This is a genomic window from Amedibacillus dolichus DSM 3991, from assembly GCF_000154285.1.
In the GTDB taxonomy this organism is placed as follows: Bacteria; Bacillota_I; Bacilli_A; order Erysipelotrichales; family Erysipelotrichaceae; genus Amedibacillus; species Amedibacillus dolichus.
Map to the genome: position 1 here is coordinate 173,015 of NZ_DS483477.1, position 115,343 is coordinate 288,357.

Genomic DNA, 115,343 nt, shown 5'->3' on the forward strand with positions numbered 1-115,343 from the left:
AGTGAATTGACCTATCAGCTTCGTCATCTTGATACATGGGCAAAGCCAAAGCAGGTACGCACACCGCTGGCACAGTTTCCTTCGAAAAGCTTTCAGCTTGCCGAGCCTTATGGTGTAGTATTGGTCATGTCGCCTTGGAACTATCCTTTTCAACTTGCTATGGAGCCATTGATTGGAGCTTTGGCAGCCGGAAATACCGTTATTGTGAAGCCCAGTGCGTATGCTCCGCATACCTCGGCAGTTATTGCTAAGCTGCTTGCTTCTTGTTTTGAAGAAAGCTATGTGGCGGTAGTAGAAGGTGGTCGTACAGAAAATAAAGAGCTTTTGGAACAGCGCTTTGATTATATCTTTTTCACCGGAGGAGTTGAGGTTGGTCGCTTGGTGATGGAGAAAGCAAGTCGCTATTTAACTCCGGTTACATTGGAATTGGGTGGAAAGAGTCCATGCATCGTTGAAAAATCAGCCGATTTGCGTTTGGCAGCAAAGCGCATTGTATTCGGTAAGTTTCTTAATGCCGGACAAACCTGCGTAGCACCGGATTATGTATGGATTGATGAAACGGTACGCAAGCCTTTTTTAGCTTATGTGCAGTATTATATTACGAAGTTTTTCGGCACAGATCCAATGCATTGTGAAACGTATCCCCACATTGTGAACGAAAAGCATTTTCAGCGTTTGAAAGGATTGATGCAATCGGGAAATATTTGCATTGGCGGAAAGATGGAGGAAGCAAATCTGTGTATTGAGCCAACTGTTTTTGAAAATGTCAGCTTTGATGATGCCATCATGCAGGAGGAAATCTTCGGACCGCTTTTGCCGGTAATAGGTTATGAAACGCTAGAAGAAGCATTGTCTTATATTCAGCAACAGGAAAAGCCGCTTGCCTTATATATATTTACAAGAAGAAAAGCGATTGCACGGCAGGTTATAAACAGTTGCAGCTTTGGCGGTGGTTGTATCAATGATACGATCATTCATCTTGCGACCAGTCAAATGGGATTTGGTGGAGTCGGACAAAGTGGAATGGGCAGCTATCATGGCTACGATAGTTTTCGTACTTTTTCTCATTTTCGCAGTATCGTGCAAAAAAGTAATCGAATGGACTTACCGATTCGTTATCAGCCTTATACGAAAGGAAAGCAGCGCTTTGTTCGTTGGTTTATGAAATAAAGACAGAATCCTATCTTTTTCATCTTACCCTTGAAATATGCCTATGAGCAAAAGATGTATGTTGCATATAGTAGAGTGAGATCGATAATCTCAGCTATTAAAGGAGGAAGAAGATGAATACAGGAAAATGTAACTGCAACAAATGCAATGGAGAGCGAATTGTGGTAAATCAGAATCGAGGGTGTGGTTGTCCACGTTGTAATTCCGCTTATCAAAACACGTATCGCCCGGGCGCAGCTTGCTGCTGTCATCGTCCGAAACCATGTCGTCCACGTCCATGTCCTACAATGAGTTGTGAGGATCGCTGTCGTGCCCAATATCGCAGCTGTATGAACAACTGCCGTCAAAATGAGGATTGCAGCTGCAGCTGTCATGGAAGAGAACAGTGGAATGATTTTGATGAATGTGATAACGAACGTGAATAAACAGAAAACCATGCGCATGCATGGTTTTCTTTTGTAAAAATAGCTGTGTAAGGGGTTACTGTATGTTTTTTTACAACCCTATCTTGACATATAGGGAAGAAGTGATAAAATGTAGCTAGAATTAAATTAGCTTAGGCTAACATTGAGGAGGGATCGTATGACACTGGATCAGCTAACACCTGGTGAAGGTGGTATTATTTTAAAGGTTCATGGCGAGGGTGCTTTGCGTCGCCGTTTATTAGATATGGGGCTTACGCCGAAAACACATGTACATGTGCATAAGATTGCGCCGATGGGAGATCCGATGGAGCTTCAGCTGCGTGGTTATACTTTGACATTACGTTTGGAAGATGCGGCTAAGATTGATATACAAAAGGAAGAGGAGCTACATCATGCGTGAGGTATTGATTGCATTAGCGGGAAATCAAAACAGTGGAAAAACGACACTGTTTAATCGTTTGACGGGTAGTAATCAGCATGTTGGAAACTTTCCCGGCGTTACGGTAGAACGTAAAGAAGGAACGATTAAAAGCTACAAGGAAGCAACACTTGTAGATTTACCGGGTATTTATTCCCTTTCTCCTTATACAAGTGAGGAGGTAGTTACACGTGATTTTATTTTGGAAGGACACCCAGATGTATTGATCAATATTGTCGATGCGACCAATATTGAAAGAAATCTTTATCTTTCCTTACAACTGTTAGAATTAGAAATTCCGATGGTCATAGCTCTAAATATGATGGACGAGGTGAATGCCAGCGGGAACAGTATTGATGTGAAGAAACTTTCCGATAAATTAGGTGTTCCGGTGGTTCCGATTTCGGCCGGAAAAAACGAAGGGATCTTTGATTTGATCGATACCTTGAAAAAAACGGTTAAGGAAATAAAGCCTAAGCAAAGTGATGATGAGATTTTAAAAATGCCGCAGTTTGATTTTTGCAGTGGGGAGGTGCATCGAGCCATTCATGCGATCGCGCATATTGTTGAGGATCATGCTCGACGACTGCAATATCCGCTTCGTTTCACTGCAACGAAATTGGTAGAAGGCGATGAACTGATTGAACAAGCGTTAGCTTTGCATCAAGATGATCGAGATATTATTGATAAAATAGTACAAAGTATGGAGCAGGCATTGGGACTTGATCGTGAAGCAGCACTTGCGGATATGCGTTATACGTATATCGAACAATTGGTAAAGGAATGTGTTGTTAAACGCAATGAAACCTTAGCACATGTTCGTAGTGAAAAGCTAGATCGTCTCTTCACTCATAAGTATTTGGGGATACCGGTATTTATCATGATCATGCTTGCTGTTTTCTATTTGACCTTCGGTCCGATCGGCGGTACGCTGCAAGCGCTTATGGAAGAGGGCGTTGGGTATGGAATTGATGCATTATCCGCCTTTCTTGTAAATGTGGGAGTAAGCGATTGGCTGCATGCGCTGATCATTGATGGTATTTGTAACGGGGTAGGAAGTGTAGTGTCCTTTTTACCGCTTATCGTTGTATTGTTTTTCTTTCTGTCTTTATTGGAGGACAGTGGCTATATGGCACGTGTTGCCTTTGTTATGGATAAGGCACTTCGAAAAATCGGCTTATCCGGTAAAAGCTTTGTGCCCATGCTGATTGGCTTTGGGTGCAGTGTTCCGGCAATCATGTCTGCACGTACCTTGAGCAGTGAGCGAGATCGTAAAATGACCATCATCGTTACTCCGTTTATGTCATGCTCTGCCAAGCTTCCGATTTACGGCATGATTACCGCTGCCTTTTTCCCTGAACATACAGCTCTTGTATTGATAGCGGTGTATGGATTAGGGATTTTGGTTGCTATCGTATCGGCTTTATTGTTGAAACGTACGGTTTTTCAGGGGGAACCGATTCCCTTTGTATTAGAACTTCCAAACTATCGCATACCAGATGCCAGAAGTGTTGTATTGCACATGTGGGAAAAAGCAAAGGATTTCTTAGTACGTGCTTTTACGATTATTTTTGTGGCGTCCATTCTGATTTGGTTTTTACAAAGCTTCGATTTTACATTGCACATGGTTGCGGATTCCGGAGAATCTATGTTAGCGCAGCTGGGAACATGGTTATCTCATATTTTTGCACCACTTGGCTTTGAGGATTGGCGAGCATCAACTGCTTTGGTAACGGGCATTACCGCAAAGGAAAGCGTGGTTTCTACCTTAAGTGTTTTAACGAATGCTACAAGCGATGCCGGTTTAAGTGCCGCCTTGATGAATATCTTTACACCGGTATCCGCATTTGCTTATTTATGCTTTACGGTTTTGTATATGCCATGTGTAGCCGCCTTTGCGGCAACCAAACGAGAGCTTGGCTCTATGAAGGAAGCAATGTTTACCGCATTGTTTCAAACCGGAGTAGCTTATATCGTAGCATTGATCGTTTATCAGCTAGGAACACTATTGTTCATGTAACCAAAGGATTGAGAGTACATAAACTGTTATATAAGGAGTGAGATTATGAATATTGCGGATCTTATCGTTGTCATTGTTTTGTTTGCTATTCTTGCACTTATTTTCTATGCGACAAGAAATTCCGATAAAAACGGGTGTTCGGGCTGTCATAGCGACTGTTCATCATGCTCTTCCTTTTCCAATCTTTATGAAGAATACAAAAAAGATCATCATGAGTAAACATTCATGATGATTTTTAATGTTTTAATGATACTATAATGAGGTAGTACCTTATGAATGGCATATTGCTATTTTGCTTGCTGATGTAAGGTAAGGCTGTTTTCACAATACAAGGAGATGATATGTATGATTATGAAGTTTGAAAATAATGCACCGCAAATTGATGCTTCTTGCTTTATCGCAAAGGACGCTGATGTGATTGGTAGAGTGGATCTAAAAAAGAATGTTTCGGTTTGGTTTCATAGTGTGATTCGCGGAGATAAGGAGGAAATTGTGATTGATGAAAACTCCAATGTTCAAGATGGTTGTATCTTACATACCGATCCCAATCATAAGCTCTATATCGGAAAGAATGTAACGATTGGGCATCGGGCAATCGTTCATGGAGCACGAATCGAGGACAATTGTTTGATTGGTATGGGAGCAATTATTTTAAACGGAGCGCATATTGGAGAAAACTGCATGATCGCTGCCGGTGCATTGGTGAAGGAAAATCAATGTATTCCACCGAATAGTCTTGTGGTTGGTGTTCCGGGAAAGGTAATACGAAAGATAGATGAGGAACAGGTAAAGGATATTTATGACAATGCTTTGCATTATATTGCGTTGGCAAAGACCTACAAAGAACAAGTGTAAATAAGAAAGAAGAATGCATCTTGTTGTATGCGTAAGGTTTTTGTTTGACAATATTTATCATAAGATTGATAAGAAGGATATCGTATGGTTAGCAGCAATGCCGACAGCTGCTTAAAAACAAAGATAGAAATTTGCAATTTTCTTTCTCTATGGAAATTTAAGCATTTGCATTTCTTTTTTTGGGAAACTGTGGCATAATGAAACAACAAAGGGGCAAGCATTCTTCCCTTTGCATATACTGTAGGAGGCGAAGGAGGAGCTTATGAAAAAGAATGGTTTTATTTGTCAATATGTACTGCTTCGCGGACGATGTTGTAGCATATCATAAAAAAGAACAACATACAGGAGGAAAAAACTATGAGAGAAAGTACAAAGCTGATTGGGAATACACCAATGCTTCGTTTAGAAAATACAAATATTTATATCAAACTTGAAAAATTTAATGCCGGTGGCAGTGTTAAGGATCGTGCGGTATTGGGAATGCTTAGTAAAGCAATGGAAAAAGGGAAGCTGGTACCGGGTGATGTACTAGTAGAAGCAACTAGCGGTAATACGGGAATCGCATTGGCTATGCTTGGTGCGATGTATAACATTGAGGTTATTATCTTTATGCCGGAATCCATGAGCTTAGAGCGTCGTCAGTTGGTTAAAGCGTATGGGGCACAACTGGTATTAACTCCTGCCTCTCAAGGAATGAAGGGAGCAATGGAGGCGATGAATGCCTATAAGCAGGAGCATGTCAATGCGAAAAGCTTGGATCAATTTGATAATGAAGATAATGTATTGGCACATTATGAAACAACGGGAAAAGAAATGTTAAAGCAGGTAGAGCATATTGATATGTTTGTTGCCTGCGTAGGAACAGGTGGAACCTTTAGTGGAGTAGCCAAACGTTTAAAAGAGCATGATCCTTCCATTATGTGCATTGCCGGTGAACCGGAAAAAAGCGCTTTGTTAAGTGGTCAAGAGGCAGGTCCACATAAGATTCAGGGAATCGGAGCCAATTTTGTGCCGGGCAATTTTCATCGTGAGCTGTGCGATGATATCATGTTGGTAAGCGATGAAGAGGCACTGCGTGAAACGAAGGCATTTGTGAAGGAAACCGGTATTTTAGTAGGAATCAGTTCCGGTGCCAATATTGCGCTTGCGAAACGCTTGGCATGGCGAAATCCGGATAAAACGATTGTTACGATTGCACCAGATGGGGGAGAGAAATATCTTTCCGTTTTGGATTTTTAACAAATGCTGCAACGTTTAAAGGATTTGCATTATAACGTAACACGTACCTTGAATAACGATCCGGCAGCCCATTCAAAGCTGGAGGTGCTTTTGTTATATCCGCACATCAAGGCATTGATCATTCATCGTATTTCTCATGTGTTGTATCGACATCATTTGTATTTCTTAGCACGTCTCAATTCCAATTTGGCAAGAAATTGGACAGGAATCGAAATTCACCCGGGAGCTACGATCGGGCGAGGCTTGATTATTGATCATGGTATCGGTGTTGTTATTGGAGAAACGGCTCAAATCGGTGATGACTGTCATATTTATCATGGAGTTACCTTGGGTGGTACGGGAAAGCAGCATGCGAAACGCCACCCTACAATCGGCAATCGTGTTATGATTGGTGCAGGAGCAAAGTGTCTTGGGAATATCGTAATTGGTGATGACGCAAAAATCGGTGCAAATGCAGTTGTTATCACAGATGTTCCCCAAGGAGCAACCTATATCGGCTTAGCTGCTAAGGATAAACGTGAAAAACATCGGTAAATTGAAATTTGCAACCCATCGGGTAAGTTCTAGGTTATCGGATTAAAAATAAACAACGGAGATTTCCAATGTGGTTGAATGAAGTAACCATATAAGAAATCTCTTTTTTATACCTAACATTAAGAAGGAAGCATTATGGTGCAAGAAATATTGTTGAGATTATGATGGGGCATGCTATTCTTTTAATGAAAATAGAAGCAGCAAGTATAAGTGAATAAGGAAATGAAGGAAGCTTTTTCATAATGGATAAAGGAGAGGGTTTTGATGAATGTTGAGAACATCGGACAAAAGGACGGTTATAGCATACGTTTGGCAAGAGCCGATGATGCGACAGCTTATTATGAACAAAATTATTGTCCCTTGGATAAGGAGGTTGCACGCCTTACCGGTTGTAAGGAAGCTTTTACTAAGGAAGAGGTCATGACGTTTTTTCTACACTCGCTTGAGGATAAGAATCGTCGTTTCTTTTTGGTCATTGCGCCTGATGGAAAAATTATTGGAGAAAGCGTAATCAATGAAATTGATTGGGATTTACGCAGTGCTAATTTTCGTATCGGACTTTATCATGCGGATAAGCGAGGCAAAGGACTTGGTACTTGGATTTGTGAAGCAACGCGTGATTTTGCGTTTGAGGTATTAAAGCTGCATCGCTTAGAGCTAGATGTCTATTCCTTTAATCTGGCAGCTGAAAGAGTATATGAAAAAGCAGGCTTTAAGCGAGAAGGAGTTTTACGTGATGCGCTGAAAGATCAGGGAAGATATGCTGATATTATTTTAATGGCAATCCTTGAGGACGAGTGGAGAAGCATCAAGCACAGCTAAAATAAGAAAAAAGACGGAGTAAATAAAGCTTAACGCTTTTTGAATCCTAGCTTATCTCGGCAGACTTCTGCCGTTTTTTTATACAAATTTATCTTTCATATTGTATCTATAATGGATATATGCTAAACTATATCTATAAACGATATATCTATCATTGATATAGGAGGTGATGGTGTGTCTAAAAATAATACTGCGGAAAGTGAAGAATTAACCGATGCGATGTATTATATTTTATTGGCACTTATGAAAGAACGTCATGGGTATGCAATTATGAAATATGTAGAAGAACTGACGCAAGGACGAGTAGTGATTGGACCGGGAACACTTTATACCTTGTTAAAGAAGCTGGTGAAAATCGAGTGGATCAAACAATTGGAAGGAAGTGAACGTCAAAAACTCTATGTGATAACAGCGAAGGGAAAGCATGTTTTGGTACATGATTGGCAACGCAGAAGTGCCATGGTTGAAGATGGACGTTTATTGATAGGGGAGAGTTTTGATGGGAAATAAAAAATATATTATGTGCAGTGGCTTGGCATTTGCCGATGAAGAGGATATGGAAATGCTCCATGAATATGCCAAAGAGGGTTGGATCTTTGAGCGTTTACGCTTTGGTGTGTTGTATGAGCTGCATCGAAAACAGCCGCAAAACCGAATATACAGCTATGATTCCAATGCTGTTAAAAAGAAAGATAAAGATGATTATTTGGCAATGTTCGAAGAAAGCGGTTGGCATTTGGTTGGGCAATGGTCAAGGGATATTCGCTTCTTTTGGGCAGAAGCGGGAACGCCAGCTTTGCATAGTGATGCAAAGGTATTGGGAAATCAATATCGTGGTCTTTTTTGGGGAAGCGTTGCTTGTGTGGTAGTGGCAGTTATCTGCTTTCTGTTTGGTGGCTCAAAGGTGTGGCTTTATGCACTGGGTGGTGCTCTTTTAGGGGGCGGTGGCTTGTTAATGATTGCCTGCTATCTGCGTATGAAAGGTAAGCGGCTTGCCATCAATCCCAAAACTTATGGCTATCAACTTTGGCGTATTGCAACCGGTATTATTTTGCTGGTGTTTATGATTCGTACAAAAAGTGCATGGAATTTTTGGAAATTACTTGCGGCAGGAATTGCCGGGTATTTCTTACTTATGGGCTGTATAGATATATTGCGTATTTATTTGCGTAAGAAACAAAAAAGATAAGGAGAAGCGTATGATTGAAGTAAAACATGTAACAAAGTGCTATGGGAAATTTAAGGCAGTGGACGATGTAAGTTTAACGGCATTAGGAGGTAAGATCACTGTTTTGTTAGGACCAAATGGAGCGGGAAAATCAACAACCATTAAGAGTATTACCAATCTTTTGAAATTTGAGGGTGAAATTCAAATTTGCGGATATGACAATAAGACCTTAGAAGCGAAAAAAAGCTTTGCATACATTCCGGAAACACCGGTTTTATATGATTCTTTGACAATTGAGGAACATGTTGAATTTATCGCTAAAGCGTATCGTTTGAAAGAATATAAAGAAATCGTTGAGCGCTTATTGATATTGTTTCATTTGGAAGAAAAACGTAAAAAGATCGTTAAGGAGCTATCCAAAGGTATGCGTCAAAAGGTTAGCATGCTGCTGGCGCTTATGATTTCACCTAAGGCCTTGCTTGTCGATGAGCCGATGATGGGGCTTGATCCGCAAAGTATTGAAGATACCCTACGTTTATTGGTGGACTTAAAGAATGCGGGAGTTGCTGTTTTGGTATCTACGCATATTATTGATGTATTTGCTGATGTGTGGGACGAAGCCTATATATTGAATAAAGGAAAAATCGTTTATCATGCCACACGAGAAAATATCGGCGAGGAAAGCTTGAAGGATATTTTCTTTACCTATACGGATAGGGAAGTCGGTGATGAGGCATGAAGGCGTTAGTCTATTTATATTATTTACGCATCAAGGGCATCGTGCGTAGTATGTTTTCTAAGGTTAGTACCGCTATTTTCACCTGTGTGATGCTTTTGATTTACGGTGGCTTGTTTATTATCATGCTGAACAACGGAGCGCAGAGCATCTATGCTGCCGATGCCATCACGATGTCAATGGCAGTGTTAATTGGGATTGGGTGTACGGCTTTTATGGTCATAACGATGCTGTTACAGAAGCGCAAAGCTTTATTTATGGAGCCGGACGCTTTCTACTTGTTTACCGGACCTTTTCCACGTACTTCTATTATGCGCTTTATCATGCTGCAATCTTTAGTTAGTTCCTTGCTTTGCGGGGCTTTATCCATTTTTATGTTAGTTATATTGATGAGTGGGGTTGCCTTTGACTTTTGGTTTTTAGGAATGTGTTTTATCGGACACACTCTTGTTTATATGTTTTTTCTGGTACTTTACTATTATTTGTATTTGTTAAGCATCAAAGAAAAGAAATATCAGCATTTATCTTGGTATATCTTAGCGATCTTTCTCTTATTTGTGGCAGTAGCTGTTATTGGTATTTTTATTCAAAATGGTTGTACACTGCATCAGCTTTGGACGCAGCTTTTCACTAGCAAGCTTTTGTATGCAGTACCGCTTTTTGGTTGGTTGAAGCTAATGCTGGAGGGATATGTGCAGGCCAATATGTCGATGATGCTATCAGGTGCGCTCTTGATTATAATAGCGTGCTTCATCATGTATCGCTTGATGCTTCGCTATGATTTTGACTTTATCGAACGGGCTATGCAAGATGCCGGTGAATTTTCAAGAATGTATGAGGAAATGCGTGCAGGTAAGCGTATGGCTATGAGTGATAAGAAGGTACGAAATGTGTGCATGAAGGGATTTCGTGAAGGTGCAGCAGCAATCATGTCCAAAAGCTTTTTAGAAATGCGTAAGGGAAACAGCTTTATCAGCACACAAGATATTATCTTGTTGGTTATCTATTTTGCTATATCCTTCTTCTTGGATATGGGACTGTGGTTCTTTGTTTATATGATGATGTTTTGGCTCTTTAGCAGCATTCAGGCAGCGGAGTTTATGCGTGAATTAGACTATTACCATATTTATTTGATTCCCGAGCGACCGGGGAAAAAACTGTTTTATTTGTTGGCTCCATATCTTTTAAAATATGTTGTATTGGTTGCTTTTCCATTGGCTATCGCAGCAATCATTACACATGCTACGCTATTGGAGTTTATCCAGTATTACTGTATGCTTGCCGGCTATGCTTGTTTGTTTATTACCGCTTCCGTTTTAGCAACTCGTTTATTGAAAAGCCGTAAAAATGCTTTTATGGAAAATATGCTTCGTATGCTGATGCTTGTATCAGCTGCAATTCCAAGTATTGTTATTATTTTTGTATTATTTTCTAGTGGATTGGCAAATACGACGATGATGAATTATATGAGTGTTTTGACCTTAGTTGTAAATGTCGTGCTTTCTATTGTGATTTTATATGGTTGTAAGAATATGCTCAATGGGCGTGAAATCAAGAGTGAATAGGAAAGAAGCAGGTAGATTTGCCTGTTTCTTTTGTGATAATATGTGAGAATAAGAGAAACGATTGCGCTTAGAAAGGTATTTGTGGTATAGTATGTTACACGGTAAAAAGAGGTAAGAGATATGTGGAAATATCAATGTAAACGACATTTATTATTTTTATTTGGTGCAGCAATCTTCGGAGCTGTTATTTTCGGTCTATTAGGTTATAGTGAAGATGCTTTGCAGCAGGCTGCGGAAATGGCTAATTTTGAAGAAATTTTAGAAATTCCTTATTTGGAATATATCGTAGGGGCAATCTTCGGTGCGGGGGCAGCGAATGGAATGCTGCTATTAACCTATATTGTGCAGCGTTATCACATGTCCTTTTGGTTTGTTTATTTGATTGTATTCTTTTTATTTTCACCGATGGCTGCTATCGGTACGCTTGTATTGATTCCGACTATTTTTGTTTGTATTTACGGTTGGCTTACGATTCCTAATCGCAGTGAGCATAAGAATTTGAAGAAGAATAAGGTAAACAGTGTTGCCGAGGTAGAGAGGGTTTATCGCTTGCACCACAAGTATTTAAGTGAGTATGAGGATTTAGCCAAAAAGGTATGGGATTATACGATGCGTATTACGCTTTCCTATATCATAGGTTTGTTAGTTGTCTTTTTGTTGATTTTATGGATTGATAATATGTTGGTATTGATGCTATCCGTTTTTGCATACGGTATGCTGTATTTGATTATGGCACGTAAAAAAGCGATGGCTATGCAGCCGATTATTTCGTTATTGTATGATGAGTGCAATCCGGAGGCTTGTGCATCTGTTATCTTTGCGCTTGCGAAAAAAGCCAGAAAGCGTAAAAGCTTCCCACTTCCGCAATATTTAGCACAATGTATGATTTTTTTGAATGATCCGCATCTTGCGGCAGATATTATGGTTACTTGTGAACGCAATCGAGGAGCCATTCAATTTCCGTATTATACGGTAATGGGCTATGCGTATTACCAACTAGGAGATCGCGGCATGGTTAAATTCCAACTTGATGAATGTGAGAAAGCAGGTGCCGGTACGAATAATCAGGCGGTTGCTTTGTTAAGGGAGCAGTGCTTGACGGGAATTAAAAATAAGCTTGACTTAATGGATAAGAAATTTGATTCCTGTAAACAATATTTCCGTGCAATCCTAGAGGCTACTCCTTTTGAATGTCAGCGAGTAGATGCACATTATTATTTAGGCTTGATTGCCTTTGTTGATCGCGATTTAGATGATGCTAAATATCATTTTAATTATGTAGAAGGACATGGTAATACTATGTATTTCAAAGAAAAAGCAAAAAGCTTTCTTGCGACGATTGCAAAGCATGAGGAGACAGTTGAGGGAGCTTAAAAGTAAAGCTAATATTAGCTATTGCTTGGGCGCTCGATGATAGTATTTATCGCTCTTGTGTAAAATAAGTTTGATTGGAAAAGTTTGAGTGAAAATAGAACCTTAATTTTTAGCGGTATTGACTAAAAATTGAGGTTTTTTATTTAAATTGAAATGATTTTGTATCCTTACCAACGGGATTAAGTTGGTTCAAACATTACAATCTGCTTAGTAAGTTTTTTTTGAAATAGCTTTTATGATTAGTTATTTTTTATGTACTAAAGATGTATGAGTAAAATTACGGACAGTGTAAATGGTATAGTTAATAATAAGGGAGAGGTGATGATTTTGCGCAAGGTTAGAAATATGATGCGAAATTATCTTCAAAAGATGTGCGTTTACATTCTGTCTAAATTAAATGAAACTGTTGTATATGACAATAAAAATGTTTTTATAGGTGAAGTATATTGGTGTATTATGCCGTTACCGAAGGAAAGCTTATTGAAAATTGACATCGGTCATCGCATTCGTCCGTATGTAGTAATCGATCTTCAGGAAAATCGCTTTATAGGATACGCTTGTTCTTCGAAAGGAAGTAAAAAAGGAAATTATAATAGACAATATTTCATTGATAACAAATCCTATGGAATATATAAGTCATCTTATGTAGATACCTCAAAGGAAATAAAAGTTCCTTACGAAAATATTCAAGCCTATTTTTATGAATTGTCAGATAAAGATTATGAAAATATGTTAAAGACGAGCATGCAAAGTGCAAAAGCGATAAAAAACGATTTTAGCTTGGGTTCTGTTTTATCGAAGAATAATAATTTATATTTTGTGTTTGATATTAAAAGTGAGTTTATTTGTGTCCACCCATTAAGAAAAAATCTGAATGGTATAAGTGATCATAAAACCGCACTTTTCAGTTTTCAAAATAAACAGTATTTTATTGATTTTACTTCTGTTATGCAAATCAAAAACAGCGATGATCTAAATGTGATTTCAATGCTTTCCAGAGTTCAGCGGACAGAGGTTATGAAAACAAAGGAAAAGATGATGAAAAAACCACAGAAAACAGGGAATAGCGTTCGCAAAGATTTGTATTTTAAATATCCAATCGGTTCGCAACTTTATTTGGGATATCAAGATAGTTATTTTATATATTTTTTCCATCAGCATCAAAAAGCTTATGGCTTATTTTATGATGAAGAGGGAAATGAAAAATATACATATTACACAACGGATTTTAATTATATGCAGCTATTGGACGAACGATGTGATGCTGATGAATTAGTGGATTTGATTTCGCATAGTCCTTATGATAAAAAAACACAGGAATATTTATTAATGAAGATTGATTCGCAACGATCATAAAAAATATAAATGCTTAAGAGTTGTAATTTAATACGGCAGTTTTTAAAATATTAAGAATTTCGTTTTTGAGTTCAATTGGTGCCGTAATTTCACAGTATTGCAGGTATTGTAAACAAAAATAAATGATACCTTGTCGAGAAGAAGTAATAATAGCAAGAAAATGATTTTGATCAAAGGGTTGTAAAGACATACCAGTACCAAAACGATCGATAATATCATCTAATATGCGATATTTACATTTTAAAATGATTCTTTCCTCTTTACCTCCATACATATAAAATTTAGATTTGGCATAATCATATGGATCAAAGGAGTTTTGAAGAGGCTTTCTGACAGCATCTTCATCAATTGCTATATTTTGCATTTTATCAATGCGATAATGACTTAAATTATCATAGTTATCGTTTTTACAAATCAAATAATAGTTTTCATTTGCATAGACCATATAGTAAGGGTGTACGCGATATTTATGTTCTTTACGTTTAACCAATGCTTTGTTAATATCGTATTTCATATAGTCAAATATGACAGGGTGATTATGCTGTATAGCCTCTGTTAATAATTCGATATTTAAGAAAAACTCTTTGTTTTGAGTTTTACGCATATTTCGCATATATACCGTTTTATTGAAATCTTTTTTCATATATTGGCTTTGCGTTGAAAAAAGCTTTTGTATCAAATCATTTGAAGCTTTTTCCGGTATGAAGTGCGAAGCGTAAATTGCATTGCATAATAAGTGAATTTCATAAGGCTCGAAAAGACGTTGGGCAATGAAATATCCATCTTTTGCAGAAGTAGCAAAATGAATATCACAACCGCAATCATTTAATGTTTGAATATGATCGTGCAGTGTTTTTCGATTTAGCTCACAATCATATTCTAATAATAAATATTGTTCGATTTGTTTGCGAGTAAGGCGATGCGTTTCATCGGAATATTTATTAAGTATATTATATACATGAATCAAGGAAGCTTTTTTGCTCATATTCATACCTCCGAATTTATTTATCAATTATATAGTATCACAAATATTTATGAAAAAAATGACTCGTATATTTAATGCGTAAAAAAAGTATCACATTATTATATATAATGGTAATGTGAAAGAGAGGTTTTGTATATGTATATAACGATTTCAGGAATGGGACACTATTTAGGAATGGACGTTTTTCGATTAGGACAAATATTATTTTTAGAGAAGGAAGAAAGCAATCAACATGACATGGAAGCAATTAAAGTGTGTATGGAGGGTGGAGCACAGATCGGTTATGTTGCGAATAGCACCTATACAAGAGCTATTGGAACATATTCAGCAGGATATATTTACAGAGATTTTGAGAGGACAGCAAAAGCTAAAGTAGCCTTTATTACACATGATATGGTCATTGCGGAATTATTGGTTGAAACTAAGGCACAGTGAAATAAAAAAAGAGAAGAGTATATAAAGGCGTTTTTGTATTAGAATGGGGAGTAAAAGATATGATGTTTATAATAAGAATGATAGCTTCGATAATCGGTGCAATAGTAGGATTGTTAGGAGCTTTATTGGGACGTAAATAAATAGTTAATTGAGCGTAAGGTTGTAATTGATAAAGTGTATGATTCTCAAAAGTTGAGGAAAACAATAGATAAAAGACTTAATAAAATAGTTTCAAGCAAATCATTGAATTTTATAACGGTTGATAATTGAATATGGAAAGATAAGAGCAAAAAGAAGGAATGGGAAGTTTAAACAGTTGAAATCGAAGCTGAAAGGAGGAATATAGGTATCATGATGCTTATTATACTGTTTTGTAAAATTTGTGAGTAATTTATATTATGAATGTATTTCTGCAATATAATGGTTGGGAATAGGATTCGGTATTATCGCAAAATACGTTATCTAGGGAAATCAAATGTGATATACTTTTTATAAGAGAAGAATGATGGAGGTTTTTATGGGCAGATTAGTATTGGGATTAGATATTGGTATTACTTCGGTTGGATTTGGAATTATTGATTTAGATGAAAGTGAAATTGTAGATTATGGTGTTCGTTTATTTAAAGAAGGGACAGCTGCTGAAAATGAAACAAGACGTACTAAGCGTGGCGGCAGAAGATTAAAACGAAGAAGGGTTACTAGGCGAGAGGATATGTTGCATTTGTTGAAACAAGCTGGTATTATTTCAACTTCTTTTCACCCTTTAAATAATCCTTATGATGTACGTGTCAAAGGACTGAATGAAAGGTTAAACGGAGAAGAATTAGCCACAGCTTTATTGCATCTTTGTAAACATAGAGGAAGTAGTGTTGAAACGATTGAAGATGATGAAGCAAAAGCTAAGGAAGCAGGAGAAACGAAAAAAGTTTTGTCTATGAATGATCAACTTCTGAAATCCGGCAAGTATGTTTGCGAGATTCAAAAAGAGCGATTGCGTACAAATGGTCATATTAGAGGGCATGAAAACAACTTTAAGACAAGGGCGTATGTTGATGAAGCTTTTCAAATACTTAGTCATCAGGATTTATCTAATGAACTGAAGTCAGCGATTATAACTATCATATCACGGAAAAGAATGTATTATGATGGGCCGGGAGGTCCACTATCTCCAACACCTTATGGACGCTATACATATTTTGGACAAAAAGAACCGATTGATTTAATTGAAAAAATGCGTGGTAAATGTAGTTTATTTCCTAATGAGCCACGTGCACCTAAGCTTGCATATAGTGCTGAGTTATTTAATTTGTTGAACGATTTAAATAATTTATCTATTGAGGGAGAAAAGCTAACATCAGAACAAAAAGCCATGATTTTGAAAATTGTTCATGAAAAAGGAAAAATTACTCCGAAACAATTGGCGAAAGAGGTTGGCGTATCGTTGGAGCAAATTCGTGGGTTTAGAATTGATACGAAGGGAAGTCCATTATTATCTGAATTGACCGGTTATAAAATGATACGTGAAGTCTTGGAAAAAAGTAATGATGAACATTTGGAGGATCATGTATTTTATGATGAGATTGCTGAGATTTTGACAAAGACGAAAGATATAGAAGGAAGAAAAAAGCAAATAAGCGAATTATCTTCTGATTTGAATGAAGAGAGTGTTCATCAACTAGCAGGCTTAACTAAATTTACTGCGTATCATTCACTATCTTTTAAAGCATTGCGATTGATTAATGAAGAAATGCTAAAAACAGAATTGAATCAAATGCAGAGCATCACATTATTCGGTTTAAAACAAAATAATGAACTATCTGTAAAGGGAATGAAAAATATCCAAGCAGATGATACTGCTATTTTAAGTCCGGTTGCGAAACGGGCACAACGTGAAACCTTTAAGGTAGTTAATCGCTTGCGTGAAATTTATGGTGAATTTGATAGTATCGTTGTAGAAATGGCACGTGAAAAAAACAGTGAAGAACAAAGAAAAGCAATTCGTGAAAGACAAAAATTCTTTGAAATGCGTAACAAACAAGTAGCAGATATTATCGGAGATGATCGTAAGATCAATGCTAAACTTAGAGAAAAATTGGTTCTATATCAAGAACAAGATGGTAAAACAGCGTATTCGTTAGAGCCTATTGATTTAAAACTATTGATTGATGATCCAAATGCTTATGAAGTGGATCATATCATTCCGATTTCTATTTCTTTAGATGATTCTATAACAAATAAAGTTTTAGTTACACATCGTGAAAATCAAGAAAAGGGTAATTTGACACCAATTTCAGCTTTCGTAAAGGGAAGATTCACAAAAGGATCCTTGGCGCAATACAAAGCATATTGTTTAAAGCTGAAAGAAAAGAATATAAAAACAAACAAGGGATATCGAAAGAAAGTTGAACAATACTTGTTGAATGAGAATGATATTTACAAGTATGATATTCAAAAAGAATTTATCAATCGTAATCTTGTAGATACAAGTTATGCAAGCAGAGTGGTTTTGAATACATTGACTACTTACTTTAAACAAAATGAAATTCCTACTAAAGTATTTACAGTCAAAGGTTCTTTAACAAATGCATTTAGACGAAAGATCAATTTGAAAAAGGATCGTGATGAGGATTACGGACATCATGCGATTGATGCATTGATTATTGCATCAATGCCAAAGATGCGCTTGTTAAGTACGATTTTCTCACGTTATAAAATTGAAGATATTTATGACGAAAGCACCGGAGAAGTATTTTCATCAGGTGATGACAGCATGTATTATGATGATCGGTATTTTGCCTTTATCGCAAGCTTAAAAGCTATTAAAGTAAGGAAGTTCTCACATAAAATTGATACAAAACCTAATCGCAGCGTCGCAGATGAAACAATTTACAGTACACGTGTGATAGATGGTAAAGAAAAAGTTGTGAAGAAATATAAAGATATCTATGATCCTAAATTCACAGCGTTAGCTGAGGATATTTTGAATAATGCCTATCAAGAAAAGTATTTGATGGCGTTACACGATCCACAAACATTTGATCAAATCGTTAAAGTGGTCAATTATTATTTTGAAGAAATGTCAAAGTCAGAGAAATACTTTACTAAGGATAAAAAGGGGCGCATTAAAATTTCTGGAATGAATCCTTTGTCTTTGTATCGTGATGAGCATGGTATGCTGAAAAAGTATTCTAAGAAAGGAGATGGGCCTGCAATTACACAAATGAAATATTTTGATGGTGTATTAGGAAATCATATTGATATTTCGGCTCATTATCAAGTAAGAGATAAAAAAGTTGTTTTGCAACAAATTTCCCCATATCGAACAGACTTTTATTATTCTAAGGAAAATGGATATAAATTTGTTACTATCCGTTATAAAGATGTAAGATGGAGCGAGAAAAAGAAAAAGTATGTTATTGACCAACAAGACTATGCGATGAAAAAAGCAGAGAAGAAAATTGATGATACATACGAATTCCAATTTTCCATGCATCGTGATGAACTTATCGGAATTACCAAAGCAGAAGGAGAAGCGCTTATTTATCCAGATGAAACTTGGCATAACTTTAACTTCTTTTTTCACGCTGGAGAGACTCCGGAAATTTTGAAGTTTACGGCAACGAATAATGATAAAAGTAATAAAATTGAAGTAAAACCGATACATTGTTATTGTAAAATGCGGTTAATGCCAACTATTAGTAAGAAGATTGTACGCATAGATAAATACGCTACTGATGTAGTAGGAAATTTATATAAAGTAAAGAAAAATACCTTGAAATTTGAATTTGACTAGATTATAATATAGATGATCATAATCTAGCAAAAGTTTATATGATCTAACAAAACAAGGGTTTATCCCGGAATCAAGTTCCAAGTATATGCTTGGAGCTTTTTCTTTAAGAGGATAATATGGGATTTCGAGTATTATACATCGAGAATCAGTATCATCTCCAATTATATTTAGATAATTTAAAGGTGGAAACGTCTCAGGGAGATATACAGTTTCCGATTAGTGATATTCAAATTCTAGTAATTGATCATTATCGATCTACATTAACAGTTCCATTAGTAAACAAATTAACTGAAAATAATGTTTGTGTAATTATTTGTGGAATCGATCATTTACCAAAGAGCTATATATTACCCATGAATGGACATTTTGCACAAAGTGGAAATATTATGAAGCAAATCACTTGGTCTAATGAAATAAAACAAATATTACACCAACAAATTGTAAAAGCTAAGATTTTTAATCAAATTGAGATTCTGAAAACAAATCAATGTAAATATGAGGTAATAAAAAAACTGTATGAATTTTATGATACAGTAGATTTAGGCGATGCAACAAATCGAGAAGGATTAGCGGCGAAAATGTATTTTAGAGAAATGTTTGGCAATGATTTTATTCGATTCGAAGATGATGTGATCAATGCAGGACTGAATTATGGTTATAGTATTTTCCGTTCTTTGATTTCATCTATTATTGTGGGAAAAGGTTATTTGCCTAATTTAGGAATTTTTCATAAAGGTAAGACAAACATGTTTAATCTAAGTGATGATATAATTGAGGTGTTTCGTCCGATTGTCGATAAATACGTGTATGATAATTTAAAAGAGGAATTATTATTTAAATCAAAACATCGCGAAGAATTGATACAGTTAACAGTTAAAAAAATAGAGATAGATGGGAAACTACAAACAGTACCCAACGCAGTCAACGAATATGTTGAATCAATTTTAAAAGTGATTGAAACAGGTAAAATAACGGATTTTAAATTTCCATCTCCGCATGTTGTTGATTATGATTTATGAATTTATGAGACTCATTTTGTTTTTTGATTTACCAATGCATACAAAAAATGAAATCCGAATTTATAATAAGTTTCGCAAGTATTTAATACAAAATGGATATTTAATGATGCAGTTTTCTGTATATTGTAAGTTATTTCCGAATCGAGAAGCAGCGGTAAAGCATATTCAAATTCTTAAACGAAATATTCCAACGAGGGGTTTGGTTCATATCATGATGATAACTGAAAAGCAATATGAACGTATTGAAATTCTTGTTGGTAATCAATCAAGACAGGAAAAATTAGCCGGAAGTAAGGCTTATGTAAAACTATGATTGGTATTCGTATAATTAAAGGCAGTAGTTTTTTCGAGTTTGGAATGAATCAATGCAAATTGATTTTGGGGGATCACCTTGAAAAGCTATTTGCAATTCAGCAGTGCTTATATCAGTTTGCTTCTTCAAGTAGTATAACAGAATTTGAAACTGAAAATAATATTAGCTTGTCTGTACAAATGAATGAAAGTGAAGTTAATAAAAAGAAAATGCAGATATTTAAAATAGGAGATTCATTTGAACTTCAAGACGAATTGAAAATGAATACTAAATCCTATCTTCAAGCTTATTGCGAAACCTTATTAAATGATGAAACCTATTATAATTCAATCAATACTATTTCTATTTTATTTCAAAGCCTCAGCCAAGAACTAAACCTTAATTCTGATCAATTTAGTATTGAATTTGCGGATATGAATGTTAAGCAACTTATCAAATTGATAAATGTGAAATTATTACAAGATGATTTGTATAGTAGTGCTTATAATTTATCTTATGAAGATTATTATTTGTATCAATTAAATGTACTTTTAGCTATTGATGCTTCATTATATGAAAATCAAGTGTTTTGCATTCTTAAATTACATACATTGACAGAAAAATTATATACTAAAATAAGAAAATTCAAGAATATTCGTTTTTTAATATTTTCTGTAAAATGTATTTGTAAAATCAATATTGAGGATATTTATTATATTGGATTGAGAAATGTGGTTGATTTTGGCAATGAGGATCAAATATATGATTTGTTTTCAACAAAAAAGCAAACAATGGAGGAAATAAAAAATATGATAAAAGACTATTTTATAAAACTGAGTAATGGAACAAAAAATGATATTGTAGATTTGATAATGAAATAAATATACCCAAATTCAAATACATATGTTAAAATATGTTTGAGGTTTTGTTACCATATGGATTTTTGCTAGATTAAGACAAGCTTGTAGATGTTCTACGATTGGTTTTCGTTTTGTTACCATATGGATTTTTGCTAGATTAAGACAGCGGAGCGAAAACCTAAAGAAACCCAAGTGTTTTGTTACCATATGGATTTTTGCTAGATTAAGACAATGAATTGTTAATAGGTTCGTCGATGATAGTTTTGTTACCATATGGATTTTTGCTAGATTAAGACTTTTAGACATCGAAAACAAACGATTGTATGTGTTTTGTTACCATATGGATTTTTGCTAGATTAAGACTGCTTGCCATCGAAAGCAGTGGGGGAGTATGTTTTGTTACCATATGGATTTTTGCTAGATTAAGACCTCATAATGTGTATGTCATTAATCCTATATGTTTTGTTACCATATGGATTTTTGCTAGATTAAGACAATCTTGTAATGGCTGGATTGTTAATTTGCGTTTTGTTACCATATGGATTTTTGCTAGATTAAGACTCTGCTTTATTTTTGCGCTTACTCCATCTAGTTTTGTTACCATATGGATTTTTGCTAGATTAAGACATGAAGATAAGAATGGTTTCTTATATGGGTGTTTTGTTACCATATGGATTTTTGCTAGATTAAGACAAATATTATAGCCAAAACCATCTGGCATAAGTTTTGTTACCATATGGATTTTTGCTAGATTAAGACATACATTCCTTCATGGTGTTCGTCAACAAGGTTTTGTTACCATATGGATTTTTGCTAGATTAAGACTAATACTTTCAGAGCCTCTTTAGGTATTGAGTTTTGTTACCATATGGATTTTTGCTAGATTAAGACTTAATAAAGCATCAGCTCCCATAACACCGTGTTTTGTTACCATATGGATTTTTGCTAGATTAAGACAAAAGTTGGAAGGAAGAAATATGTTATCCTGTTTTGTTACCATATGGATTTTTGCTAGATTAAGACTGTATGGCTTGAGAGAAGCAAGTGATCGAAGTTTTGTTACTATATAGATTTTGCTAGATTAAAAATGGATATCCAATCATATGAGACACTATGATGGATATTTTTTTATGCTTTTACAATAATACAGTGTATTTATTACAACATCTTAAGAATGTAAGACATTGTTAGAGGTTTTTGTTATAATTACGTAGGAGTGAAGTCGATGAAACAAAAGAGAAAGCTTAAGACATCGAAGGCTTTATCTAGTATTGCGATTTTAGAAGGAATTGTGATTGTTAGCATGGTTATTCTTTGTCTTGTCAAAACAGATCTTCCTATTGTAGAAAGTATCTTGCCGGAACAGCTACACGGATCAAAGGAGTATGATGTGGTTTTAGATGCCGGGCATGGAGGTTTCGATAGCGGAGCGATGGATCAAAATTTGATTGAAAAGGATATTACTTTGCAAATGAGTAAGCAAATAGGTAAAATACTTGAACGGCATGGCTATAATGTTGCCTATATACGCGAGGGTAATGCGATCGATTGGGCAACTGATGAACTTTCTGATTTAGCTTATCGTGTAGAATACGCGAATCAAACCAAAGCAAAACTGTTGTTATCCATTCATGTTAATTCTGAAGAAGTCAATTCGGGGACCTGTGGCTTTGAAATTTGGGGAAAAGGGAGCGATGCAATAGCTATGCGCTTTGCAGAACGCATATTATCAAATATCGACACTTTAGGTTATACACAAAATCGCGGCTTTAAGAATCAAGATGATGCCCCTTTATATCTGCTTGAAAATACGCAGTTTCCCTCTCTTTTGTTAGAGGCAGGCTTTATCGGTAGTGAAACCGATGCATACTATTTGCGCTCAGGAACAGCTCAAAAAAAGTTCTGTGAACAAGTAGCAATGGGAATAATGGAAATCTTGCAGGAATTAGAGGAAGAATAAAAGATTGCTAAATCATACATATACGATAGGAGGAAGATATATGCCAAAAATCGGATTACGCATGATAAAAACATCAATAGCTGTTTTTCTTTGTTTTCTTATTTATGTATTGAGGAATGAACAAGGTATTGTTTTTTATTCCTGTATTGCCGCTGTTCTTTGTGTTCAACAAGATAGTAGAGATACTTTACGAGTCGGAAAAAATCGTATGGAAGGGACGATAATTGGTGGAGTAATTGGAATGTTGACACTCGTCTTTATGAAATACGTTTTTGTTAATGACAATAAGCTCTTTTGTTATTTGTTTATTTCTCTCATGATTATTCCTACTATTTATACAACCATCTGGTTGAAAAAGCCAAGTGCATCTTATATATCCTGTGTGGTTTTTCTCAGTATTACGGTCAGTCATGGTGCTGATGGAAACCCTTATATGTTTGCTTTGATGCGTATGTTGGATACTTTTATTGGGATTCTTGTTGCGTATGCAGTAAATCTAATACATCTTCCTTCTACGAAAGAGTCGGATAACTAGAGATAATAGTTTTTCGACATTTTTTTAATTTTCCTTTTGAAATAATATAAAAACCTTTATAATGATATAGATTGAGGAGGAAAATAGATTTGAGGACGTTTTTATTCGATTTGAAAAAAGAATTTGAGGGGTATAGTTTTCATAAGCTGACAAAGGATTTGTTGGCGGGATTAACGGTTGCGGCAGTTGCTTTGCCCTTAGCATTAGCTTTTGGAGTCAGCAGTGGTGCCGATGCAGCAGCCGGTATGATTACGGCAATTATTGCCGGACTTGTGATTGGTGGTTTCTCCGGAGCCAGTTATCAGATTAGCGGACCAACTGGGGCGATGAGTGCGATTTTAATAGGCTTAAGTGCGCAATATGGTCTGCAAGGCGTTTTTGCGGCTTCCTTACTATCCGGTCTTTTATTGTTAATTGCTTCTTTTTTAAAAATAGGTAAAATTGTATCATTTATTCCCGGTAGTGTAATAAGTGGGTTTACAAGCGGAATTGCTGTTATTATTGCTGCCGGACAGATTGATAACTTTTTCGGAACGGTATCAAAAGGCTCTACCATGTTGGAAAAGCTGGCATCGTATGGAGAACTTGGCTTTGCGATTGATCCAATGACGGTCTTTTTTGGTGTCTTAGTAGTGCTTGTGATGCTGCTATGGCCGAAAAAGTGGCAGCATACGTTTCCATCTTCTTTAGCGGGATTGATCATAGCACTTGTTATACAATTGATTATACAAGCTGATGTAGCGATGGTTGGAGAACTGCCATCTACTTTGCTACCCGAGGTTCGCTTACTTCCAAGTGAAATTCCATGGCAGGATATGCAGCAATTGCTTGTTCCTGCTATTAGTATTGCAGCACTTGGAATGATTGAGTCTTTGTTATGCGGAGCTAGTGCGGGAAAAATGAAAAATGAGGCATTGAATGCGGATCGTGAGTTATTTGCACAGGGAATCGGAAATACATTATTGCCTTTTTTCGGAGGGGTACCGGCAACTGCGGCAATTGCTCGTACAAGTGTAGCAATCAAAGCGGGTGGACAGACACGATTAGTTTCTATTTTTCATTCCTTGGTGCTTTTAGCGTCTATGTTTTTATTAGGACCATTGATGTCAAAAATTCCTTTATCCGCCTTAGCCGGAGTTTTGATGGTTACGGCGTGGCGCATGAATGAATGGAAAGAAATTCACTACATGTTTCATAAGCATTTAAAAACAAGCATGATTCAGTTTTCGGTAACCATGCTAGCAACAATTGTATTTGATCTTACAATTGCGATTGTGATTGGCTTATTGGTAAGCTGTCTGTTATTTATTGTGAATAATGCAGACTTAGAAGTTGTTATTGAGGCAGTGGATTTCAAACGCTTAGATCGCAGTCTAAAACACTCACATGAAAAAACGGTACTTGCTTATGTATCCGGACCAATGTTTTTTGTTAATCAAGGGAAATGTAAGAAAAAGCTTATAGAGGAGTGTGCAGATGCGCAGGCAGTTATTTTATCCATGCGTGGAGTTCCGACGATTGATGAAAGTGGTTTAACGGAATTGGTGGAAATTGCGCGGTATTACCACTCTCAAAATGCCTATGTTATTTTATGTGGGGTAAGTCGAGCGGTGCTTGAACGTATGGAACGCTATGAGCTGTTTGATGCATTTGATAATGTGGTTTGGGACGCATTGAAGGCGATTGAATTTTTAGATACAATATATCAGAAAACGGAATAGTTAAGTATAAGAGGTGGTATGAAAATACCGCTTCTTGCGCTTTTTACTGTAAAAGCGAAACAGAATATATTATAATAAACTAATAAAAAGGTTGTGAAAATATGGAATTTATCGTTACTCCCTTTCATGTGGAGGATATTACAAGATTACATGAGGCGAACGCCGATGGTGTGGTAGTGGCAATGCCGTTTTTTTCGGCTAGGGGCGCTGCTGTTTTTACTTTGGAAGAACTTGTGCAATTACGTAGTCTTACAACTGCAATGAATATGAAATTGTATGTGTTGGTCAATCGCTTTTTTATGGAAAATGAATTAGAAAAACTACGGGAGCATTTGCGATACTTAAAAAAATTAGCTGTTGACGGTATTTACTATGGCGATGAAAGTGTGTTATATGAAGCAAAGAAGCTGGAAATGGAACATCTTTTGATTTATTCTCCGGATACTCTTACAACATCTTCACAAGATGTTCAGTATTATTTAGATGAAGGAATCTCTATGGTAACGATATCTAAGGATATTACATTAGAGGAAATCTGTCATATTGCGAAGCAGGTAAAAGGGGAATGTGAGGTTATCCTTCATGGTCGATTGAATATTATGCATTCTAAGCGTCGTCTTTTGTCGAATTATTTTGATTTCCTTGGAAAAAAAGTAGATGTTTTTAATAAAAAAGATATTTATTTAATGGAAGAAACAAGAGATGAGCACATGCCGATTGTGGAAGATGATTTAGGAACACATGTATTCAGCGGTTATACGCTTGTTTCCTTTGAAGAAATCAAACAATTAGCGCAAAGCGGTATTCGGCATGTACGCATTGATGGTATTTTTCATGATTTGGATTATGTATGTAAAGCACTTTCTTTGTATCAAGCCGTTTTATCAAATGAAATGAGCGGAGCACAGGCAAAGGAAGAATTTGATAAGTGCTATCCTGACGATCATGCAACATCTGGTTTTTATTATGTTAAAACCAGTAAGGTAAAATAGGAGTTGAGGTTATGCAAAAAATAGAATTATTAGCACCGGCAGGCGATTTAGAACGTTTAAAGATTGCGGTTTTATATGGTGCCGATGCAGTTTATTTAGGTGGAAAACAGTTTTCTTTACGCTCACGCGCCAGTAATTTTACATTAGAAGATATTGCGGAAGGAGTAAAATTTGCGAATGCGCATGGGGCACACGTTCATGTTACGGTAAATATGTTGCCGCATGAAGATGATTTAGAAGGCTTAAAGGAATATTTGATTGCATTGGAGCGTATCGGTGTTACGGCAATCATTGCCGCTTCTCCTTATATTATGATGACTGCGAAAAGATATGCACCTAAACTGGAAGTTCATGTCAGTACCCAACATTCCTCTACAAACTCCAGCTGTGCTAATTATTGGAAGGATAAAGGAATGGATCGTGTGGTTTTGGCACGTGAATGTAGCTTAAAGGATATTTTACAGACATCAGAAAATACGGATATTCCTTTGGAGGTTTTTGTGCATGGAGGAATGTGCATTTCGTATTCCGGAAGATGTGTACTTTCCAATCAAATGACATCAAGAGATGCGAATCGAGGAGGCTGTGCACAGAGCTGTCGTTGGAAGTATCGGTTATTTGAAGGAGATACGCAGCTGCATGATGAAAGGGATATGTTTTCCATGTCCAGCAAGGATCTGATGGCTGCTCGCTATATTCCCGCTTTGATTCAGGCAGGCATTGCTTCTTTAAAGATTGAAGGACGTATGAAAAGCGCGTATTATATCGCTACTTTAATACATACCTATCGTCATTTAATTGATGAAATTTATGAGCAAGGAAGTATTAGCGAGGAGCGAATGGAATATTATGTGAAGGAACTTTCTAAAGCGGAAAATCGTCCGACTGCTTCAGGATTCTATAATGGGTTACCGAAAGCTATGGATCATTTATATGGTATAAATGGTGCAGGTGTTACTCAGGAGTATATCGCTTATGTTTTGGATTATGATGAAGAACAGCATTTAGCAACCTTGGAGGTACGTAACAATTTTCAGCCATTTATCGAAGCGGAAGTGTTTGGTCCGCATATTCCTATGACACGTTTTCATTTTCAAGAGCTGTATGATTTAGATGGAAATACTTTAGAGGTTGCGAAAACACCAATGCAGATTATTAAGACAAGGGTTGATGTGCCTATGGAAAAGGACGCTATGATTCGTAAGGTCATGGTCAAAGATCGCAGTGATATTTATTAAGTGAGGAATGTTCGATGAAGAAAAAGAAAAGCAGAAAGCTGATTTATAATGTTTTATTGTTGATTGTTGGTGCGGTATTTGTTTTTTCCGCCTATCAGGTAGGAAAAACATTATATCAATACTATTTGCAGGATAAGGAAGCGGAACAAATGCAAAAAATTGCAAAGGTTCCAAAGGATCCGGAGGAAAAAGAATTTAAGATTGATTGGAACGAATTAAAGAAAACCAATGAGGATATCATCGGGTGGATTTTAATTCCGGATACCAATATCAGTCATGCCATTGTGCAGGGAACAGATAATTCATATTATTTGAATCACACAGTAGAAAAAAGAATATTGTATTCTGGTGCTATTTTTATGGATTATGCAGCTAATCCTGATTTTCAAGATCGCCATACGATCATTTACGGACATAATGTTAAATACGGCACTATGTTTGCACAGTTAGATCGTTATCGCGAGAAGGATTTTTATGAAACACATCCGTATGTCTATATCTTTACACCGGAAAAAAGCTATCGCTGTCCATTGGTCAGCTTTGAACATACGAATGATACATCACCTTCCTATCAAACACAATTTGCAAGTGATGAAGAATATGCACAATATTTAGATAAGGTAAAAGCCGCAAGCATTTATGATACAGGTGTGGAAATCGGGGTTGAGGATCAATTGATTACACTAAGCACCTGTTCCTATGAACGAGGAGGGCAGCCAAGTGAGCTGCGTTATCTTGTGCATTTAAAATTAGAAGAATATGATGGAAAATATATCATTGAAGAATAAGAAGGCTATTGCTTCATAAAGACGAAGCAATAGTTTTTTTATAAGACTTTCCTAAGTGTTTGTTTTGTTAGATGCAGCAGATACATTTTTTTGCTTACAACTTTTATGCAGATGAAATCTCTATATTCTGATTGTTGAAATGAATACTTTACCTTTTGCGAATATGTTTATTGATAGATGTTTACAGCAAAGAAAAATATCAATTAGGAATTTCGTTTAAGATATGATAAGGTTTGTTGTACAAATGCACACAGGGATTGATGGCTTTAGTGAAAATGGTGAAAGCGTAATAGGATAGTTTTCCTACTCATAAGCTATTGGTGGGGTGATGGCTTGTTTACCAAAAAAACAAGATTACTAACAATGTTGATTTTATTGTTGGTTATCATAGGGATTGTTATGGTTGGCAGCAGCTCACGTGTTTGGGCAGAAGCAAAATTTGATAATGCACATTATTTCATGGAAAAGCAGGCAATGTTTGCGCTTGTCGGCTTATTTGTAATGTATGCAGCAAGCCGAATTTCTTTATTGAAGTTGCGTAAGCAGGCAAAGCTATTGTATTGGGTTTGTATAGGAACACTTGTCTTGGTGCTCATTCCCGGGTTAGGAGTTGCGCGTAATGGGAGCCGTTCGTGGTTTGGAGTAGGAAGCCTACTAGTTCAGCCATCGGAGTTTTTTAAGATTGCCGTAATTATGTATGTTTCGGATTTTTTAGCGAAGCGCTATCGTATTAAAACCTTTAAACGCGATTTATTATTTCCGGGATTTTTGGTTGCTTTCGGATTTGGATTGATTTTGTTGCAGCCGGATTTTGGCAGTGGACTTGTAATGGTATGCTCGATTGTTGTTATTGTATTAGCTGCCGATGCTCCGATTTCATATTTTGTTCGAGTGGGAATGCTTGGCTTGATAGGACTTGGTGGCTTGATTATTTCAGCACCCTATCGCTTGGCACGTATTACATCGTTTATCAATCCATGGAAGGATCCTTTAGGTGCTGGATTTCAGATCATACAGTCCTTGTTCGCAATTGCACCAGGTGGTATCTTGGGTGTTGGCTTTGATCAAAGCATGCAGAAGCATTTTTATTTGCCGGAACCACAGACAGATTTTATATTTGCCATCTTCGCAGAAGAATTTGGGTTTTTAGGCAGTGTGCTTTTAATCGGGTTGTTTGTAGCGGTTATTTATCAAGGTGTGAAGATTGCAAAAGGGTGTCATGATCCGTATTTATGCTACGTAGCGGTTGGATTAACCTCATTGTTTGCAATTCAAGTCATGATCAATTTAGGTGTTGTCGTGGGATTGTTTCCGGTAACAGGGATTACCTTGCCTTTTATTTCCTATGGTGGGAGCTCCTTAGTTGTAATGATGGGATCGTTTGGCTTATTGGAGAGTATTGCAAATGAGGAGTAATTCATAAAATATATTTTCTTAGGTTCGCTTACATGCTATAATAAAATATAAGGAGTGATTTGATGAGAATGCTGATCGTTACCGGAGGAACCGGAGGGCATATCTATCCGGCAATCGCACTTGCTGATGCCGCAAAGAAACGTTATCAGAATATTGAAATTTTATTTGTAGGAAATGATGATCGTATGGAAGCTACGGAAATTCCTGCCCATGGTTATGCATTCAAGGGATTACATGCCAGTGGATTGACCGGAAATGTTTTTCGAAAGCTGAAGGCTCTTGCACTGATGGCAAACTGCTATCGTAAAACCTTTTCTATTTTGAAAGAATTTCAACCGGACATCGTGATTGGCTTTGGTGGTTATGTCAGTGCTCCTGTGATGCTTGCAGCACATGCAAAGCATATCCCGACGATGATTCATGAACAAAATTCGATTGTCGGTGTTGCAAATAAGGCAGTTGCGGATAAAATGGATGCCATCGTTATTTGCTATGAAAAATGCTTTGAGGAATTCGAACGAAAGAAAACACGCTTATTAGGAAATCCAAGGGCAACAAACGCGGAACAGGCAAGCTTTGATAAGGAGTATTTTTGTTCCTTAGGGCTTTCTCTTGAAAAGCCGTTGATTTTAGTTGTTATGGGTTCTTTAGGATCGACTTCCATCAATGCGATTATGAAAGATGCTCTTCCTTCTCTTGATGAGAGCTATCAGATTTTATTTGTAACCGGTAAAAATAATGATAAGGAAATCAAGAAGGAATTGCGAAAGGATAATATTTTTGTTGTTGATTATGTAAAACAGCTTGCGATCATGGAGCATGTGGATTTGATTGTATGTCGTGCTGGTGCGACAACAGCGGCAGAGATTACCGCACTTGGAACACCGAGCATTTTGATACCGAGTCCTTATGTTGCGCATAATCATCAATTCTATAATGCAAACGTATTGGTTGAGCATAAAGCTGCATTTATGATTGAAGAAAAAGATTTGAATGCAGATATATTGAAACAAAAAATTGATTTGGTAATGACAAATGCACAGCTACGTGAAGAAATGAAGAAAAATGCATTAGCGTTGGGGAAACCGAATGCCAGTGAGGATATTTTAGACTGGTGCGATGAAATGAAAAAGGTGAAATAAATTGGAGAAGCTTATAGAACGATTACGGCCTTATGCAGATGTAGAGTGCGATGTAAAGCTGTCTACACGTACTACATTTCGCATAGGCGGACCATGTAAATATTTTATTTATCCAAAAAATATGCTAGGTTTGTTGCGTATTTTGGATATTTTAGAGGAAGCACAGATACCGCGTAAGGTATTTGGAAAGGGCAGCAATATTTTATGCAGCGATGATGCCTATGAGGGTGCTGTTATCAGCTTGGATCGATATTTTACGGATTTTGTATTTGAAGCTGATGGAACATGTGTTGCGGCAGCTGGTACAAGTATCATACTTTTGGCATACGAAGCAATGAAGAACTCCCTAAGTGGTTTGGAATTTGCTAGTGGAATACCGGGAACCGTTGGCGGTGCTGTATTTATGAATGCGGGTGCTTATAAGAGCGATATGTCGAAAATCTTAAAAGAAGTTTATGTTTTAAAGGATAAAAGCGTTGTCAGCATGTCGGTAGAGGAATTGGATTATCGCTATCGGCACTCTTTGTTTCAATCGCATTTCGATTGGATTATCCTTGGCTGTCGTTTGCAATTAACCAAGGGAGATCAAAAGGCCATTCGCGATTTAATGGATTCCAGAAGAAAGCGTCGTATGGACTCGCAGCCTCTTGACAAGCCATGCGCCGGCAGCATGTTTCGCAATCCGCAAGGGTATCAGGCTTGGGAATTGATTGAGCGTATCGGTTATCGCGGGAAACGTATAGGCGGTGCGATGGTATCCGATAAGCATGCAAATTTTATTGTGAATGAGGATCATGCAAAAGCAACGGAAATCCTTGCACTTGTTAAAGAAATACAGCAGGAAGTAAGAAAGCAATTCGGCGTAGAATTGATTACGGAAGTGGAGAAATTTAATTGGAAGAGCTAAACGATCTGCTATACGATGACGTCGAAGCGAAATACCTTGCCCTGCAGAAAAAAAAGAAGAATCGAAAAAAAAAGAAGCGTCAAAGGCGATTGCTTATTTTAGTAATACTGATTGCTGTAATTGCCGTTTATTTTTACAGTGATATTTCCAAGGTCAATGCCCTAAAGGTTTCCGGTAATGTTTTTTACAATGAGGAAGAAATATTAAAAAAGGCAAATCTATCTTATGATACTCGTTATATGGTGATGCCGAAATGGTATATAGAATGGAAGCTTTTGAAGGATCCTCTCATTGATGAGGTTCATGTAGAAAAAAAGCTGAATGGTTCTATTTCCATTAAGGTCAGTGAGAAAGGAATGCTTGGATATCTGGTGGAAAATGAAGAAAACTATATGCTGATGGAAGATGGAAGCAAAACCGAGATCGACGAGGATAGGCTTTCTACGATTGTCGATTTCCCGCTTATTAACGGATTTGAGGAGAAAGAGCTAAAGCAGCTTTCTAAAGCTTTTTTCAGTAAAAAGGACCCGGTAGAGCCAGAGGTTATTTCCATGATTTCGGAAATTGTTCCGTATGCGACCAGCTATGATGAGCACATGGTAAAAATTATTATGTCAGATGGAAATACGATCTTTACGTCATACGAGTCGATACCTTTGTTGAACAGCTATTTAGATACACTTATGGAATTGAAAAAAGATAAGGCGTGTCTGTGGCCGGATATCAATACCGGCAGCATTCAATCCTTGGATTGTTCTACGAAAGAGTAAAAATTGAAAGTTTTAAGGCTTTTTGATATAATGATACAGATATAAGGAGGAGTATTATGTCAATTACAAAGAGTACGCAGTATGGAAATATCAATATTTCTATGGACGCTGTTGCAGCATTAGCCGGTGGCGTTGTTACAGAATGCTATGGTGTTGTGGGAATGGCATCACAGAAAATCCTTAAGGACGGCATTGCCGAACTTTTGAAAAAAGAGAATTATACAAAAGGTATTGTTGTGCGTAATACAGATGAAGGATTAGAACTTGATATGTATATTATTGTTTCTCATGGTGTAAAAATCAGTGAAGTTGTCCGTGAGGTACAGCAGCGTGTAAAATATATGTTAGAAAAAACACTTGAATTGGATTTCCGACAGGTAAATGTATATGTTCAAGATGTTAAGGTAATGAAGTAGGTGGTTGTATGACAACAATAAATGGAAAGTTATTTAAGGAGATGTTGGCTAGTGGTGCCAATCATTTAGCAAATAAATTTCGCGAAATTGACGCACTGAACGTTTTTCCTGTTCCCGATGGAGATACCGGTACGAATATGTCGCTCACTTTCAGTGCCGGAGTGAAAGACGCACTTGCATGTAGCAGTGATGATGTTTGTGATATTGCCAAGGCATTATCTAAAGGACTGTTGATGGGTGCCCGTGGAAATTCAGGTGTTATTACATCACAAATTTTCAGAGGTTTATACCAAGGGGTAGATGGCATGAAAGAAGTCAATGGTTTTCAGCTTGCCAATGCCTTAGTAAGTGGTTCTCGTGTTGCTTATAAAGCCGTTATGCGTCCGGTGGAAGGGACGATCCTTACGGTTATTCGTGAGGCAGCGGATTATACATACGCTTATGCGAGTGGAAAAGAAGATGTTAGCTGTTTAGAGGTCATGGAAAAATTGGTAGAAGAAGCTAAGGCTTCCTTAGCACGCACACCGGAGCTATTGCCTGTTTTACAGGAGGTCGGTGTTGTAGACAGCGGCGGAGCAGGGCTATTAACAATTTTTGAAGGGTTCCTGTCTGCAATGCAGGGAAACATGATTGAAAAAACAGAAAGTGATGAAACAAGTGAAGGAGTACAAGCTGCTGTTGAAAGTGATGAATTCGGCTATTGCACAGAATTTATCATTCGTTTATCAGAGCAGGGCTTAACCATCTTTAAAGAAGAAGCTTTAAAGGACGCGTTGGCACGTATCGGAAATTCGATTGTTTGTGTTCAAGATGATGATATTGTTAAGGTTCACGTACATACATTAACACCGGGAGAAGCTTTAAATCTCGGGCAGCGTTATGGAGAATTTGTTAAGCTGAAAATCGAAAACATGCAGGAACAGCATGAAAATATTTTAACGAATGCTCCTGTTGAGAAAAAAGAAGAACAAGCGCCAAAGCAGAAATATGCGATTATTACGGTTGCTGCCGGTGATGGCTTACGTGATATGTTCAAAGAGCTGCGTGCAGATATCGTAATCAGCGGTGGACAAACGATGAATCCGTCTACGGAAGATTTTGTAGAGGCTATTAAGAAAGTGAACGCTGAAAATATCTTCCTATTGCCAAACAATTCCAATATTGTTATGGCAGCACAGCAAGCGGCAATCGTTTGTGAAGATGAAAATGTTCATGTGATTCCAAGTAAGACAATTCCACAAGGCTTATGCGCATGTATCAATTTCAATCCGGATATTGATTTTGATATGAATGTAACCGAAATGAGTGATGCCTTATCACTTGTAAAAACCGGTCAGATTACTTATGCCATTAAGGATACAACATTTGAAGGTATGGAAATCAAAGCGGGAGATTACATGGGAATTAAAGAAAAGGATATTGTTCTTTCTATTCAGGATAAAATGGAAGCTACCCGTCAGCTGTTGGCTCAAATGATTGATGATGATAGCGAAATCGTAACACTTATCTATGGTGAAGATGTTTGTGAAGAAGAAGCAAATCAAATTGTTGAATATATAGAAAATAACTTTGATGTGGAAGTGGAATTAACGAACGGATCTCAGCCGGTATATTCGTTTATTATCGGTGTAGAATAAGATGCTCAAAAATACAACAAAATATTTAAAAATAGTAAAAGCCTGAAAAGTTCGGGCTTTTTTTGCATTGTATAGTATCATGAAGTATCTTAAATCGATCGTGTTTAAGTTTTTGGGTGCTTATTTGGTGTTTATCTATCCAATTCATTAAAGATACTTTCAATAGTTAATGATAATTTAGTATTTGCTTCCTATGCTGTATGTGAATAAATCTTAGATGTAACTCTTATACTGCTATGTCCTAGATGAGAAGAAATACTTTTTAAATTTACATTCTTGTAAAGTAGACATAATCTTCAGTTTCTGTTCAAAAGAGTACGGTTATTTTACACTATCTTATAAACAATATTAAAATATAAGTGAAAGAAATATACAAAATAAGAAATGTATTACAAATGTATATATTTTGAACTCTTTGTCCTATAAAACAAATTTATCAGTTGTATGAAACGAACACTAAGATATTTAAAACAAGATGATGTTTTAGAGGATATTCGTAATGCTTAAAGAGGATATAGCAAACAAGAAATACTATACAAATTACCAATAGGATTATAAATAAGAGTATTGGTTTTGCATCTACTAAGTTTCGGTTTTCAGCTATATTTTATTTTAACAACTGTTAGTAAGTTGGTACTGTTTATGTAAAAATATCGTTAAATATGCAGTTTTTCATGTTCATTCTATTTGATTCATATTATAATAAAAACAAAAAAGGGAATATTTTATGAATTAGAAATATGACAGAGAGGGCATAGTATGTTTACGAAAATATTGCGAAAGCTGCATTTTACGAAGGAAGAGATTAGTTGGATTTTGTATGATATTGGAAATAGTGCGCAGGTATTAACAACCTGTACGGTTATTTTCCCATTGCTTATTGCTAAAATTACACCGGAGAACAGCAGTGTGTATGTTGGGTGGGCAAACACCATATATGCGATTGTTTTAGCTGTTTTATCGCCGGTCTTAGGAACAGTTGCAGATTACAAAGGTAAAAAAATGCAAATGTTTAAATTTTTCTTATTTTTAGGAATTGCCGGAGGCTTTGGATTAGCACTACCTTTTATTGACTATAAGGCAGCACTCATTTTGTTTGTGATTGCTATGCTGGGGTATAATGGCTCCATTATTTTCTATGATGCCTTTATCGTTGATGTATGCGATGATGAGCGTGTGGATAAGGTATCGGCAGCGGGCTATGCTTGGGGATATATTGGCAGCGTACTTCCTTTTTTGATCTTTATCATTCCATTTGCTATTGTTACCTTGTTTGGAAATGAGCAGGGCAGTGTTATGATTGGAAACTTTGAGTTAAGCTATCGGTTAGCTTGTAGTATGACGATGGGAATGGCGGTTTTATGGTGGCTTTTTTATTCACGTCCGATGTTAAAAAATGTCAAGCAAAAGCATTATTATGAGCCGGAATCACATTATGTGAAAAAATCATTTGTAAAGCTGTGGAATACTTTTCGCAATGTGAAGAAAAATAAGAATATCTTTATGTTTTGTTTATCTTACTTTTTTTATATTGACTGTGTAAATACGGTTATTAAAATGGCAGTAAGTCTAGCTACCGAGATGGGGATCAGTGATGTAATGAGCTTGGTTGTTGTAATTTTCATCAATATCATTGCCTGTCCGGCATCAATTATCTTCGGTAAGCTTGTCGGTCGCTTTGGTTCTAAAAAAATGATTTATGCCGGAATTATCGGTTATATCGGAGTTATTGCTAGTGGTGTGCTTATTCAAAGCAATGCTAATTTCATTTGGGTCGTGGCAATTTTAGTAGGATTGTTTCAAGGAGGTATTCAATCCGTATCAAGAAGCTATTTTGCAAAGCTGATACCGGATAAGGCAGATAGTAATGAATTTTTTGGTTTCTTCTCAGTGTTTTCTAAATTTTCGGCTATTCTTGGACCGATGTGTGTGTCCGTATTGATTATGCTTACCGGAAAAACACAGTATGGGATATTAGGCTTGATACCCTTGATGATATTGGGAGCAATCTTTTTAGCCTTTGTAAAGGATCCGGATAGTGAAAAAGAAATGCTTGCGAAAAATAAAAAGTAGTAATAAAAAGCTCTGCCGATTTGACAGAGTTTTTTTATGCTAGGTAGTGCTTTGTTGTAGACGAATAAGATTTAAAGTACCACCAGCCTTTATCGTTTCGATTTCTAAATACGTAAGGTTGTGATTCACAAGGAAATGCGTGTTCTTGGTAGTATTGGATACGGTTAAAGGTGTATCCGGGTGTAGATTGTGTAAATTATCAATCATTAGCTCATCGAATTCATCAATAGCATCATAATCGCTTTCTTCTTGAAAGGTTAGAGGAAGAATGCCGAAATTGATAAGATTCGCACGATGAATGCGGGCAAAACTTTTGGCAAACACGGCTTTGATTCCTAAATACATCGGAGCAAGTGCCGCATGTTCACGAGAGCTTCCCTGGCCATAATTACTACCGGCAACAATAAATCCTCCATTGTTCGCAAGGCAGTCATCATGGAAATCGGCTTTTACATTCATAAAAATAAATTCACTGATTTTCTCGATATTGCTGCGATAAGGCAAAACTTTTGCACCGGCAGGAGCAATATGATCAGTAGTAATGTTATCACCAACCTTAATTATTACTTTTTTATGGATTTCATGATCTAATGGGGTATTGATTGGAAGTGGTTTGATATTTGGCCCACGAACTACCTTTGTTGTCTTAGCTGTTTCCTCACTTGGAATAAGAATCATGCGATCATCAATGTTCAATGTATTTGGTTCTTCGGGCAATTCGTAATCTATCGTACGTGGGTCCACAAGATAGCCGGCAAGTGCACTTGCTGCAGCTGTTTCGGGAGAAACCAAGCAGACCTTAGCACTTAAGGTTCCACTGCGTCCATAGAAATTGCGATTGAAAGTACGAAGTGATAAAGCGTTAGAAATAGGAGATTGCCCCATGCCAATACAAGGTCCGCAGGTGCTTTCTAAAATGCGTGCACCGGAAGCAATCATAGTTGCTAAACCGCCATTGCTTGAAAGGGTATGCAATACCTGTCTGGAACCACAAGAAATAACAAGGGAAACATTCGGGTCGATCATTTTTCCCTTTAAGATATTGGCAACACTCATCATATCTAGGTAGCTGGAGTTGGTACAGCTACCGATAGCAACCTGATCTACCTTAAGACCGGCAACCTCACTTACCGTTAAAACATTATCCGGAGAGTGTGGCATGGCAATCATCGGTTCAAGCTTTTCCAAATCCAATTCGATGATTTGATCATAGCAGGCATCATCATCGGCAAACAGTTCTTTATAATCTTCTTCACGTTGCTGTTTGCGTAAAAATTCTTTTGTTACCTCATCGCTTGGAAAAATGGAGGTCGTAGCACCTAACTCGGCTCCCATATTCGTAATGGTTGCACGTTGTGGAATACTGAGGTTTTTTACTCCATCGCCGCTATATTCAATAACTTTACCCACGCCACCTTTTACTGACAAAATTTGCAGGATCTTTAAGATAATATCCTTAGAGCTGACACCTTTTGATAAGCGGCCATGCAATCTTACATTGATGATTTCCGGCATTGCCAAATGGAAGGGTCTTCCGGCCATTGCACAAGCAACATCTAAGCCGCCGGCTCCGATTGCAAGTGCTCCTATGCCTCCTGCTGTTGGTGTGTGTGAATCACTGCCTAATAAGGTTGTTCCCGGTTTCGCAAAGCGCTCTAAATGTACTTGATGGCATATTCCGTTTCCAGGTCTTGAAAAAAGCACTCCATGCTTCATTGCTACCGTTTGCAAATATTTGTGATCATCAGCATTCTCAAATCCGTTTTGTAGCGTATTATGGTCTACATAGCTGATAGATAAATCGGTTTTTACTTGATCTACTCCCATTGCTTCGAGCTGAAGATAGGTCATCGTACCTGTTGCATCTTGTGTTAGGGTTTGGTCGATGTGAATAGCAATCGGCTTTGTTCGCTGTAAAGCTCCTTCACTTAAATGTGCTTGTATAATTTTTTCTGTAATTGTTGGCATGCATCTACCTCCTTTATCAATGATTCTATTATACACGAAACAGAAAATATTTTCATTTGATTTTATGAAAATTATGTTATAATTATGAAATAAGTTACAAAAAGGAGGGGATAGTATGGAGGATAAACTTTATGCCTTTTATCTAGCCGGTAAAAAGGAAAATGAAATTCCTAATGCGCTGTATCGTAAATATAATGTGAAAAAGGGCTTGCGTAATGAAGATGGGACCGGTGTACGTGTCGGTTTAACACGAATTGCAGATGTGGTTGGCTATGAAATTAGGAATGAAGAAAAATGTGATGTAGCGGGGAAATTGTATTACCGTGGTATAGAATTACGAGAATTGATTAACGGGTATTCAAAAGCACAAACTTACGGATATGAAGAAATCTGTTTTTTATTACTGTTTGGATATTTACCCAATAAAGCACAGATGAAAGAATTTTGCGAACTGTTGCGCTCTCACTATGAGTTGCCTAAGGATTTTTTAGAAACCAAGTTTTTGCAAATGCCCGGTAAAAATATCATGAATCGTATTCAACAGGCAGTGCTTAGTTTGTATGACTATGATGATAAAGCAGATGCTACCGATATTTCCAATACGCTTTTGCAAGGAATTGATATTCTGGCAAAGCTTCCTAGTATTTTGGTGTATGCCTATCAATCCAAGTTGCATCGTTATCATCAAGAATCCCTTGTTATTCATTTGGTACAGCATAATTTATCCATAGCAGAAAATCTTTTGTATATGCTAAGAAAAGATAATCGCTATACAAAGCTAGAGGCACAGCTTTTGGATATGTTGTTGATTGTTCATGCCGATCATGGGGGAGGGAATAATTCCACTTTTACAAATGTTGTGATTGCTTCCACCGGAACGGATATATATGCGGCTATGGTAGGGGCGATTGGTGCTATGAAGGGACCAAGGCATGGAGGCGCAAATATGAAGGTAAGAGCCATGTTAGAGGCGGTGGTTGAAAAAATCGGATATTGTGAGGAAGAAGAAGTGATTTGCAATCTGATCAATCAAATTTTGGACAAACGTTTTTTTGATGGCTCAGGTTTGGTATATGGTATGGGGCATGCAATTTATACATTGAGCGATCCAAGAAGCGAAGTGCTGCAAAGCTATATCGAGATTTTGGCTAAGGAAAAGCAAAGAATGAGCGAATATGCTTTTTATAAACGCTTTGAGGCTTGTGCTAAAAAAGTGATGTGGGAGAGAAAGCATATTCGTATTTCCAGTAATGTCGATTTTTATTCCGGCTTTGTTTATGATATGCTAGGGATTCCGCAAGAATTATTTACTCCGCTGTTTGTGCTTGCCAGAACGGTTGGGTGGTTGGCGCACAATATTGAAAATAAGCTGTATGATGGGCGCATCGTACGTCCGGCAACCAAATATGTCGGAGAGCTACAAGACTATGTGAAGATGGAGGATCGTTTATGAAAACTGTAACTGTGTTTCGAGGAGATGGTATCGGACCGGAAATCTGCGATGCCGTATTAGAGATTTTAAAGTCCGCAAAGGCAAAAGTAACATTTGAATGTTTTGAGGTAGGCGCAATGGAATATGAGCGAAATGGAAAGCTGATACCAGATGAAGCGTATGCCTCTTTTGAAAGAAATAAGGTACTTTTGAAAGCTCCGATCACTACTCCGATCGGTAAGGGATTTCGTTCGTTAAATGTAACCTTGCGCAATAAGTATGATTTATATGCGAATATTCGCCCGGCAAAATCGAATCCGGCAATTGTAACACCATTTCCTAATGTTGATCTTGTAACTTTTCGAGAGAATACTGAAGATTTGTATGTCGGTGTGGAAAAAGTGATTGATGAAGATACGGTGCATGCGACAAAAATCATTACCCGTAAGGCGAGTGAGCGAATCATTCGTGATGCGTTTGCATATGCGTTAAGCAATCATCGTCATAAGGTAACGTGTGTGCACAAAGCAAATATTTTAAAACAAAGTGATGGTATGTTCTTAGCTATTTTTTATGATATTGCCAAGGAATATCCGAGTATTATGGCAGATGATAAAATTGTTGATAACGTATGTATGCAGTTGGTTATGCACCCACAAGCCTTTGACGTATTGGTAATGCCAAATCTTTACGGTGATATTGTTTCGGATCTAACCAGTGGCTTGATTGGTGGATTGGGGCTGTTGCCAAGCTGTAATATCGGAAAAACGTATGCTATGTTTGAGGCAGTGCATGGCTCTGCACCGGATATTGTCGGTAAACATATAGCAAATCCAACAGCTTTATTGTTATCGGCATGTATGATGCTTGATTATTTAAAGGAGGAAGAAACAGCAAGCAGAATACGTACGGCGGTTGATGAGGTGTTGAAGGAAGCAGTTTCCTTAACACCGGATTTACATGGAACAGCAACGACGCAGCAGTTTCGCGATGCCATAATCGAACATTTGTTATAAGAAAAAATGAAGGCTAGTTGGAAGAACAAAAATCTTCAAACTCCTTCATTTTATTATGCAGCATTAACAAGTCATAAGCTTCGTTATCGTTAAGCTCTTTTTCATATTCATCAATAACATTGCAGACGGTTTCACTTAATGGATAAGGCTCTCCGCTTTGGGTGCGGATAAAATGTAAGTGCCAAGCTTCCCGATTGGCAGAAAGATAAATAGAAGCACAATCCTCACCCATATCTCCCCAAATGGCTTTGGTATATAAATCGGTAAAGAATTGTAGCTTTGTTTCTGCAAAATACTTTCGCAGCTCGCTTAGTTTTTGTGGTTGCATAGCTTCTCCTCATTTCTTATAAGATAAGGGTATCTCAGTCATCGAAAGAAGTCAATGGAATAGGTAGCGAAATTTTAAATGTAAGAGAAAAATAGGAAAGTATGAATTAAATCTTTGTGAAATAAGCATGTTGATATGGAGGTATTTAAGCTGTATGCAAACATCACCCTCTTTGTATTGACAGCGCTTACAAGCAATGATACTATTGACATATAAGTGATGATTGGTTGTTTGTTTCATAGCAACCATCATTTGTGTATATGCAAAAAGGTATATACGGAAAGGACTATACTATGACGTGGACAAAGGGAAAATGTAGTAAGGCTATGTTGGCATTGTTGCTTGCCTCTTATATGGTATCAAACTGTGCAACGCCGATTATAGCAAATACGAATACTCGTAATGCCGTTGTAAAAGAACGTGTTACGTATTCAGAAGATGCTTTAAGAAGAATGACGAATCCGGTGCCGCAGCACTATACTGTTCAAAAACAGGAGCTATGGCAAATGTCGTCAAATACAAGACTTGTCATTTTAGCAAATGAAGAAAATATGAAGAATAATCGTTTAAAAGAAGTTGTACAATTGGTAAACAGCGAATTTATGGATAAAGAAATCGGTGCGAATAAGTCAACACCATTAGCGATGATCTATGCTCCAAGAGATGCAATAAGCACAAGTGATATTCTTGTTACTGTTGATCGTAAGAATCCGATAAGCGAAGAGACAGTAAGCGAAGAAGCTTATAAAATCGAAATTGATGAAAACGGGGTTCGTTTAACGGGTGCATCGGAGACAGCGGTTCTATATGGATTAAGAACTATCCAACAGCTTATGATTGCCAATGACGGATTGGTTTATGGAACGATCGTTGATTATCCCGATATGAAGGAACGTCGTATTCATGTTGATTGTGCACGTAAGTATATTTCGAAGAATTGGTTCATTCGTTTAATTCGTGAAATGTCTTATATGAAAATGAATGCTTTACAAATGCATTTTTCTGAGAATCTCGGTTTTAGAATAGAATGTGAAACAGATCCTGCAATTGTATCGAAAGACGGATATTTAACTAAGCAAGAGGTAAGAGAAATTATTGCGGAAGCTAATAAATATGGTGTGAAGATCATTCCGTCTTTTGATAGTCCGGGACACGTTGATCAGATTCTAAAGGCCCACCCGGAATTTGGACAAGTGAGCAATACAGGAGAGCATTATAAATCCGGTCTAGATATTACAAATCCAAAGGCTGTTGAGTATATTCGAAGCTTATATTCCGAATATATGGATTTGTTTGAAGGGTGTACTGACTTCCATATCGGCGGTGATGAGTACATGGAATTTGACCGCCCACCATTTACTACACAATATCAAAGTGTTTTAAATGAATATGCCAAAAAGACTTATGGAGAAGGCTATACTTGGAAAGACGCAGTAGCCGGATATATCAATGATTTAGCTGAGTTTGTGCATGAGCGTGGTTTTACTCCGCGAATTTGGAATGATGGTATTTATTATGGTGAAAGCTATGCTCCTCAAAAAATTAAAATGCATGATTATATAGGAATTGATTTTTGGTCTCAGATGTCATGGAATCCAAGCATCGCTAAATTACAGACGTTTGTAGATAAGGGGCATGATACAATTTATAATATAAATGCAAGCTTCTTTTACTATGTTTTACGAAATGATAAACCCACTGATGGAAGAGAACAACATTCTTTTGATAATTTGAATGCAGATAAGAAAATTTTTGAAGAATTTACACCGGGTAAATTTCAATCAAATACGGTAGATGACAACTCTGCATTTATTAAAGGTGCTTCTTTGGGTATTTGGTGTGATAATCCAAATCTTGTAGATGAAGAAGTGATCATGGACGATATTCATGATGAAATGCGTGCATTGGCAAGTAAATCTTGGAATACGCAAAGCAATGCGAATTATACTTTTGAACAGTTCAAAGAAAGCTATACAAAACTTGGAAATGTAGCCGGATATGAAAAAGGAACAAAGTTACCATATTCAGGAGAGGTTATTTTGGCAGATGATTTAGGAAAAGTAACCTTGAGATATGTAACAGAAGATGGAAAAAGTATTAAGAATGATGCTGTGAAATATGGCAAAATCGGAGAAAATTTTGAATTTAATGCAGATGCTATTTATGGATACCGATTACTTTCTGAACAATCAGTACAAGGTATTTATCAAAAAGAGGAGGCTGTTTATACTTTTGTATATGAATTGTACTGTGATAAAACGCAATTGCGTAAGGAAATCGAACAACCATTGTTGACAGAGCATTATATTCGCGAAACGATAAGCGACTATACAAATGCTTATACACAGGCAAAAATAGTTTATGAAAAAGAAAATAGCACACAATTAGAAGTCGATCAAGCTTTACAGACGCTTTTAAAGGCAAAAGAAAAAGCAATACATTTGGATTTTTACCCTCTATATGTTGAGGCAATGTATCCGTTGACCAATGAAGGCTATATATCTGGGTATGAGGAATATTTAAACGCAGTCGAAAAAGGGCGTGCAGCATTAAAGGATCAAGCATTAACAGTAGATGATATGCGAGCTTGTTTTGATGAAATCGTTGCTGCTAAAGGTAAGCTTATGAAGCCTGATGGCAACATACCGACTGTAAAAGCGACAGATGCGTATTATTCCTCAGGTGTTTATCCGGCAGATAAATACAGCTATGAAAAAATGCTAGATCATGATCCGTCTACAAAAACTTGGTTTAATGCAGATCAAACGAAAGATAAAACAATTCAATTTGTTTTCCCTAACGTAGTGAAAATGAGTCAGATCAAAATTGAACAGCCAAAAGATTGTGGTGAGGACATCATCGAAGGTGCTGATGTTGAAGTTTCATTAGATGGACAGCAATGGACTAAGGTAGGAGATCTTAATAATGTATTAGACAAAACGATAACCTTTGAAGGTACGAACGTAAAATATGTGCAGATTCGTTTGACGAAAGATAAAAAGAAATGGTACCAAATTCAAGATATCTACTTTACGTTTGAACAGATCCAAGAGGATAATACATTAAGAGATTTGATCCAAGAGGCAGAGAACTTAGATTACTTAACGAAAGACATCGATTATGTTTCTGAGTTGGTTGATAAGCTAATCGCGGCACAAAAAGCGTATATTCATAAAGAAGAGGATACACAAAAGGTTGAAGATGATTTGCGCAAGGCGATGCAAGCCCTTCAAACGTCCGGGGTATTGGATTTTACCGAGTTGAATGAATTGATTGCTTATGCGGAAAAGATTGATTTGTCGAATTATACAAATACAGAGGAATTTGCAGAGGCTTTAAAAGCGGCTAAGGAATGTGCGATAAATGCAAGAAGTCAGCGTGAAATCACAGCAGCTAAAAATCAGTTGAAGAATGCTATTGATACATTAGAAGAAAAGGAGGAAACACCTGTCGATAAGAAGGTATTAGAAGAAAAGCTTTGTGAAGCCAAAGCCTTAGATGCTACAAAATATACCAAGGAGAGCTATCAGGTTTTAGAAAAGGCTATCAAAGAAGCGGAAGGTGTTTTGCACGATCAAGATGCGACACAAGAAGATGTAAATAGACAAGTGCTGAATTTGAAGGCGGCAATTGATGCGTTAGAAGTAATAGATGTGAAGCCGATCGATCCAATCAAACCGTCTGAACCAACTGATCCAATGGACAATGAAACGACCGAAATACCGAATACCGCAGACAGATCAAATTTAGGAATATGGATTGATTTGTTAGGAGTATCCACAATTGTATTGCGTTGTGAATATGCAAAAAGAAAGTATAAAAGATAATAAAAGAGATAGGCAATAGGAAGCTTTTATTATGTGAATGAGGAAGTAAGAGGGATAATAAAGAATTTAGAATAATAAGGAAAAATAGTAAGTGCGATTCTCTAAGCCAAAGAATACAATAAGGAATTGTATGAAAGGACAGAGAATCGCATTTATAAAATTATCTGATTTTTGATTATCTGCATAAATACGATGCTTTTCAAGCATTTTGAAATATATTGAAATATTCATTTTATCATGCATTTATCACGATTGAATGCGCCTTGATATGATAGTAAAACCGCACTAAAAAGACACCATAAACTTACGTGGTGTCTGATGCTAGAATAAAAACCGTATCAGTTAAATGTGAGAGTTAAAGCATCTTATGGTATACTGTCATAAATTATTAACACAGAAAGAAGAGGAATTTAATTATGGCTAAACCTACATTTACAGATGAATTTAAACAAGGAGTTGTTCAGTATGTACTTGATCATCCTGATGAATCTAAACTTTCTATTGCTAAACGTTTTGACATTGCTGACAGTACTGTTCATAAATGGGTGAAAGATGCTGATAAAAATAATGGTACTATTGTTTCCAGAGGTTCTGGTAATTTCTCTAGTGATGAAGCTAAAGAAATTGCTCGTTTGCGTAAGGAGCTTAAAGATACACAGGATGCGCTTGATGTCTTAAAAAAGGCTATTGGCATACTGGGAAAATAACGAAACAGGAACTTTATTATCAAATCAAAATAAAAAAGCAGAATGATAATAATGCTTCGATTTCCGGTATGCTCGATAAACTTAATGTCAGTAAATCAGGATATTATGATTATGTTAACAGAAAACCTTCTAAACAAAAAGTTAGAAAACAAGAACTCAGTAAAAAAATAAAAGCAATTCATGAAGAATCACATGAAATTTATGGAGCACCGAAAATAACTGTAAAACTGAATCAGTCAGGAATAAAAGTCAGCGAAAAATATGTGGGCAATATTATGCGTGAGATGGGTATTAAAGCCCATTATATCAGACCATGCACAATAACCACTAAGGACAGTGATTTTTCATCAAAACTGAAGAATATTCTAAAACGTAATTTCAATCCTGAAAAGCCGAATTCAGCCTGGTGTACAGATATAACCTATATTTGGACACAGGAAGAAGGATTTGTGTATCTGACAAGTATAATGGATTTATACTCAAGAAAAATAATAGCCTGGAAACTAACAAAAACAATGGAAGTAGAGGAAGTATTAAAATGTCTGGAAGAAGCAAAAAGGAGGAGAAAAACAGATAATCCGGTAGTAATACACAGTGACAGAGGTGTTCAATTCACATCAAAAAAATACTATAATCTAACGGTAGGAATGATCGGCAGTTACTCTAAAAAAGGGAATCCATGGGATAATGCATGCATAGAATCATTTCATGCATTGATAAAAAGAGAATGGCTAAACAGAAAAAAGATAAATGACTATTCAGAAGCCTATCAGATGGTATTTGAATACATAGAAGGATTTTACAATACAGTAAGAATACATTCTCATTGTGATTACCAATCTCCAAACAAATATGAAAAAACTACTACCAGAATAATTTAAACTAAAAATTGAAAATTCTTATATTTTAGTTGTCCGAAATCTTGACATAGTACCAGTCTTTGTTAAAGGACGGTCAATTCGAAGATTAACTGCTTTGTGTGAATGGGTATGAATCATTGTTTTCTATATGTGAGTACAATACCGATTACAGAAACGATAAAAACGAATGGTGCAAATCTCACAAATAAAAATTCGAAACCATGAAGTAAAGTGCCTGCAATCGCTGATTCTGAATTGTTAAAATCCCAAGACAAATATTCACTATTCATAGCTATGAGGGCAATAAATACTGCTACGATAATTATGCATAAGAAAATAAGTAAATAACGAATAGTTTTAATTTTCCTTTTGTTTCTTTTAGCGAATTGAAGATTAATAACCTCAAGTTTTTTAGAAATATTTTTTAAATCTTTCTCGTTTAAACCTTCTTCTTGTATGGTTTCTCCTAGCAAGGTACTTACAGATGTATCTAGTTCTTCTGCCAACGAAACAAGCATACTAGAATCGGGGACAGATAAACTTTTTTCCCATTTAGATACTGTTTGCCTTACTACATTTAGCTTTATAGCTAATTCTTCTTGTGAAAGTCCTTTTGCCTTTCGTAGATTTCTAATATTTTCATTCAACATATACTATGCCTCCTTTGTTTTGATACAATTATTAAATATTAAAACAGCCGTTGCTACAAGTAACGCAAATTAACAAATGTATTATTGTACCAAATTCATTTCTAATACTTACTCCATACCCGCATTATATTAATTCAGTATAATTGCTACAATGAGGGTTGAGTCAGCAACACTATTTTTTTGATCGTCCTTGTGCTGTAAGATTCTGTGGATTGCCTGCGTTTTGGTAACTTTCTGCCTTTACATATCAATTTATGTATTATATTTCCTATAATTAAGGCAGAAAAGCGACTTTATAATTATATAAGTAGAAGCTTCTGAAAAAATTAACAAGTTTTATGATTGTTGAGAAAATAAGTTTAAAAAAATGAAAAAAGTGATTGCTTTTATGAATGATGTATGCTAAAATAACAGAGCAATTAAGGAATGCGGGTGTGGCGAAATTGGCAGACGCACCAGACTTAGGATCTGGCGGGCAACCGTGGGGGTTCGAGTCCCTTCACCCGCACCATATATTGTAAATGAGCCTTGAAAAAGGCTTTTTTTGTGCTTTATGGAAACTATGTAGTGATTGAACTAGGATTAGAACCGTGAGAATTACTTTTAGGTAAAACAATAAAATAAAAAACAAAAAGTTTAGCACTAAAGTGTTGACAGTGCTAAAGAAATGGCATATACTATTAGCAGACATAGAGGTTGAGTGCTAGAAAGGAGTGCTGAAGATGCTGACAGAACGGCAAATCAAGATATTTAAAGCTATCGTAGATGTTTTTACTAAAACAGCAGAGCCGGTCGGTTCCAAGGCATTGATGGACGTGTTAGACTTCAGCTGTTCCAGTGCAACCATTCGTAATGAGATGGCGGCTCTTGAAGAAATCGGTTTATTGGAAAAAACACACACCTCTAGTGGACGTATCCCTAGCAGTAAAGGGTATCGCTTCTATGTAGAGCACCTCATGGAAAAACAATTAGATGATTCGGTGAAAAATTCTTTACAAAAAGTTTTCAGCGAACGTCATTATTCGATTGAGGAAATTGTTAAAAAGAGCTGTGATATTTTATCACAGATGACTTCACTTACTTCTGTTGTTCTTGGACCGGAAAGCCGCTCGCAGCTATTGCAGCATATACAGCTGATTCCATTGACTCAGCGCAGTGCGGTTGCAATATTCGTAACGGATCATGGACATACCGAAAATAAAACCTTTCATTTCAATACGGACGTTAGTATTGAAGATATTAAGACTTGTACGGATTTGTTAAATGATAAGCTAAGTGGTACACCGATTTGTGATGTTGTTGATCGAATGCGGGAAATCGAACCGTTGTTAGCTAGTCATGTTGCTCGTCATGAGGTTTTATTTGAGGCGTTTGTCAACGCATTTATGCGTTTCGCAACGGAAAATGTTTATTGCAGCGGGCAATCGAATATGCTGTATCAACCGGAGTTTGCCGATATTGAAAAGCTGAAGGAGCTTATGAAAATGTTGGAGGATAGCTCTTTATTCCGTCAAATTGCCAATCATGAAGGAAATATGGCGATTGAAATTGGCGGTGAGCATGAGTTGGTACAGGTTGATAACGTAGCCGTTATTTCCAGTAAATTTCGTATCGGTGATAATGAACAAGGGGAATTGATGGTTGTCGGTCCGACACGCATGCAGTACAACCGAGTTGTAGCGTTGATGGAATATATGAGCAAAGTTATTGAAGATATGTATAATGAGCGATAGGAGGTCAATATGCAGGAAAAGGATTTAAAGGAAAAGGAAATTTGCGACTGCGAAGAAGCTGAAGAAAAGGCAGAAGCGGTTGTTGAAGAAGAAACAAAAGAGGATACGAAAAAGGAAGATAAAAAAGCAAGTAAGTTTTCTAAAAAGAAAAAGATTGAAGAGTTAGAAGAAGAAATTATAAAGCTGAAGGAAGAAGTAGCTGCTAGTAAAAATGCCTATTTTAAAGCGTATGCAGATGCAGAAAATCTGAAGAAACGTTTGCAGGCAGAGGCAGATAATGTACGTAAATATCGCATTCAAAGCTTTGCTGTCGAGGTACTTCCGATTATTGATAACTTGGAACGTGCATTAAATGTAAAAAGCGATGATGAGAGTCTTAAAAATTATGTAAAAGGCTTTGAAATGATTTATCAACAGCTGATTGCCACATTAGAAAAAGAAGGCGTAAAGGAAATTGAGGCGTTGAATAAGCCATTTGATCCAAATGTTCATCAAGCGTTGATGCAGGAAAGCGTAGAAGGCGTAGAAAGCGGCATTGTTGTCGAGGTTCTGCAAAAAGGATATATGTTAAAGGATCGTGTATTACGAGCTACACTTGTAAAAGTGAGTGAATAAAGTTAAAGGAGGAAATGATTATGAGTAAAATTATTGGTATCGACTTAGGAACAACAAATAGCTGTGTATCTATTATGGACGGCGGTGAATGCAAGGTAATTACAAATCCCGAAGGAAATCGTACAACACCTTCTGTAGTTGCTTATAAAAACGGAGAACGTATTGTCGGTGATGCTGCAAAACGTCAGATTGTAACAAACAAAAATACAGTAAGCTCTATTAAGCGTTTGATTGGTACAAACCAAAAGGTAGAAATGGAAGGTAAGCAATATACTCCACAGGAAGTAAGTGCTATGATCCTTCAATATTTGAAAGGATATGCAGAAGATTATCTTGGTGAAAAGGTAGAAAAAGCGGTTATTACCGTTCCTGCATACTTCAATGATGCACAGCGTCAAGCTACCAAAGATGCCGGTAAGATCGCCGGTTTGGAAGTTGAACGTATTATTAACGAACCAACCGCTGCTGCACTTGCTTATGGTATTGATAAGACAGAGCAGGAACAGAAGGTTCTTGTATATGACTTAGGTGGAGGAACATTCGATGTTTCTATCCTTGAACTTGCAGATGGAACATTTGAAGTATTATCTACAAACGGTGATACAAAGCTTGGTGGAGATGATTTTGATAATGTTATCGTTAATTGGATGATTGATACCTTTAAGAAAGAAAACGGTGTGGATTTAAGCAAAGATGCAATGGCAATGCAGCGTTTGAAAGAAGCTGCCGAAAAAGCAAAGAAGGATTTGAGCAGCATGGTTCAAACACAGATTTCTCTGCCATTCATCTCTGCCGGTGCTGATGGACCGCTTCACTTTGAGGCAAGTCTTACACGTGCAAAATTTGATGAAATGACTAAGTCTTTGGTAGATCGTACTATGGAACCGGTTAGAAATGCATTGCGTGATGCAGGACTTACCAAGAATGATATTCATCAAGTATTGTTAGTAGGTGGTTCTACACGTATTCCTGCTGTACAAGAGGCTGTTAAAAATGTACTTGGAAAAGAACCAAACCGTTCTGTAAACCCTGATGAAGTAGTTGCTATGGGTGCTGCTATCCAAGGTGGTGTTATCGCAGGAGATGTAAAAGACGTATTGTTGCTAGATGTTACACCTCTAAGCTTAGGTATCGAAACTATGGGTGGTGTTATGACCGTGCTTATTCCACGTAACACGACAATTCCTACAAGTAAATCACAAATTTTCTCAACGGCAGCAGATAATCAGCCGGCAGTAGATATTCGTGTATTGCAGGGTGAGCGTCCAATGGCAAACGATAACAAAGAGCTTGGTATGTTTAAGTTAGATGGTATTGCTCCTGCACGTCGTGGTGTACCACAGATTGAAGTTACCTTTGATATTGACGTAAATGGTATCGTTCACGTATCTGCTAAGGATAAAGGTACAGGTAAAGAACAATCTATTACTATCCAGAACTCTAGCGGATTGAGTGATGAAGAAATCGATCGTATGGTTCGTGAAGCAGAAGAACATAAAGCAGAAGATGAAAAGCGTAAAGAAGAAATTGATTTGCGTAATCGCGCTGAGGGCTTCATTGCTCAAATCGATGGAATGCTTGCGGATAACGGCGATAAATTAGATCCTAAACAAAAGGAAGAAACTGAAAATCTGCGCAATGACTTACAGAAGGCATTAGATGAAAACGACATGAGCGCTGTGAAAGAAAAATTAGAGATGCTTGAAAAGGCTGCACAAGCTGCAAGTGCTCAAATGTATCAACAGCAGCAGGCACAGGGCAATGATGCCGGTGCTGGTGCCGCTCATGATGATAATGTTGTCGATGCTGAATTTGAAGAAAAGAACTAAGAACGTAGTATATACAACTCCTAGCGAATGCTAGGTTTTGTATGTTCTAACGCATAAGGAAGGTGATGACTTTGGAAAAAAGAGATTACTACGAAGTCCTTGGATTAAGCAAGGGCGCAAGTGATGATGAAATCAAAAGAGCATATCGTAAAATGGCCAAGAAATATCACCCGGATATTAACAAAGAAGCCGATGCGGAAGCAAAATTTAAAGAAATCAATGAGGCTTATGAGGTCTTAAGTGATCCACAAAAAAAAGCAACCTATGACCAATTCGGTCATGCCGGTATGGACGGCGCAAGCTTTGGCGGCGGACAAGGGTTTGGCTTTGATGACTTAGGCGATATCTTCGGTTCTTTCTTCGGTGGAGGATTTGGCGGTGGCTCTCGAAGTCGCAGAAATACCGGTCCGATGAAGGGCAATGATCGTTTTATGCAAATGCGTATTGATTTCATGGACGCTATTTTTGGCAAGACAGAAACGATTACGGTAGAATTGGATGAACAATGTGATACTTGCTTAGGCTCTGGTGCAAAAACCAAGGCTGATGTGAAAAGCTGTCCGAATTGTGGAGGCAGTGGTACGGTAACAACGCAGCAGCGTACACCTTTTGGTGTATTTCAATCACAAGGAGTGTGTCCGCAATGTAATGGTAGCGGTAAAAAAATTATCAATAAATGTCCAAAATGTGGTGGTAAAGGCTATGAGCATAAGCGTGTAAAGCTGGATATTAAAATTCCTGCCGGTATTCAAAGCGGGCAGCAGGTGCGTATCGCCAATAAAGGAGAGCGTGGCATCAATGGTGGTCCAAATGGTGATTTGTATATTGAAATCATCGTATCACGCCATAAACAATTTGTACGTGATGGAAATGATATTCGTATCAGTATTCCTATTAGTGTAGTTGATGCGGTACTTGGCTGTAAGATTGATGTTCCGACTGTTTATGGTGATGTAGAATTAAGTATTCCTGCCGGCACGCAGCATGGACAATTGTTCCGTTTAAAAGGAAAGGGTGTAAAATCCTCTCGTGGTCAAGGCGATCAATATGTGGAAATACAGTTGGAAGTGCCTACAAAGCTCAATAGAGATGAAAAGGAATTGTTTGAGAAGATTCGTGATAAGCGTAAGCATGAATCACCATTTGAAAAGTTTAAAAAAGCATTTAAGTAAGTAAAACCTCCCGTTTGGGAGGTTTTAGCTTTTAAACGTTTTTAACAGAGATAGCAAATTATCTTTTGTATTCTGACTTGGATCATCAATAACGGTCTGATAAAGCATTTCCAAGGCTTTTTTTATATCTGCACCTTGATATCCCAATGCGATTATATCATGTCCGTTTACCGCTAAATCTTTTCGTTGAATCATGTCTTGTTCTTTTTGCATCTGCAAAAGCAAAGCTTTCGATGCAAGTATATTTTCAATGAGTTCCTTTTGAAGCTTTGGGTGCTTGGCATGATTATCCGCAAGCTGTATATCAAGTATATCAAGGGCAAGCTCTATGTCGTTATCTAGTTTTGATAGAAAGCGTCGTAAGACTTTGCGTTTTGGGCATACGTAGTAGTCATGAAATGCAATCAGTGTCGTAATATATTTGATGGCAGTATTGGAATAATGGAGCTGTTTCAAACGCTGCTTGGCTATTTCCTTGGAAATTTCCGCATGCCCGTGATAATGCACAATACCTTTTTCATCGAAGCTTTCACAAAGTGGCTTGCCTAAATCATGAAATACGATGGCAAGCTTTTTTTCTAAGTTGTAACCTTTGCTATGGTTTAAGGCAATATCGGTGTGGGTAAATATGTCATACGCATGCCATGGGGTCGGCTGTGGTGCGTCATAAATGCGCTGCATTTCCGGTAATATAAGTTCAAGAACATTGGCCGCTCTTAAAAAATGTAAGGCATTTGGTTTATCGCTGCATAGATATTGATTAAACTCTGCCTGTATGCGTTCTTTTGAAACATAGTCGATATCCATAGCGTGTGTCAGAATTGCTTGCCAGGTTTTTTCTTCAATCGTAAAGGATAATTGAGCTGAAAAGCGTAAGGCACGTAGGATACGTAGGGCATCTTCTTCCATTCGTTTGTTAGGATCTCCTACACAACGTATGGTTCTTCGATGGATATCTTTGATGCCGCAAAAGGGATCGATCAAACCATGAACGGGGTGATAGGCAATTGCATTGATCGTAAAATCACGGCGCTTCAAATCCTCATAAATTGATTTGGTAAAGGATATATTTGCTGGTCTGCGATGGTCGATATAGTCATCTTCTTTTCGATAGGTCGTAATCTCAATAAAGTGTTCTTGGTATATTAGGGTTAGTGTTCCATGAGCGAATCCGGTTGGTAAAATGTGTAAACCTATCTGTTGAAAAAGTGCTATGGTTTCTTGTGGCAGAGCATTGGTGATTACATCATAATCGTGGCAGTTACGCTTACAGATAGCATCACGAACACAGCCACCGACAACGAAGGCTTCATAGCCATTAGCTTCGTAAATTGCGAATATATCGAGTATGTATTGTGGTAGCAGCATGGTTTTCTCCTCCTTGTTTCTTTATTATAATTCGTCTATAATAGCTTGGGAAGTGATGATGTGAAAAAAATAGTGGAAATGACACACGATATTATGCGCAATTATACAAAATCAAAAGGAATTGCGGTTGATTTTACGATGGGGAATGGCTATGATACACTTTTTTTGGCACAGCAGGATTTTGCAAAGGTTATTGCATTCGATATTCAAGAAGAAAGTCTCATGCGTACCAAGGCACTGCTTCAGCAAGAAAAACAGCTTGCGAAGGTAAATCTGATTTGTGATGGACATGAAAATTTAGATGCTTATGTTTCTGCTTTTGATGTAGGTATTTTTAATTTCGGTTATCTTCCGCAAACGGATAAATGTGTAACAACAAAACTTGCGACAAGTAAAATAGCTGTTGAAAAAGCACTTGCATGCTTGGCTGTGCATGGAGTATTGCTATTGGTGTTGTATCCCGGACATGAGGAAGGGAAAAAGGAAGCTGATTATTTCTTAGAAAAAGCTAAAGCGTTGCCAAGCAAACAGTTTGCGATTTGCCATATCGCATTGATGAATAAAAAGCAAGCACCGAGTATTTTGGTGATTGAAAGACAGGCAAAAGGATAAAATTTTCTTTGTTTTTTACATAGAGTTCACATAAAGGGACACACTAAAGTGTGAAAGGAGTGAAATTTATGTTTAAACATGAGAAGAAGCTAATGCACAAGGTGCGTGTCGAGAAGCCAAATCCGCAATATGCGGTGTTGATGCAGGAACAATTAGGAGGCTGTAATGGTGAGTTAAAGGCTGCCATGCAATATTTATCGCAATCCTTTCGTGCGAAAGACCCTGTATTTAAAGATTTATTACTTGATATCGGAACTGAGGAACTTTCACATCTTGAAATTGTTGCGGAGTGTATCAACCTACTAAATGGCGGAGATGTAGATTATAAGAAAATTGATAGTGGGGAATTGGAAACCATGGTAACCTTTGGGTTAAATCCGGCATTGATCAATTCCAGTGGGAATCCATGGACAGCAGATTATGTTACTGTTACCGGAGATTTAGCTGCCGATTTATTGGCGGATATTGCCAGTGAACAGCGTGCAAAGGTCGTATATGAATATTTGTATCGTCAAATTGATGATAAATATGTAAAAGAAACCATCATGTTCTTGTTGGAGCGAGAAGAAGCACATAATGCTTTATTCTGTGAAGCCTTAAATAAAATCACTCATGATGGTTCGAATAAAAACTTCGGAATCAGTGAAGATAGCCGCTTATATTTTGATTTATCAAAGCCGGGACGTTATTTTGATGATCCGAAGCCGGAACCGGTGGAAATGAAAAATGCACCGGGTTGTAGCTGTAAGGATAAAAAGGCAAAGAAGTAGCCTAGGAAGAACTGTGTTTGATAAGAGTCGTTAAAAAACTCAATATAACACAGTTTTTTTCTATCCATGAAATTCAGAGATAAAAAATGGGAAAGGTTAGTAAAATGCAAAATTTTAGCACTCTATAGTTGACAGTGCTAAATAATGTGCTATACTATATTTAGCAGTTAGGTTTATAGAGTGCTAAAGGAGTGATAGATATGAATTTTGAAAAGATGTCAGAAAAGCTGCAGGAGGTTATCATGCAGGCAGTGGAAATCTGCAAGAACTACCAGCATACATCTATTAGTACGATACAGATGCTGAAGGCCATTTTCGAAAATGATGTGCTAGATGGACTATATAAGCGTTTGAATATAGATAAAACTAAAGCACTGGCTATCATTGATGAGGAAATGGCGCGTGTGGCAACTGCCTCTAATGTGAATCCGCAATTTTCTTCTGAGGTAGCAAATGCTTTTCAACAAGCAGAGCAATGGAGCGCTTCGGTAAATGAAAGTTATATGAGCGTTGCGAGTGTTTGGATTGCATTGATGTTCAATAAAAGCTATATTTCCAAGAAATTGGTTAAAGAGTTTCATTTGAAGGAAGCTGATGTGAAAGAGGAAGAATTGAAACGTCGTGGCAATAAAACGATGGATACACCGAATGCCGAGAGCAATTTGGAAGCCTTAAGCAAATACGGTCGTGATTTAGTAGAAGAGGTAAAAAGCGGAAAGATCGATCCGATTATCGGACGTGATGATGAAATTCGTCGTGTAATTCAGATTTTATCTCGTAAGACGAAGAACAATCCGGTGTTGATTGGTGAGCCCGGTGTAGGTAAAACCGCAGTGGTTGAAGGAATTGCTTGGCGTATCATGAAGGGTGATGTTCCGGCTTCTTTAAAGGATAAGAAGCTGATTGAATTGGATATGGGCTCCTTGATTGCCGGCGCAAAGTATCGTGGTGAATTTGAAGAGCGTTTAAAGGCTATTCTTGAAGAAGTAAAAAATGCACAGGGTGGTATCATTCTGTTTATTGATGAGATTCATAATTTGGTTGGAGCAGGGAAAAGTGAGGGCTCCATGGACGCAGGAAATATGCTAAAGCCGATGTTGGCACGTGGAGAGTTGCGTTGTATCGGTGCAACAACCTTTAAAGAATATCGACAGTATATTGAAAAAGATGCTGCTTTGGAACGTCGTTTCCAACGTGTTCAGGTTGCTGAACCTACAGTGGAGGATACCATCAGTATCTTGCGTGGTTTAAAAGATCGTTTTGAATCTTACCATGGGGTGAAAATTTTAGATGAAGCGATTTTGGCAGCCGCAACCTTATCCAATCGCTATATTACCGATCGTTTCTTACCGGATAAGGCAATTGATTTGGTTGATGAAGCTTGTGCAACCTTACGAGTAGAGATGGAATCTATGCCACAGGAGCTTGATGAGCTGCAACGTAAAATCATGCAGCTGCAAATCGAAGAAACGGCTTTAAAAAAGGAAGAGGATAAGAAATCCTTGGAACGCTTGGCGGAAATTCGTCAGGACTTAAAAGAGCTGCAACTGAAAAAAGATGAGCTATATACAAAATGGGAAGATGAAAAGGCTGTTTTGGAGGAAAGTAAAGATGCTAAGGTAAAGTTGGAAAAGGCACGCTTAGATTTGGAACAGGCACAAAATGAAGCTCGTTATGAGGACGCGGCGAAATTACAATACGCTACGATTCCTCATCTTGAAAAGCTTATTAAGGAGCAGGCAGAGAATAATCACGAAGATGCATTGATTCAAGAAACCGTCAATGAAGAAATGATTGCTAAAATTGTTTCTCGTTGGACAGGTGTAGAGGTTGCACGTTTGGTTGAAAGTGAGCGTAAGAAGCTTTTACAGCTAAAGGAAGCCTTGCAAAAGCGTGTAGTTGGGCAAGATCAAGCCTTAGAATTGGTAACTGATGCTATTCTTCGCAGCAAAGCGCAGATTCAAGACGAAAACCGACCAATCGGAAGTTTCTTGTTCCTAGGTCCGACCGGTGTTGGTAAAACCGAGGTTGCTAAAGCATTAGCACAACAGCTGTTTGATAGCGAAAGTCATATCGTACGTATTGATATGAGTGAATATATGGAAAAACACAGCGTTTCCCGTTTGATTGGTGCTCCTCCCGGATATGTCGGTTATGATGAAGGTGGACAGCTGAGTGAAGCGGTACGCAGAAATCCATATTCTATCGTTTTGTTTGATGAAGTTGAAAAAGCTCACCCAGATGTATTTAATGTTTTATTACAGATTTTAGATGACGGTCGCATTACCGATTCAAAGGGTGTAACGGTTGATTTTAAGAACACATTGTTGATTATGACTAGTAATCTTGGCAGTCAATTTGCTTTTGATAGCGAAGGACGCGATGAAAAGTATATGCAGGAAGTTAAGAAATACTTTAAACCGGAGTTTATTAACCGTATTGATGAAATCATTGTATTTAATGCCTTAGATGAAAGTATGCTGTCAAAGATTGCGCACAAATTTATGAATGAGTTGCGTGAACGCTTGGCACACAAGGATATTGAATTGCGTGTAAGTGATGCGGTATATCGAAATATTGCAACGCAGGGTGTGGATCCGGTATATGGAGCTCGTCCGATGAAGCGTTATATTCAGCGTAATATCGAAACCTTGATTGCTCGTAAAATGATTGAAGGCAATGCCGGAAAAGATAGTGTGATTTCGGTTGATGTCCAAAACGATGCGTATGTCGTTCATATTGAAGATAAAGAATAACAGTGGCCGAAGCTGCTGTTTTCTTTATAAATACTTGACTTTTTTTGATGGTATGGCTATGCTACAAGCAAGGTAGGTGAAGGTATGTTGATTTTGATATCTCCGGCTAAGCGTATGCGCAGTCATGTGGATTTTCTTGATGCGAAAGGAAAGCCTCCTTTTTTGAAACAAAGCAAGCGTTTGTTAGAGGAATTAAAGACGAAAGGGCTAGTGGAAATTCAACATCTTTTACATTGTAATGAAGGTATTGCCAAGGAAGCGATGCAACAATATCAATCCATGGATATAGAATATGGTAAGGTTCCGGCTTTATTGGCGTTTGATGGAATTCAATATACCTATATGCGACCGGATTTGTTTTCCGATGAAGCCTTTTGTTATTGTGAACAGCATCTGTATATTCTTTCCGGTTTTTATGGGGTGTTAGGCAGCATGGACGGAGTTTGCCCTTATCGTTTGGAGTTAGATAATCCATTCTCCGCATCTTTTTGTAAGAACTTATATGCGTATTGGAAAGATGACTTGTATCGTTATGTTGCGGCAAAAGATTCTTGCTTACTTGATCTTACCAGCAAGCAATATGGAAAAATTATCAAACGCTATCAAGATGACGATGTACGTATTGTTACCTGTCGTTTTTATGAAAAGGAGCCGAGCGGATTAAAGGAAAAGGGTGTTTATGTGAAAATGGCAAGAGGAGAAATGGTACGCTGGTTGGCAGAATCAAATATCACGAGGGTGGAGGACGTAAAAGCATTTTCGCAGTTAGGATATAGCTACAGTGAACAGCATTCGCATCATGAGGAATTTGTTTTTATAAGAAACGCCAAGAGATGAATTTTGTGGAATCATGTTATTTTATAGGCGTAGCTTGAAATTTTAGATAGAACAGTTTACACTATACAAGGAGTTTCGAATGGAGGAGCTATGTTTGGATATATCGTTGTGAATAAGCCGGAGTTGAAAATAAAGGATTTTGATGTGTATCAGTCTTTTTATTGTGGCCTTTGCCGTAGCCTTCATAGCATGTTTGGACGTCGCTCGCAAATTACATTGAATTATGATTTGACTTTTTTGGCTGTTTTATTAAGTGGCCTATACGAACCTAAGCAAACGCTTCATGAGGAGCGCTGTATTGTTCACCCAATGCAAAAACATAAAAAGCTTGCGAATCCATGCATCGAATATGCCAGTGAAATGACAGTTGTTTTAACCTATTTGAAATGTGAAGATGATTGGTTAGATGAGAGACGCTATACAAGTTTTACCATGAGAAAGCTGTTAGCAAAAAGCTATCGGCAATTGGAAAGAAAGTACCCCGAAAAGATAAAACGTATTGAACAGGCTTTAAAGGAAATTCATGTCTTGGAGCAGCAGCAATCCCATGATATTGATTTGCTTGCGAAATGCTTTGGAGCGGTTATGGGGGAAATTGTTTGTATGAAAGAGGACGAATGGAAGCATAGGCTGTATGAATTGGGCGACTATTTGGGACGTTTTGTATATTTGTTAGATGCTTATGATGACATTGAGCGAGATATTCAAAAAAAGCAGTTTAACCCATTGATGGAACTATATGCACAAAAAGACTTTGATAAGCGTGTGCAGGCAATGTTAGAAATTATGATTGCAAAGTGTGCGGAAGCTTTTGAAGGCTTACCGATTTTAGAATATATAGATATTTTAAGGAATATTTTATATTCCGGTGTTTGGTCAAAATATGAAATGATTAGAAAGAAAAGATTAGGTGAAGAAGATGCAGGATCCATATAGTATCCTTGGCGTTGCTCATAACGCCAGTGATGAAGAAATAAAAAAAGCATATCGCCGGCTGGTAAAAAAATATCACCCGGACGTGAATAAAAATCCGGGCGCAGAAGAAAAGTTTAAAGAAATTCAAAATGCCTATGATACCATTATGGACGCTAAAAAACGAGGCGATAGCGGTAATTTTTGGCAAAATACATATAGCTATAACAGCTATGGCAATAGTGGCGGTATGAATGACTATCAAAGCGTTGTAAGTTTGTTGAACGCCATGCGCTATGCAGAGGCAAATCAAATTTTACAACAGATGCAGACACGTGGTGCAGATTGGTATTATTTAAGTGCGATTGCCAACTATGGTATGGGAAATCAGATTGCGGCAATGGACTATGCTGAAAGGGCATGTCAAATGGATCCGGCGAATCAACAGTATCGTCAGCTTTATGCACAGCTATCTAATGCTCGAGGACGTTATCAAAATATGCGTGGAGGATATACGGTTAGCGGAAATGATTTCTGTTGTCGTTTGATTGCCTGCAGCATGTGCTTTAATTGCTGTGGCGGAGGATTTTTCTGTATATAAGATTCGATAAAGACATATCCTAAAAGAATAGGAGGGTGGCGATGAAGATAAAGCATATTATATGGGATTGGAATGGAACATTGTTAGATGATTTAGATGTCAGTATGGCAGCTTTGAATGAGGTTTTAAAAAGTGAACAGCTTCCGCTAGTTTTGGATAAAGAGGAATATCGCCAGTATTTTCAATTTCCGGTTATTAAATATTATGAAAAGGTCGGCTTTGATTTTGCCAAAACCCCCTTTGATGTTTTAGCAAAGCGTTATATGGATTACTATCAGCCTCATAGCTTCGCCTGTCCACTGCATGAGGGAGCTGTAGAGCTTTTAAAGGATTGCCGAGAAAAAGGAATCCATCAATCCCTTCTTTCGGCTACCAAGCTAGATTTTCTTTTCCGTCAAATTGATCATTATGGAATACGTTCGTATTTTGAACATATTTGCGGTTTGGATAATAGCCATGCGCATTCAAAAGCAGAGTTGGCAAAAGCGTTTGTATCAAAAAATCATTTCGATCGCTCTTGTACGGTTTTTATAGGAGATAGTGTGCATGATTATGAGGTCGCAAGCTATGCAGGGTGTCGTTGTATTTTGATTGCCAACGGACATGAACATATCTCAAAGCTAGAAGCATGCGCTACGCCGGTGCTGAAGGATATCTATGAATTGAAAAAACTATTATCGGCAGTGTGAAAAGCATTGCCTTTTTTGAAAGCTCTCGCTACAATAAAGATAATAAGGTAAGGAGGGGTTGTCATGGCAACACCACATAATGAAGCTTCTTTCGATGAGATTGCCCGCATTGTTTTGATGCCGGGAGATCCATTGCGTGCGAAGTATATCGCCGAGCATTATTTAAGTGAAGCAGTTTGCTTCAACACAGTACGTAATATGCTTGGATATACCGGTTATTATAAAGGTAAGAAAATCAGTGTTATGGGAAGTGGTATGGGAATGGCAAGCATCGGTATTTATTCCTATGAGCTATTTCATGATTACGATGTGGAGTATATTCTTAGAATCGGCAGTGCCGGTGCTTATAGTGATGAATTACAGCTGTTTGATATGGTACTGGCGGAAAGTGCTTGGAGTGAATCCACTTATGCCAAAGCGCAGGGAGGAGAAACAAGTGATGTATTGTATCCGAGCTTAAAAATGAATGCGTGTATTCGAAAAAATGCCGATAAGCTAGGAAAACCATTGCATATCCACCGCATTCATTCCAGTGATGTATTTTATCATGAAGCGAATGTTCCCGATTGTGAGGATTTTTGTAAGGAACATGGCTGTATGTGTGTAGAAATGGAAAGCTTTGCCTTGTTTCATAATGCCAAGCAGTTAGGAAAACAGGCGGCTTGTCTATTGACGATTTCCGATTCTTTGATTACTCATCAGGCAACAAGTGCGAAAGAGCGAGAAACCTCTTTTCATGAAATGATGGAGCTGGCTTTTGAAAGTGCCATCGCCTTGGTGTAGCTTATGAAGTATAAACGTATATTCACGATCGTGATTGATAGTTTGGGAATCGGAGCCATGGAAGATGCGGCTATGTATGGTGATGAAGGCAGCGATACCTTAGGACATATTGATGAGAAAATGGAGTCCTTTCATATACCGAACCTGCGCAAATTGGGCTTGGCGAATTTGCACCCCTTGAAGCATGTAGCGCGGATCGAAGAACCAATCGGTTTATATACACGCTTAAAGGAACAAAGTGCAGGTAAGGATACCATGAGCGGACATTGGGAAATGATGGGTTTGCGTATTCAAAAACCATTTCAAACTTTTAGTGAAAACGGATTTCCTAAAGAATTGATTGCGGAGCTGGAAAAGCGTACCGGACGTCATATCATCGGTAATAAGGCTGCCAGTGGTACGGAGATATTGAAGGAACTTGGAGAGCGGGAACTGAAATATAACGAGCTGATCGTTTATACATCGGCTGATAGTGTTTTACAAATTTGCGGACATGAGGAATATATGGGGCTAGATACCTTGTATGAGTATTGTCGTATTGCGCGGGAATTGACCATGGAGCCAAAATGGCGGGTTGGACGTGTGATTGCACGACCATATATCGGTAAAGATGCGCATAGCTTTCAAAGAACGAGCAATCGCCATGATTATGCTTTAAAGCCGTTTGGAAAAACAGCTTTAAATGTATTGTGTGAAGCAGGCTATGATGTGATCGGTATCGGCAAGATTCGTGATATTTTCGATGGGGAAGGTATTCGTGAAGCATATACATCGAAAAGCAGTATCGAGGGTATGGATCAAACCATTGCGCTGGCACAAAAGGATTTTTGTGGCTTATGCTTTGTGAATTTAGTCGATTTTGATGCGAAATGGGGGCATCGTCGCGATCCGCTTGGATATGGCAAGGAACTAGAAGCCTTCGATTGCAAGCTGGGGGAACTGTTACAGGTGTTGAAAGATGATGATTTATTGATGATTTGTGCCGATCATGGCAACGATCCGATCTTTAAGGGCAGTGATCATACCCGAGAATATGTACCTCTGTTATTGTATGCAAAGCATTTTAATCATACCGGAAGATTACGTGATGGTGATAGCTTTGCGCTGATCGGAGCTACCATTGTGGATAATTTTGGTTTAACAATGCCAAAGGGTACGATTGGCACAAGCATCTTAAAGGAATTATAGAAGGCTGTTTCTAGGGGTTAAAAAACAGAAAAAGGAGATTTTTAATGGCTGTTTCATTCAACCATGTTAGAAATCTCCGTTTTTTTATAAGGAAGTAAGTCTTAATCGGATAGCGCCTTTTTCCAAAATGCCTGTGTAGAGGAGCGAACCTCTTGCGGTGTATGAACAATGGTGTAGGGGTGCAGATGCGAAGGTAAAGCACCTCGATAATGCAGGCTGGTATAACGTTCATCAATAAATAGTAAAATACCCTTATCTTCATGAGAGCGAATCAAACGTCCGGCAGATTGCAAAATCTTATTCATACCGGGATATTGGTAGGCATAGGCGTAGCCTTGTTGATTTTCTTCATCGAAATGTTGGCGAATTAAATCGGAATAAGGATTAATCTGTGGCAAACCGACACCGACGAGAATAACACCGATTAAGGCATCGCCTTTTAAATCGATTCCTTCACTAAACATACCGCCGCAAACACAGAAATAAAGACGCAAATGCTTGCTGATTTGGAATTGAGCAAGAAAGGTTTGTTTTTCTTCTTCTGTCATATCCTGCTGTTGATAAAAGACATCAATATCCGGATAGCTTTTTATGAAATGCTCGTAAAGCTGCTTCATGTAGGCATAGCTTGGCGCAAAGAGAATATAATTTCCGTTTCGTTGGGTTATGGTGGCATATAATAGCTCACAGATAGCATCAATGCTTTGCGAGCGTTGACGATATCGTGTGGAAATTTGATTGGCAATCATAACGTGGACATGCTCTTTTGGAAAAGGAGAGGGTAATGATAGACGTTTGGAATCATGATTACCGCCAAGCAGAGTTAAATAGTAGTCAATTGGCGAGAGAGTGGCGCTGAAGAAGATGGTAGCACGTCCTTTGCGTAAAATATTTTTGATTGGCTGGGAAGGATTCATACAGTATTGGCGTATCCATACATCTTGCTTTTGACGTTGGATACAGGTGGTGAAATGCTCGTCATAAAATTCAGCAATTCGCTGATAATGGAGAGCTTTGAAATATAACTCACGAAGTGCATCTTCCATTTCGTTTTCATGGATACCTTCCAGATATTCGTTAAGCTCGTTGGTAAGCTTTTCAAGGCATTGTAAGAAAAAGGGCATTGCTTCCTTTTGGGCGAGAAAGTCTAGTTGTTTTTCTTCGCATTGCTTGCGTAAAGAGATGAATTGCTTGTTGAGGTGATGATGAGCTTTATGCAACTTTGCAAAGCTTTTTGGAATATAAGCCTTGATGATTTGAAAATCCTGTTTGGAAAGCTCTGCGCTATACATTTCTCTTGCTCGATCAACTAGGTTATGTGCTTCGTCAACAAGGAAGAGGTAGTTTCCTTTGTCGATAAAAAAGCGTTTGAGATATACGCGAGGATCAAAGACATAGTTGTAATCTCCGATGATTACATCGCTGTATTCACAAGCATCTAATCCTAGTTCAAAAGGACAAACAACATATTTTTTGCCATATTCTACAAGCCTTTCGTAATCTATGAAATCATGTTGGGTGATGAGCTCATACAAAGCATTTTTATTACGGTTATAATATCCTTTCGCATAAGGACAATTTTGCGGATCACAGTTTCTTTCGGCTAATAAACAAATTTTATCTTTAGCGGTAATAGCGACACTTTTAAAATGCAGATTTTGCTTGTATAGCTGCTGCAAAGCGTCATAGGCAACTTGTGCGGTTATATTTTTGGCACATACATAAAAGATTTTTTCGATTTTTCCCTCACCGATGGCTTTTAATCCTGGAAAGAGTGTGGAAATTGTTTTGCCGATACCGGTGGGAGCTTGTGCGAATAGAATGTCGTGATCTAAAATGGTCTTATATACCGCTATGGCAAGCTTACGCTGTCCCTTGCGATATTCTGGAAACGGAAAAACCAACCGCTGTAAATCGGAAGTGCTTGTGGTGTGGATAGTATGCGATATATTTGCCCAACGCAAGTATTGCTTTAAAGTATCAAGATAGAAGTCTTTAAGTTCTTGAAAGGTTTTGACTTGATCGAAACTTTTGATTTTCTGTTCGTTGATTTGATAATAGGTCAAGCGTATCGTAAGTTGTGTACATGCATGGTTACAAAGATAGAAATAGCCATAACAGTAGGCTTGCGCCAAGTGGACAAGCTGTCTTTCTTCCAGCTGTTCATAAGGTATGGCAGTTGATTTGATTTCCTCTAAAATAACTTGGTGATCTTGAATAATAATCCCATCGGCACGTCCTTCAATGGTAAAGCAAACATTATCAAGCGTCGTAGTGTTGGATAAAAAAACCTCGCTTTGATAATGTTCACCGCCCTGTGCTTGTAGTTGGCGATGAATTCGACTTCCCAAATTGGCGCGTTCGATATTGTTAAAGGAGGCGATTAAATCTCCGCTTTGATAAACGAATTCTACTAACGTACGTACCGACATTTTACAGCTTATCATTTCATTACCTCCCGATATGTATATTTTATTTGTTTTCAAAATGAAATTCAATGTATAATAAATGCGAGCTTTCACATTTTTATGGATAAGAATGAAATAGTATCGCAAAGCTGTAATTGCTTTTTGAATTACTCATTTGTTTGTAGTATATAGAAAAACAGTGATAGCTAAAGGTTGAATTAAAAAATAGCGAAGTCTGCAAGAGGAGAAATAGAAAAGAGGTGGCAATATGAGAGAAATCGTGATTGGAAAAAATGACTGTGATCAGCGTGTGGACAAATTCTTAAGTAAGGCACTTCCCACGCTTCCCAAAAGCCTAATGTATAAAGCAATACGCAATAAAAAAATCAAGGTCAATCGGAAGCGCTGCGAAATTTCTCAGCGTTTGCAAGAGGGAGATACGATGCAGCTGTTTTTAGCGGAGGAGTTTTTTATGACGCAAATAGATACTGCGTTTTTAAAGGTTCCAAGTGAGTTGGATATCGTTTATGAAGATGAAAACTTATTGATCGTTAATAAGGCGAAGGGACTGCTTGCCCATCGTGATCAAAAGGTGGGACAGGATAATCTTATGGATCGCATTTTGCATTATTTATATATTCATAAGGAATATGATCCGCGTATGGAAAACAGCTTTGTCCCGGCTTTGTGTCATCGCATTGATCGCAATACGCAGGGACTTGTCATTGCAGCGAAAAATGCTGCCAGTTTGCGTGCTATGAATGCCCATATCAAGCAAAGGAAAGTAAGAAAAAAATATGTATGCATTGCACAAGGTGTGTTTGATAAGCGACAGGAGCACGTTTTATTGTATCATTGTAAAACGAAGGATAATGTTGCGCATATTTTGCCATACCCTAAGGAAGGCTATAAGCCTATCGAAATCAACTATCAGATAAAGGAGCAAAAAAAGCAGTATGCCTTGGTAGAGGTAGAATTGTTAAGTGGTAAGAGCCATCAAATTCGAGCGATGTTGGCATATCTTTCGCACCCTTTGTATGGTGATGTCAAATATGGGGCGAAGCATACGGCTGCTAAACATTATCAAATGCTTTGTGCATATCGAATCGAATTTGTTTGGAAGCAGGAAGATGTATTGGCGAATATGAGAGGGCGTGTCATAGAGCTGGATAAGATTGATTTAATAGATACTTTTCATGCTTTGAAATAGTAAAACGACTCTTTGGAAAATGACAGGACAATAAAGATCTTGTCTTTTTTTTGTAGGGAAATATGATGGAAAATAATGGTTTTTTGATGTGCTGAAATCTTTAAGAATATGACTTGAAAGTGTGTTGTAAAAGGTTTATACTTTCAACGTAGTAAAAGAGCAAGAAGGAGGTAATCGCTTTTGGATAGAATATTAAAGGATATTGTAGCAGCGGATAAAGAAGCTCGTAAAAGGGTGCAGGAGAAAAAGACGGAATGCTTGAATATTCAGCATCTTGTGGAAGCGAAAAAAGCGGAAACCAAAGCGAAATACGAGCAGGAAAATCTTGCGTTGCTGGAGGCAAAAAAGCAAGCCTTTGAGGTAGAAAAAGCACAGGCTTTAAAAGCAGCAAAGCAGGAATTTGATAAACAAGCCGAGGCTCTAAAGCAAACATATAAAGCTCATAAAGATGAATGGGTCCAACATATTTATGAACATTGTATTCATCAATAAGGTCATTAGCAAGGGAGGTGGTGCTTGTGAGTAAAGCGAGTGGAGCCATTATCGCCAAAGCGAAGGCAATGTATGGAGCGAACTTAAAGGAAGCAGATTATCTTGAGCTTGTACGCAAGCACAGTGTAGCGGAAGTGGTGTCGTATTTAAAAAATGAAACGAACTATCGAGATATTTTGAAAGATGTTCGTGAAAACAATATTCATCGCGGACAGCTAGAGGTCTTGTTGCGAGAGGAATTGTTTCAGCGACAGTTGGCACTTTATCGCTATGCTGATGCTTCCTTGAAGGACGTTTTCCATGTCCAGTTGGAAGAAGTTGAAATCGAACTGATTTTAAATTGTGTGCGAATGCTTATTTCCGATTCTTTTGCGGAAGGAATTGCCGATTTACCGTTCTTTCTTAAGGATTATTTGAATTTTTCCCTTGTTGATTTAGGGAAGGTTCGCTCCTATGAGGAATTGTTGGCACTGTTGGCTAAGACACATTACGCATCAATTTTAATGAAGCATCGCTGCCAAAGAGGTGAAGAACTGAAGTTGAACTATGCACATATTGAGCATGATTTAATGCAGCTATACTATGAGCGAATGCTTGCAAGTATTCAAAGACAAAAAAGCAAGAAGGTGCGAAAGCAGCTGCAAGAGCTGGCAACGGCATTATTGGATTTTGATAATCTGACAAAAATTTATCGTTTAAAGAAATATTTTCATTTAAGCGATGATTTGGTTCGCTCCTCCCTCATGGAAGTGCAAGGCTATCATTCCAAAGTTCCATTAGAGGAAATGATCGCTTGCAGTGATGAGCAAGCCATGCGCAAATGGCTGCATACATGTAAGTATCATGTGGAACTGCAAGAGCATGACTATATAGAGCAGGGTTTTGAAAAAATACGTTATAAAGAAGCCGGTAAGCTATTTCAATATTCCTTAGATGCCTATACGGTTTACAGCAGCTATCATCTGATGATGCGGCAGGAATTGGAAAATTTGATTCATATTATTGAGGGAATTCGTTATCAGGTTCCCTGTGAGGAAATTGAAAAGCAATTGATTTATTAAGAAAGGAGACTCCCATGGCAATAGCAAAAATGAAGCTGGTTAGTATCAGTGGCGACAATGAGTATTTAGATGATGTGCTGCTGCGGTTTGTGGATTTGGATTGTATGCACCCGGAACCGGCGAGTAAGTTTGTGGACAGTGTGCATGGACTAACAACATTAAATGATGAAAATCCAGTCAGCGAGCTGCTGAATCATTTTTATGAAATTGTTGAAGATATGAAGCTCGATGTTAAGGAAATGAAATCGCGTGATAAGGATTATGATGTCAAAAAGATGCAGGAAACACTAGACACTTATTATCATCGTTATAGCAAGGCTTTAGCGGTGCGTAAGGATTTGGAAAAGGTGATTCATGAAAATGAAGATGCCTTGGTACAGGTACGCAATATCGAAAGCAGTGATCTGAATTTAGATGATTTATTCGAATGTGAATATATTAAGATTCGTTTTGGACGCTTGCCGCTAGACAGTGTGGAAAAACTGCAATATTATCGAAATCACCCGTTTGTGTTTAAATCATTTAACAGTGATCAAACCTATAGCTGGTGTGTGTATATTACAACTGCGAAATTTGAAGGCGATGTAGATAATATTTTTTCATCTTTGTATTTTGAACGTATCCGCATACCGGAATTTGTTCACGGTACTCCAGAGCGAGCGAAGGAAATGCTGCAAGAGGAAATTGACAGCGATGTCTTGCAGCTTGCCCATGTCGATGAGGTAATGGAAGCAATCAAAGCGGAATGCAGTGATGAATTTGCTTATATCAAAGCGGAATTGGAATTTATCAATCATACGTATGAGGCTCGTAAGTATGTGGTAGGTTTAGGGGAGCGCTTTTCGATCATCGGTTTTGTGGCGGAAGATGATATTGAAAAATTAAAAGCAATTTATGCAGATTTGAAAGAGGTGGATATTGAAGTGCGTCCGGCGCATAGTGATAAGCGTTTGTCGCCGCCAACCAAGATTAAGAATGGGTGGTTTGCCAGGCCTTTTTCGATGTTTGTAGAAATGTATGGGGTACCGGAATACGGCAGCTTTGATCCAACACCGTTTGTCGCAATTACATATTCTTTATTGTTCGGTATCATGTTCGGTGATTTAGGACAGGGAGCGGTGTTGATGCTGGTCGGTTATCTTGCTTATAAATGGAAGGGTATGCGACTTGGAGAAATCGGTGTGCGAATCGGAATTATGTCTTGTATCTTTGGAACCATTTACGGCTCGGTATTCGGAAATGAAACTTTGTTGAATCCGTTGTATGAAACCTTATTTCACATGGAAGAAAAGCCGATTGAGATCATGACGAGCGAGTTTATTCCTATTTTACTGATCGTATCGATTATTATCGGTGCGGTACTGATGCTGATTAGTATGGTGATGAATATTATATTGCAATGGAAAAATCACAATATCGGAGAAATGCTGTTCTCTCACAATGGAATTGCCGGCTTGATTTTTTATGGCTCACTTGTCGGTGGTGCGGGACTACAGTTAGGACTTGGTATCAATGTTTTCGGAAATAAGCTTTATATTTTAGGATTGATTCTTGTGCCGCTTATCGTTATTTTCTTGAAAGAGGCCTTGATCCATAAGCTGGAGCATGAAAAGCTGTTTCCAAATGGCTTTGGCGCTTATTTTACCGAAAGTTTCTTTGAATTGTTTGAAATCTGTTTATCGTATGTAACCAATTCGATTTCTTACCTGCGTGTCGGAGGCTTTGTTTTATCCCATGCCGGTATGATGATGGCTGTAACGCTTTTGATGAGCATGGCAGGAAGCGGAAGTCTTTTCGTGGCAATACTGGGAAATATCTTTGTTATGTGCTTGGAAGGACTGATTGTCGGTATTCAGGTGCTTCGTCTTGAATTTTATGAAATGTTCTCTCGCTATTTTACAGGCAGAGGAATTGCGTTTAATGCTATGAATAACTAAGGAGGAAAATGTTATGTTGACTATGTTTGAAATGCTATTACCATTGATTTTGATTGTTTTGATTACGTTGCCGCTGATTCCGGTGTTTAAAGGAAAGAAAAGCATCTCTACGGCAAAGCGTCGTATGCTTACACATGTATGTTGCTTTTTCGCAATACTTTTGGTATCTGTTTTCTTTACGGCAACAAAGGCGCATGCCGCTATGGAGGGTGCGGAAACAACGGTATCGTTAGGAGCAGGTCTTGGCTATATCGCTGCGGCTTTGGCAACCGGCTTATCTGCACTTGGTGCCGGTATTGCCGTTGCGGCTGCTGCTCCGGCAGCAATCGGAGCTTTTTCCGAAAATGAAAAGAACTTCGGTAAATCTATGATTTTCGTTGCGATGGGTGAAGGTGTTGCAATTTACGGTTTGTTGATTTCTATTATCATCGTTTTGATGAAACTATAGAATTGTAGGAGCGATATGAAATTTTATCTGTTAAGTGATAACATTGATACACAGATGGGAATGCGTTTGGCCGGTATTGAGGGCGTTGTTGTGCATGAGCGCCGTGAGGTGTTAGAAGCACTTGAAAAAGCGATGCATATAGAAGATATAGCGGTTATATTGATTACTACCAAACTTGTGCAAACCTGTCCGAATGTTATCTCGGAATTGAAGCTAAGACAGAAAAAACCGCTGATTGTCGAAATACCGGATCGCCATGGCTCTACCGATATCGGAGAGGTTATGGACGCCTATGTATCGGAAGCAATCGGGGTAAAGCTATGAGGTGAACAAAATGCTAGATGATAAAATAAAAATCGAGGACTATTTTGTGGAAGAAATCAAGCGTGTCAGTCAATTGGAAATTGATGCACTTGATGAACAAATCAAAAAAGCACATGAGGAATCCTTTACGCAAATGCAGAAGGAGCTTGCAAGTGAGGCTGCTTATGAACGTGAAAGTCGCATGAAGGAACTGGAAAGCGAGCAAAGCATAGAACTTAGCAAATTACAGGAAAAGCTGCATCATGATTTGCTTGCCCAACGCTCGGCAATTGCTGAGGAAGTATTTGCAGCGGTACGATCAAAATTGATAGATTTTACGCAGAGCAAAGAATATGAAACATATTTGTTGGATAAGGTAAAAGAAGCAGCTGCATTAGGGTATGGAGAAGCATGCTTATATGTTGGTAAAAAGGATTTTAAGCGCCTTTCTGCTTTATGTGAAGCCTTTGGAAAATGCGAAGGTAAGATCGATGAAGATATTGTACTAGGTGGATTGCGTGTGGAATATGAGGCACAGGGAATTGTGTTAGATGAAAGCTTTGATACGAGTTTAGAAGAACAAAAGGAATGGTTCTATGCCAATGCAGGATTGTATGTGAAGTAATCCAAGATAGGCAAGAGGTGATAATGTGAGTGAAAATGTAATTTATTCAATTAACGGACCGGTTGTAAAGGTAAAGGATACAAAAGATTTTTCAATGCTTGAAAAAGTTTATGTCGGACACAAGCGTCTGATGGGAGAAGTAATTTCCGTTTCTAAAGCCGCTACTACGATACAGGTATATGAATCCACAACCGGTTTGCAGCCGGGAGAACCGGTGGAAGCAACCGGCGGACCGATTTCCGTAACGCTCGGACCGGGGATTTTACGCAATATTTTTGATGGAATCGAACGTCCTTTAAAAGCAATTGCCGAAACATCAGGAGCATTTATTGCGACCGGAAGTGATGTTGCACCACTTGATGAGGAAGCTTTATGGGACGTTACGGTTCAGGTGGAAATCGGCGATATGGTGAAAGGTGGACAAGTGTATGCGACCATTCCGGAAACCGATCTGATCGAGCATCGTTGTATGATTCCGCCATTTATGAGTGGGGAAATTATCGAAGTTGCGGAAAACGGGAAATATCGTATTCATGATAAAATCGTTAAGCTACGTGATGAGAAGGGAATCGTTCATGAGCTAAGTCTTATACAGAAATGGCCGATCAAGCAGGCACGTCCGGTAACCAAGCGTTTGCCAATCAGCGTACCTCTGATTACCGGACAACGAATTTTCGATACCCTATTTCCGATTGCCAAGGGTGGTACGGCTGCTATCCCCGGTGGCTTTGGAACAGGAAAGACCATGACGCAGCATCAATTGGCAAAATGGTGCGATGCCGATATCATCGTATATGTCGGCTGCGGAGAACGCGGAAATGAAATGACACAGGTGCTAGAGGAATTTTCCGAATTGATCGACCCTAAATCCAATCGTCCTTTAACAGATCGAACGGTATTGATCGCAAATACCTCCAATATGCCGGTTGCAGCACGTGAAGCAAGCATTTATACCGGTTTAACATTGGCGGAGTATTATCGCGATATGGGATATCATGTAGCTATTATGGCAGATTCGACTTCACGTTGGGCTGAAGCATTGCGCGAAATCAGCGGACGTTTGGAAGAGATGCCGGCAGAAGAAGGTTTTCCTGCTTATCTTCCTTCCCGTATTTCACAATTTTATGAGCGTGCCGGTTATATGGAAACCTTAAATCATCAAAACGGATCGGTAACGATCATCGGTGCCGTGTCTCCTCAAGGAAGCGATTTTTCGGAACCGGTAACGCAAAATACAAAGCGATTTGTACGATGCTTTTGGGCACTTGATAAGGCACTTGCTTATGCAAGACATTATTTTGCAATCAATTGGAATGAATCCTATTCGGAATATGTAACGGATCTATCGAAATGGTATAACAAAAACGTTCATGAACGCTTCTTGCGAAACCGCCAACAGATCATGAGCCTTTTAGCTGAAGAAACAAAACTGATGGAAATCGTAAAGCTGATTGGTAGTGATGTACTTCCGGAGGATCAAAAGCTGGTCATTGAGATTTGCAAGGTCATTCGTGTCGGTTATTTGCAGCAGAATGCTTTTCATGCGGAGGATACATATGTTCCGTTAGAAAAACAACTGCGTATGATGGATATCATTTTATATTTATATAAGAAAAGTAAAGAATTGATAGCTACCGGGAAACCGATTAGTGAGGTAGCTGCACAAGGAATTTTCGAAAAGGTAACAAAAATGAAGTACGATGTGCCAAATGATCACATTGAAATGTTTGATGATTATTATGCAATGATTGATGAAGCCATTGCAAAGGTTGCGTAAGGAGGTTAGCCTATGAGCATTCAATATATGGGGCTGAGTGAAATCAGCGGACCGCTAATCTTTTTGGACCATGTGCAAAATGCAAGCTATGAAGAAATGGTAGAAATCAAATGCGGTGATGGGACGACTCGTTATGGACGTGTTGTTCAGCTTGATGGACAGCGTGCTGCTGTTCAAGTATTTGAAGGGACAAATGCAATGTCGCTTACAAATACCAAAACAAGGTTTACCGGAAAACCGATGGAGCTTGCTTTATCAAAAGAACTGCTTGGCAGAGTTTTCAGCGGCAGTGGAAAAGCAATTGACGGATTGCCGGAAATTTATGCCCAAAAGCGTGCAGATATCAATGGACAGCCATTAAATCCGGTTTCTCGTGTGTATCCGAGAAACTATATCAATACCGGAATCTCCAGTATTGATGCCTTAACGACCTTGATTCGAGGGCAGAAGCTGCCGATTTTTTCGGGAAGTGGTATGCCGCACAATGAGTTAGCTGTGCAGTTGGTAAAACAGGCGAAGATCGCCGATGGTGATGGCAAGAACTTCTGTATTGTATTTGCGGCAATGGGTGTTAAAAATGACGTAGCCGATTACTTTAAACGTAGCTTTGAGGAAGCAGGAGTTATGGATCGTGTCGCTATGTTTGTGAATTTATCCAATGATCCGATTATCGAGCGTACCTTAACCCCGCGCTGTGCTTTAACGGCAGCAGAATATCTTGCGTATGAGCATGATATGCATGTGCTTGTTATTTTGACCGATATAACCTCTTATTGTGAAGCTTTACGTGAGTTTTCCAGCAGTAAGGGAGAAATTCCCGGACGAAAAGGATATCCCGGATATTTATATTCGGATTTAGCTTCCTTATATGAAAGAGCCGGTATTATCAAAGGTGCTAAAGGAAGTGTTACTCAAATTCCGATTTTGACAATGCCTAATGATGATATTACCCACCCAATCCCGGATTTAACAGGATATATTACGGAAGGACAAATCGTACTTGATCGTTCGTTAAATCAAATGGGAATTTATCCACCGGTCGGTATCCTGCCCTCTCTTTCACGTCTGATGAAGGACGGCATTGGAGAAGGCTATACAAGAAAGGATCATTCTGATGTTTCCAATCAGTTGTTTGCGGCTTATGCGAAAGTACAAGATGCCCGTAGCCTAGCATCGGTTATCGGAGAAGATGAATTAAGTGAGATCGATAAAAAGTATATGATGTTTGGTTCCTATTTTGAACAGTATTATCTGAATCAAGGGGCAGATGAAAATCGTAGTATAGAAGAAACCTTAGATTTGGGTTGGGACTTGTTGTCGATTCTTCCACGTGAAGAGTTGGATCGTGTGGATAATGAAGTATTGGATCAATTTTATAACCATGAAAGAGCAGTTCAGCGTTTTGGTATAAAAGAAGAAGTTATTATTGCGGAGTTAGCGTAGGATAGGTAGCTGCTATGGCGAATAAACAGGTCTTTCCGACAAAAGGAAATTTAATCGCAACCAAAAAATCCAATGCTTTGGCTCACATGGGATACGAATTGATGGATCGCAAGCGTAATATTTTAATTCGTGAAATGATGGGACTATTAGATGATGTTAAGCTGCTGCGCGATGAAATCACACAAACCTATGCAGAAGCGTATCGAGCCTTACAGCTTGCCAATATGTCCTTGGGAGTAATTTCCGCAATGGCAGAAGCAGTACCGATCGATACTGGACTGCATGTAAGCTATCGTAGTGTGATGGGAGTGGAGATTCCTAAGCTTAGCTATGATAAGCAGGAAATTAAGCCGACGTATGGTCTTGAGCGAGCTAATTCAAAGCTAGACTATGCATATACTTGTTTTCAAAGAGTAAAAGAAATGAGCGTTGTGTTAGCGGAGGTTGAAAACAACGTCTATCGTTTAGCAAATGCAATTCGTAAATCACAAAAACGTGCCAATGCTTTGAAAAATATCGTTATTCCGGAATTTGAACATAATATCAAATTTATTACCGATGCTTTGGAAGAAAAAGAACGTGAGGAATTTTCGCGTCAGAAGGTTATTAAAAGAAATAAAGATTCACAAATGCAAATGGAGCGTAAATAGCGTTCCATTTCTTATTTTATAGAGGATATTTTAAAAGGAAATAGCATTTTCTTGAATTTTCTATAAATTTTAATAAAAAAATTAAAAAAAGACTTGCATAACTTCAAGTTATTTGTTATTATATTAAGGCACTGATGAAGTGCTGAAAATAGTGCGCCCATAGCTCAACTGGATAGAGCGTTTGACTACGGATCAAAAGGTTGCGGGTTCGATTCCTACTGGGCGCGCCATTCTTATTAAAAAATGAATATCGGGATGTAGCACAGCTTGGTAGTGCACTTGATTTGGGATCAAGGGGTCGCAGGTTCGAATCCTGTCATCCCGACCATTAAATTTAATTGGCTGGGTAGCTTAGTTGGCTAGAGCATCCGGTTCATACCCGGAAGGTCGCGAGTTCGAGTCTCGCCCCCGCCACCAATTTTGCTAAACTTGGACCCTTAGCTCAGTTGGTCAGAGCATCCGGCTCATAACCGGTGGGTCGTAGGTTCGAGTCCTACAGGGTCCACCAATTCATACAGTTGGAGGAATACCCAAGTGGTTGAAGGGTCCGGTCTTGAAAACCGGTAGGTCGGGAAACTGGCGCCTGGGTTCGAATCCCAGTTCCTCCGCCATTCAAAATTAAATCTTATACATCGCGGGGTAGAGCAGTCTGGTAGCTCGTCGGGCTCATAACCCGGAGGTCGTTGGTTCAAATCCTTCCCCCGCAACCAAATGGTTCCATAGCTCAGTTGGTAGAGCAAAGGACTGAAAATCCTTGTGTCCCTGGTTCAATTCCTGGTGGAACCACCATTTAAAAAATAAACGCTTAAGCTATATATGAGTTTAAGTGTTTTTTTATATTTATCAAGATTACTTAGTAGAATAGTTTTTATACAATGAATAAACTATCGTAATGCCATGACATAAACTTGACATGGATTATGTGTATCCCATAATGTAGGAAATACTTCAAATTCATGAAATCCCTGAGCAAGATAAAACCTATTGGTTTGATCATATAGTTCATAGCACCCCATTTTCACTGTTTTTACTTGTAGAAATAAATATTTTTGTTTATAAGCATATTCTTTGGCTACAGCTATCAGATCCGTTCCTACTCCTTGATGATGGTATTTTCTTAATACTCCCATTGCGGCAAGCTCTATTGTTGATGTTCCTGTTTGTTTAAGATATACAAAGCCGATAGGAATATCTTCATCAAATGCACTGAAAAAAGGATATTTTATACTTTCGTTTATATATTCTTCACGTGCTTCGGCAATTCCAAACCATTCCGGTAATGCTTCAAGTATCTGCCGGGTAATTGCTTGCTTCCGCATCGTATCGGTAATTTCGATAATTTTCATATTGCATGACCCCCTTATTACATAAATATACCATTGTTTTTTTTGCTTCAATTAGATAGACTGATTTTAGATAGTAAGTAGCTAAATATTTTTGATGTGTAATCTATGAACCTATTATACTTTTTTATTATTTGTATGTATATGATTTTTTATGGGTATGGAATACAATAAATCATAAAAAAAAAGTACGGCTATGCTAATTTCATAACCGTACCTTATGTAAATATAATTATTGCATGGCTAGAAACATATCATCGTAAGTAGGGAAAGGGTAATTCTCTCGGGAAATAGCTTCTTCTACTTTATCAATGATATCGCCTAAAGAATTGATCATCGGTACTACGACTTCATCAAGATAATATGCCTTCTCACGACTGTTCTTTGTTTTATTGCGTTCCTCCATGGCTTTTTTTAAGGTGTGGTAGGCATTGTCGAGTTTGTCTAGTAAAGATAGCAGGTAGTCTAGTTTTCTTGTAAAATAAGCATTTGTTTTACCCAATGCATTTTGAGCATCGGCATAAAATTGAATTTCTTTAACTAGTGCTGGCAAAATATCTTTTTTACTTACATCTAATAGTGTCAGCACCTCTACCTTAACGGATTTTCGATACTCTTCGATTAGAATATCAACACGTGCTTCAAGCTCTGTTTTATTATATACACCATTGCGTTCAAACATTTTTACGCTTTCTTCTGCAATAAGGGAATCAATAGAATGCAAGTAATGAGGAATGTTAGGAAGTCCACGTTTTTTTGCTTCATGCAGCCATTCCTCGGAATAACCGTCCTTGGAAAATAAGACACGGGAGTGCTTTTGCAAGATAGCACGGCAAATATCCAATGATTTTTTACGAATATCATCAATATATTTATAGTTGGATAATTCATCGGCGATTCGACATAAGGAATCGGCAACAATGGAATTTAAAATAATGTTGGTCGTAGAAGCACTGCGGCTGCTTCCAACCATGCGAAATTCAAATTTATTTCCGGTAAAAGCAAAAGGAGAAGTACGATTGCGATCGCTGGTATCTTTTGGAACATAGGAAAGATTAGCAATTTCATAGGGCTGTGTTTCGACCTTATTTTTCAGTTCGCTATCGCCGCGGCGAAGTTTATCCAATACAATCTCCAATTCATCTCCCATACAGATAGAAACAATAGCGGGAGGAGCTTCATGTGCTCCTAAACGATAATCGTTGCCATAGCAGCTTGCTGCCATTCTCAGCATTTCCGCATGCTTATCGACAGCTTCAATGATGGCACAAACAAATAATAAGAAACGAATATTTTCATGAGGTCGATCACCCGGTTCTAAAAGGTTTTGACCATCGTCAGTAACAAGCGACCAGTTGTTGTGCTTACCGCTACCATTTACTCCGCGAAAAGGTTTTTCGTGAAGCAGACAAGCAAAGCCATGCTTTTCCGCTTGCTTTTTTAATACGTCCATAATAATCAGGTTTTGATCAACGGCAATATTGACTTCATTAAACAAAGGAGCTAATTCAAATTGACAAGGAGCAGCTTCATTATGCTCGGTTTTAGCATAAATACCTAATCGCCATAGTTCCTTATCGACATCTTCCATAAATGCTTGGACACGTGTAGGAATACTGCCGAAGTAATGTCCTCTCAGATCCATGCTTTTCGGTGGCATGGTGCCAAATAAAGTACGTCCGGTGTGAATGAGATCTTTACGTTCATGATACATTTGATTATCAATAAGGAAGTATTCCTGTTCTAAGCCTACCATGGCGTGAACACGTTTAATATCCTTATCCTTAAAAAGATTGACAATACGGGTAGCTTGCCTGCTAATGGCCTCTACCGATTTTAAAAGAGGGGCCTTTTTATCAAGTGTTTCTCCATTATAGGAAACAAAGATAGTAGGAATGCAGAGTACATGATCTCGTATAAAGGCAGGAGAGGTGCAATCCCAATAGGTGTAGCCACGAGCTTCAAAGGTTGCACGAAGTCCACCGCTAGGAAAGCTAGAGGCATCTCCTTCTCCTTTGATTAGGGATTTTCCACTGAAGCGTGAGATGGGTTGGTTGTATTCTCCCGGTTCGATAAAACTATCATGTTTCTCGGCAGTGGAGCCGGTTAGCGGTTGGAACCAATGGGTAAAATGCGTTGCGCCTTTTTCCATTGCCCAGGTTTTCATAGCATGTGCGATAGCATCTGCGGTAGGACGATCCAAAGCATCTTCTTTGTTCGTTGCTGTTTTCCATTTTGTATAAATAGGGTGGGGCAGGCATTCCTTCATTACCTGCTCACTAAATAGATTTATTCCGAATTCATCGAAAGGGTGTGTAGTATTCATAAAACAATCCTCCTTTATTGAAATTTTACCTTAAATTATAAAAAAAGTATAGAAAATCTCTAATAAAAATACAATTATTTCATTTACTTTAAAAAATATAAGTAAAAAATGCTTTTAAAAATGAAAAACATATATATAAATACAAATTTAAAAAAGATTAGAGTATGTGAAATTATCGGATTATTTAAAAAGTGTATGCAAATTTTTTGGAAATGTTGTAAAATGAAGATAACGAAAGCAACGTATCTTTTTTTAGAAAAAAGAATATACTAAGAAAGAGCGTTTGCTGAGGACAAAAGGAGGAAATTTTGATGAATTTAAAAGGTACCAAGACAGAGAAGAATTTGAATGAAGCATTTGCAGGCGAATCTATGGCGAGAAACAAATATTCTTACTATGCAAGTAAGGCGAAAAAAGAAGGCTATGTGCAGATTGCCAATATCTTTGAAGCGACTGCCGCTAATGAGAAGGAACATGCGAAATTGTGGTTTAAGCTGTTGCATGACGGTATGCCTGATACACTAACCAATCTTAAGGACGCCGCAGCCGGTGAAAACTTTGAATGGACAGATATGTATGCACGTATGGCAAAGGAAGCACGTGAGGAAGGCTTTGATGATATTGCGGATACTATGGAAGGCGTATTGGCAATCGAAAAAGCACACGAACAGCGTTATCTTGCTTTATTGAATAATATTGAGGAAGGACGTGTCTTTGATAAGAGCGAAGAAACAATTTGGGAATGTTTGAACTGCGGACATATCCATGTCGGTACAAGTGCTCCTGAAGTATGTCCGGTATGTGATCACCCACAGGCTTATTTTGAAGTGCGTAAAGAAAACTATTAGTAAGTATGGAAAGGGCTCAAAGGAGCTCTTTTTTGTGTAAGCAACAGCTTTTTATAAGGAATTGCATAAACTTTGGATTTGGTATGGTAGAATTTTAAATTGGTGCTATAATAGATGCAGAAAGTTTGGTGAGCTATGGTTGAGTTTATACATTCCATGTTAAATTTTAAAAAGATGAGTCCCGCTCAAAAGATTGCCGCAAGCTTTTTGTTGGTAATCCTATGCGGAACCTTGCTTTTGATGCTTCCGATTTCCAATGTTGATGGAAATTTTATGAATCCAATTGATGCTTTGTTTAGTGCAACAAGTGCTACCTGTGTTACCGGACTTAGTACGATCAATGTTTCTGAACAATTAAATTTATTCGGTCAAATTGTGTTGATGCTGTTGATTCAAATCGGTGGTTTAGGCTTGATGACTTTCATGGCAGTCTTTCTTTTGATCATCAAAAGTCGGCTTTCCTTGAATGAGAAAATTGTTATGAAGGAAATGCTGAATCAAGAGCATGTATTTAACATGAAAAAGTTTATTGTAGATATTTTGTATTATACACTTTTCTTCGAAACAATCGGTGCAATTTTATTATCAATTCCGATGATTGAACAATATGGTCTGTTTGATGGAAGCTTCAAGGCGATTTTCTTAGCTGTTTCTGCTTTCTGTAATGCCGGCTTTGATACCTTGGGAAGCACTAGCTTGCAGGCATACGCCGATCAGCCTTTGATTTGTTTTACGATCATGGCGCTTATTGTTTTGGGTGGTTTAGGATTTGCGGTATGGTTTGATGTTCGTGATAAGCTGGTTTCCTTGGTAAAAGGAAAGCTGGCATGGAAGAAATTTCGCCGTTCCTTATCATTACACACGAAATTGGTATTATTTGTAACCTTTTTATTGATTGTCAGCGGTGCGCTATTCATTGTGGTATTTGAATACAACAATTCGGCAACATTAGGAAATATGCCCTTTCCGCAGAAAATTATGTGTGGGTTGTTTGAATCCATTTCCTTAAGAACTGCCGGCTTTACATCTATCAATTATGGTGCTTTGCAATCGCAGACAAGTTTGATCATGATGGTTTTGATGTTTATTGGTGGTTGCCCCGGAGGAACTGCGGGAGGTATTAAAACAACAACATTTATTATTTTGGTTATTTATATCATCGGAATGTTGAAGGGGAGTAAGCAAACGGTAGTATTTCGCCGTGCGATTGAGGAAAGTATCGTCATTCGGGCGATGGGCATTTTCTTCTTAAATTTAGTTGTTTTGTTCGTCGGAGTTTTATTGTTGTGCATTATTCAAAGTCAGGATTTTTTATCTATCGCATTTGAATGTGTCAGTGCGTTGGCAACCGTTGGCTCATCGCTTGGGCTAACCGGAGATTTAGAAGCTTTAGGTAAACTTGTGATTATTTGTATGATGTATATTGGACGCATCGGTATTTCAACCTTGGTATTATCTATGATGCGCCAACGCAGCTTCGATGAGAATAAGATTTCACTTCCGAAAGGGAATATCATTGTGGGATAGAGAGGTAGTATATGAAAAAAGCGAATGAGAGATTATATGGTGTAGTAGGTTTAGGGATTTTCGGTTCAACGGTTGCGAAAACATTAAGTCAGAACAATTGTGAAGTAATTGCGGTAGATGGTGATATGAAATGTGTGAATCGTATGGCAGATATCGTAACAGAGGCGATGCAGTGTGATGTAACTGATGTTTCTCAGCTGCGTGTTGCCGGTCTTGCGGATTGTGATATTGTTTTTGTATGTATGGGATCGCATCTGGAGGAAAGTGCTTTAGCGATTATTAACCTAAAGGAGCTAGGAGTTCCCTATATTATTGCGAAAGCAAAAAATAAACGATTTATGCAGGTGTTCAGTGAATTAGGCGCGGATAAGGTCGTACGTCCCGAAAAAGAAATGGGAGAACAGGTCGCAAAAAGTGTCTTAGGAAATAACATTATTGAAATTATTGATTTTGATAAAAATTACAGTATTGTTGAAATTCCGACACCGGAAAAGTGGATTGGCAAAACATTGATGGAATTGGAACTGAGAAAGCGTTATGAAATCAATGTTATCGCAATTCGCAGTGTCGGACAAGAGCAGCTTAATATTTCGCCGGAACCGGATTATGCGTTGCGTCGCAATGATCATTTGTTCGTTGTTGCGAATGCTAATAAGCTTGATCGTTTTGATTCGCTTTAATATAAATACATAAGGCTCCATGCTAAAGAAGTAATTTATTTATGAAAGATATTGAGAAATTACTTTCAGGATTTTTTAGTAGAAGCAAATAGTAAAGGATTATAACAAACAGAAAAGTCAGAGGAGGCAGTTAAGGCAGTATGCTTGGCTGATGGATATGAAGGAAAAAGAAAATTTAGAAATAGCAGAGGATTTTGATGTTGAGGAAAGACAGCAGGTAATATTTGAAAAGGGTATTCATGAGTTGTTTATTGGCTTTGAAAAGCAAAAGGATTTATTAAGTGAGCATGCTTATAGTCAGCTAAAGGAATTGTTGTTAAAGGCACCTAGCAGCATACATTCCAACACTTATATAGAGGTCATGTATATGCTTGGAAAATATTATGATTTAAAAGAAAATCGCAATGGTGCACGTTATTGTGCAATGCGTATGCTACAAATGAAAGAGCAACAAGAAAAAACGCATAAAAAGGGAATGCGAAATATAGAAGCTGTGGCTTTTGAATTTTCTTTATCCATGAATGGCTTTCTGCATAAATATACGGATTTTTTAGAACAGGTTTATCATTCAATTCGTATGAAATTGTTAATAGTTTCAGGCTTGTTACTGTTTGTTGCTTTTATGATTTTAAGAATATTCGCAAAGGTAGATCCGATAATTGCTTTTTTGGAAGCTTTTTTGCTAAGTGGACTGAATTATTATATTCAAGGACGTAAGATGCCTAGTATGTTTCGGAAAAATCAATTACGAGCAATCGAACAGTATGTTGATTCAGAATTACAGGATTTTGATGCTCGATATGTTAAGCTTTAGATTATTTAACCAAGTGAAATGCAGCATTCAATGTGCAGATCAGAAGTTGATTGATGGATTTTTTGATAATTGATAAAAAAGAATCAGTAGAGCGAGAAAAATCTTAAGCTATACTGATTCTTTTTATCGTTTATATTATCGTATGGCAAATGCTTTTGTTATCGTAAGAATCTATGGATATCTGTTTTACATGTTTGTATATAATCAACAATATTGAAGGATATAAAAAACACAAGGATATACCTTGCGTCTTGTAATCATTGATGCAAAAGGGGAGATACTTTTTTATATAATAGAAATACGATGGTACCTGATAACAAACCTTTGATTAGGTTAAATGGAACAACACATAGAACAATGAGTGGAAATAAGCTGTCAATAGAAGGATAAATAGCACTTCCGGCACTGAGAATAGCATCTAATGGATAGTTGGCAAAAGCGATGAATGCGGGAATAAGCATATAATAATTAACCAAAGCACCTACAACTGCCATACAGAGCGTACCGATCATCAATCCTATCATGGCATTTTTCTTTGATTTTTTCTTTTGATAAATAAATACTGCCGGTAAAATAAAGCTACACCCGACTAAAAAATTCCCCAATTCACCTACGCCGGCGGTTATCGTACCATTAAGAATAAGATTTAGTAAGACCTTTAAGCCTTCGATACATACCGCTGCCCAAGGACCCATTGCAAAGCCGCCAATCAAAACGACAACCTCACTGAAATCCATTTCGTAGAATGGGGGAGCAATTGGGAGTGGAAATTCAAAAAGCATTAGAATTGTTGCCAAAGCTGATAAAATACTTATCTTGGCAATGGTATGAATATTCATACGTTTTTTTGTTGAACCGTTAGACATGACATTTCCTCCTTATATGTCCGATATAAGCCTTTTTAAAAGAAAAAAGGTTCAACAAACCTTTAGGGAACACAAAAAAAGATACTTCTTCCGTCCAGACTATACTGTCGCCACCGGAGTTGCACACGGTTCTGCCATTTTGGCTTGCGGGGTTTACCGCCGATTGGGAATTTCACCCGACCCTGAAGTTTTGTCATCATTATTATAGCAATTCCTTCCGTATATGTCAATGTATATGCAACAATATGTGAAAGTGTCAAAAATGGCATAGATACATGGCAAAAGCATACGAACAGTGATATAATGAATCACAATGACGGAAGGTAGGTTTTAATCAATGAGATGGCTTCAAAACTTTATGCGAGGAAGATATGGAGTAGATCAGCTTTCTATCTTTTTGCTTGTTATTTATATCGTTGTAACACTTTTAACAGGCTTCTTTCAGTTACCGCTTCTTAGCTATGCACCGTTGGCAATCTTGATTTGGTGCTGGTTTCGTATTTTAAGCAGAAAAACCTATAAGCGTTCTAAGGAAAATACAACCTTTTTACGTATGGTATTTCCGATTACCAGTCGTTATCGCAGCTTGAAGAAGCGTTTTCGTGATCGTAAGACGCATAAATATTATCGCTGCCCGAATTGTAAACAGGAATTACGAGTGCCAAAGGGAAAAGGTGAGATAACGATTACTTGTCCAAAGTGTAAAACAAAGTTTGATAAACGAACGTAACAAGGGTGTGTCCTAGCGACATATCCTTATTTTTTTATTTAAAAGAAATTAGCGCATTTCTTAAGCTTTCATGTTTTACATGATCGTAACTAAAACTATTGATTGATAAAAGAAAAAGCCGCTGTTGCGACTTTTTACATTTGTTTGTTTTCTTCTGCAGACATTTTATCACGATAGAATTGACGGCGTTCCTGAGGAGTCAGACCTTTTTTACGTAAACGAATCGTATCCGGTGTGATTTCTACCAATTCATCATCGTTGATCCATTCCAAAGCTTCTTCCAAGGACATGATTCGCGGCGGAGTTAGACGCATTGCTTCATCATTTCCAGAGGAACGAATAGCCGTTAGCTTCTTGTTCTTTAAAGGATTGACATCTAAATCAATGTTACGAGCAGATTCACCGATGATCATACCTTGATAAACCTCGGTTTGCGGAGAGATAAATAAAGTTCCGCGTTCCTGCAAGTTCCATAGGGCATAGGTCATTGCGCTTCCGGTTTCTGTTGAAATCATCGCTCCGTTGCTACGCTGCTGAATATCTCCCTTATATGGAGTATAGCCATTGATGCGACGAACCAAAGTACCTTCTCCGCGAGTATCGTTGATGAACTCACTGCGATAGCCTAATAGACCTCGAGTAGGTGCTTCATAAGTGATACGGCAATAACCGTTTTCCTCTACCATATCAATCATTGTACCCTTGCGCAGATTGAGCTTGTTGATAATCGTTCCTGAATATTCTTCCGGAGCAAGTGCAACAACCTCTTCCATCGGTTCAACGATTTTTCCGTTTTCATCTTTATGTAAGATAACCTCCGGTTTCGATACGGCAACTTCATAACCTTCACGACGCATCGTTTCCAATAAAACAGAAATATGCAACTCGCCACGTCCGCTAACTTTGAAGCAATCACCGCTTTCAGTAGGCTCTACACGTAAGCCGACATTGACTTCTAGTTCCTTTTCCAAGCGCTCCTTTAAGTTTCGACTTGTAACAAACTTACCGCTTTGTCCGGCGAAAGGCGACTTATTGACGATAAAGTTCATACTTAAGGTCGGTTCTTCGATTTTAATGCTTGGAAGTGGGATCTCATGATCTTTTAGACATAAGGTTTCTCCGATTGAAATATCACTGATACCGGCTACAACTACAATATCGCCACTATGAGCCTCTTTTACCGAGCTGCGGCTAAGTCCGCGATATACGAAAATGGAGGAGGTGTTGGCATTTCGGCTGTTTCCAAAGGAATCACATACAACAACATTTTCCTGAGCGTGTAAAACACCTTGATAAACACGTCCGATACCTAAGCGCCCGATATATTCATCGTAAGCAAGAGCGGAGATTTGAACCTGTAAAGGTTCTTCGTCCTTGTTTGGATATGCCTCACAATGCTTCAAAATGGTTTTGAATAACGGTTCGATAGAATCACTTGGAGTATCTAAGTCATATTGAACAATTCCCTGTTTAGCGATTCCATATAGGATAGGAAAATCCAACTGTTCATCATTTGCATCTAAATCAAGGAATAATTCGTAAACCTCATCAACGACCTCTTGTGGTCGAGCGTCCTTCTTGTCAATCTTATTGATTAAAAGGATCGGACGTAATCCAAGTTCTAAGGATTTACTTAAGACAAAGCGGGTTTGTGGCATCGGTCCCTCACTGGAATCGACAAGCAGGATTACCGTATCAACGGTTTTGATGATACGCTCTACCTCACTGGAAAAATCGGCATGTCCGGGCGTATCCACAATGTTGATTTTTACGCCATCATGAATGACACTGCAATTTTTTGAATAAATTGTAATACCACGTTCTCTTTCCAAATCGTTACTGTCCATTACGCAGTCAACAACCTCTTCGTTGTCGCGGAAAACATCGCTTTGACGCAGGAAAGCATCTACCAATGTCGATTTACCGGCATCAACGTGTGCAATGACCGCTATATTGATAATTTTTTCTTTTTCACTCATATAAATTCCACCTTTAAACATGTATTATCATATACCGAATTACAGCTAATTACAAACTTTTTTCATATATTTTATATGCTTTTTCATAGAATGAAGTGAGTAGGTGAGAAGATGAAAAAAAGAATGTGGCTTGTATGCCCTTTCGTGATAATCTTACTGTTAGCCGGCTGTCGAGAAAAAGAGTTTATCCTGTCCGAAAACCCTAAAAAAGAAATCGGTCAGAATGTGATGGAGCTTAGCTTCGATGATCTATTTGTCCAAAGTATTCAATATCCGAAAACCGATATTAAAAAATTAGATCAACAGCTTCATAAGCTTATTAAGAGCTATCGAGATGCATTTTTGCGAAAGGCAAAGAATTATCAAGGCAAGCAGCGTGCAGAACAAAATATCAGTTATGAGGCATATCGGAAGGACGATCGTTATATTTCAATCAAACTTACTATTTACGAACGGCTGCAGACGGCAAAGGAATATGTGGAATGTATCGTTTATGACACAAAAGAAAATACAGAGGTAATGCTGTTTGATATCTTAGCCAAGGATCAGCTTTATCGCTTGGCAGAATTGAGTGAAAAAGCGGTTAAGCAAAATTATCCACAGCTATGGGATAGGGAAGCGATGCAACCGCATTTATCTTTGGCATTGGAAAACTATGAAAAGTTTCTATTAACGAAGGATTGTTTTGTTGTTGTTTTTCCGCAAGGCAGTTTATTTGATTTTCCTTTTTGTGTTGAGATAGATTATGAACAGCTGGGTGATGCTATCCGCTTGAAAGCGGAAACTACTCCAACATATGTACCCTATCCGGATATTTTAAATGAACCGATTAGCAATATTGATCCGCAAAAGCCAATGGTTGCTTTAACATTTGATGACGGACCAACACGTAAATACACCACGCGTATTTTAGATGCTTTAAAAAAGTACAATGCTTCCGCAACCTTTTTCATCTTAGGGGATCGGGCAATGAATGCACCGGATTTGTTACAGCGTATGGTATTGGAAGGAAGTGAGATTGGTAATCACAGCTTTTCACATAAGCAGCTGACAACTCTTTCAAAGGAGAAAATTGAAGAAGAAATCAATCATACGCAGGAAACGATTTATACGATTACCAAAAAATACCCAAAGCTTCTTCGACCTCCTTATGGTAGTCGCAATGAAACGGTGTTGCAATGCGCGCAAGATAAAAAAATCGTTACATGGACGATTGACAGCAGAGATTGGGAGCTGAAAAACAGTGATAAGATCGTAGAGCGTGTTATGCGTGAGGTCAAGGACGGAGATATTATCCTGATGCATGATTTGTATGAAACAAGTGCTGAAGCTGCTGAAATTTTAATTGAGGAACTGATTCATCAGGGGTATCAACTGGTAAGTGTTTCGCAGCTATATTTGTATCGGCCACAAGCAAATTAAAGATGGTGATTTTCATTTTTGAGTAGTAGATATGATATAATAGTAAACACAGACAAACACAAGAACAATCGTTGTGTGCAAGGAGGAAAAAGCATGAAGGTGGAGTACTATAAGACATTCAGTCATGAATTGAATCGTGATATGGAATTTAAAGTATATGGGCACATGGGAATACCTTGCTTAGTGTTTCCGGCACAAGATGGAAGATTTTATGATTTTGAAAATTTTGGTATGATTGATGCTGCGAAAGAGTATATCGAGGCAGGGAGGATTCAGTTTTTTTGCTGCGACAGTATTGATAAGGAAACGTGGTCAAACGAATGCGGCGATCCAAGAGAGCGCATAGAACAGCATGAGCGTTGGTATAACTACATTGTTTATGAACTGGTGGCCATGATTTATCAAATAAATACCAATGCACAGCAAGGTATCATGACAAGTGGTTGTAGTATGGGGGCTTTTCATGCCTTAAATGTTTTTTTGCGACGTCCCGACATATTTACGAAGGTATTGGGAATGAGCGGATTGTATCATGCAGCTTATTTTTTTCATGATTATCATGATGAGCTGACCTATCGAAATTCCCCGATGGATTATCTTGTGAATATGTCTTTAACAAATCCCAATATGGAGCTATATCGCAGAGCAGATATTATTCTTTGCTGTGGAAAAGGAGCTTGGGAGCAGGAAATGGAATATTGCTTGCAAGCCATGCAGGATATTTTAGCACAAAAGAAAATTGATGCATGGATTGATTTTTGGGGATATGATGTTTCTCATGATTGGTATTGGTGGAAACGTCAAATCGATTATTTTTTACAGTTTATGGTATGATAAATAAGGATAGAATATCAGCTGCTCGTTATCCAATGGATAAGGAGCAGTTGATATAATGAATGAAAGATATGTCAATTCTTAAATATAATTTAATTGAGGTAATAGTATGTGGTATCAGAAGGATTGGTTTACAGGTGGCAATTATTATAATTTAAAAGAAAAACAAGTACATGTAGAAGAATTGGTGATTATGCAACCGGTTGAACAAGAATTTCATGAAACGACGCATATGTATTATGTACGAAGTGGGAAGGCTTCTTTGTGGATAAACGGATCTAAGCATCGAATTCAAGAAGGAAGCTTCTTTTGTTTATATATGCATCATTTTTATAAAATTGATGAAATCGAAAAACCGATTTCATGCATTCGTGTTTCTTTTCATATTGGCTTATTTATGTTTTTATGTTTTGAACAGCATGAACAAGATGAGAATGAGAAATTGATGTACGGTGTACCTACGGTTTTCGTTTTAAAGGAACAGGAAAAAAAGCGTGTGCTTAAGGTCTTAGAGGACTTACTTATGGAAAAGCAAGAAGATTTATTTTTGCATTATAATATGAATATTTACTTGGCTATGCAGCTGCATGCTTTATATTGTCGTTATGCAATGCATCGAAATAGAAAAGAAATGATTAAAAAAGGTGATGTATGGGAAGTTATTCAAAGAGTTATATTGGATACCAGTAAAACGGTGCCATTAAAAGAGTATGCGAAAGCGGTGCATCTGACACCTGTTACTTTAAATAGGCAGATTGCAAAAGCAAGTGGTTATACTTTTTTTCAATTGCAGAAGATGGGAAAGGTGTTTAATGCTTGTGCCTTACTTCATTTTCCGGACTTAAGTATTCAATATATCAGCGATTGTTTAGGATTTAATACGGTTGAGGATTTTCATCGTGTTTTTAAACGATATATGCAAGTAAGTGTTCGTGAATATCAGACAGCAAATATCGGTTCCGGAATTCAGATGCAAATACAGGAAGAATCTTTACAAATTTTAATTTATTTATTCTTGAATTTTAATCATTCCATAACTCTGCAAGATATGGAAAGAGATTTGTTGAAAAAAACGTATGTGATCGAGCGAAGAGTCAAGGAGTCGTTTGGGAAGAGTGTACAAGAATTGTTAGAGGAAATTCGCATACATATCGCATGTAGTTATTTGGTGGCTACGACAAAATCAATTACAGAGATATCGACAGCAGTTGGGTTTGGCAGTAATTCATCTTTTCAGCGTAGCTTTTATAAGTATATGAATCAAACGCCAAAAGATTTTCGTGAATCAATTCGTACAAAATAAATTTTTCACAAAAGTAATTATCTGGTAATCATTTTATTGAATCTGAATATCAATTTGTATTTTTTTAACATATAATCAAATTGAGAAACGGAGGGTATAAAGATGTTTGAACATTTATTTGCTCCTATTCAGATTCGTGATATGGAGTTGAAAAATCGTATTATTATGCCTGCCATGGGAACAAGAATGGCAGATGAAAAAGGATTTGTAACCGATAAGCTAATTGCTTATCATGCAGCAAGAGCAAAAGGCGGCTGCGGTTTGAATATTGTGGAAGTTGCGGCAGTTCATACGCCAAGTGCACCGGCACATTTTGTTTCAATCAGTGAAGATTGCTATATTGCCGGACATAAAAAATTAACCGATGCAATTCATGCAAACGGAGGAAAGGCTTCCATTCAATTGTGGCAAGGTTCGATTGCTGCTTGCATGGATCCAAAAGCGCAGATGTTGGTGGTATCCGAAATGAATTTTGGAGGTCATACCATTCCGGCTATTACCAAAGAGCAAATTCAAGAAGTTATCGCTTGTTATGGAAAAGCAGCAGCTCGTGCCGTAGAAGCGGGATATGATTGTTTAGAATTTCATTTAGCACATAATTATTTACCGCATTCATTCTTAAGCGGAGGATTGAATCACCGTAGTGATGAATATGGAGGAAACTTTGAAAATCGTTCTCGTTTTCCATTAGAAGTTATTGATGAAATTCGTAAGAATATGCCAGAGGGAATGCCTTTATTCATTCGTATTGATGCACAAGATGACATGTTAGAAGGCGGAATGACAATTGATGATACGATTCGCTTTTGTAAGCTTGCTAAAGAACATGGTGTTGATGTATTAGATGTTTCCAGAGGAAATATCATTACAGCAGCAAGCATGTATGAAGTACCGCCAATTGATGTACCGAATGGATTTAATATTGAAAATGCAGCTAAGATTCGTAAAGAAACAGGTATGCTGACGATTGGTGTCGGTCGAATTAATACAGCTAAATTGGCTAATGAATTGATTGAAAATGATCGAGTGGATATGGTCGTTATGGGGAGAGCGCAGTTAGCTGATCCGGAATTTGCGAATAAAGCTTGTGAAGGACGTGTTGATGAAATCGTTCATTGTGTGGGTTGTAATCAAGGCTGTTATGATGGATTTACCGATGTGATGCACCGTCCGCATATTACTTGTATGCGTAATCCGATGATTGGTCATGAAAGTGAATATTTAATGGAAACAACACAGGCACCGAAAAATGTATGGGTCATCGGCGGCGGTGTCGGTGGTATGGAAGCAGCACAGGTTTTACAAGCACGTGGGCACAAGGTTACTTTATTTGAAGCAAGTAATGAATTAGGTGGAGAATTCTTATTGGCAGGTGAGGCACCTGGAAAAGCAGAAATGAAACAAGCAGCGATGGAAATGGCTCAACAGACAGAAAGGTTAGTTACTGTACATAAGAATACCAAAGTAGATGCTCAAATGATCCAAAATGCGAATGTCGATGCCGTGATTGTTGCAGTTGGTTCCAGTCCGATTATGATTCAGTTAGAGGGTATGGATATGTTGCCACATGCATCAGCTACAGAAATCTTACGTCATGAAGTGTGTCCGAAAGGACATGTAGCTGTTATTGGCGGAGGACTTGTTGGCTTAGAAACGGCTGATACTTTAGCAAGTGATGGCTGTAAAGTTACGATTTTAGAAATGAAAGATGCTATCGGTAGTGATTTAGGAAGTTTGCGTAAGATTTCAGTCATGATGAAAATGCATCAATTGCATGTAGATATGCGTCCAAATAGTCAGGTATGTAAATTTACAAGTGAAGGTATCGTATTAAAAGATGGAAGTTTTGTTGCTTGTGATTCTGCTGTCTTTGCAGTTGGATTTAAAGCCAATGATAGTCAAGAGCTTGTTGAAGCTTGCGAAGAAAAAAATATTCCATGCCATATCATTGGAGATGCAAAAAAGGCTAGACGAGCAATTGATGCGATTGCGGAAGGATTTGAAGTCGCAAGAACACTTTAGGAGGAAAGACTATGAAAACAATGTTTACTCCGCTTCAGATTGCGGGAATGGAAGTTAAGAACCGAACATTTATGGCTCCTATGTCATTAGGTTATGAAAGTCAAGACGGAACGGTAAATGAAAAGATGGAAGCTTATTGGCTAAGAAGAGCCGAAGGTGGTGTAGGCTGTATCATTGTAGATGCGACAAGTGTGGATCCAAGTGTTCCATATCTTGGAAATACACTTTGTTTCCGTAGCGAAGAAAGTATTCAAAAATATAAGCATTTTACCGATAAGGTTCATCAATATGATTGTAAGATCATTCCACAGATTACGCACCCAGGACCAGAAAGCGTGAGCGCGTTTTATGGTGTAGCGCCAGTAGCAAGCAGTGTGTATCCAAACTCCATGGGACAAATGACTCGTGAATTGGCGATTGAGGAATTACCTGGTATTGTCGATCTATATGTAAAGGCAAGTTTAGATGCACAAAGAGCAGGGTTTGATGGTATTGAATTGCATTGTGCACATGCTTATATGTTGTTAGGATCTTTTCTATCCCCTTTGCGTAATAAGAGAACAGATGCCTATGGAGGCAGCTTATTAAATCGGGCGCGTTTATTATTTGAAGTAATTGATGGTATTAAAGAAGCTTGCGGAAAAGATTTCCCAATTATATTGCGTATGTCCGGTAGTGAAAAGGATCCACAAGGGAATACGCTAGAAGATATGAAACGCTTGATTCCTTATTTAGAAAAGCATGGGGTGGATTGTTTTGAAATCAGCGGTGGTACGCAATATGAACGTTGTAACAAAATCATTCCATGTCATGGAGAGGCAGAATTCACAAACTTGGAAGAAGCCAAAGCGATTAAATCTGTGGCGACAAAACCTGTCATTACAGTTGGCAAAATTTTAGATGCTCGCTTAGCAGAAGATGTATTAGATGCCGGCGAAGTTGATGGTGTTGTAATCGGACGTGCTTTGTTAGCTGAGCCGGACTTTGTTAAGAAAGCTGAAGAAGCTCGCTATGATGAGATAGCACCTTGTGCCGCTTGTGGGGTTGGTTGTGTTGGAGAACAGACAAAACGTCGCCCGGCTACTTGTGTAATTAATCCTATTGCCGGACGTGAACTAGAGTTTGAATTTACGCAAGCTGAAGATATCAAGAATATTGTCGTAGTAGGGGCTGGAATCGGAGGTTTGGCTGCTGCTCGAATCTTGGCGAAACGCGGTCATCATGTTCTTGTATTAGAAAAGGAGAAAAAAGCAGGAGGTCAGTTGAATTTAGCATGCCGTCCTCCATTTAAACAAGAGATTTCCAAATGGGTCGTTTATTTATTGAATGAATGTGCCCGTTATGGAGTTGAGATTCGTTATGAAACCGAAGCAACATCAGCTATGATTGAAGAACTGCGTCCACAGATTGTCATTCTTGCCACAGGTGCTAAGCCTTTTCTACTTCCGATAGAAGGGAAAGAAACAATGGTTCTAGCAAACGATGTATTAAATGGCGATGTGAATATTCCAAGCGGAAATGTTGCTATTATCGGTGGAGGTATGGTAGGTATGGAAACGGCCGAGTATATTCTTCATCATGCTCGTGGAAATGCAAGCGTTACTTTAATTGAGATGATGGATACGATTGGTCAAGGCATGGTACCGAATAATTTAGTTCCAACCATGAAGCGCTTTAAGCAAGAAGGTGTACAGATGATTACAAGTGCTAAAGTAAAGAGCATTCAAGAAGGAACGATTACTGTCGAAACAAAACAAGGAGAAATACAGTATTCAGGCTTTACACATGTTATCTGTGCTGTCGGATCTACATCATGGAATCCATTATATGAAGAAGTAAAAGATAAACAAGAAACATACGTCATCGGTGATGCCAATGGTGTGGCACAAGCTTTGGAAGCGGTTCGTGCAGCGTATGAATTAGGATATAAATTATAAATAGAAACGCTTTAATAGCTTTTAAAAGACAGGTTGCTTAAACTAAAAAAGGCATGAATAGCCTCAAAACTGGGATTCTGAATTACAGAGTCCTTTTCTTATGGTAAAAACATTTCATAGCAGAAAAAATTCTTTTATATCTTTTAGCATTAAATTTTCTTAAAGCCATCGCAAATCGTAGACGAATTTAGAATGTATTTGCTTATATTCATTTTTATTATAATGATTTATTCTACGATTTTATAAAAGAAATATGAAATGAAGTGTAGAAATTATCAAAATCAGTTTGTTTATAAAATCGAAATATAAATAGAAAAAAAGCGCTAGGGATACGCTTTTTTTCTTGAAACTAATATTATTAAGGGGATAGAATGTTTAGAAAATAATTAGGGGATTATTTTCTAATTAGGCGAAGAATATCTTTGCCTATGCTAATTATAATACAAAAGAAAGTAGAATTGAATACAAAAATAAAAAAATTAAGAATTTCTTTAGTTCTTTACATGTGCGATAGGTAAAAAATATACTATAATAATGATATATATTTTATTATTTACATTGCCTAGGAGATGGAGGAAATATTGTGAGTGAGAAAAAAGAAAAAGTTATGGTGGTAAAGAAAAAAGGAATTGGTGATGCAATTGGGAAATATATGACAATGAAATTTTTGATTGTCGTTTTAATTATCATTGCATTGCCGATTTGTGTGTTCAGTATAAAGAATATTGTTGCGCAGGACGAAAAGACAACAAAGCTTGGCTTTGAGGATATTGGGGAGTTGGCGACTCAAGAAGCCTATTGTACGCAAGTAAGTGTTACGGAGGCATCAAGAGAGCTGTTTGGAATGCAAATTCCTTTTACGCAAAGTAAATATATTTACAGTTATGATGTATTGATCAAGGCCGGATTTGATTTTCAGGAGATTGAATGGTCTGAGCGTGAGCATACGATTTTAGTTAAAATGCCAAAGGTAAAGCTGTTGAGCAGTGAGATTGATGTAGAATCCTTTAAGGTATATCATGATGAGGAAAGTATTTTTCGTCCGATTACTTTGAAAGAAAATAATCAAGCGATGAAGAAGTTAAGAAAACAAGCAGAAAAAGATGCGATTGCCAATGGTTTATTGGACAATGCAAAGAGTAATGCGGAAGTAATGTTGAAAGGCTTTTTCGCACAAGAGTATGATTTAAAGGATTACAAGCTCGTATTTGAACATAAAGAGGAGAAGTAAGCTTTATGAAGCTGTTGAAAAAGATATTAGCTGTTGGAATAAGTGCAATTGCTTTGTTTTATTTGTATTTGCTGCTTACAGCATAAAGGTACATACACTTTATGAATAGATAAACAATCAATAAAAGCTGTCGTTTTATATTACGGCAGCTTAAGTGTTTGTTTCGTATAATTTAAAAAGATAGTTTATTTCAGCATATCCATAAGCGTAAGGATACTTTGCATGAAATGAGCTTTTTTATGATCGGGAAGACTGCGGTACATGGTAAGAAACATGCACTCGTTTTTATCACGAATAAACAATGCTTCATTATCATATTGTTTGGTCCCTAAAATCGTATAGATATCAATTTCCAAGATATTACAGATCTTCGCCAAAGTTTCTAAATCAGGCAACGACTTGTTGTTGACATAATTTGAAATCGAACGTTGTCCGATATTGATTTTCTTTGCTAAATCTGTTTGTGTCATGTTTTTCATTGTAAGCTGTGCTTGTATGATATCTCCCAATTGCATAATTCCACTCTCCTAAGAAATAGTATAAATTAGATTTTCCAAATATTAACAAGTTACCATGATATATTCTATAAAATATTTTTAGAATAAATACTTCTAAAAATGAGCGTGATTTTTGTTTTCGTTGATAGCAGTCAATGTACTTTTTCTTGAATTGTGATAAAATGAGAAACACGAGATTAGAGGTGCTTTATGAAAAAGATAAAATTATGGATTTATCGTATCGTTATTCTATTGGTTGTGAGCGTTTTGGTAATCTTAAGTGTATTAAGTATGTAGATTCTTTTATTTAGTGTATTTCTTTCGAGTAGTAAGACTGCAAATATGCTAAAATAAAGCTATCGGAGGTGGAAGATATGAAAACTGTTTTAGATCATACAAAAGCACATCAAAAATATTTTGAGGAGCTGACGCGAATCCCTCATGGCTCTTATCATGAGGATCAGGTGGCGGATTTTTTAGTTCATTTTGCACAAGAGCATCATCTTGCCTATAAACGTGATGCGATGCACAATGTATTGATTTATAAGCCGGCGAGTGTCGGCTATGAACAGCATGAGCCTGTGCTTTTGCAGGCACATACGGATATGGTTTGTGAGAAGAATCAAGCAACTGATTTTGATTTTGAAAAGGAGCCTTTGCAGATATATATCGAAGAAGGAATGCTGAAAGCAAAGGGTACGACATTAGGTGCAGATGACGGTGTCGGGGTTGCTTATATGCTTGCTTTGTTGGCTGATGATACCTTATCACACCCACCCTTGGAATGTGTTTTTACAGTTCAAGAAGAGGTTGGCTTATTTGGCGCAATGGCGATCAAAAAAGAAGATATCCATGCCAAGCGCATGATCAATCTTGATGATGGCGGTGAAAACCTTACCTGTATGGCAAGTGCCGGAGGTGTAAATGTCATTCTTAGTAAAGAGGCGTTGTATGCTCCGGTGCATGGAAGCGGGTATCGTTTAAATGTAACCGGCTTAAGTGGTGGACATAGCGGCGGAGAAATTCATAAGGAAAAGGGAAATGCCAATAAGCTATTGGCGCGTGTACTTTATGAAATTATGCAGCACCATGGCTTACAGCTGCAAAAAATCGAAGGTGGGTTGAAGGATAACGCTATTCCACGTGAAGCGTATGCTCTTTTTGTGAGTGAAGCGGATAAGGGAAGCCTGCAAAAAAGTGTAGAAAGGCTTTCTGCTGCTATTTGTGAGGAATATGCGTTCAGTGATGAGGGCTTGTGCATTACGCTTGAAGAAGCGCAGGTAGAAAAAGCTCTAGCAAGTGATGATACCCAAGCTTTGCTTCAACTGCTGCGAGTGCTTCCTGATGGAATGCGTCATCACAGTGTTCATTTAGAGGATCTGACAACTGCCAGCAGCAACCTTGGTGTTGTGCGTATGGAAGATACGATTTATCTGAATTGTTCAATTCGTGGTGCGCAGGAATCCTTTGTTGATGATCTTGCACAAGAGGTTGAAATTTTAGCTAGTGCGTTTGGCTTTGATGCAAAGCAGGAGGCACGCTATCCGGCATGGAATTTTACAAAGGATTCTAAGCTGCGACAGACTATGGAGCAGGTATGTCAAGAGGTGCTTGGTAAGGAGCTACAAAAGATTTCTGTGCATGGTGGTTTAGAGTGCGGGGTATTCAAAGCCTTAGAACCGGAAATGGATATTGTTACTATGGGACCGAAAATGGAAGATATTCATACACCGCAAGAACGCTTGGATTTGGAAAGCTTTGATCGCACCTATAGCTTTTTACGTGCATTCATCACAAAGCTATAATGCAAAGAGGAGAGGAAAAGCCTCTTCTTTTTATATATTTTTATTTCAGAGCATGAAAGAATTGCTTTGAAAGGAAAAAAGAGATAGGAGAAAAAGCTTATGCTTATACTGTTATGGGGAGTGGCTGCATGTAGTGGCTATAGTATGTTGAAGTTGCTCTATACGAAGCAATATCGTAAAAGCCTAGGAAGTTTACTTGGCTTTGCCTATACCTTTATTTGCTATGCGGCGATGCTAGCAATGTATTATTATTTGCCTTTTGGCATGTTGCTGATATTTTTGGTTTTGCCGCTTTGGCTTGGGGGCTTATGTATTGGTGTGGGAGGCTATCATATTGCGCTTTATTTTCTGTGCAATGAGCAGTTAGAAGCGACTTATATAGGAGAGCAGTCGTCCTATGGTGGAAATGGAATTTCGGTTCAATATGCCATCTTTGAATATACGTATGCACAAAAGACTTATCATGAAAAGAGTATGAACAGTGAACGGTATCGCTATTTAAAGACATTGGAAAAAGGAAGATGTTATCCGATTTATATCAATCCTAAAAAGCCTTCTTGTTTTTTGGTTACCAAACGGATTCAGCTATCCGACGTTCTAATGATTGCGTTTGGTGTACTTTGCTGCTTTCTTCCGTTTTTATAAGAAGTGTTTATGAGTGCTTGGAAATGTGAATGTGATATGCTTTGCTTTAGGATAAGCAGTGGTTATCTTAAAGCAATCTTACAAAAAAGTTAGAAAGTGAGAGTGGAAACGTATGAAAAAATCTTAACGTACACATTGGGGATATGGTATAATATATAAACGAAATTAGTTTATAGGTAGAAAAGAGGCAGGATTGCTATGATGATTCGATCAATTGATTCCGTTATTCGTATGTTAGATGCGGATTACATAGAAAACAGTGATATTGAAGAAATGCTCATGGGAGTGTGCATTGATTCGCGTAAGGTTGTTGAAGGAAATTTGTATATTCCTATTCGCGGCGTAAATAACAACGGACATGCTTTTGTAAAACAGGCGATTGATAATGGTGCCAAGGCAGTCCTGTGGGAACGCAGAGAGCCCAATCCACCCAAAGAGGTTACGGTAATTCTGGTTGAGGATACGACCAAGGCTTTGCAGGATTTAGCAAGAGCTTATCGTAATCAGCTGGATATGAAGGTGATCGGTATTACCGGCTCAAATGGGAAAACTAGCACGAAGGATATCGTTGCATCGTTTATGGCACAGCACTACATTACACAGAAAACGATGGGAAATTTTAATAATGAAATCGGTGTTCCGCTTACGTTATTATCCTTTTCGCAAAATGTGGAAGTCGGAGTTGTGGAAATGGGAATGGAAAATCTCGGTGAATTATCCTTTTTAACAAATTTGGTACGCCCGGATATAGCTATTATCACCAATGTCGGTACTGCACATTTGGAAAATCTCGGCTCAATGGAAAATATTGCTCGTGCTAAGGTAGAGATTGCGGAGGGCTTGCGTGATGGCGGCATGCTTATTTACAATGGAGATCAGCCGCTTTTGAAAGATGCTTTACGAGCTGCACAGCTTTCGGGAGGAATCGCATTACGCAGTTTCGGTACACAGCAGGGAAATGATTATATCGTTCATGAGGTATGCCAACAAAAAGAAGGTTTAAGCTTTTATATCAATGATGTCGCATGCCATTTGGATATGATCGGTAAGCATCAGGCAATGAATGCAACGGCAGCATGGATTGCCGCAAAAGCCTTACAGGTTTGTGAAGCAGAGGCTTTAAAAGGATTTGAAAGCATTGAAAAGACCGGACTTCGTAATGAACTGGTTTCCTTTGATCAAGCCTTGATTTTAAATGATTCCTATAAGTCCAATCCACAAAGTGCGTTGGCTGCATTAGATACATTGGAGGAATTTGATATTCCTTATAAGCTTGCGGTGTTGGGTGATATGTTGGAGCTTGGAGAAACCAGTGATCAGATTCATTATCAGCTTGGAAAGGATTTAAAAAATTATCATCTTCAAGAGGTTTTGACAATCGGAGATATGGCGCGTTATACAGCACAGGCGGCTTTTAATGAATTGCATGATGTATATATTCGTCATTTTGTAAACAAAGAGGAGTTATATTCCTATTTGAAGCCTTATGGCAAAAAAGAATGTATGATTTTAATAAAGGGCTCACGTGGCATGAAGCTAGATGAGCTGGTTGATTGGCTAGTAAAAGGAGAATAAGCATGAAAAAAATTCGTTTAGCAGTTATCTTCGGCGGACAGTCCAGTGAATATGCGGTTTCACTGCATTCCGCAGGCAGTTTGATTCGTAAGCTTCATAAGGAGCGTTATGATCTGTTGTTAGTTGGAATTACGAAGGACGGAAAATGGTATATATATGATGGAGATGTAGAAAGCATTGAACATGATACGTGGCTGCAAGATGCTTCGACATGTCCATGTGTATTGTCTTGTTCAACTGCAAATCATGGTTTTTTGAAATTATGCAGCGATGGCAGTTATGAGGAAATTCCGGTGGATTGTATTTTCCCTGTACTGCATGGAAAAAATGGGGAAGATGGAACGATTCAAGGATTGTTTGAGCTTAGCGGTATTCCTTATGTAGGCTGCGGACACATGAGTTCAAGTATTTGTATGGATAAGGAAATGACGCATATCGTATTGGAAAATGCGAAGGTTCCTTGTGCTCCGTATCTTTGTGTTTACGAAGAGAAGGATATGGATTATGAGGCTGTTTATCAAGAAGCAAAAGCAAAGCTCGGACTTCCGATTTTTATAAAGCCTGCCAATGCCGGCAGCAGCTATGGAATCAGTAAATTGGATTCCTTCGAAGGCTTTGAAGCTGCTTTAAAAGATGCCTTTTATCATGATGGTAAAGGAAAGGTCATCTTGGAAACAACGATCGAAGGCTTTGAAATCGGTTGTGCGGTTATGGGAAATCGTGAATTATTTGCAGGAAATGTTGATGAAATCGAAACGAGTCTGCCATTTTTTGATTATGAAGGAAAGTATCAAATGGTGGATTCACACATTTACTGTCCGGCACGCATTTCAAAGGAATTGATAGAGGAAGCACGTACGTTGGCTTTACGTGCCTATAAGGCATTAAATTGTAAGGGAATGACGCGTGTGGATATGTTTAAGACACCTGATGATCAAATTCTAATCAATGAAGTAAATACGATTCCGGGCTTTACCGATACCTCTCGTTATCCGACGATGATGAAAGAGGCGGGGATTGCATTCAGTGATTTGATTGATCGCTTAGTTGATTTGGCAATGGAATAAAGCTTTAAAATATAAAGGAGGAATGGCATGCTTACCAGCAATACAAGATCATGGCTCGAGATTCATGTTTCACGCATTGAACATAATGTTGCGGAAATTCAAAAGCTGCTTTTGGGCACAAATAAAATCATGGGAATTGTCAAGGCCAATGCGTATGGTCATGGTGATGTCGTATGTGCGAAGGAATTGGAGCGTATCGGAATTGATTTTTTCGGTGTATCCAGTGTTGATGAAGCGCTGTCCTTACGTGAGGGTGGAATTTCCTCTCCGATTTTGATTTTGGGCTATACACCTCCGGTGCATTTTCCTTTGTTGAAGAAGTATAGATTAACGCAAACGATTTTATCATTGGAGTATGCGAAGAAGCTAAATGCGTATGCTTTGGCACATGATGAATGTATTGATGTGCATGTGAAGCTGGATACCGGTATGTCGAGAATCGGTATTGTTACACAATCGCATGCTTACCATATTGAGGAAGTAAAGGCTGTATATGCATTGAAGGGTTTGCATGCCTGCGGGATTTTCTCACATTTTCCGGTGAGTGATGATTTAGGTGAAGATGCACAGGCTTTTACCAAGCATCAAATAGAGCTGTTTGAGCAGGTGCTTGCGGATTTAAAGCAAGCGGGAATTGAGGTTGGTTTGCGCCATATTCAAAACAGCTATGGAATTTTAAATTATCCGGATTTGGATTATGATTATGCTCGTCCCGGCTTGTTGTGGATGGGAATTACCAGTGATGATGAAATTGCAATTAAAACCAATCCCGATTTTTTGCCGGTTATGGAATGGAAGGCAAATGTATCGCTTGTAAAAACAATTGAAAAGGGTGTTACGGTCAGCTATGGGAGACATTATAAGGCAAGTGAGACGCGTCGTATTGCGACCTTATCGGTCGGTTATGCAGACGGGTATCCAAGAAGTTTATCAAATACGCATGCCTATGTTTTGATTCATGGCAAAAGAGCTGAAATTATCGGTAATATTTGTATGGATCAAATGATGGTTGATGTCAGTGATATCGAAGATGTAAAAGAAGGCGATGTTGCAACATTGTTCGGGTGCGATGGAGAAGAATGCTTATCCATTGATACCTTATCAAGAAATGCTCATACGATCAACAATGAAACCTTATGCAGAATTTCTGCACGTGTACCTAGAATTTACAAATAGCCAAATGGCTATTTTTCACTTAAGGGAGGAAAGCTATGGAAAGGAAAAACTATTATGCGCTTGATGTCGCGAAATTGATTTGTGCCTTATTGGTAATTTGTATTCATACCGGCCCACTGCTAGACGTTAATATCGATGCGAATTTTGTACTTGTTCAGGTGCTTGCACGACTAGCTGTTCCTTTGTTTTTTGTTATTTCCGGTTTTTTGTTTTTTCAGAAAATCGATTTGCAAAGAGAGTGGAATGATTATGAAAATATGAAGGCATTGAAGCACTATGTATGGCGTTTATGCAAGGTATATTTCATTTGGACTATTTTGTATCTGCCTTTTGTATATATTTTGATGATGAAAGGTGATGGAATTACCTTTGTTTCCATTATACGCTTTTTGCGCGATGTAGTATTTAATGGCAGCTATTATCATTTATGGTTTTTACCGGCATTGATATTTGCAAGTGTATTGGCTTATTTCTTAGTTTTCAAGCTGCGAATCAAGGGCTTGCTTGCTTTGGGAGGAGCTCTGTATATATTGGGCATGATTGGGAATATCTATCCCTTTCTTTATGAACAGATACCTTTAATAAACAAGCTGTGGGAAGGGTATGTACGTATCTTTTCAACGACACGAAACGGCTTATTTTTTGGTTTGGTATATGTAAGCATCGGTGCTTATTTTGCGAATAAAAAGTGGTATCCAAGTAGGAGCTATGCATGTTGGGGCTTTGTTATTTCCTTTATCCTGTATGTTGTCGAATGTTGTCTTATCCGTTATTTTGGCTTCATGGAGGATCTTGTCAGTATGTATTTTATGCTGTTGCCTTGTGTTTCATTTCTCTTTTTATGTTTGATCCAGATTACGTTAGCTCAGCATAAGATATATCGAACGATGCGGGCAATGTCTTTGTTGGTATATGTCTCTCACATCATTTTTATTACTTTTATATTGTGGCTTGCGCCACAGATGAATTCCCTACTGGCATATAGTTTATGTGCTGCTTCTAGTCTATTATTTGCTTATTTGGTTGTATGGCTATCTCGTAGGATTTCGATTTTGAAAGGACTGTATTAGTATGTTGCGGATATCACAGCTGCGTCTAAGCCTAGATGAAGAACTGGATTGTTTAAAGGAAAAGCTTGCACAAAAACTACATATTGCGCTAGAAGATATTGTATCCTATGAGATTGTTAAGGAAAGTATTGATGCACGTAAGAAAGATGATATTTTTATAACGTATAGTGTAGATGCTTGTATTGCACAAGAGGAGCGTGTGCTAAAGCGACATTATCGTGATGTTGTAAAAGCTAAAAAGGAAATTTATCCTATGCCGAAAAAAGGTGTTGTCGGTTTGATGCATCGCCCGATTGTAGTTGGCTTTGGTCCGGCAGGAATGTTTGCGGCACTTTTATTAGCTCAAATGGGGTATCGTCCACTTGTTTTGGAACGAGGAGAATGTGTCGAAAAACGAGTAGAAAGTGTAAATGCTTTCTGGAAAACGGGAATGTTAAATGAAGAAAGCAATGTTCAATTTGGTGAAGGAGGAGCGGGAACTTTTTCCGATGGTAAGCTGACAACACGTGTTAAGGATTTGCGTGTACGCAAGGTTTTGGAAGAATTTGTACGTTTCGGAGCGGAAAAGGAAATCGTATATCAGGCTCACCCACATATCGGCACGGATGTTTTGCGCGGCATTGTTAAAAATATTCGTAAAGAAATTATCCGCTTAGGCGGAGAAATCCGTTTTGAGACCAAGCTAGAGGATATCTCGTATGAAAAGGGTATGCTTCGAGGAATTGTTGCTAACGGAGAATATATTCCTTGTGAGCAAATGATTTTAGCACTTGGACATAGTGCCCGCGATACCTTTGCTATGTTAATGGAGCGTGGCTTTCCGATTCGTGCCAAAGCTTTTGCGATAGGTGCCAGAATCGAACACCCACAGGCACTGATCAATCAAGCGCAGTATGGAACGTTTGCTGATCATAAGCGCTTAAAAGCAGCAGAATATCGTTTGGTACATACTGCTAGCAACGGACGTGGTGTTTATACGTTCTGCATGTGTCCGGGTGGGGTAGTTGTACCATCTACATCGCAGAAAGGACATATTGTGGTAAACGGAATGAGCGAACATGCACGTGATCGGGAAAATGCCAATAGTGCCGTTTTGGTACAAGTACATACCGATGATTTTGGTAATGATCCTCGTTTGGGGATTCAACTGCAAGAAAAGATTGAGAAAAAAGCGTTTGAAGCTGCCCATCATACGTATTTGGCACCGGCACAGCGTGTCGAGGATTTTCTGCAAAAGAAAACGAGTATGGCGCTTGGAAATGTAAGACCTTCCTACGCTTTAGGAGTAACACTTGCGAATTTGCATGATATTTTACCGGATTATGTTTGTGAAGCAATGGTTGAAGGCATTCAAGCTTTCGATCATAAGCTTAAGGGTTTTGCGATGGCAGATGCACTTCTTACCGGAGTGGAAACCAGAAGCAGCTCTCCTATCCGTATTGAACGTAAGAAGGAAAATTGTATGTGCTTGGATATTGAGGGAGTATATCCTTGTGGGGAAGGTGCAGGCTACGCCGGTGGGATCGTATCTGCAGCGATTGACGGCTTGCGTTGCGCGGAAAAGCTGATTGAAGTTTATACCTATGATGCACAAAAAGAAGAATGCGGCTTATAGTCAGTATCAATTTGAATGTTTCTTGTTAAACTGTAAAATAAATTTACTGTATGAAATGTTTATCAGTGGCTATAACAGCTGAAATTGCTCTAGAATAAAAAAGATAAAATCGTCTGAAGGTTCTTACTCGATAATGGAAAAATCGGAGATTTCAAACATGGCTGAATGAAACTACCATATAAGAAATCTCTTTTTTTCATCTGCCCTAAAGTAAGAAAGGACTATATCTTATATATCCATCTTCTTAAGTTAATGACATTGTAAGAAATACTATCTTCCTTATAAATGTTTCTAATTAGTTTTTTAAATCTTTTTAGAGGACTTGGTTCTTTGGGCTGTCCTCAAATAACTACACATGCAGAATTGATATTTTTAATGGTTGTTGCGTGGATTAATGATGCAGTAGCAGATAATATTTTTTTCTTCATATTGTTGTTCATAATAACAGTACCCTTCTTCTATTATCATTCTATCATAATGATAACAGAAGAAAATAACCTGTTAATATCATATTTAAATAATCAAAATTATCGGAGCGAATGAAGAGGATTTGTAATTACTTTTGAGAGAGGAATACTGTCATTACTTATTGAAAATTTATACAACACATCAGAAACAAAATCTAATACAAATAGTTATTGACTCAATTATCAAAAAATAGGTAAGAGTTTGATGAGCCAAGATGAAATCACTGTTATGAATGGCAGTAAATGTTTCTTTCAACTTAGAGATGTTAGACTATTCTTATCTGATAAATTTGATATTACAAAGCACAAGAATTGTAAATTACTTGAAGATTACAATATGAAAAATACTTTTGATATTGTAAGCTATATTAATCAAAGAGGCAAGGTTAAGCTAAATAAAACTAGTGTGATTTCAAGAATGTAAACGGATATGTATATCATTGTAATAAGGATATTTACGCTTTCATAATTTGGTTGTTTGAAGTTTTATAGTCCATAAAATTTATAATTTCTTTTATAACTTAACTTTTAGGAGGAATTATAATGAAAAAATATGCTTATATTCGTGTTTCAAGTAAAGATCAAAATATTGCAAGGCAAGTAGAGGCAATGAAAAGTATTGGAATTTCAGAAAAAGATATGTTTATAGATAAACAATCCGGTAAAGATTTTTTTCGTGAACAGTATCAATTACTATTAAAAAAACTAGAATCAGGCGATGAGTTATATATTAAATCAATCGATCGTTTGGGGCGAGATTATGACGAGATTCAGGAGCAATGGCGTTATCTTACGAAAAAGATTAACATTGATATGATTGTGTTAGATTTTCCACTTTTAGATACCAGAAACCAAGTAAATGGGATTACCGGAAAGTTTATCGCTGATTTAGTTTTACAGATACTCTCTTATGTGGCACAAGTAGAACGAGAAAATACTAAACAAAGACAGGCTGAGGGTATACGGATTGCTAAAGAAAAAGGAATACAATTTGGAAGACCGCCTATACCTATTCCAAATGAATTTGAAGAAATTTATCAATTATGGAAAGAAAATAAAATCAGTAAACGTAAAGGAGCAAGATTGTTAAATACAAATCATAATACTTTTACTAATTGGATAAAAAGATATGAAAATGATCGTTGAAAGTACTAGATTCTCATGTAATAAAATGTAGACATATATTGCCATAGAAAGTAGACTTTTGTTGCCAGTGTTGTTAAAATTATTAGTAGAGATAATATGAAATGTATTTAAGCTTTTACAAATATAAATATAGAGAAAAACAGATATTTATCTGTTTTTCTCTAAAATTAGTCTTGTTATCCAATGGGATAAAATGTCTACTTTCTATGGCAATATATGTCTGCTTTACTTACCATTTCACTTATCTCTTAAGATATATTTTGGTTCAAAAATATAGATAAGGAGGGAATGAGAATGAACCTGACTAAGCGGATAACTGCATGGTTTCTTACACTAGTTATGGTATTGGGCTTGATACCTCAAACTATGTTCGCTCAAGAAATAGCTACTTCTCCACTTCAATATGAAGCTACACAAGAAATGAATGAAGATAAAACAGAAGCAACGATTTCTATAAAGTTTACAGAAACAGAAACTATTCAGTTAGAAAAAGTAACATTATCAGATGGTACAGAGAAAGTAGAAGACTTATCAGAGGTTACTTATACTGTATCTGAAAATGGAAAGTATGATTTTAAAGTAAATTATGTAATGGAAGGAACACCACAGGAAGAAACAATTTCTGTCGAGGTATCAGGATTAGAAGAAAAGATAAAAGAATTGGTTACAAATCAAAATATTGAATTGGATGTTGATATTCAGCTAAAAGGTGCGACTTATTTTGATGGACATCCAAATCCTTTTTTTGGAGGAACGAAGCAATATATGATTTCGGATCGTTCCATTATTCCTTATAATGGTATGCAATTAATGGAATTAATCGTTGAGATTCCATATCAAGAAGGATTAGAGATACAAGGAATCACGCCTAGTGCCGCAAGCCAATATCCAGATCTTTCTAAAGTTGAAAAGGACGATAAAAATAAAAAATGGACATATAGCTTTTATTTTTATAAAAACGGAACATACGAATTTACTATCGATTACATTTTGAATGGTGAAAACAAAATAACTTCAACCTCTTTTACAGTAGATGGTTTAGTATCGATTAAAGATATTGCAATGCGCAGACATTTAATCAATGAATATGGTGAGTTTTCAGGATTCCGTTATCAAGACGGTCAATATGTAACTCAAGACATTTTAGCGAAGGAACCGTCTGTGGGTTTTTTTACATTTGGATTGGATGGTGATAATGGAACGACAGCTGAATATACGACATCACTTGATGGATTGCAATATCTGAAAAATGCGACAGGGTTATATTTGTATGATTGCAAAAAGCTTGCAGAAGGAGAAACCATTGAACCTGTTACAGAAGGTTATTATCCTAACATGAAATTATTTAGGGTGAGCAATTTAAACGAAAGACCTAATATGCCTAAATCAGCTTACAATGCGGAGTTAGTTACTAAGAGTATTGCTAATATGCCTGCCCTAACAGAACTTGTGATTAATGGTACTGGTTTTTCTGATTGTACAGTGTTTAGAAAGATTACAGCTGGAAGTTTAGATTACTTGCAAGCAATGGCAAATAATATTGTTTCTTTAGATGGAATAGAAAGCCAACAGAATCTTTCTTCTATCAATATTGGTCAAAACAAAATTAAATCCATCGATCCATTATCTAAGTTAAATCAAATAAACTTTTTGAATTTAATGAGAAATGAAGTTTTTGATTTAAGACCAATAAATGAAAGTTTAAACCAAAAAGCTGTTGCAGGTAACACCGTTTATGGCTTTGCGGCAAGAGAACAAAACATTACTTACGATCGAACCGTCATCACTCCATTGCAAAATGGTATGTATACAGTTGAATTGCCTATGCCAATCGATATTGATGGATCTTTAACGAACACTTCAAGTGTTAGCTTAAAATTCGCAAACGGAACGACAAAGACATACAGCACATCTCAATCTGAGGGTAAAACTTATATTTCTATTCCTGAAGGAGATGTAGACAGTAGCCAAGAAAACCCATTTGAAGGCGCAGAATTTAAATTTTCGTTCAATAACAATAATGGAGCGGACCCAAGAACCAAAGCATGGTTTACAGGAACCGTAACATTTAAAGCAAGCCCAATTGCGACTAACTATCATGTAATTTACGACTTTATTAGTGGAACAAGAGGCAAAAGTCTTCCGCCTGAAATAACTAATTTGTTACCTATAGATTCTACAAAATATTATGAAGGAGATACAATTACCGCAAAGAACCCAACTCAATTAGAGCTTGAAGTATCTGATGGAGTATGGACATTTGAAGGGTATGACGCTGATAGTAAGACAGCAAATGCTAATAGTGCAAATGAAGATGGTAACATTCAATTTACAGGAACATGGATATTTGAAACGAAAAAATACGATGTTAGTTACAAATTCGAATCTATAAATACAGATAAAGAAGTCCCAAAAGAAATCTTAGATATGTTACCTACAGTAGGAAGTGTTGAGCATGGGAAAACAGTAAATGCCCCAGAAACTGAATATAAAGATGTAAAAGTTACAGACGGTGTATGGAGCTTCAAAGGTTGGACACCTGTTAAATATGAGAATGTAACAGGTAATGTAGAGTTTGTTGGTAAATGGGAATTTAAGAAAAATGCAAGTATAATCAATCATATTCCAACAATTAGTGCAAGTGATAAGACATTAACGGTAGGAGATACATTTGACCCGTTGAAAGATGTAACAGCTAGAGATAAAGAAGATGGAGATCTAACAAAGGAAATCGAGATCTTGAAGAATGAAGTTAATACAAGTAAAGCAAGAGTATATGAAGTTACTTATAAAGTAACGGATAGCAAAGGTGCTTCAAGTATTAAAACAATCTATGTAACAGTTAATCCGAAGATGGAAGAATTGAATCGTATTCCAACAATTAGTGCAAGTGATAAGACATTAACGGTAGGAGATACATTTGATCCATTGAAAGATGTAACAGCAACAGATAAAGAAGATGGAGATCTAACAAAAGAAATCGAGATCTTGAAGAATGAAGTTAATACAAGTGAAGCAGGAGTATATGAAGTTACTTATAAAGTAACGGATAGCAAAGGTGCTTCAAGTATTAAGACAATTTATGTAACAGTTAATCCGAAGATGGAAGAATTGAATCGTATTCCAACAATTAGTGCAAGTGATAAGACATTAACGGTAGGAGATACATTTGATTCGTTGAAAGATGTAACAGCAACAGATAAAGAAGATGGAGATCTAACAAAAGAAATCGAAATCTTGAAGAATGAAGTTAATACAAGTAAAGCAGGAGTATATGAAGTTACTTATAAAGTAACGGATAGCAAGGGTGCTTCAAGTATTAAGACGATTAAAGTTACTGTTATAGAAAAGAATATACCGATAATACCAAATGAACCAGATAAACCAAGTAAGCCGGATACGAACAAACCGGAAGATAATGGAAGCGTTGGAACAGGCGATAAAACAAATGGAGTCTTTTGGACAATGCTATCCATCATTTGTGGTATTAGTGTTATTGGTGTGTATCGTAAAAAGCGTGAAATAAATCAATAGCGACATTAGCGATATAGTAAGTATTGTTTTTTCGCAAAAATAACATAACATAGATAAGGTATACATATCAAAAAGGTCATCCAATCCATGAGGAAATGATGACTTTTTTAATGCTCCCTACTAAAGTTAAAGGGAAATTAAAGCCCCCCTTTTACTGTTATAGGTGGGAATCATACCCCTAAAAAAGTTAAAGAGCCAGAAAATCTTGAGTATTTCTTATTTTTTATGTCGTTTTCTGCTTTGTGAAGAAGGAACAGAGAGAGCGCGTATAAAGTTTTGAGTGTAGGCATACCATGAACTAGGTGATATAATGAGTAAACGCTGTAAAATAATCGTTAATTCCATAATTGTTTTTGTACTTTTATTGATAGTTGGGATTATCGTTAAATTTGTGTTTTTTAGTGGTAGCTTTACACCGCTGTTAAAGCTGAATGGAGATAAGCAGATGGTAATTGATGTGCATCAGGAATTTGAAGATCCGTTTGTCAAAGCCCGTTATCATTTAAAGGATATATCTGATGAGGTGGAGGTTCTTGGCCAAGTAGATTGTGAAAAGATCGGAACGTATCAACTTGTTTATCGTTTAAAGGAGCATGATAAGGAGGTTGTACGAGAGGTAAAGGTGGTAGATCGCACAGCACCTAAACTCATGTTAAAGGGAGCAAGTCATGTGCGTGTTTTTCTTGGTGGAAAATATCAAGAATCCGGCTATGCGGCTAGCGATGATGTCGATGGGGATTTAAGTGATGAGGTACGGGTGGAAAGCCATGTGAATATGAATAAAAAGGGAATTTATAAGATTCATTATTATGTCAAGGATCACAGTGGGAATGGAAGTAAGCGAACGCGAAGTGTAGAAGTGTGCGAGGATCCGACCTCATTGAAGCTGCATTATAATTATGACACCTATGACAATACGATGGAGGAATGGTGGTTTCATAAAAGTGAGAAGCATGAACGAAACAAAGGCGCGAAGTCGGCTGCATATTTGAAAAAGTTCGATACCTATTATCAGGGACCTGATGAAAAAGTGATTTATCTAACCTTTGATGAGGGTGGAAATGAGGTTACCTATAGTAAGGAAATTGCGGAAATTTTGAAAAAGCACGATGTTCAAGCTACTTATTTTTTCACCTTGAATTATCTTCGTGATGAGGCAGAATTTGTGAGGGAATTGGTTGCTAATGGCAATTTGATTGGGAATCATACATGGCATCACTATGATATGACTACATTGGCTAATGCACATAGTGTGGATAAGTTTGTGAAGGAGATTACCGAAACCGAAAAGATGTATATGGAGATTACCGGAGAAGAAATGCCTAAGATCTTCCGTTTTCCGCGTGGTGGGGGCAGTGAACGTGCCATGAAGATGGTACAGGATTTAGGATACCGCAATTATTATTGGAGTCATGCTTTTTATGATTATGGCGATGATGTAAGTAAGGAAGAAGCTTTGCGGACGATGATGGAGCATTATCATAATGGAGCTATTTATTTGCTTCACCCAAGCAATCGAGGAAATTATGAGGCAATCGAAAGCTTTATTGTTGCTATGAAGGATCTAGGATATCGCTTTGAAACCTTAGATGCGATTGGAAAGGATTCGCAAGAGCCTTAAAAGCTGTTATAATAATCTATGGTGATTGAATTTGAAGAAGTATGGGTATTTGAGCTTGTGTATTGTCTGTATGACAGCTATTTTCTTATTTTCTGCGCAAAATGGTGATACTTCGAACAATACGAGCAATTTTGTTATTACACTACTGGAACAGCTGTTTCATTTGGATATTGAGAAGTTGTCTCCATCGTTGTTGGAAATGCTTAGCTTTGTTGTGCGTAAGTGCGCACATATGAGTGAATATGCACTGCTTTGTATTTTATGGGTTTTGTATATGAAGGAAGCGCACTTTACGAAGGCGTATATGCTTGCTTATGGACTTACGGTCATCTATGCTGTCAGTGATGAAATGCATCAACTGTTTGTGCCGGGAAGAAGTGCACAGCTAAGTGATGTTTGTATTGATGCCTGTGGTGCGGCAATCGGTTTACTGATGATATGTTTGTGGTGTCGATGGAGGCAGCGTAAATATCAAACAAGAGCAGAAAACAGCGATCATTTCTAGTGTTCTAACGTGTGAAACGGACGTTTTTCATATTTGATAAAAGCGTCGATTCCGTAAGAAAAATTGACTTTCCTAAGGATCTTGCATATAATAAAGCCGATCCGATAGGATAGAAAAGAGGGTATTATGAAAAAACTGGTTATGGTTTTTATGGTTGGTGCAATGCTTTTGACAGCATGCGGCAAGGAAGAACCTAAGGTAGATCAAAATACAGGAAAGCAGCAGCTTGTTGTTGCCATGGATATGAACAGCGCACCGTATAGCTATGAGTCTGCTACACAAAGCGATGATACCGTAGCCTATGGAAAATCCGGCTATGCGAAGGGATATGATGTGTGGCTTGCTAGAGATTTAGCTGCCGATTTGAAGCGTGAACTGGTGATTAAAAAAATGGATACTAAGGAATTCGCAACGGCTTTAGATGAGGATCGTGTGGATTTGGTAATGGGCGCTTTGTTTGACAACAGCGAGGAAGACGACCTTGTGTATTCTGATGTATATTTTGAAAGTGGTATTTGCTTGCTTACACGTAAGGACGATAAAAGCAGCAGCTATAGTAAGCTTTCACAATTTAAGAAGGCAAAGGTTGCTTCTTTAGGTGGAACTTTTTTCGATAGTGCAATCGAACAAATCAAAGGCGTAAAACATGAAGATGCTCGTGATAGCTATGCACAATTGATTGCCGATCTGAAGGCAAAGAAGCTAGATGCGTTTGTGGCAGAGAGCAAGATTGCCGAACAAATCGTAAAACAGAATTCGGATCTTGCGATCGTTTCTTTTGCCCCTAAGCAAGGCTTTCAAAGTGGCAAGGGTGTCGTGATTGGTAGCGATGATGAAGAATTGATGGAAAAGGTCAATCGTTTTATCAAGAAACAAAAGGCAGAGGTACGTAGTGAAAATATGCAAAAAGCAAGTGCTGTGGTACCGTCATTTGTGCCAGAAGAAACAAACGGAAAATAAGAAGGAGTAGGAAAGCAGGCGTAAGTCTGCTTTTTATAGAAGAATATGATTGATTATAAGGAATTGTATGATTGTCTGTTTCATGTTAGTAAACAGGCAGGAGAGCTGGCATTAAAGCTACAAAATGGGATTGTGAATGAGGGAAAGCAGGTAGAGGCAATCATCGGTGAGGATTTGCGTCATAAAGCGATGCGTGAGGCGAAAACAAAGGCAGATGAAATGGTACAGGAGCTTTTTTTAGCAGCCTTGAAAGAAAAATACGGAACCCTTTTATCCTTAGATGTCGAGGAAGAAACAGAGCTGGTAAAGGCCTTTTCCAATACCTCGTACGATATAAGCTTTATCTTAGATCCAATTGATGGAACTTTGGAATACTTGGAGCAAAAGGACAGCTATTCTATATGCAGTGCTATTATTTCACAAGGTGATGTAAAGCTGGCAATCGTTTATTTTCCTGCTAAAGACGTACTTTATGGGTATTGTGAGGGAATGCCTCCTAAAGAATATCACAGGGTAATGGATATGCAGCCGTGTATGGGGGAAGAATTGTGTGGAAAACGTCAGGAGCATGCACCATTTACGGTGTATAAGAATGCAAGATTGTCCGAGCAATATATCGAAAAGCTTCATGAAAAGGGATATATAGTGCTTGATGATCAAGAGGAGGAGCGAAATTGTCCACAGGTATTGCTGGAATGCTTGTATGGAAGGGCGCTTGCGTGTTTTTGTGATACAAGAAATATACGGGATATATTATTAGGGGCGATCCTATCCAAGACGATGCATGGGGGAGCATATGATTATAGTGGGAATAGGCTTATATGGCAGTCCTTTGGCCGCCAAAAAGAGGCGGTTTTCAGTATTTACCCCAAGGAATTGCTGTTTCCGCTGTGATGTGTACGTATATACATATTAGAAAAGTTTACTATGTTTTGTAGTAATTACAAAGCTGGATATTGTTACCTTCGTATTAGTAATAGTAAAAGCATGAGGAGGTAAGAATATGCATACGTATGAATCAGATGAAGAAAAGATGCTTCAAACATTGAAACAGGAAATGGAGTTTTTGCGTTATTATTGCGCAAATATGCGCTTAAAGAGCTTACTGCGAGAGAAGGGTGAAGCATTGCAGGTAGAAGATGATATCATGGATTATTTACATTATTCCAAAAGTGTTATTTCTTTGAAAAGGCATCAGGGAAAGGAAGAGAATTACGTTTTATCGGCAATGGATAAAATGCAGAAACATAAGGAGTATTTACAAAGCCGCGATGAACGAGCATATATACTTTTGGGAGGAATTGCACAGCTTAAGGAACAAGAAGCACAGCTACTGCTTGACGTGTATGTGCGTCAGTACGATAAGAAAAAAATATTGCAGCGCTTAGGCGGTGTTGTGGAAAGTACATATCATCGTCGCTTAAAGAAAGCTCTGTTGCATCTTGCTTTGGTTTTGAAGGAATGCCTTACAAATGCGTAAGGTAGGACAGAAAGACTTATAAAGCAAAGGGAAGTATGCTATAATGGAAAAAATAAGAGGAGGCTGTTAATGTGAAAAAGATATCAATCAATATGCTGTCAAGTGCGGATAAGGTAGCTGGCCAGGGGGTAGGAAGCGCCTATCTGGAACAGGTGAAGTTGGTACGTGAGGGTGGTGCCGATCTTTTTGATGTTTATATCAATTCGAGAAAAAAATGTGATATCGTTCATTGTCATACGATTGATCCTATCAATTTTATACGTATGAAAAAGGGCAAACATGTAAATGTGTGCTATGTGCATTTTTTACCGGATACGTTAAATGGCAGTATTCAGCTTCCAAAATTGGCTTTTTCGCTTTTTAAGCGTTATGTTGTGCGCTTTTATAAAACAGCAGATTACTTGGTGGTAGTAAATCCGATGTTTATGAATGAGCTTGAGGTTTATGGGATACCACGTGAAAAGATGGTATATATTCCCAACTATGTATCCAAACAGGATTTTTATAAGAAGTCGCAATCCGAGCGGGCAGCTTTACGTAAAAAATATGAAATTGACGAAGCTGCTTTTGTCGTAATCGGAGTCGGACAGGTACAGATGCGTAAGGGTGTGCTTGATTTTATTGAGGTCGCTAAACAGCTTCCCGATATT

Annotated in this window: 99 protein-coding genes, 8 tRNA genes, 1 CRISPR repeat array and 1 riboswitch (2 of these 109 running past the window's edge); of the genes, 96 read left to right on the plus strand and 11 right to left on the minus strand. The window is 37.7% G+C overall.

What is annotated here, in order from left to right; translation table 11 throughout:
• The 15 genes from EUBDOL_RS08070 to EUBDOL_RS08135 form a co-directional block, all read left to right on the plus strand.
• A protein-coding gene (locus EUBDOL_RS08070; RefSeq protein WP_004800437.1) for an aldehyde dehydrogenase crosses the window boundary here: on the plus strand, nucleotides 1-1,170 show its 3' portion. It extends 201 nt beyond the left edge of the window; the window shows 1,170 of its 1,371 coding nt (coding positions 202-1,371); the start codon falls outside the window, past its left edge; the stop codon is at nucleotides 1,168-1,170.
• Between the two features lie 113 nt (nucleotides 1,171-1,283).
• On the plus strand, nucleotides 1,284-1,595 hold the full coding sequence (locus tag EUBDOL_RS08075) for a hypothetical protein (RefSeq protein ID WP_004800438.1): 312 nt from the start codon (nucleotides 1,284-1,286) through the stop codon (nucleotides 1,593-1,595).
• Nucleotides 1,596-1,752: 157 nt separating this feature from the next.
• On the plus strand, nucleotides 1,753-1,995 hold the full coding sequence (locus tag EUBDOL_RS08080; protein ID WP_004800440.1) for a FeoA family protein: 243 nt from the start codon (nucleotides 1,753-1,755) through the stop codon (nucleotides 1,993-1,995).
• Nucleotides 1,988-4,033 (plus strand): ferrous iron transport protein B, encoded by a 2,046-nt coding sequence (feoB, locus tag EUBDOL_RS08085; protein ID WP_004800441.1) that lies wholly within the window; start codon nucleotides 1,988-1,990, stop codon nucleotides 4,031-4,033. Before EUBDOL_RS08080 ends, feoB begins: the two co-directional genes overlap by 8 nt.
• Before the next feature lie 45 nt (nucleotides 4,034-4,078).
• Nucleotides 4,079-4,252 (plus strand): FeoB-associated Cys-rich membrane protein, encoded by a 174-nt coding sequence (locus EUBDOL_RS11270; RefSeq protein ID WP_004800442.1) that lies wholly within the window; start codon nucleotides 4,079-4,081, stop codon nucleotides 4,250-4,252.
• A 126-nt stretch (nucleotides 4,253-4,378) separates the two neighbouring features.
• Nucleotides 4,379-4,888, plus strand: a complete 510-nt coding sequence (locus tag EUBDOL_RS08090; protein ID WP_004800443.1) for a gamma carbonic anhydrase family protein — start codon at nucleotides 4,379-4,381, stop codon at nucleotides 4,886-4,888.
• 357 nt (nucleotides 4,889-5,245) lie between these two features.
• Nucleotides 5,246-6,127 (plus strand): PLP-dependent cysteine synthase family protein, encoded by an 882-nt coding sequence (locus EUBDOL_RS08095; RefSeq protein WP_004800446.1) that lies wholly within the window; start codon nucleotides 5,246-5,248, stop codon nucleotides 6,125-6,127.
• A gap of 3 nt (nucleotides 6,128-6,130) precedes the next feature.
• Nucleotides 6,131-6,661 (plus strand): serine O-acetyltransferase EpsC, encoded by a 531-nt coding sequence (gene epsC / locus EUBDOL_RS08100; RefSeq protein ID WP_004800447.1) that lies wholly within the window; start codon nucleotides 6,131-6,133, stop codon nucleotides 6,659-6,661.
• 264 nt (nucleotides 6,662-6,925) lie between these two features.
• Nucleotides 6,926-7,483 carry a GNAT family N-acetyltransferase gene (locus tag EUBDOL_RS08105; protein WP_004800448.1) on the plus strand — a complete coding sequence of 186 codons (558 nt, stop codon included), beginning with the start codon at nucleotides 6,926-6,928 and terminating at the stop codon, nucleotides 7,481-7,483.
• A 174-nt stretch (nucleotides 7,484-7,657) separates the two neighbouring features.
• Nucleotides 7,658-7,993, plus strand: a complete 336-nt coding sequence (locus tag EUBDOL_RS08110; protein WP_004800449.1) for a PadR family transcriptional regulator — start codon at nucleotides 7,658-7,660, stop codon at nucleotides 7,991-7,993.
• Nucleotides 7,983-8,672 carry a DUF2812 domain-containing protein gene (locus EUBDOL_RS08115; RefSeq protein WP_004800450.1) on the plus strand — a complete coding sequence of 230 codons (690 nt, stop codon included), beginning with the start codon at nucleotides 7,983-7,985 and terminating at the stop codon, nucleotides 8,670-8,672. The genes EUBDOL_RS08110 and EUBDOL_RS08115 overlap by 11 nt, the downstream gene beginning before the upstream one ends.
• Before the next feature lie 10 nt (nucleotides 8,673-8,682).
• On the plus strand, nucleotides 8,683-9,390 hold the full coding sequence (locus EUBDOL_RS08120) for an ABC transporter ATP-binding protein (RefSeq protein ID WP_004800451.1): 708 nt from the start codon (nucleotides 8,683-8,685) through the stop codon (nucleotides 9,388-9,390).
• Nucleotides 9,387-10,952 (plus strand): putative ABC exporter domain-containing protein, encoded by a 1,566-nt coding sequence (locus EUBDOL_RS08125; RefSeq protein WP_004800452.1) that lies wholly within the window; start codon nucleotides 9,387-9,389, stop codon nucleotides 10,950-10,952. Before EUBDOL_RS08120 ends, EUBDOL_RS08125 begins: the two co-directional genes overlap by 4 nt.
• Before the next feature lie 120 nt (nucleotides 10,953-11,072).
• Nucleotides 11,073-12,326, plus strand: coding sequence for a hypothetical protein (locus EUBDOL_RS08130; RefSeq protein ID WP_004800453.1), 1,254 nt, complete (start codon nucleotides 11,073-11,075; stop codon nucleotides 12,324-12,326).
• Between the two features lie 267 nt (nucleotides 12,327-12,593).
• Nucleotides 12,594-13,682, plus strand: a complete 1,089-nt coding sequence (locus EUBDOL_RS08135; protein ID WP_004800454.1) for a hypothetical protein — start codon at nucleotides 12,594-12,596, stop codon at nucleotides 13,680-13,682.
• Nucleotides 13,683-13,695: 13 nt separating this feature from the next.
• Here EUBDOL_RS08135 and EUBDOL_RS08140 read toward each other — a convergent pair whose 3' ends face one another.
• A complete protein-coding gene (locus EUBDOL_RS08140) occupies nucleotides 13,696-14,667 on the minus strand; it encodes a helix-turn-helix transcriptional regulator (RefSeq protein ID WP_050750092.1) in 972 nt (323 codons plus the stop codon).
• Nucleotides 14,668-14,802: 135 nt separating this feature from the next.
• Here EUBDOL_RS08140 and EUBDOL_RS08145 point away from each other — a divergent pair, with 135 nt between their 5' ends.
• The 18 genes from EUBDOL_RS08145 (at nucleotide 14,803) to EUBDOL_RS08230 (ending at nucleotide 36,661) form a co-directional block, all read left to right on the plus strand.
• A complete protein-coding gene (locus EUBDOL_RS08145) occupies nucleotides 14,803-15,102 on the plus strand; it encodes an HIRAN domain-containing protein (protein WP_004800456.1) in 300 nt (99 codons plus the stop codon).
• Nucleotides 15,103-15,619: 517 nt separating this feature from the next.
• Entirely contained in the window at nucleotides 15,620-18,895 is a 3,276-nt protein-coding gene (cas9, locus tag EUBDOL_RS08150) for a type II CRISPR RNA-guided endonuclease Cas9 (RefSeq protein ID WP_040463657.1), read from the plus strand.
• Nucleotides 18,896-19,011: 116 nt separating this feature from the next.
• Nucleotides 19,012-19,914 (plus strand): type II CRISPR-associated endonuclease Cas1, encoded by a 903-nt coding sequence (gene cas1, locus EUBDOL_RS08155; protein WP_004800458.1) that lies wholly within the window; start codon nucleotides 19,012-19,014, stop codon nucleotides 19,912-19,914.
• A 16-nt stretch (nucleotides 19,915-19,930) separates the two neighbouring features.
• Nucleotides 19,931-20,227: a CRISPR-associated endonuclease Cas2 gene (gene cas2 / locus EUBDOL_RS08160; protein WP_235713707.1), complete on the plus strand. Its 297-nt coding sequence runs from the start codon at nucleotides 19,931-19,933 to the stop codon at nucleotides 20,225-20,227.
• Nucleotides 20,224-21,087, plus strand: a complete 864-nt coding sequence (locus EUBDOL_RS08165; RefSeq protein ID WP_004800460.1) for a hypothetical protein — start codon at nucleotides 20,224-20,226, stop codon at nucleotides 21,085-21,087. The genes cas2 and EUBDOL_RS08165 overlap by 4 nt, the downstream gene beginning before the upstream one ends.
• A gap of 41 nt (nucleotides 21,088-21,128) precedes the next feature.
• Nucleotides 21,129-22,089: a CRISPR direct-repeat array (repeat unit 36 nt; unit sequence GTTTTGTTACCATATGGATTTTTGCTAGATTAAGAC).
• 202 nt (nucleotides 22,090-22,291) lie between these two features.
• The gene (locus EUBDOL_RS08170; protein WP_004800464.1) at nucleotides 22,292-23,026 is read left to right on the plus strand and encodes an N-acetylmuramoyl-L-alanine amidase; all 735 of its coding nucleotides are present in this window, start codon (nucleotides 22,292-22,294) and stop codon (nucleotides 23,024-23,026) included.
• A gap of 40 nt (nucleotides 23,027-23,066) precedes the next feature.
• A complete protein-coding gene (locus tag EUBDOL_RS08175; protein WP_004800465.1) occupies nucleotides 23,067-23,561 on the plus strand; it encodes an FUSC family protein in 495 nt (164 codons plus the stop codon).
• Between the two features lie 89 nt (nucleotides 23,562-23,650).
• A complete protein-coding gene (locus tag EUBDOL_RS08180) occupies nucleotides 23,651-25,282 on the plus strand; it encodes a SulP family inorganic anion transporter (RefSeq protein ID WP_040463659.1) in 1,632 nt (543 codons plus the stop codon).
• A 101-nt stretch (nucleotides 25,283-25,383) separates the two neighbouring features.
• Nucleotides 25,384-26,274, plus strand: coding sequence for a peptidase U32 family protein (locus EUBDOL_RS08185; protein ID WP_004800467.1), 891 nt, complete (start codon nucleotides 25,384-25,386; stop codon nucleotides 26,272-26,274).
• 11 nt (nucleotides 26,275-26,285) lie between these two features.
• Entirely contained in the window at nucleotides 26,286-27,512 is a 1,227-nt protein-coding gene (locus tag EUBDOL_RS08190) for a peptidase U32 family protein (RefSeq protein WP_004800468.1), read from the plus strand.
• 14 nt (nucleotides 27,513-27,526) lie between these two features.
• Nucleotides 27,527-28,300, plus strand: coding sequence for a class B sortase (gene srtB, locus EUBDOL_RS08195; RefSeq protein WP_004800469.1), 774 nt, complete (start codon nucleotides 27,527-27,529; stop codon nucleotides 28,298-28,300).
• Nucleotides 28,301-28,633: 333 nt separating this feature from the next.
• A complete protein-coding gene (gene ftsW, locus EUBDOL_RS08200) occupies nucleotides 28,634-29,716 on the plus strand; it encodes a putative lipid II flippase FtsW (RefSeq protein WP_040463660.1) in 1,083 nt (360 codons plus the stop codon).
• A gap of 62 nt (nucleotides 29,717-29,778) precedes the next feature.
• Nucleotides 29,779-30,858 (plus strand): undecaprenyldiphospho-muramoylpentapeptide beta-N-acetylglucosaminyltransferase, encoded by a 1,080-nt coding sequence (murG, locus tag EUBDOL_RS08205; RefSeq protein WP_004800471.1) that lies wholly within the window; start codon nucleotides 29,779-29,781, stop codon nucleotides 30,856-30,858.
• A 1-nt stretch (nucleotide 30,859) separates the two neighbouring features.
• Nucleotides 30,860-31,765, plus strand: a complete 906-nt coding sequence (murB, locus tag EUBDOL_RS08210; protein WP_040463662.1) for a UDP-N-acetylmuramate dehydrogenase — start codon at nucleotides 30,860-30,862, stop codon at nucleotides 31,763-31,765.
• The gene (locus EUBDOL_RS08215; protein WP_004800473.1) at nucleotides 31,753-32,535 is read left to right on the plus strand and encodes a cell division protein FtsQ/DivIB; all 783 of its coding nucleotides are present in this window, start codon (nucleotides 31,753-31,755) and stop codon (nucleotides 32,533-32,535) included. The genes murB and EUBDOL_RS08215 overlap by 13 nt, the downstream gene beginning before the upstream one ends.
• A gap of 56 nt (nucleotides 32,536-32,591) precedes the next feature.
• Entirely contained in the window at nucleotides 32,592-32,951 is a 360-nt protein-coding gene (locus tag EUBDOL_RS08220; protein WP_004800474.1) for an Asp23/Gls24 family envelope stress response protein, read from the plus strand.
• 8 nt (nucleotides 32,952-32,959) lie between these two features.
• Nucleotides 32,960-34,588 (plus strand): DAK2 domain-containing protein, encoded by a 1,629-nt coding sequence (locus EUBDOL_RS08225; RefSeq protein ID WP_004800475.1) that lies wholly within the window; start codon nucleotides 32,960-32,962, stop codon nucleotides 34,586-34,588.
• A 759-nt stretch (nucleotides 34,589-35,347) separates the two neighbouring features.
• Nucleotides 35,348-36,661 (plus strand): MFS transporter, encoded by a 1,314-nt coding sequence (locus EUBDOL_RS08230; RefSeq protein WP_004800476.1) that lies wholly within the window; start codon nucleotides 35,348-35,350, stop codon nucleotides 36,659-36,661.
• Between the two features lie 39 nt (nucleotides 36,662-36,700).
• Here the strand turns inward: EUBDOL_RS08230 and EUBDOL_RS08235 are convergent, their stop codons facing one another.
• Nucleotides 36,701-38,629 (minus strand): aconitate hydratase, encoded by a 1,929-nt coding sequence (locus EUBDOL_RS08235; protein WP_004800477.1) that lies wholly within the window; start codon nucleotides 38,627-38,629, stop codon nucleotides 36,701-36,703.
• 115 nt (nucleotides 38,630-38,744) lie between these two features.
• On the opposite strand from EUBDOL_RS08235, the gene EUBDOL_RS08240 reads away from it, so the two are divergent.
• Together EUBDOL_RS08240 and EUBDOL_RS08245 are read left to right on the plus strand one after the other, a co-directional pair.
• Complete coding sequence (locus EUBDOL_RS08240; RefSeq protein WP_004800478.1) at nucleotides 38,745-40,082, plus strand: citrate synthase; 1,338 nt, start codon at nucleotides 38,745-38,747, stop codon at nucleotides 40,080-40,082.
• On the plus strand, nucleotides 40,079-41,077 hold the full coding sequence (locus EUBDOL_RS08245) for an isocitrate/isopropylmalate dehydrogenase family protein (RefSeq protein WP_004800479.1): 999 nt from the start codon (nucleotides 40,079-40,081) through the stop codon (nucleotides 41,075-41,077). Before EUBDOL_RS08240 ends, EUBDOL_RS08245 begins: the two co-directional genes overlap by 4 nt.
• Before the next feature lie 13 nt (nucleotides 41,078-41,090).
• On the opposite strand, the gene EUBDOL_RS08250 is transcribed toward EUBDOL_RS08245, so the two are convergent.
• Complete coding sequence (locus tag EUBDOL_RS08250) at nucleotides 41,091-41,405, minus strand: hypothetical protein (protein ID WP_004800480.1); 315 nt, start codon at nucleotides 41,403-41,405, stop codon at nucleotides 41,091-41,093.
• A gap of 293 nt (nucleotides 41,406-41,698) precedes the next feature.
• Here EUBDOL_RS08250 and EUBDOL_RS08255 point away from each other — a divergent pair, with 293 nt between their 5' ends.
• From EUBDOL_RS08255 to EUBDOL_RS08265, 3 genes are all read left to right on the plus strand, one after another.
• The gene (locus EUBDOL_RS08255; RefSeq protein ID WP_106381525.1) at nucleotides 41,699-45,232 is read left to right on the plus strand and encodes a family 20 glycosylhydrolase; all 3,534 of its coding nucleotides are present in this window, start codon (nucleotides 41,699-41,701) and stop codon (nucleotides 45,230-45,232) included.
• Nucleotides 45,233-45,648: 416 nt separating this feature from the next.
• Nucleotides 45,649-45,939, plus strand: coding sequence for a transposase (locus EUBDOL_RS08260; protein WP_004798671.1), 291 nt, complete (start codon nucleotides 45,649-45,651; stop codon nucleotides 45,937-45,939).
• Nucleotides 45,936-46,820, plus strand: coding sequence for an IS3 family transposase (locus EUBDOL_RS08265; protein WP_328284345.1), 885 nt, complete (start codon nucleotides 45,936-45,938; stop codon nucleotides 46,818-46,820). Before EUBDOL_RS08260 ends, EUBDOL_RS08265 begins: the two co-directional genes overlap by 4 nt.
• Before the next feature lie 113 nt (nucleotides 46,821-46,933).
• On the opposite strand, the gene EUBDOL_RS08270 is transcribed toward EUBDOL_RS08265, so the two are convergent.
• Nucleotides 46,934-47,449 (minus strand): helix-turn-helix domain-containing protein, encoded by a 516-nt coding sequence (locus EUBDOL_RS08270; RefSeq protein WP_004800484.1) that lies wholly within the window; start codon nucleotides 47,447-47,449, stop codon nucleotides 46,934-46,936.
• A 428-nt stretch (nucleotides 47,450-47,877) separates the two neighbouring features.
• Between EUBDOL_RS08270 and EUBDOL_RS08275 the strand changes: the two genes are divergently transcribed.
• The 5 genes from EUBDOL_RS08275 (at nucleotide 47,878) to dnaJ (ending at nucleotide 52,798) form a co-directional block, all read left to right on the plus strand.
• A tRNA-Leu gene (locus EUBDOL_RS08275) sits at nucleotides 47,878-47,960 on the plus strand.
• Between the two features lie 211 nt (nucleotides 47,961-48,171).
• Nucleotides 48,172-49,182 carry a heat-inducible transcriptional repressor HrcA gene (gene hrcA, locus EUBDOL_RS08280; protein ID WP_004800485.1) on the plus strand — a complete coding sequence of 337 codons (1,011 nt, stop codon included), beginning with the start codon at nucleotides 48,172-48,174 and terminating at the stop codon, nucleotides 49,180-49,182.
• A 9-nt stretch (nucleotides 49,183-49,191) separates the two neighbouring features.
• On the plus strand, nucleotides 49,192-49,797 hold the full coding sequence (gene grpE / locus EUBDOL_RS08285) for a nucleotide exchange factor GrpE (protein WP_004800486.1): 606 nt from the start codon (nucleotides 49,192-49,194) through the stop codon (nucleotides 49,795-49,797).
• A 20-nt stretch (nucleotides 49,798-49,817) separates the two neighbouring features.
• Nucleotides 49,818-51,626 (plus strand): molecular chaperone DnaK, encoded by a 1,809-nt coding sequence (gene dnaK / locus EUBDOL_RS08290; RefSeq protein WP_022420167.1) that lies wholly within the window; start codon nucleotides 49,818-49,820, stop codon nucleotides 51,624-51,626.
• Nucleotides 51,627-51,691: 65 nt separating this feature from the next.
• Entirely contained in the window at nucleotides 51,692-52,798 is a 1,107-nt protein-coding gene (dnaJ, locus tag EUBDOL_RS08295) for a molecular chaperone DnaJ (protein WP_004800488.1), read from the plus strand.
• Between the two features lie 24 nt (nucleotides 52,799-52,822).
• Here dnaJ and EUBDOL_RS08300 read toward each other — a convergent pair whose 3' ends face one another.
• On the minus strand, nucleotides 52,823-54,166 hold the full coding sequence (locus tag EUBDOL_RS08300) for a CCA tRNA nucleotidyltransferase (protein WP_004800489.1): 1,344 nt from the start codon (nucleotides 54,164-54,166) through the stop codon (nucleotides 52,823-52,825).
• A gap of 60 nt (nucleotides 54,167-54,226) precedes the next feature.
• On the opposite strand from EUBDOL_RS08300, the gene EUBDOL_RS08305 reads away from it, so the two are divergent.
• The 9 genes from EUBDOL_RS08305 to EUBDOL_RS08345 all read left to right on the plus strand — a co-directional run bounded on the left by EUBDOL_RS08305 (nucleotide 54,227) and on the right by EUBDOL_RS08345 (nucleotide 63,314).
• The gene (locus EUBDOL_RS08305; RefSeq protein ID WP_050750093.1) at nucleotides 54,227-54,778 is read left to right on the plus strand and encodes a tRNA (mnm(5)s(2)U34)-methyltransferase; all 552 of its coding nucleotides are present in this window, start codon (nucleotides 54,227-54,229) and stop codon (nucleotides 54,776-54,778) included.
• 68 nt (nucleotides 54,779-54,846) lie between these two features.
• Nucleotides 54,847-55,548: a manganese catalase family protein gene (locus EUBDOL_RS08310; protein ID WP_022420163.1), complete on the plus strand. Its 702-nt coding sequence runs from the start codon at nucleotides 54,847-54,849 to the stop codon at nucleotides 55,546-55,548.
• Nucleotides 55,549-55,748: 200 nt separating this feature from the next.
• Complete coding sequence (locus EUBDOL_RS08315; protein WP_004800492.1) at nucleotides 55,749-58,304, plus strand: ATP-dependent Clp protease ATP-binding subunit; 2,556 nt, start codon at nucleotides 55,749-55,751, stop codon at nucleotides 58,302-58,304.
• 84 nt (nucleotides 58,305-58,388) lie between these two features.
• A complete protein-coding gene (gene yaaA, locus EUBDOL_RS08320) occupies nucleotides 58,389-59,141 on the plus strand; it encodes a peroxide stress protein YaaA (protein ID WP_004800493.1) in 753 nt (250 codons plus the stop codon).
• A 90-nt stretch (nucleotides 59,142-59,231) separates the two neighbouring features.
• Nucleotides 59,232-60,077: a DUF5685 family protein gene (locus tag EUBDOL_RS08325; RefSeq protein WP_004800494.1), complete on the plus strand. Its 846-nt coding sequence runs from the start codon at nucleotides 59,232-59,234 to the stop codon at nucleotides 60,075-60,077.
• Nucleotides 60,061-60,654, plus strand: coding sequence for a J domain-containing protein (locus EUBDOL_RS11870; RefSeq protein ID WP_004800495.1), 594 nt, complete (start codon nucleotides 60,061-60,063; stop codon nucleotides 60,652-60,654). Before EUBDOL_RS08325 ends, EUBDOL_RS11870 begins: the two co-directional genes overlap by 17 nt.
• Nucleotides 60,655-60,695: 41 nt before the next feature.
• Nucleotides 60,696-61,343 carry an HAD family hydrolase gene (locus tag EUBDOL_RS08335; RefSeq protein WP_004800496.1) on the plus strand — a complete coding sequence of 216 codons (648 nt, stop codon included), beginning with the start codon at nucleotides 60,696-60,698 and terminating at the stop codon, nucleotides 61,341-61,343.
• Nucleotides 61,344-61,406: 63 nt separating this feature from the next.
• Entirely contained in the window at nucleotides 61,407-62,126 is a 720-nt protein-coding gene (gene deoD / locus EUBDOL_RS08340; protein ID WP_004800497.1) for a purine-nucleoside phosphorylase, read from the plus strand.
• A gap of 3 nt (nucleotides 62,127-62,129) precedes the next feature.
• The gene (locus EUBDOL_RS08345; protein ID WP_004800498.1) at nucleotides 62,130-63,314 is read left to right on the plus strand and encodes a phosphopentomutase; all 1,185 of its coding nucleotides are present in this window, start codon (nucleotides 62,130-62,132) and stop codon (nucleotides 63,312-63,314) included.
• A 101-nt stretch (nucleotides 63,315-63,415) separates the two neighbouring features.
• Here EUBDOL_RS08345 and EUBDOL_RS08350 read toward each other — a convergent pair whose 3' ends face one another.
• On the minus strand, nucleotides 63,416-65,761 hold the full coding sequence (locus tag EUBDOL_RS08350) for an ATP-dependent DNA helicase (RefSeq protein WP_040463664.1): 2,346 nt from the start codon (nucleotides 65,759-65,761) through the stop codon (nucleotides 63,416-63,418).
• A 229-nt stretch (nucleotides 65,762-65,990) separates the two neighbouring features.
• Between EUBDOL_RS08350 and EUBDOL_RS08355 the strand changes: the two genes are divergently transcribed.
• The 17 genes from EUBDOL_RS08355 to EUBDOL_RS08435 all read left to right on the plus strand — a co-directional run bounded on the left by EUBDOL_RS08355 (nucleotide 65,991) and on the right by EUBDOL_RS08435 (nucleotide 76,457).
• On the plus strand, nucleotides 65,991-66,932 hold the full coding sequence (locus EUBDOL_RS08355) for a pseudouridine synthase (RefSeq protein WP_004800500.1): 942 nt from the start codon (nucleotides 65,991-65,993) through the stop codon (nucleotides 66,930-66,932).
• A gap of 180 nt (nucleotides 66,933-67,112) precedes the next feature.
• A complete protein-coding gene (locus EUBDOL_RS08360; RefSeq protein WP_004800501.1) occupies nucleotides 67,113-67,424 on the plus strand; it encodes a hypothetical protein in 312 nt (103 codons plus the stop codon).
• Nucleotides 67,425-67,450: 26 nt separating this feature from the next.
• Nucleotides 67,451-68,485 carry a V-type ATPase subunit gene (locus EUBDOL_RS08365; protein ID WP_040463666.1) on the plus strand — a complete coding sequence of 345 codons (1,035 nt, stop codon included), beginning with the start codon at nucleotides 67,451-67,453 and terminating at the stop codon, nucleotides 68,483-68,485.
• 14 nt (nucleotides 68,486-68,499) lie between these two features.
• Nucleotides 68,500-70,422, plus strand: a complete 1,923-nt coding sequence (locus EUBDOL_RS08370; RefSeq protein ID WP_004800503.1) for a V-type ATP synthase subunit I — start codon at nucleotides 68,500-68,502, stop codon at nucleotides 70,420-70,422.
• Between the two features lie 13 nt (nucleotides 70,423-70,435).
• Nucleotides 70,436-70,870 carry an ATP synthase subunit C gene (locus tag EUBDOL_RS08375; RefSeq protein WP_040463668.1) on the plus strand — a complete coding sequence of 145 codons (435 nt, stop codon included), beginning with the start codon at nucleotides 70,436-70,438 and terminating at the stop codon, nucleotides 70,868-70,870.
• A gap of 15 nt (nucleotides 70,871-70,885) precedes the next feature.
• Nucleotides 70,886-71,194 carry a V-type ATP synthase subunit F gene (locus EUBDOL_RS08380; protein WP_004800505.1) on the plus strand — a complete coding sequence of 103 codons (309 nt, stop codon included), beginning with the start codon at nucleotides 70,886-70,888 and terminating at the stop codon, nucleotides 71,192-71,194.
• A 10-nt stretch (nucleotides 71,195-71,204) separates the two neighbouring features.
• Nucleotides 71,205-71,798 carry a V-type ATP synthase subunit E gene (locus EUBDOL_RS08385; RefSeq protein ID WP_004800506.1) on the plus strand — a complete coding sequence of 198 codons (594 nt, stop codon included), beginning with the start codon at nucleotides 71,205-71,207 and terminating at the stop codon, nucleotides 71,796-71,798.
• A 25-nt stretch (nucleotides 71,799-71,823) separates the two neighbouring features.
• Nucleotides 71,824-73,575 (plus strand): V-type ATP synthase subunit A, encoded by a 1,752-nt coding sequence (locus EUBDOL_RS08390; protein WP_004800507.1) that lies wholly within the window; start codon nucleotides 71,824-71,826, stop codon nucleotides 73,573-73,575.
• A 12-nt stretch (nucleotides 73,576-73,587) separates the two neighbouring features.
• Nucleotides 73,588-75,018 carry a V-type ATP synthase subunit B gene (locus EUBDOL_RS08395; protein WP_022420149.1) on the plus strand — a complete coding sequence of 477 codons (1,431 nt, stop codon included), beginning with the start codon at nucleotides 73,588-73,590 and terminating at the stop codon, nucleotides 75,016-75,018.
• Nucleotides 75,019-75,032: 14 nt separating this feature from the next.
• On the plus strand, nucleotides 75,033-75,668 hold the full coding sequence (locus EUBDOL_RS08400) for a V-type ATP synthase subunit D (RefSeq protein ID WP_004800509.1): 636 nt from the start codon (nucleotides 75,033-75,035) through the stop codon (nucleotides 75,666-75,668).
• Nucleotides 75,669-75,821: 153 nt separating this feature from the next.
• Nucleotides 75,822-75,898: transfer RNA gene (locus EUBDOL_RS08405), tRNA-Arg, on the plus strand.
• Between the two features lie 21 nt (nucleotides 75,899-75,919).
• Nucleotides 75,920-75,996, plus strand: a tRNA-Pro gene (locus EUBDOL_RS08410).
• 12 nt (nucleotides 75,997-76,008) lie between these two features.
• Nucleotides 76,009-76,085, plus strand: a tRNA-Met gene (locus EUBDOL_RS08415).
• A 14-nt stretch (nucleotides 76,086-76,099) separates the two neighbouring features.
• Nucleotides 76,100-76,176: transfer RNA gene (locus EUBDOL_RS08420), tRNA-Ile, on the plus strand.
• A gap of 12 nt (nucleotides 76,177-76,188) precedes the next feature.
• Nucleotides 76,189-76,279, plus strand: a tRNA-Ser gene (locus EUBDOL_RS08425).
• A 22-nt stretch (nucleotides 76,280-76,301) separates the two neighbouring features.
• Nucleotides 76,302-76,378 (plus strand) — tRNA-Met (locus EUBDOL_RS08430).
• A 3-nt stretch (nucleotides 76,379-76,381) separates the two neighbouring features.
• Nucleotides 76,382-76,457 (plus strand) — tRNA-Phe (locus tag EUBDOL_RS08435).
• A gap of 95 nt (nucleotides 76,458-76,552) precedes the next feature.
• On the opposite strand, the gene EUBDOL_RS08440 is transcribed toward EUBDOL_RS08435, so the two are convergent.
• On the minus strand, nucleotides 76,553-77,014 hold the full coding sequence (locus tag EUBDOL_RS08440; RefSeq protein ID WP_004800510.1) for a GNAT family N-acetyltransferase: 462 nt from the start codon (nucleotides 77,012-77,014) through the stop codon (nucleotides 76,553-76,555).
• Nucleotides 77,015-77,243: 229 nt separating this feature from the next.
• Nucleotides 77,244-79,337 carry a glutamine synthetase III family protein gene (locus tag EUBDOL_RS08445; protein ID WP_004800511.1) on the minus strand — a complete coding sequence of 698 codons (2,094 nt, stop codon included), beginning with the start codon at nucleotides 79,335-79,337 and terminating at the stop codon, nucleotides 77,244-77,246.
• Between the two features lie 311 nt (nucleotides 79,338-79,648).
• On the opposite strand from EUBDOL_RS08445, the gene rbr reads away from it, so the two are divergent.
• The 4 genes from rbr (at nucleotide 79,649) to EUBDOL_RS08465 (ending at nucleotide 83,206) form a co-directional block, all read left to right on the plus strand.
• A complete protein-coding gene (gene rbr, locus EUBDOL_RS08450) occupies nucleotides 79,649-80,185 on the plus strand; it encodes a rubrerythrin (protein WP_004800512.1) in 537 nt (178 codons plus the stop codon).
• Nucleotides 80,186-80,341: 156 nt separating this feature from the next.
• Entirely contained in the window at nucleotides 80,342-81,712 is a 1,371-nt protein-coding gene (locus tag EUBDOL_RS08455; RefSeq protein ID WP_235713708.1) for a TrkH family potassium uptake protein, read from the plus strand.
• Between the two features lie 11 nt (nucleotides 81,713-81,723).
• Nucleotides 81,724-82,392, plus strand: a complete 669-nt coding sequence (locus tag EUBDOL_RS08460; RefSeq protein ID WP_004800514.1) for a potassium channel family protein — start codon at nucleotides 81,724-81,726, stop codon at nucleotides 82,390-82,392.
• A gap of 157 nt (nucleotides 82,393-82,549) precedes the next feature.
• Nucleotides 82,550-83,206, plus strand: a complete 657-nt coding sequence (locus EUBDOL_RS08465; RefSeq protein WP_147362253.1) for a hypothetical protein — start codon at nucleotides 82,550-82,552, stop codon at nucleotides 83,204-83,206.
• Between the two features lie 257 nt (nucleotides 83,207-83,463).
• Here EUBDOL_RS08465 and EUBDOL_RS08470 read toward each other — a convergent pair whose 3' ends face one another.
• Complete coding sequence (locus tag EUBDOL_RS08470) at nucleotides 83,464-84,072, minus strand: ECF transporter S component (RefSeq protein ID WP_004800516.1); 609 nt, start codon at nucleotides 84,070-84,072, stop codon at nucleotides 83,464-83,466.
• A gap of 78 nt (nucleotides 84,073-84,150) precedes the next feature.
• Nucleotides 84,151-84,266: riboswitch (FMN riboswitch) on the minus strand.
• Between the two features lie 143 nt (nucleotides 84,267-84,409).
• On the opposite strand from EUBDOL_RS08470, the gene EUBDOL_RS08475 reads away from it, so the two are divergent.
• Nucleotides 84,410-84,802, plus strand: coding sequence for a 6TM ABC transporter family protein (locus tag EUBDOL_RS08475; protein ID WP_004800518.1), 393 nt, complete (start codon nucleotides 84,410-84,412; stop codon nucleotides 84,800-84,802).
• Nucleotides 84,803-84,936: 134 nt separating this feature from the next.
• Here the strand turns inward: EUBDOL_RS08475 and typA are convergent, their stop codons facing one another.
• Nucleotides 84,937-86,781, minus strand: coding sequence for a translational GTPase TypA (typA, locus tag EUBDOL_RS08480; RefSeq protein ID WP_040463670.1), 1,845 nt, complete (start codon nucleotides 86,779-86,781; stop codon nucleotides 84,937-84,939).
• 111 nt (nucleotides 86,782-86,892) lie between these two features.
• Between typA and EUBDOL_RS08485 the strand changes: the two genes are divergently transcribed.
• The 6 genes from EUBDOL_RS08485 to EUBDOL_RS08510 all read left to right on the plus strand — a co-directional run bounded on the left by EUBDOL_RS08485 (nucleotide 86,893) and on the right by EUBDOL_RS08510 (nucleotide 95,530).
• Complete coding sequence (locus EUBDOL_RS08485; protein ID WP_004800520.1) at nucleotides 86,893-88,203, plus strand: polysaccharide deacetylase family protein; 1,311 nt, start codon at nucleotides 86,893-86,895, stop codon at nucleotides 88,201-88,203.
• Between the two features lie 93 nt (nucleotides 88,204-88,296).
• Nucleotides 88,297-89,037: an esterase family protein gene (locus tag EUBDOL_RS08490; protein WP_022419993.1), complete on the plus strand. Its 741-nt coding sequence runs from the start codon at nucleotides 88,297-88,299 to the stop codon at nucleotides 89,035-89,037.
• Nucleotides 89,038-89,146: 109 nt separating this feature from the next.
• Nucleotides 89,147-90,340, plus strand: coding sequence for a helix-turn-helix transcriptional regulator (locus tag EUBDOL_RS08495; RefSeq protein ID WP_004800522.1), 1,194 nt, complete (start codon nucleotides 89,147-89,149; stop codon nucleotides 90,338-90,340).
• Between the two features lie 102 nt (nucleotides 90,341-90,442).
• Complete coding sequence (baiCD, locus tag EUBDOL_RS08500; RefSeq protein ID WP_004800523.1) at nucleotides 90,443-92,362, plus strand: bile acid Fe-S flavoenzyme BaiCD; 1,920 nt, start codon at nucleotides 90,443-90,445, stop codon at nucleotides 92,360-92,362.
• A gap of 11 nt (nucleotides 92,363-92,373) precedes the next feature.
• Nucleotides 92,374-94,299 (plus strand): FAD-dependent oxidoreductase, encoded by a 1,926-nt coding sequence (locus tag EUBDOL_RS08505; RefSeq protein WP_004800524.1) that lies wholly within the window; start codon nucleotides 92,374-92,376, stop codon nucleotides 94,297-94,299.
• Between the two features lie 583 nt (nucleotides 94,300-94,882).
• Nucleotides 94,883-95,530 (plus strand): DUF4230 domain-containing protein, encoded by a 648-nt coding sequence (locus EUBDOL_RS08510; protein ID WP_004800525.1) that lies wholly within the window; start codon nucleotides 94,883-94,885, stop codon nucleotides 95,528-95,530.
• Nucleotides 95,531-95,715: 185 nt separating this feature from the next.
• Here the strand turns inward: EUBDOL_RS08510 and EUBDOL_RS08515 are convergent, their stop codons facing one another.
• Nucleotides 95,716-96,045 carry a helix-turn-helix domain-containing protein gene (locus EUBDOL_RS08515; protein ID WP_004800527.1) on the minus strand — a complete coding sequence of 110 codons (330 nt, stop codon included), beginning with the start codon at nucleotides 96,043-96,045 and terminating at the stop codon, nucleotides 95,716-95,718.
• Nucleotides 96,046-96,401: 356 nt separating this feature from the next.
• Between EUBDOL_RS08515 and pepD the strand changes: the two genes are divergently transcribed.
• The 16 genes from pepD to EUBDOL_RS08595 form a co-directional block, all read left to right on the plus strand.
• Nucleotides 96,402-97,832 carry a beta-Ala-His dipeptidase gene (gene pepD / locus EUBDOL_RS08520; RefSeq protein WP_040463674.1) on the plus strand — a complete coding sequence of 477 codons (1,431 nt, stop codon included), beginning with the start codon at nucleotides 96,402-96,404 and terminating at the stop codon, nucleotides 97,830-97,832.
• A gap of 99 nt (nucleotides 97,833-97,931) precedes the next feature.
• On the plus strand, nucleotides 97,932-98,477 hold the full coding sequence (locus EUBDOL_RS08525) for a hypothetical protein (RefSeq protein ID WP_004800530.1): 546 nt from the start codon (nucleotides 97,932-97,934) through the stop codon (nucleotides 98,475-98,477).
• Between the two features lie 198 nt (nucleotides 98,478-98,675).
• Nucleotides 98,676-100,052 carry a UDP-N-acetylmuramoyl-tripeptide--D-alanyl-D-alanine ligase gene (locus tag EUBDOL_RS08530; protein ID WP_040463675.1) on the plus strand — a complete coding sequence of 459 codons (1,377 nt, stop codon included), beginning with the start codon at nucleotides 98,676-98,678 and terminating at the stop codon, nucleotides 100,050-100,052.
• A 2-nt stretch (nucleotides 100,053-100,054) separates the two neighbouring features.
• Complete coding sequence (locus EUBDOL_RS08535) at nucleotides 100,055-101,119, plus strand: D-alanine--D-alanine ligase family protein (protein ID WP_004800532.1); 1,065 nt, start codon at nucleotides 100,055-100,057, stop codon at nucleotides 101,117-101,119.
• 27 nt (nucleotides 101,120-101,146) lie between these two features.
• Nucleotides 101,147-102,295: an alanine racemase gene (gene alr / locus EUBDOL_RS08540; RefSeq protein ID WP_004800533.1), complete on the plus strand. Its 1,149-nt coding sequence runs from the start codon at nucleotides 101,147-101,149 to the stop codon at nucleotides 102,293-102,295.
• A gap of 35 nt (nucleotides 102,296-102,330) precedes the next feature.
• On the plus strand, nucleotides 102,331-103,365 hold the full coding sequence (locus tag EUBDOL_RS08545) for an acyltransferase (protein WP_004800534.1): 1,035 nt from the start codon (nucleotides 102,331-102,333) through the stop codon (nucleotides 103,363-103,365).
• 1 nt (nucleotide 103,366) lies between these two features.
• A complete protein-coding gene (locus tag EUBDOL_RS08550) occupies nucleotides 103,367-104,980 on the plus strand; it encodes an NAD(P)/FAD-dependent oxidoreductase (RefSeq protein ID WP_004800535.1) in 1,614 nt (537 codons plus the stop codon).
• A 672-nt stretch (nucleotides 104,981-105,652) separates the two neighbouring features.
• Nucleotides 105,653-105,871 (plus strand): hypothetical protein, encoded by a 219-nt coding sequence (locus tag EUBDOL_RS08555; protein ID WP_004800537.1) that lies wholly within the window; start codon nucleotides 105,653-105,655, stop codon nucleotides 105,869-105,871.
• A gap of 119 nt (nucleotides 105,872-105,990) precedes the next feature.
• Nucleotides 105,991-106,593: a recombinase family protein gene (locus EUBDOL_RS08560; RefSeq protein WP_004800538.1), complete on the plus strand. Its 603-nt coding sequence runs from the start codon at nucleotides 105,991-105,993 to the stop codon at nucleotides 106,591-106,593.
• A gap of 294 nt (nucleotides 106,594-106,887) precedes the next feature.
• The gene (locus tag EUBDOL_RS11050; RefSeq protein ID WP_004800539.1) at nucleotides 106,888-110,127 is read left to right on the plus strand and encodes an SHIRT domain-containing protein; all 3,240 of its coding nucleotides are present in this window, start codon (nucleotides 106,888-106,890) and stop codon (nucleotides 110,125-110,127) included.
• Between the two features lie 310 nt (nucleotides 110,128-110,437).
• A complete protein-coding gene (locus EUBDOL_RS08570) occupies nucleotides 110,438-111,748 on the plus strand; it encodes an immunoglobulin-like domain-containing protein (RefSeq protein WP_004800540.1) in 1,311 nt (436 codons plus the stop codon).
• Between the two features lie 31 nt (nucleotides 111,749-111,779).
• A complete protein-coding gene (locus tag EUBDOL_RS08575) occupies nucleotides 111,780-112,253 on the plus strand; it encodes a VanZ family protein (protein WP_040463677.1) in 474 nt (157 codons plus the stop codon).
• A 126-nt stretch (nucleotides 112,254-112,379) separates the two neighbouring features.
• Nucleotides 112,380-113,213, plus strand: a complete 834-nt coding sequence (locus EUBDOL_RS08580; RefSeq protein WP_004800542.1) for a transporter substrate-binding domain-containing protein — start codon at nucleotides 112,380-112,382, stop codon at nucleotides 113,211-113,213.
• Nucleotides 113,214-113,258: 45 nt separating this feature from the next.
• Nucleotides 113,259-114,107 (plus strand): inositol monophosphatase family protein, encoded by an 849-nt coding sequence (locus EUBDOL_RS08585; protein ID WP_004800543.1) that lies wholly within the window; start codon nucleotides 113,259-113,261, stop codon nucleotides 114,105-114,107.
• 109 nt (nucleotides 114,108-114,216) lie between these two features.
• Nucleotides 114,217-114,693 carry a hypothetical protein gene (locus tag EUBDOL_RS08590; protein WP_004800544.1) on the plus strand — a complete coding sequence of 159 codons (477 nt, stop codon included), beginning with the start codon at nucleotides 114,217-114,219 and terminating at the stop codon, nucleotides 114,691-114,693.
• A gap of 71 nt (nucleotides 114,694-114,764) precedes the next feature.
• A protein-coding gene (locus tag EUBDOL_RS08595) for a glycosyltransferase family 4 protein (protein WP_022420368.1) crosses the window boundary here: on the plus strand, nucleotides 114,765-115,343 show its 5' portion. It continues 459 nt past the right edge of the window; 579 of the gene's 1,038 nt are visible here — the first part of the coding sequence; the start codon lies at nucleotides 114,765-114,767; its stop codon lies off the right edge, out of view.

What these genes read in the sequence shown, in the direction of transcription:
- EUBDOL_RS08075 (WP_004800438.1), top strand. Translation starts at nt 1,284, where the DNA reads ATGAATACAGGAAAATGTAACTGCAACAAATGCAATGGAGAGCGAATT.
- EUBDOL_RS08080 (WP_004800440.1), top strand. Translation starts at nt 1,753, where the DNA reads ATGACACTGGATCAGCTAACACCTGGTGAAGGTGGTATTATTTTAAAG.
- feoB (WP_004800441.1), top strand. Translation starts at nt 1,988, where the DNA reads ATGCGTGAGGTATTGATTGCATTAGCGGGAAATCAAAACAGTGGAAAA.
- EUBDOL_RS11270 (WP_004800442.1), top strand. Translation starts at nt 4,079, where the DNA reads ATGAATATTGCGGATCTTATCGTTGTCATTGTTTTGTTTGCTATTCTT.
- EUBDOL_RS08090 (WP_004800443.1), top strand. Translation starts at nt 4,379, where the DNA reads ATGATTATGAAGTTTGAAAATAATGCACCGCAAATTGATGCTTCTTGC.
- EUBDOL_RS08095 (WP_004800446.1), top strand. Translation starts at nt 5,246, where the DNA reads ATGAGAGAAAGTACAAAGCTGATTGGGAATACACCAATGCTTCGTTTA.
- epsC (WP_004800447.1), top strand. Translation starts at nt 6,131, where the DNA reads ATGCTGCAACGTTTAAAGGATTTGCATTATAACGTAACACGTACCTTG.
- EUBDOL_RS08105 (WP_004800448.1), top strand. Translation starts at nt 6,926, where the DNA reads ATGAATGTTGAGAACATCGGACAAAAGGACGGTTATAGCATACGTTTG.
- EUBDOL_RS08115 (WP_004800450.1), top strand. Translation starts at nt 7,983, where the DNA reads ATGGGAAATAAAAAATATATTATGTGCAGTGGCTTGGCATTTGCCGAT.
- EUBDOL_RS08120 (WP_004800451.1), top strand. Translation starts at nt 8,683, where the DNA reads ATGATTGAAGTAAAACATGTAACAAAGTGCTATGGGAAATTTAAGGCA.
- EUBDOL_RS08125 (WP_004800452.1), top strand. Translation starts at nt 9,387, where the DNA reads ATGAAGGCGTTAGTCTATTTATATTATTTACGCATCAAGGGCATCGTG.
- EUBDOL_RS08130 (WP_004800453.1), top strand. Translation starts at nt 11,073, where the DNA reads ATGTGGAAATATCAATGTAAACGACATTTATTATTTTTATTTGGTGCA.
- EUBDOL_RS08135 (WP_004800454.1), top strand. Translation starts at nt 12,594, where the DNA reads ATGAGTAAAATTACGGACAGTGTAAATGGTATAGTTAATAATAAGGGA.
- EUBDOL_RS08140 (WP_050750092.1), bottom strand. Translation starts at nt 14,667, where the DNA reads ATGAGCAAAAAAGCTTCCTTGATTCATGTATATAATATACTTAATAAA.
- EUBDOL_RS08145 (WP_004800456.1), top strand. Translation starts at nt 14,803, where the DNA reads ATGTATATAACGATTTCAGGAATGGGACACTATTTAGGAATGGACGTT.
- cas9 (WP_040463657.1), top strand. Translation starts at nt 15,620, where the DNA reads ATGGGCAGATTAGTATTGGGATTAGATATTGGTATTACTTCGGTTGGA.
- cas1 (WP_004800458.1), top strand. Translation starts at nt 19,012, where the DNA reads ATGGGATTTCGAGTATTATACATCGAGAATCAGTATCATCTCCAATTA.
- EUBDOL_RS08165 (WP_004800460.1), top strand. Translation starts at nt 20,224, where the DNA reads ATGATTGGTATTCGTATAATTAAAGGCAGTAGTTTTTTCGAGTTTGGA.
- EUBDOL_RS08170 (WP_004800464.1), top strand. Translation starts at nt 22,292, where the DNA reads ATGAAACAAAAGAGAAAGCTTAAGACATCGAAGGCTTTATCTAGTATT.
- EUBDOL_RS08175 (WP_004800465.1), top strand. Translation starts at nt 23,067, where the DNA reads ATGCCAAAAATCGGATTACGCATGATAAAAACATCAATAGCTGTTTTT.
- EUBDOL_RS08185 (WP_004800467.1), top strand. Translation starts at nt 25,384, where the DNA reads ATGGAATTTATCGTTACTCCCTTTCATGTGGAGGATATTACAAGATTA.
- EUBDOL_RS08190 (WP_004800468.1), top strand. Translation starts at nt 26,286, where the DNA reads ATGCAAAAAATAGAATTATTAGCACCGGCAGGCGATTTAGAACGTTTA.
- srtB (WP_004800469.1), top strand. Translation starts at nt 27,527, where the DNA reads ATGAAGAAAAAGAAAAGCAGAAAGCTGATTTATAATGTTTTATTGTTG.
- murG (WP_004800471.1), top strand. Translation starts at nt 29,779, where the DNA reads ATGAGAATGCTGATCGTTACCGGAGGAACCGGAGGGCATATCTATCCG.
- EUBDOL_RS08220 (WP_004800474.1), top strand. Translation starts at nt 32,592, where the DNA reads ATGTCAATTACAAAGAGTACGCAGTATGGAAATATCAATATTTCTATG.
- EUBDOL_RS08225 (WP_004800475.1), top strand. Translation starts at nt 32,960, where the DNA reads ATGACAACAATAAATGGAAAGTTATTTAAGGAGATGTTGGCTAGTGGT.
- EUBDOL_RS08230 (WP_004800476.1), top strand. Translation starts at nt 35,348, where the DNA reads ATGTTTACGAAAATATTGCGAAAGCTGCATTTTACGAAGGAAGAGATT.
- EUBDOL_RS08235 (WP_004800477.1), bottom strand. Translation starts at nt 38,629, where the DNA reads ATGCCAACAATTACAGAAAAAATTATACAAGCACATTTAAGTGAAGGA.
- EUBDOL_RS08240 (WP_004800478.1), top strand. Translation starts at nt 38,745, where the DNA reads ATGGAGGATAAACTTTATGCCTTTTATCTAGCCGGTAAAAAGGAAAAT.
- EUBDOL_RS08245 (WP_004800479.1), top strand. Translation starts at nt 40,079, where the DNA reads ATGAAAACTGTAACTGTGTTTCGAGGAGATGGTATCGGACCGGAAATC.
- EUBDOL_RS08250 (WP_004800480.1), bottom strand. Translation starts at nt 41,405, where the DNA reads ATGCAACCACAAAAACTAAGCGAGCTGCGAAAGTATTTTGCAGAAACA.
- EUBDOL_RS08255 (WP_106381525.1), top strand. Translation starts at nt 41,699, where the DNA reads ATGACGTGGACAAAGGGAAAATGTAGTAAGGCTATGTTGGCATTGTTG.
- EUBDOL_RS08260 (WP_004798671.1), top strand. Translation starts at nt 45,649, where the DNA reads ATGGCTAAACCTACATTTACAGATGAATTTAAACAAGGAGTTGTTCAG.
- EUBDOL_RS08270 (WP_004800484.1), bottom strand. Translation starts at nt 47,449, where the DNA reads ATGTTGAATGAAAATATTAGAAATCTACGAAAGGCAAAAGGACTTTCA.
- hrcA (WP_004800485.1), top strand. Translation starts at nt 48,172, where the DNA reads ATGCTGACAGAACGGCAAATCAAGATATTTAAAGCTATCGTAGATGTT.
- grpE (WP_004800486.1), top strand. Translation starts at nt 49,192, where the DNA reads ATGCAGGAAAAGGATTTAAAGGAAAAGGAAATTTGCGACTGCGAAGAA.
- dnaK (WP_022420167.1), top strand. Translation starts at nt 49,818, where the DNA reads ATGAGTAAAATTATTGGTATCGACTTAGGAACAACAAATAGCTGTGTA.
- dnaJ (WP_004800488.1), top strand. Translation starts at nt 51,692, where the DNA reads ATGACTTTGGAAAAAAGAGATTACTACGAAGTCCTTGGATTAAGCAAG.
- EUBDOL_RS08300 (WP_004800489.1), bottom strand. Translation starts at nt 54,166, where the DNA reads ATGCTGCTACCACAATACATACTCGATATATTCGCAATTTACGAAGCT.
- EUBDOL_RS08310 (WP_022420163.1), top strand. Translation starts at nt 54,847, where the DNA reads ATGTTTAAACATGAGAAGAAGCTAATGCACAAGGTGCGTGTCGAGAAG.
- EUBDOL_RS08315 (WP_004800492.1), top strand. Translation starts at nt 55,749, where the DNA reads ATGAATTTTGAAAAGATGTCAGAAAAGCTGCAGGAGGTTATCATGCAG.
- yaaA (WP_004800493.1), top strand. Translation starts at nt 58,389, where the DNA reads ATGTTGATTTTGATATCTCCGGCTAAGCGTATGCGCAGTCATGTGGAT.
- EUBDOL_RS08325 (WP_004800494.1), top strand. Translation starts at nt 59,232, where the DNA reads ATGTTTGGATATATCGTTGTGAATAAGCCGGAGTTGAAAATAAAGGAT.
- EUBDOL_RS11870 (WP_004800495.1), top strand. Translation starts at nt 60,061, where the DNA reads ATGCAGGATCCATATAGTATCCTTGGCGTTGCTCATAACGCCAGTGAT.
- EUBDOL_RS08335 (WP_004800496.1), top strand. Translation starts at nt 60,696, where the DNA reads ATGAAGATAAAGCATATTATATGGGATTGGAATGGAACATTGTTAGAT.
- deoD (WP_004800497.1), top strand. Translation starts at nt 61,407, where the DNA reads ATGGCAACACCACATAATGAAGCTTCTTTCGATGAGATTGCCCGCATT.
- EUBDOL_RS08345 (WP_004800498.1), top strand. Translation starts at nt 62,130, where the DNA reads ATGAAGTATAAACGTATATTCACGATCGTGATTGATAGTTTGGGAATC.
- EUBDOL_RS08350 (WP_040463664.1), bottom strand. Translation starts at nt 65,761, where the DNA reads ATGATAAGCTGTAAAATGTCGGTACGTACGTTAGTAGAATTCGTTTAT.
- EUBDOL_RS08355 (WP_004800500.1), top strand. Translation starts at nt 65,991, where the DNA reads ATGAGAGAAATCGTGATTGGAAAAAATGACTGTGATCAGCGTGTGGAC.
- EUBDOL_RS08370 (WP_004800503.1), top strand. Translation starts at nt 68,500, where the DNA reads ATGGCAATAGCAAAAATGAAGCTGGTTAGTATCAGTGGCGACAATGAG.
- EUBDOL_RS08375 (WP_040463668.1), top strand. Translation starts at nt 70,436, where the DNA reads ATGTTGACTATGTTTGAAATGCTATTACCATTGATTTTGATTGTTTTG.
- EUBDOL_RS08380 (WP_004800505.1), top strand. Translation starts at nt 70,886, where the DNA reads ATGAAATTTTATCTGTTAAGTGATAACATTGATACACAGATGGGAATG.
- EUBDOL_RS08385 (WP_004800506.1), top strand. Translation starts at nt 71,205, where the DNA reads ATGCTAGATGATAAAATAAAAATCGAGGACTATTTTGTGGAAGAAATC.
- EUBDOL_RS08395 (WP_022420149.1), top strand. Translation starts at nt 73,588, where the DNA reads ATGAGCATTCAATATATGGGGCTGAGTGAAATCAGCGGACCGCTAATC.
- EUBDOL_RS08400 (WP_004800509.1), top strand. Translation starts at nt 75,033, where the DNA reads ATGGCGAATAAACAGGTCTTTCCGACAAAAGGAAATTTAATCGCAACC.
- EUBDOL_RS08440 (WP_004800510.1), bottom strand. Translation starts at nt 77,014, where the DNA reads ATGAAAATTATCGAAATTACCGATACGATGCGGAAGCAAGCAATTACC.
- EUBDOL_RS08445 (WP_004800511.1), bottom strand. Translation starts at nt 79,337, where the DNA reads ATGAATACTACACACCCTTTCGATGAATTCGGAATAAATCTATTTAGT.
- rbr (WP_004800512.1), top strand. Translation starts at nt 79,649, where the DNA reads ATGAATTTAAAAGGTACCAAGACAGAGAAGAATTTGAATGAAGCATTT.
- EUBDOL_RS08455 (WP_235713708.1), top strand. Translation starts at nt 80,342, where the DNA reads ATGTTAAATTTTAAAAAGATGAGTCCCGCTCAAAAGATTGCCGCAAGC.
- EUBDOL_RS08460 (WP_004800514.1), top strand. Translation starts at nt 81,724, where the DNA reads ATGAAAAAAGCGAATGAGAGATTATATGGTGTAGTAGGTTTAGGGATT.
- EUBDOL_RS08465 (WP_147362253.1), top strand. Translation starts at nt 82,550, where the DNA reads ATGAAGGAAAAAGAAAATTTAGAAATAGCAGAGGATTTTGATGTTGAG.
- EUBDOL_RS08470 (WP_004800516.1), bottom strand. Translation starts at nt 84,072, where the DNA reads ATGTCTAACGGTTCAACAAAAAAACGTATGAATATTCATACCATTGCC.
- EUBDOL_RS08475 (WP_004800518.1), top strand. Translation starts at nt 84,410, where the DNA reads ATGAGATGGCTTCAAAACTTTATGCGAGGAAGATATGGAGTAGATCAG.
- typA (WP_040463670.1), bottom strand. Translation starts at nt 86,781, where the DNA reads ATGAGTGAAAAAGAAAAAATTATCAATATAGCGGTCATTGCACACGTT.
- EUBDOL_RS08485 (WP_004800520.1), top strand. Translation starts at nt 86,893, where the DNA reads ATGAAAAAAAGAATGTGGCTTGTATGCCCTTTCGTGATAATCTTACTG.
- EUBDOL_RS08490 (WP_022419993.1), top strand. Translation starts at nt 88,297, where the DNA reads ATGAAGGTGGAGTACTATAAGACATTCAGTCATGAATTGAATCGTGAT.
- EUBDOL_RS08495 (WP_004800522.1), top strand. Translation starts at nt 89,147, where the DNA reads ATGTGGTATCAGAAGGATTGGTTTACAGGTGGCAATTATTATAATTTA.
- baiCD (WP_004800523.1), top strand. Translation starts at nt 90,443, where the DNA reads ATGTTTGAACATTTATTTGCTCCTATTCAGATTCGTGATATGGAGTTG.
- EUBDOL_RS08505 (WP_004800524.1), top strand. Translation starts at nt 92,374, where the DNA reads ATGAAAACAATGTTTACTCCGCTTCAGATTGCGGGAATGGAAGTTAAG.
- EUBDOL_RS08515 (WP_004800527.1), bottom strand. Translation starts at nt 96,045, where the DNA reads ATGCAATTGGGAGATATCATACAAGCACAGCTTACAATGAAAAACATG.
- pepD (WP_040463674.1), top strand. Translation starts at nt 96,402, where the DNA reads ATGAAAACTGTTTTAGATCATACAAAAGCACATCAAAAATATTTTGAG.
- EUBDOL_RS08525 (WP_004800530.1), top strand. Translation starts at nt 97,932, where the DNA reads ATGCTTATACTGTTATGGGGAGTGGCTGCATGTAGTGGCTATAGTATG.
- EUBDOL_RS08530 (WP_040463675.1), top strand. Translation starts at nt 98,676, where the DNA reads ATGATGATTCGATCAATTGATTCCGTTATTCGTATGTTAGATGCGGAT.
- EUBDOL_RS08535 (WP_004800532.1), top strand. Translation starts at nt 100,055, where the DNA reads ATGAAAAAAATTCGTTTAGCAGTTATCTTCGGCGGACAGTCCAGTGAA.
- alr (WP_004800533.1), top strand. Translation starts at nt 101,147, where the DNA reads ATGCTTACCAGCAATACAAGATCATGGCTCGAGATTCATGTTTCACGC.
- EUBDOL_RS08545 (WP_004800534.1), top strand. Translation starts at nt 102,331, where the DNA reads ATGGAAAGGAAAAACTATTATGCGCTTGATGTCGCGAAATTGATTTGT.
- EUBDOL_RS08550 (WP_004800535.1), top strand. Translation starts at nt 103,367, where the DNA reads ATGTTGCGGATATCACAGCTGCGTCTAAGCCTAGATGAAGAACTGGAT.
- EUBDOL_RS08555 (WP_004800537.1), top strand. Translation starts at nt 105,653, where the DNA reads ATGAGCCAAGATGAAATCACTGTTATGAATGGCAGTAAATGTTTCTTT.
- EUBDOL_RS08560 (WP_004800538.1), top strand. Translation starts at nt 105,991, where the DNA reads ATGAAAAAATATGCTTATATTCGTGTTTCAAGTAAAGATCAAAATATT.
- EUBDOL_RS11050 (WP_004800539.1), top strand. Translation starts at nt 106,888, where the DNA reads ATGAACCTGACTAAGCGGATAACTGCATGGTTTCTTACACTAGTTATG.
- EUBDOL_RS08570 (WP_004800540.1), top strand. Translation starts at nt 110,438, where the DNA reads ATGAGTAAACGCTGTAAAATAATCGTTAATTCCATAATTGTTTTTGTA.
- EUBDOL_RS08580 (WP_004800542.1), top strand. Translation starts at nt 112,380, where the DNA reads ATGAAAAAACTGGTTATGGTTTTTATGGTTGGTGCAATGCTTTTGACA.
- EUBDOL_RS08585 (WP_004800543.1), top strand. Translation starts at nt 113,259, where the DNA reads ATGATTGATTATAAGGAATTGTATGATTGTCTGTTTCATGTTAGTAAA.
- EUBDOL_RS08590 (WP_004800544.1), top strand. Translation starts at nt 114,217, where the DNA reads ATGCATACGTATGAATCAGATGAAGAAAAGATGCTTCAAACATTGAAA.